Source organism: Jannaschia sp. 2305UL9-9 (assembly GCF_041403465.1).
GTDB lineage: Bacteria > Pseudomonadota > Alphaproteobacteria > Rhodobacterales > Rhodobacteraceae > Jannaschia.
The window spans coordinates 56266-169262 of sequence record NZ_JBGEHM010000002.1 but is presented as its reverse complement, the minus strand read 5'-3'; the positions used below and the strand labels follow the sequence as shown (position 1 = coordinate 169262).

110 protein-coding genes (2 of these 110 only partly in view) are annotated in these 112997 nt (G+C 66.2%); 62 read left to right on the top strand and 48 right to left on the bottom strand.

Features of this window, described 5'->3' with window-relative positions:
- Positions 1 to 571 carry the 3' portion of an SDR family oxidoreductase gene (locus V6N07_RS08630; RefSeq protein WP_371155650.1) on the top strand. Its footprint begins 182 nt before the window's first position, so the window shows 571 of its 753 coding nt (coding positions 183–753); its start codon lies beyond the left edge, outside the window; it ends in the stop codon at positions 569 to 571.
- The gene (locus V6N07_RS08625) at positions 568 to 1164 is read left to right on the top strand and encodes an enoyl-CoA hydratase/isomerase family protein (protein WP_371155648.1); all 597 of its coding nucleotides are present in this window, start codon (positions 568 to 570) and stop codon (positions 1162 to 1164) included. Before V6N07_RS08630 ends, V6N07_RS08625 begins: the two co-directional genes overlap by 4 nt.
- A gap of 27 nt (positions 1165 to 1191) precedes the next feature.
- Here V6N07_RS08625 and V6N07_RS08620 read toward each other — a convergent pair whose 3' ends face one another.
- The 6 genes from V6N07_RS08620 to V6N07_RS08595 form a co-directional block, all read right to left on the bottom strand.
- A complete protein-coding gene (locus V6N07_RS08620) occupies positions 1192 to 1809 on the bottom strand; it encodes an outer membrane lipoprotein carrier protein LolA (RefSeq protein ID WP_371155647.1) in 618 nt (205 codons plus the stop codon).
- A gap of 81 nt (positions 1810 to 1890) precedes the next feature.
- Entirely contained in the window at positions 1891 to 2499 is a 609-nt protein-coding gene (locus V6N07_RS08615) for a ferric reductase-like transmembrane domain-containing protein (protein ID WP_371155646.1), read from the bottom strand.
- A 7-nt stretch (positions 2500 to 2506) separates the two neighbouring features.
- On the bottom strand, positions 2507 to 2995 hold the full coding sequence (locus tag V6N07_RS08610) for a twin-arginine translocation pathway signal (RefSeq protein ID WP_371155645.1): 489 nt from the start codon (positions 2993 to 2995) through the stop codon (positions 2507 to 2509).
- Positions 2996 to 3088: 93 nt separating this feature from the next.
- Positions 3089 to 5947, bottom strand: coding sequence for a DNA translocase FtsK 4TM domain-containing protein (locus V6N07_RS08605; RefSeq protein WP_371155644.1), 2859 nt, complete (start codon positions 5945 to 5947; stop codon positions 3089 to 3091).
- A gap of 15 nt (positions 5948 to 5962) precedes the next feature.
- Positions 5963 to 7147, bottom strand: a complete 1185-nt coding sequence (locus tag V6N07_RS08600) for an aminotransferase class I/II-fold pyridoxal phosphate-dependent enzyme (RefSeq protein WP_371155642.1) — start codon at positions 7145 to 7147, stop codon at positions 5963 to 5965.
- A 178-nt stretch (positions 7148 to 7325) separates the two neighbouring features.
- Entirely contained in the window at positions 7326 to 8651 is a 1326-nt protein-coding gene (locus V6N07_RS08595; RefSeq protein WP_371155641.1) for an amidase, read from the bottom strand.
- Positions 8652 to 8739: 88 nt separating this feature from the next.
- Between V6N07_RS08595 and V6N07_RS08590 the strand changes: the two genes are divergently transcribed.
- Positions 8740 to 9951 carry an FAD-dependent monooxygenase gene (locus V6N07_RS08590; RefSeq protein ID WP_371155640.1) on the top strand — a complete coding sequence of 404 codons (1212 nt, stop codon included), beginning with the start codon at positions 8740 to 8742 and terminating at the stop codon, positions 9949 to 9951.
- Between the two features lie 14 nt (positions 9952 to 9965).
- On the opposite strand, the gene V6N07_RS08585 is transcribed toward V6N07_RS08590, so the two are convergent.
- The 4 genes from V6N07_RS08585 to V6N07_RS08570 form a co-directional block, all read right to left on the bottom strand.
- Positions 9966 to 10157 (bottom strand): Trm112 family protein, encoded by a 192-nt coding sequence (locus V6N07_RS08585; protein ID WP_371155639.1) that lies wholly within the window; start codon positions 10155 to 10157, stop codon positions 9966 to 9968.
- Positions 10154 to 10798, bottom strand: a complete 645-nt coding sequence (locus V6N07_RS08580) for an LON peptidase substrate-binding domain-containing protein (RefSeq protein ID WP_371155637.1) — start codon at positions 10796 to 10798, stop codon at positions 10154 to 10156. Before V6N07_RS08580 ends, V6N07_RS08585 begins: the two co-directional genes overlap by 4 nt.
- 57 nt (positions 10799 to 10855) lie before the next feature.
- Positions 10856 to 11770, bottom strand: a complete 915-nt coding sequence (gene trxA / locus V6N07_RS08575; RefSeq protein ID WP_371155635.1) for a thioredoxin — start codon at positions 11768 to 11770, stop codon at positions 10856 to 10858.
- An 84-nt stretch (positions 11771 to 11854) separates the two neighbouring features.
- Complete coding sequence (locus V6N07_RS08570; RefSeq protein WP_371156794.1) at positions 11855 to 12643, bottom strand: exodeoxyribonuclease III; 789 nt, start codon at positions 12641 to 12643, stop codon at positions 11855 to 11857.
- A 648-nt stretch (positions 12644 to 13291) separates the two neighbouring features.
- Between V6N07_RS08570 and V6N07_RS08565 the strand changes: the two genes are divergently transcribed.
- Positions 13292 to 14527 carry an MFS transporter gene (locus tag V6N07_RS08565; protein ID WP_371155633.1) on the top strand — a complete coding sequence of 412 codons (1236 nt, stop codon included), beginning with the start codon at positions 13292 to 13294 and terminating at the stop codon, positions 14525 to 14527.
- Positions 14528 to 14717: 190 nt separating this feature from the next.
- Here V6N07_RS08565 and V6N07_RS08560 read toward each other — a convergent pair whose 3' ends face one another.
- Complete coding sequence (locus tag V6N07_RS08560; RefSeq protein ID WP_371155632.1) at positions 14718 to 15404, bottom strand: response regulator transcription factor; 687 nt, start codon at positions 15402 to 15404, stop codon at positions 14718 to 14720.
- A 175-nt stretch (positions 15405 to 15579) separates the two neighbouring features.
- On the opposite strand from V6N07_RS08560, the gene ribA reads away from it, so the two are divergent.
- Positions 15580 to 16623, top strand: a complete 1044-nt coding sequence (ribA, locus tag V6N07_RS08555) for a GTP cyclohydrolase II (protein ID WP_371155631.1) — start codon at positions 15580 to 15582, stop codon at positions 16621 to 16623.
- Positions 16624 to 16706: 83 nt separating this feature from the next.
- The gene (locus tag V6N07_RS08550) at positions 16707 to 17156 is read left to right on the top strand and encodes a L,D-transpeptidase (protein WP_371155629.1); all 450 of its coding nucleotides are present in this window, start codon (positions 16707 to 16709) and stop codon (positions 17154 to 17156) included.
- Here the strand turns inward: V6N07_RS08550 and V6N07_RS08545 are convergent.
- Together V6N07_RS08545 and V6N07_RS08540 are read right to left on the bottom strand one after the other, a co-directional pair.
- Positions 17153 to 17806, bottom strand: a complete 654-nt coding sequence (locus V6N07_RS08545) for a YggS family pyridoxal phosphate-dependent enzyme (RefSeq protein WP_371155627.1) — start codon at positions 17804 to 17806, stop codon at positions 17153 to 17155. The two genes, V6N07_RS08550 and V6N07_RS08545, sit on opposite strands and share 4 nt — an antisense overlap.
- Positions 17807 to 17901: 95 nt before the next feature.
- Positions 17902 to 18858 carry a porin gene (locus V6N07_RS08540; protein WP_371155625.1) on the bottom strand — a complete coding sequence of 319 codons (957 nt, stop codon included), beginning with the start codon at positions 18856 to 18858 and terminating at the stop codon, positions 17902 to 17904.
- 313 nt (positions 18859 to 19171) lie between these two features.
- Here V6N07_RS08540 and V6N07_RS08535 point away from each other — a divergent pair, with 313 nt between their 5' ends.
- The 7 genes from V6N07_RS08535 to V6N07_RS08505 all read left to right on the top strand — a co-directional run bounded on the left by V6N07_RS08535 (position 19172) and on the right by V6N07_RS08505 (position 25755).
- Complete coding sequence (locus tag V6N07_RS08535) at positions 19172 to 19681, top strand: DUF3576 domain-containing protein (RefSeq protein WP_371155623.1); 510 nt, start codon at positions 19172 to 19174, stop codon at positions 19679 to 19681.
- Positions 19682 to 19747: 66 nt separating this feature from the next.
- The gene (gene leuS, locus V6N07_RS08530; protein ID WP_371155621.1) at positions 19748 to 22291 is read left to right on the top strand and encodes a leucine--tRNA ligase; all 2544 of its coding nucleotides are present in this window, start codon (positions 19748 to 19750) and stop codon (positions 22289 to 22291) included.
- A complete protein-coding gene (gene lptE / locus V6N07_RS08525; RefSeq protein WP_371155620.1) occupies positions 22278 to 22760 on the top strand; it encodes an LPS assembly lipoprotein LptE in 483 nt (160 codons plus the stop codon). The genes leuS and lptE overlap by 14 nt, the downstream gene beginning before the upstream one ends.
- Positions 22757 to 23755: a DNA polymerase III subunit delta gene (gene holA, locus V6N07_RS08520; protein WP_371155619.1), complete on the top strand. Its 999-nt coding sequence runs from the start codon at positions 22757 to 22759 to the stop codon at positions 23753 to 23755. Before lptE ends, holA begins: the two co-directional genes overlap by 4 nt.
- A gap of 41 nt (positions 23756 to 23796) precedes the next feature.
- A complete protein-coding gene (locus V6N07_RS08515) occupies positions 23797 to 24384 on the top strand; it encodes a glutathione S-transferase family protein (RefSeq protein ID WP_371155617.1) in 588 nt (195 codons plus the stop codon).
- Positions 24377 to 25018 carry an aldolase gene (locus tag V6N07_RS08510; protein WP_371155616.1) on the top strand — a complete coding sequence of 214 codons (642 nt, stop codon included), beginning with the start codon at positions 24377 to 24379 and terminating at the stop codon, positions 25016 to 25018. The genes V6N07_RS08515 and V6N07_RS08510 overlap by 8 nt, the downstream gene beginning before the upstream one ends.
- Positions 25015 to 25755, top strand: a complete 741-nt coding sequence (locus tag V6N07_RS08505; protein ID WP_371155615.1) for a hydroxypyruvate isomerase family protein — start codon at positions 25015 to 25017, stop codon at positions 25753 to 25755. Before V6N07_RS08510 ends, V6N07_RS08505 begins: the two co-directional genes overlap by 4 nt.
- Here V6N07_RS08505 and V6N07_RS08500 read toward each other — a convergent pair.
- A complete protein-coding gene (locus V6N07_RS08500) occupies positions 25740 to 26894 on the bottom strand; it encodes a TIGR03862 family flavoprotein (protein WP_371155613.1) in 1155 nt (384 codons plus the stop codon). The genes V6N07_RS08505 and V6N07_RS08500 overlap by 16 nt on opposite strands.
- Before the next feature lie 9 nt (positions 26895 to 26903).
- Here V6N07_RS08500 and V6N07_RS08495 point away from each other — a divergent pair, with 9 nt between their 5' ends.
- Positions 26904 to 27227: an HNH endonuclease gene (locus tag V6N07_RS08495; RefSeq protein ID WP_371155611.1), complete on the top strand. Its 324-nt coding sequence runs from the start codon at positions 26904 to 26906 to the stop codon at positions 27225 to 27227.
- A 31-nt stretch (positions 27228 to 27258) separates the two neighbouring features.
- Here the strand turns inward: V6N07_RS08495 and msrA are convergent, their stop codons facing one another.
- From msrA to V6N07_RS08475, 4 genes are all read right to left on the bottom strand, one after another.
- Positions 27259 to 27879 (bottom strand): peptide-methionine (S)-S-oxide reductase MsrA, encoded by a 621-nt coding sequence (msrA, locus tag V6N07_RS08490; RefSeq protein WP_371155610.1) that lies wholly within the window; start codon positions 27877 to 27879, stop codon positions 27259 to 27261.
- 103 nt (positions 27880 to 27982) lie between these two features.
- Entirely contained in the window at positions 27983 to 29005 is a 1023-nt protein-coding gene (locus V6N07_RS08485; RefSeq protein ID WP_371155608.1) for an AbrB family transcriptional regulator, read from the bottom strand.
- Between the two features lie 4 nt (positions 29006 to 29009).
- Entirely contained in the window at positions 29010 to 30230 is a 1221-nt protein-coding gene (locus V6N07_RS08480; protein ID WP_371155607.1) for an argininosuccinate synthase, read from the bottom strand.
- 91 nt (positions 30231 to 30321) lie between these two features.
- The gene (locus V6N07_RS08475; protein WP_371155605.1) at positions 30322 to 30771 is read right to left on the bottom strand and encodes a PRC-barrel domain-containing protein; all 450 of its coding nucleotides are present in this window, start codon (positions 30769 to 30771) and stop codon (positions 30322 to 30324) included.
- 135 nt (positions 30772 to 30906) lie between these two features.
- On the opposite strand from V6N07_RS08475, the gene V6N07_RS08470 reads away from it, so the two are divergent.
- Positions 30907 to 31659, top strand: a complete 753-nt coding sequence (locus tag V6N07_RS08470) for a hypothetical protein (protein ID WP_371155604.1) — start codon at positions 30907 to 30909, stop codon at positions 31657 to 31659.
- Positions 31652 to 32884: a threonine ammonia-lyase IlvA gene (ilvA, locus tag V6N07_RS08465; RefSeq protein WP_371155602.1), complete on the top strand. Its 1233-nt coding sequence runs from the start codon at positions 31652 to 31654 to the stop codon at positions 32882 to 32884. The genes V6N07_RS08470 and ilvA overlap by 8 nt, the downstream gene beginning before the upstream one ends.
- On the opposite strand, the gene V6N07_RS08460 is transcribed toward ilvA, so the two are convergent.
- Positions 32881 to 33225: an Hpt domain-containing protein gene (locus tag V6N07_RS08460; RefSeq protein ID WP_371155601.1), complete on the bottom strand. Its 345-nt coding sequence runs from the start codon at positions 33223 to 33225 to the stop codon at positions 32881 to 32883. The two genes, ilvA and V6N07_RS08460, sit on opposite strands and share 4 nt — an antisense overlap.
- A 132-nt stretch (positions 33226 to 33357) precedes the next feature.
- Here V6N07_RS08460 and V6N07_RS08455 point away from each other — a divergent pair, with 132 nt between their 5' ends.
- Positions 33358 to 34641 carry a PP2C family protein-serine/threonine phosphatase gene (locus tag V6N07_RS08455; protein ID WP_371155599.1) on the top strand — a complete coding sequence of 428 codons (1284 nt, stop codon included), beginning with the start codon at positions 33358 to 33360 and terminating at the stop codon, positions 34639 to 34641.
- Between the two features lie 12 nt (positions 34642 to 34653).
- Here V6N07_RS08455 and V6N07_RS08450 read toward each other — a convergent pair whose 3' ends face one another.
- Positions 34654 to 35139, bottom strand: coding sequence for an NUDIX domain-containing protein (locus V6N07_RS08450; protein ID WP_371155598.1), 486 nt, complete (start codon positions 35137 to 35139; stop codon positions 34654 to 34656).
- Positions 35140 to 35246: 107 nt separating this feature from the next.
- Here V6N07_RS08450 and V6N07_RS08445 point away from each other — a divergent pair, with 107 nt between their 5' ends.
- The 8 genes from V6N07_RS08445 (at position 35247) to V6N07_RS08410 (ending at position 44329) form a co-directional block, all read left to right on the top strand.
- Positions 35247 to 36254 carry an Hsp33 family molecular chaperone HslO gene (locus V6N07_RS08445; RefSeq protein WP_371155597.1) on the top strand — a complete coding sequence of 336 codons (1008 nt, stop codon included), beginning with the start codon at positions 35247 to 35249 and terminating at the stop codon, positions 36252 to 36254.
- Positions 36244 to 36846 carry a CoA pyrophosphatase gene (locus tag V6N07_RS08440; RefSeq protein WP_371155595.1) on the top strand — a complete coding sequence of 201 codons (603 nt, stop codon included), beginning with the start codon at positions 36244 to 36246 and terminating at the stop codon, positions 36844 to 36846. Before V6N07_RS08445 ends, V6N07_RS08440 begins: the two co-directional genes overlap by 11 nt.
- Entirely contained in the window at positions 36830 to 37966 is a 1137-nt protein-coding gene (locus tag V6N07_RS08435; RefSeq protein ID WP_371155594.1) for a CCA tRNA nucleotidyltransferase, read from the top strand. Before V6N07_RS08440 ends, V6N07_RS08435 begins: the two co-directional genes overlap by 17 nt.
- A 72-nt stretch (positions 37967 to 38038) precedes the next feature.
- The gene (locus V6N07_RS08430) at positions 38039 to 38620 is read left to right on the top strand and encodes a LysE family translocator (RefSeq protein ID WP_371155593.1); all 582 of its coding nucleotides are present in this window, start codon (positions 38039 to 38041) and stop codon (positions 38618 to 38620) included.
- A 36-nt stretch (positions 38621 to 38656) separates the two neighbouring features.
- The gene (locus V6N07_RS08425) at positions 38657 to 40498 is read left to right on the top strand and encodes an ABC transporter ATP-binding protein (RefSeq protein WP_371155591.1); all 1842 of its coding nucleotides are present in this window, start codon (positions 38657 to 38659) and stop codon (positions 40496 to 40498) included.
- Complete coding sequence (locus tag V6N07_RS08420; RefSeq protein ID WP_371155589.1) at positions 40495 to 42336, top strand: ABC transporter ATP-binding protein; 1842 nt, start codon at positions 40495 to 40497, stop codon at positions 42334 to 42336. Before V6N07_RS08425 ends, V6N07_RS08420 begins: the two co-directional genes overlap by 4 nt.
- On the top strand, positions 42333 to 43556 hold the full coding sequence (locus V6N07_RS08415) for a class I SAM-dependent RNA methyltransferase (RefSeq protein ID WP_371155587.1): 1224 nt from the start codon (positions 42333 to 42335) through the stop codon (positions 43554 to 43556). The genes V6N07_RS08420 and V6N07_RS08415 overlap by 4 nt, the downstream gene beginning before the upstream one ends.
- Positions 43553 to 44329: an ion transporter gene (locus V6N07_RS08410; RefSeq protein WP_371155586.1), complete on the top strand. Its 777-nt coding sequence runs from the start codon at positions 43553 to 43555 to the stop codon at positions 44327 to 44329. The genes V6N07_RS08415 and V6N07_RS08410 overlap by 4 nt, the downstream gene beginning before the upstream one ends.
- A 77-nt stretch (positions 44330 to 44406) precedes the next feature.
- Here the strand turns inward: V6N07_RS08410 and V6N07_RS08405 are convergent, their stop codons facing one another.
- Positions 44407 to 45048, bottom strand: coding sequence for a sugar transferase (locus V6N07_RS08405; RefSeq protein WP_371155585.1), 642 nt, complete (start codon positions 45046 to 45048; stop codon positions 44407 to 44409).
- A complete protein-coding gene (locus V6N07_RS08400; protein ID WP_371155583.1) occupies positions 45045 to 45860 on the bottom strand; it encodes an NAD-dependent epimerase/dehydratase family protein in 816 nt (271 codons plus the stop codon). Before V6N07_RS08400 ends, V6N07_RS08405 begins: the two co-directional genes overlap by 4 nt.
- Before the next feature lie 163 nt (positions 45861 to 46023).
- On the opposite strand from V6N07_RS08400, the gene V6N07_RS08395 reads away from it, so the two are divergent.
- The 3 genes from V6N07_RS08395 (at position 46024) to V6N07_RS08385 (ending at position 49305) form a co-directional block, all read left to right on the top strand.
- On the top strand, positions 46024 to 48177 hold the full coding sequence (locus V6N07_RS08395) for a YjbH domain-containing protein (RefSeq protein WP_371155581.1): 2154 nt from the start codon (positions 46024 to 46026) through the stop codon (positions 48175 to 48177).
- Between the two features lie 2 nt (positions 48178 to 48179).
- Positions 48180 to 48878 carry a YjbF family lipoprotein gene (locus V6N07_RS08390; protein WP_371155580.1) on the top strand — a complete coding sequence of 233 codons (699 nt, stop codon included), beginning with the start codon at positions 48180 to 48182 and terminating at the stop codon, positions 48876 to 48878.
- 133 nt (positions 48879 to 49011) lie between these two features.
- Entirely contained in the window at positions 49012 to 49305 is a 294-nt protein-coding gene (locus V6N07_RS08385; protein ID WP_371155578.1) for a hypothetical protein, read from the top strand.
- A gap of 87 nt (positions 49306 to 49392) precedes the next feature.
- On the opposite strand, the gene dxs is transcribed toward V6N07_RS08385, so the two are convergent.
- From dxs to V6N07_RS08355, 6 genes are read right to left on the bottom strand one after another with little or no spacing between them, the layout of a single operon-like run.
- Positions 49393 to 51309, bottom strand: a complete 1917-nt coding sequence (gene dxs, locus V6N07_RS08380; RefSeq protein ID WP_371155576.1) for a 1-deoxy-D-xylulose-5-phosphate synthase — start codon at positions 51307 to 51309, stop codon at positions 49393 to 49395.
- Between the two features lie 6 nt (positions 51310 to 51315).
- Complete coding sequence (locus V6N07_RS08375) at positions 51316 to 52188, bottom strand: polyprenyl synthetase family protein (RefSeq protein ID WP_371155575.1); 873 nt, start codon at positions 52186 to 52188, stop codon at positions 51316 to 51318.
- Entirely contained in the window at positions 52185 to 52424 is a 240-nt protein-coding gene (locus V6N07_RS08370; RefSeq protein ID WP_371155573.1) for an exodeoxyribonuclease VII small subunit, read from the bottom strand. Before V6N07_RS08370 ends, V6N07_RS08375 begins: the two co-directional genes overlap by 4 nt.
- Positions 52417 to 53343 carry a histone deacetylase family protein gene (locus V6N07_RS08365; protein ID WP_371155572.1) on the bottom strand — a complete coding sequence of 309 codons (927 nt, stop codon included), beginning with the start codon at positions 53341 to 53343 and terminating at the stop codon, positions 52417 to 52419. The genes V6N07_RS08370 and V6N07_RS08365 overlap by 8 nt, the downstream gene beginning before the upstream one ends.
- A 59-nt stretch (positions 53344 to 53402) precedes the next feature.
- On the bottom strand, positions 53403 to 54125 hold the full coding sequence (locus V6N07_RS08360; RefSeq protein ID WP_371155570.1) for a response regulator: 723 nt from the start codon (positions 54123 to 54125) through the stop codon (positions 53403 to 53405).
- Positions 54122 to 54622, bottom strand: coding sequence for a MarR family winged helix-turn-helix transcriptional regulator (locus V6N07_RS08355; protein ID WP_371155569.1), 501 nt, complete (start codon positions 54620 to 54622; stop codon positions 54122 to 54124). The genes V6N07_RS08360 and V6N07_RS08355 overlap by 4 nt, the downstream gene beginning before the upstream one ends.
- Before the next feature lie 142 nt (positions 54623 to 54764).
- Here V6N07_RS08355 and V6N07_RS08350 point away from each other — a divergent pair, with 142 nt between their 5' ends.
- Together V6N07_RS08350 and V6N07_RS08345 are read left to right on the top strand one after the other, a co-directional pair.
- Positions 54765 to 55634: a branched-chain amino acid aminotransferase gene (locus tag V6N07_RS08350; RefSeq protein WP_371155568.1), complete on the top strand. Its 870-nt coding sequence runs from the start codon at positions 54765 to 54767 to the stop codon at positions 55632 to 55634.
- A gap of 301 nt (positions 55635 to 55935) precedes the next feature.
- On the top strand, positions 55936 to 56274 hold the full coding sequence (locus V6N07_RS08345) for a DUF2794 domain-containing protein (protein ID WP_371155567.1): 339 nt from the start codon (positions 55936 to 55938) through the stop codon (positions 56272 to 56274).
- A gap of 5 nt (positions 56275 to 56279) precedes the next feature.
- Here the strand turns inward: V6N07_RS08345 and V6N07_RS08340 are convergent, their stop codons facing one another.
- From V6N07_RS08340 to V6N07_RS08330, 3 genes are all read right to left on the bottom strand, one after another.
- Entirely contained in the window at positions 56280 to 57131 is an 852-nt protein-coding gene (locus tag V6N07_RS08340) for an NlpC/P60 family protein (protein ID WP_371155565.1), read from the bottom strand.
- On the bottom strand, positions 57128 to 58510 hold the full coding sequence (locus V6N07_RS08335) for a M17 family metallopeptidase (RefSeq protein WP_371155563.1): 1383 nt from the start codon (positions 58508 to 58510) through the stop codon (positions 57128 to 57130). Before V6N07_RS08335 ends, V6N07_RS08340 begins: the two co-directional genes overlap by 4 nt.
- Before the next feature lie 85 nt (positions 58511 to 58595).
- Complete coding sequence (locus V6N07_RS08330; RefSeq protein WP_371155562.1) at positions 58596 to 58988, bottom strand: hypothetical protein; 393 nt, start codon at positions 58986 to 58988, stop codon at positions 58596 to 58598.
- A gap of 161 nt (positions 58989 to 59149) precedes the next feature.
- On the opposite strand from V6N07_RS08330, the gene V6N07_RS08325 reads away from it, so the two are divergent.
- From V6N07_RS08325 to V6N07_RS08315, 3 genes are read left to right on the top strand one after another with little or no spacing between them, the layout of a single operon-like run.
- The gene (locus tag V6N07_RS08325; RefSeq protein ID WP_371155561.1) at positions 59150 to 59800 is read left to right on the top strand and encodes a carbonic anhydrase; all 651 of its coding nucleotides are present in this window, start codon (positions 59150 to 59152) and stop codon (positions 59798 to 59800) included.
- Between the two features lie 60 nt (positions 59801 to 59860).
- Positions 59861 to 60835, top strand: coding sequence for a sodium-dependent bicarbonate transport family permease (locus V6N07_RS08320; protein ID WP_371155559.1), 975 nt, complete (start codon positions 59861 to 59863; stop codon positions 60833 to 60835).
- 3 nt (positions 60836 to 60838) lie between these two features.
- Entirely contained in the window at positions 60839 to 61150 is a 312-nt protein-coding gene (locus tag V6N07_RS08315) for a DUF3240 family protein (protein ID WP_371155558.1), read from the top strand.
- 42 nt (positions 61151 to 61192) lie between these two features.
- On the opposite strand, the gene V6N07_RS08310 is transcribed toward V6N07_RS08315, so the two are convergent.
- The 3 genes from V6N07_RS08310 to V6N07_RS08300 form a co-directional block, all read right to left on the bottom strand.
- On the bottom strand, positions 61193 to 62815 hold the full coding sequence (locus V6N07_RS08310; RefSeq protein WP_371155557.1) for a DUF4139 domain-containing protein: 1623 nt from the start codon (positions 62813 to 62815) through the stop codon (positions 61193 to 61195).
- A gap of 260 nt (positions 62816 to 63075) precedes the next feature.
- The gene (locus tag V6N07_RS08305) at positions 63076 to 64098 is read right to left on the bottom strand and encodes an aspartate-semialdehyde dehydrogenase (RefSeq protein ID WP_371155556.1); all 1023 of its coding nucleotides are present in this window, start codon (positions 64096 to 64098) and stop codon (positions 63076 to 63078) included.
- 165 nt (positions 64099 to 64263) lie between these two features.
- Complete coding sequence (locus V6N07_RS08300) at positions 64264 to 65424, bottom strand: MFS transporter (protein ID WP_371155555.1); 1161 nt, start codon at positions 65422 to 65424, stop codon at positions 64264 to 64266.
- A gap of 88 nt (positions 65425 to 65512) precedes the next feature.
- Here V6N07_RS08300 and V6N07_RS08295 point away from each other — a divergent pair, with 88 nt between their 5' ends.
- The gene (locus tag V6N07_RS08295; protein WP_371155553.1) at positions 65513 to 66751 is read left to right on the top strand and encodes a Coenzyme F420 hydrogenase/dehydrogenase, beta subunit C-terminal domain; all 1239 of its coding nucleotides are present in this window, start codon (positions 65513 to 65515) and stop codon (positions 66749 to 66751) included.
- On the opposite strand, the gene V6N07_RS08290 is transcribed toward V6N07_RS08295, so the two are convergent.
- The gene (locus V6N07_RS08290; RefSeq protein WP_371155551.1) at positions 66682 to 67059 is read right to left on the bottom strand and encodes a hypothetical protein; all 378 of its coding nucleotides are present in this window, start codon (positions 67057 to 67059) and stop codon (positions 66682 to 66684) included. The genes V6N07_RS08295 and V6N07_RS08290 overlap by 70 nt on opposite strands.
- Positions 67060 to 67204: 145 nt before the next feature.
- Here V6N07_RS08290 and V6N07_RS08285 point away from each other — a divergent pair, with 145 nt between their 5' ends.
- The 4 genes from V6N07_RS08285 to V6N07_RS08270 are packed head-to-tail and all read left to right on the top strand — an operon-like array spanning position 67205 to position 72063.
- Positions 67205 to 68941 (top strand): ABC transporter ATP-binding protein, encoded by a 1737-nt coding sequence (locus V6N07_RS08285; RefSeq protein WP_371155550.1) that lies wholly within the window; start codon positions 67205 to 67207, stop codon positions 68939 to 68941.
- A 2-nt stretch (positions 68942 to 68943) separates the two neighbouring features.
- Complete coding sequence (locus V6N07_RS08280; protein WP_371155549.1) at positions 68944 to 70083, top strand: hypothetical protein; 1140 nt, start codon at positions 68944 to 68946, stop codon at positions 70081 to 70083.
- Positions 70080 to 71138 (top strand): GDP-mannose 4,6-dehydratase, encoded by a 1059-nt coding sequence (gene gmd, locus V6N07_RS08275; RefSeq protein ID WP_371155548.1) that lies wholly within the window; start codon positions 70080 to 70082, stop codon positions 71136 to 71138. Before V6N07_RS08280 ends, gmd begins: the two co-directional genes overlap by 4 nt.
- Entirely contained in the window at positions 71131 to 72063 is a 933-nt protein-coding gene (locus V6N07_RS08270) for a GDP-L-fucose synthase family protein (RefSeq protein WP_371155547.1), read from the top strand. The genes gmd and V6N07_RS08270 overlap by 8 nt, the downstream gene beginning before the upstream one ends.
- Positions 72064 to 72130: 67 nt before the next feature.
- On the opposite strand, the gene V6N07_RS08265 is transcribed toward V6N07_RS08270, so the two are convergent.
- On the bottom strand, positions 72131 to 72973 hold the full coding sequence (locus V6N07_RS08265) for an alpha-1,2-fucosyltransferase (RefSeq protein ID WP_371155546.1): 843 nt from the start codon (positions 72971 to 72973) through the stop codon (positions 72131 to 72133).
- A 45-nt stretch (positions 72974 to 73018) separates the two neighbouring features.
- Here V6N07_RS08265 and V6N07_RS08260 point away from each other — a divergent pair, with 45 nt between their 5' ends.
- Together V6N07_RS08260 and V6N07_RS08255 are read left to right on the top strand one after the other, a co-directional pair.
- Positions 73019 to 74059, top strand: coding sequence for a glycosyltransferase family 4 protein (locus V6N07_RS08260; RefSeq protein WP_371155545.1), 1041 nt, complete (start codon positions 73019 to 73021; stop codon positions 74057 to 74059).
- Positions 74056 to 74778, top strand: coding sequence for a glycosyltransferase family 25 protein (locus V6N07_RS08255; protein ID WP_371155544.1), 723 nt, complete (start codon positions 74056 to 74058; stop codon positions 74776 to 74778). Before V6N07_RS08260 ends, V6N07_RS08255 begins: the two co-directional genes overlap by 4 nt.
- Here the strand turns inward: V6N07_RS08255 and V6N07_RS08250 are convergent.
- Positions 74768 to 75316 carry a hypothetical protein gene (locus V6N07_RS08250; protein WP_371155543.1) on the bottom strand — a complete coding sequence of 183 codons (549 nt, stop codon included), beginning with the start codon at positions 75314 to 75316 and terminating at the stop codon, positions 74768 to 74770. The genes V6N07_RS08255 and V6N07_RS08250 overlap by 11 nt on opposite strands.
- Before the next feature lie 219 nt (positions 75317 to 75535).
- The gene (locus tag V6N07_RS08245) at positions 75536 to 77776 is read right to left on the bottom strand and encodes a calcium-binding protein (RefSeq protein ID WP_371155542.1); all 2241 of its coding nucleotides are present in this window, start codon (positions 77774 to 77776) and stop codon (positions 75536 to 75538) included.
- A gap of 184 nt (positions 77777 to 77960) precedes the next feature.
- Here V6N07_RS08245 and V6N07_RS08240 point away from each other — a divergent pair, with 184 nt between their 5' ends.
- Positions 77961 to 78098 (top strand): hypothetical protein, encoded by a 138-nt coding sequence (locus tag V6N07_RS08240; RefSeq protein ID WP_371155541.1) that lies wholly within the window; start codon positions 77961 to 77963, stop codon positions 78096 to 78098.
- A gap of 52 nt (positions 78099 to 78150) precedes the next feature.
- Here V6N07_RS08240 and V6N07_RS08235 read toward each other — a convergent pair whose 3' ends face one another.
- Positions 78151 to 78438: a YggT family protein gene (locus V6N07_RS08235; RefSeq protein WP_371155539.1), complete on the bottom strand. Its 288-nt coding sequence runs from the start codon at positions 78436 to 78438 to the stop codon at positions 78151 to 78153.
- 109 nt (positions 78439 to 78547) lie between these two features.
- Between V6N07_RS08235 and V6N07_RS08230 the strand changes: the two genes are divergently transcribed.
- On the top strand, positions 78548 to 79084 hold the full coding sequence (locus tag V6N07_RS08230; RefSeq protein WP_371155538.1) for an acyl-CoA thioesterase: 537 nt from the start codon (positions 78548 to 78550) through the stop codon (positions 79082 to 79084).
- Here V6N07_RS08230 and V6N07_RS08225 read toward each other — a convergent pair whose 3' ends face one another.
- Positions 79085 to 79312, bottom strand: a complete 228-nt coding sequence (locus V6N07_RS08225; RefSeq protein WP_371155536.1) for a DUF2798 domain-containing protein — start codon at positions 79310 to 79312, stop codon at positions 79085 to 79087.
- Between the two features lie 100 nt (positions 79313 to 79412).
- Positions 79413 to 79982, bottom strand: coding sequence for a DUF1285 domain-containing protein (locus V6N07_RS08220; protein WP_371155534.1), 570 nt, complete (start codon positions 79980 to 79982; stop codon positions 79413 to 79415).
- 69 nt (positions 79983 to 80051) lie between these two features.
- Between V6N07_RS08220 and V6N07_RS08215 the strand changes: the two genes are divergently transcribed.
- The 7 genes from V6N07_RS08215 to V6N07_RS08185 all read left to right on the top strand — a co-directional run bounded on the left by V6N07_RS08215 (position 80052) and on the right by V6N07_RS08185 (position 90093).
- Positions 80052 to 81068 (top strand): AAA family ATPase, encoded by a 1017-nt coding sequence (locus tag V6N07_RS08215; protein ID WP_371155532.1) that lies wholly within the window; start codon positions 80052 to 80054, stop codon positions 81066 to 81068.
- Position 81069: 1 nt separating this feature from the next.
- Complete coding sequence (locus V6N07_RS08210) at positions 81070 to 81954, top strand: DUF58 domain-containing protein (RefSeq protein WP_371155530.1); 885 nt, start codon at positions 81070 to 81072, stop codon at positions 81952 to 81954.
- Positions 81951 to 84659 (top strand): DUF4159 domain-containing protein, encoded by a 2709-nt coding sequence (locus V6N07_RS08205; RefSeq protein ID WP_371155528.1) that lies wholly within the window; start codon positions 81951 to 81953, stop codon positions 84657 to 84659. The genes V6N07_RS08210 and V6N07_RS08205 overlap by 4 nt, the downstream gene beginning before the upstream one ends.
- Positions 84660 to 84662: 3 nt before the next feature.
- Positions 84663 to 86723 carry a hypothetical protein gene (locus V6N07_RS08200; RefSeq protein WP_371155527.1) on the top strand — a complete coding sequence of 687 codons (2061 nt, stop codon included), beginning with the start codon at positions 84663 to 84665 and terminating at the stop codon, positions 86721 to 86723.
- 182 nt (positions 86724 to 86905) lie between these two features.
- On the top strand, positions 86906 to 87934 hold the full coding sequence (locus V6N07_RS08195; protein WP_371155526.1) for a TRAP transporter substrate-binding protein: 1029 nt from the start codon (positions 86906 to 86908) through the stop codon (positions 87932 to 87934).
- A 96-nt stretch (positions 87935 to 88030) separates the two neighbouring features.
- Positions 88031 to 88609 (top strand): TRAP transporter small permease, encoded by a 579-nt coding sequence (locus tag V6N07_RS08190; RefSeq protein ID WP_371155525.1) that lies wholly within the window; start codon positions 88031 to 88033, stop codon positions 88607 to 88609.
- A complete protein-coding gene (locus V6N07_RS08185) occupies positions 88606 to 90093 on the top strand; it encodes a TRAP transporter large permease (protein WP_371155524.1) in 1488 nt (495 codons plus the stop codon). Before V6N07_RS08190 ends, V6N07_RS08185 begins: the two co-directional genes overlap by 4 nt.
- Positions 90094 to 90108: 15 nt before the next feature.
- Here V6N07_RS08185 and V6N07_RS08180 read toward each other — a convergent pair whose 3' ends face one another.
- The 5 genes from V6N07_RS08180 to V6N07_RS08160 all read right to left on the bottom strand — a co-directional run bounded on the left by V6N07_RS08180 (position 90109) and on the right by V6N07_RS08160 (position 94843).
- Complete coding sequence (locus tag V6N07_RS08180) at positions 90109 to 91392, bottom strand: TRAP transporter large permease (protein ID WP_371155522.1); 1284 nt, start codon at positions 91390 to 91392, stop codon at positions 90109 to 90111.
- Positions 91389 to 91958 (bottom strand): TRAP transporter small permease subunit, encoded by a 570-nt coding sequence (locus V6N07_RS08175; RefSeq protein ID WP_371155520.1) that lies wholly within the window; start codon positions 91956 to 91958, stop codon positions 91389 to 91391. The genes V6N07_RS08180 and V6N07_RS08175 overlap by 4 nt, the downstream gene beginning before the upstream one ends.
- The gene (locus V6N07_RS08170; RefSeq protein ID WP_371155518.1) at positions 91955 to 92983 is read right to left on the bottom strand and encodes a TRAP transporter substrate-binding protein; all 1029 of its coding nucleotides are present in this window, start codon (positions 92981 to 92983) and stop codon (positions 91955 to 91957) included. Before V6N07_RS08170 ends, V6N07_RS08175 begins: the two co-directional genes overlap by 4 nt.
- A 61-nt stretch (positions 92984 to 93044) precedes the next feature.
- Positions 93045 to 93869 (bottom strand): putative hydro-lyase, encoded by an 825-nt coding sequence (locus tag V6N07_RS08165; protein ID WP_371155516.1) that lies wholly within the window; start codon positions 93867 to 93869, stop codon positions 93045 to 93047.
- 95 nt (positions 93870 to 93964) lie between these two features.
- Positions 93965 to 94843, bottom strand: coding sequence for a LysR substrate-binding domain-containing protein (locus V6N07_RS08160; protein WP_371155515.1), 879 nt, complete (start codon positions 94841 to 94843; stop codon positions 93965 to 93967).
- A gap of 140 nt (positions 94844 to 94983) precedes the next feature.
- On the opposite strand from V6N07_RS08160, the gene V6N07_RS08155 reads away from it, so the two are divergent.
- Together V6N07_RS08155 and V6N07_RS08150 are read left to right on the top strand one after the other, a co-directional pair.
- On the top strand, positions 94984 to 95955 hold the full coding sequence (locus V6N07_RS08155) for a LysR family transcriptional regulator (RefSeq protein WP_371155514.1): 972 nt from the start codon (positions 94984 to 94986) through the stop codon (positions 95953 to 95955).
- Positions 95956 to 96085: 130 nt separating this feature from the next.
- Positions 96086 to 98521, top strand: coding sequence for an FAD-dependent oxidoreductase (locus tag V6N07_RS08150; protein ID WP_371155513.1), 2436 nt, complete (start codon positions 96086 to 96088; stop codon positions 98519 to 98521).
- A 75-nt stretch (positions 98522 to 98596) separates the two neighbouring features.
- Here the strand turns inward: V6N07_RS08150 and typA are convergent, their stop codons facing one another.
- A complete protein-coding gene (typA, locus tag V6N07_RS08145; protein WP_371156793.1) occupies positions 98597 to 100417 on the bottom strand; it encodes a translational GTPase TypA in 1821 nt (606 codons plus the stop codon).
- A 165-nt stretch (positions 100418 to 100582) separates the two neighbouring features.
- Here typA and V6N07_RS08140 point away from each other — a divergent pair, with 165 nt between their 5' ends.
- Positions 100583 to 101875 (top strand): cytochrome-c peroxidase, encoded by a 1293-nt coding sequence (locus tag V6N07_RS08140; protein ID WP_371155511.1) that lies wholly within the window; start codon positions 100583 to 100585, stop codon positions 101873 to 101875.
- Between the two features lie 94 nt (positions 101876 to 101969).
- Here the strand turns inward: V6N07_RS08140 and V6N07_RS08135 are convergent, their stop codons facing one another.
- The gene (locus V6N07_RS08135; RefSeq protein WP_371155509.1) at positions 101970 to 102902 is read right to left on the bottom strand and encodes an ABC transporter ATP-binding protein; all 933 of its coding nucleotides are present in this window, start codon (positions 102900 to 102902) and stop codon (positions 101970 to 101972) included.
- 143 nt (positions 102903 to 103045) lie between these two features.
- On the opposite strand from V6N07_RS08135, the gene V6N07_RS08130 reads away from it, so the two are divergent.
- From V6N07_RS08130 to V6N07_RS08085, 10 genes are all read left to right on the top strand, one after another.
- Positions 103046 to 103228, top strand: a complete 183-nt coding sequence (locus V6N07_RS08130) for a zinc-finger domain-containing protein (protein ID WP_371155507.1) — start codon at positions 103046 to 103048, stop codon at positions 103226 to 103228.
- Between the two features lie 122 nt (positions 103229 to 103350).
- Entirely contained in the window at positions 103351 to 104127 is a 777-nt protein-coding gene (locus V6N07_RS08125) for a MauE/DoxX family redox-associated membrane protein (RefSeq protein WP_371155505.1), read from the top strand.
- Between the two features lie 127 nt (positions 104128 to 104254).
- Complete coding sequence (locus V6N07_RS08120; RefSeq protein ID WP_371155503.1) at positions 104255 to 104848, top strand: DUF2459 domain-containing protein; 594 nt, start codon at positions 104255 to 104257, stop codon at positions 104846 to 104848.
- Positions 104849 to 104900: 52 nt separating this feature from the next.
- Positions 104901 to 105575: a hemolysin III family protein gene (locus V6N07_RS08115; RefSeq protein WP_371155501.1), complete on the top strand. Its 675-nt coding sequence runs from the start codon at positions 104901 to 104903 to the stop codon at positions 105573 to 105575.
- 81 nt (positions 105576 to 105656) lie between these two features.
- Positions 105657 to 106862, top strand: a complete 1206-nt coding sequence (locus V6N07_RS08110; RefSeq protein ID WP_371155499.1) for an AAA family ATPase — start codon at positions 105657 to 105659, stop codon at positions 106860 to 106862.
- A 1-nt stretch (position 106863) separates the two neighbouring features.
- Entirely contained in the window at positions 106864 to 109656 is a 2793-nt protein-coding gene (gene polA, locus V6N07_RS08105; RefSeq protein WP_371155497.1) for a DNA polymerase I, read from the top strand.
- Between the two features lie 100 nt (positions 109657 to 109756).
- A complete protein-coding gene (locus tag V6N07_RS08100; RefSeq protein ID WP_371155495.1) occupies positions 109757 to 110287 on the top strand; it encodes a pseudouridine synthase in 531 nt (176 codons plus the stop codon).
- Between the two features lie 90 nt (positions 110288 to 110377).
- A complete protein-coding gene (locus tag V6N07_RS08095) occupies positions 110378 to 111736 on the top strand; it encodes an MFS transporter (RefSeq protein ID WP_371155494.1) in 1359 nt (452 codons plus the stop codon).
- Complete coding sequence (mepA, locus tag V6N07_RS08090) at positions 111709 to 112575, top strand: penicillin-insensitive murein endopeptidase (RefSeq protein WP_371155493.1); 867 nt, start codon at positions 111709 to 111711, stop codon at positions 112573 to 112575. Before V6N07_RS08095 ends, mepA begins: the two co-directional genes overlap by 28 nt.
- On the top strand, positions 112542 to 112997 hold the 5' portion of the coding sequence (locus V6N07_RS08085) for an esterase-like activity of phytase family protein (protein ID WP_371155491.1). The gene runs 408 nt beyond the window's last position; only the first 456 of its 864 coding nucleotides appear in the window; the start codon lies at positions 112542 to 112544; its stop codon lies beyond the right edge, outside the window. The genes mepA and V6N07_RS08085 overlap by 34 nt, the downstream gene beginning before the upstream one ends.

Below are 112997 nucleotides of genomic sequence, written 5' to 3'. Positions count from 1 at the left end.
GGCGAACTGGCCTGAAATGGCCCGCGCCGTGCAGGCAACCGTGGATACCTTCGGATCGCTGGATGTCGTGGTGGGAAACGCTGGCTTGATCGAACCGATCGGGGGATTGGCCGAAACCGACCCCGATGACTGGACCCGCGTGATCGACGTCAACCTGAAGGGGGTCTACTACGGAATGCGCGCGGCCGTTCCGATCATGCAGGCGCAGGGGGCGGGGACGATCATCACCATTTCGTCCGGGGCCGCGCATCGCGCGCTGCCGGGCTGGTCGGCCTATTGCACCTCCAAGGCGGCGGCGAAGATGCTGTCCGAGGCCGCGCACGCGGAGCACGGGGATACCCTGCGCATCATGGGCCTGTCACCCGGCACCGTCGCCACCCAGATGCAGCGCGACATCAAGGCCTCGGGCGTGGGACCCGTCGCGCAGTTGGAGTGGGAGGATCACATTCCCCCGGAATGGCCCGCCAAGGCGCTGGTCTGGATGTGCGATCCCGCCGCCGACGATCTGCGCGGAACGGAGTTGAGCCTGCGCGATGAGGCGTTGCGCGCCCGGATCGGCCTGACCGCATGATCCGGTCCGACCGGGATGGCGATGTCCTGACGTTGACGATCGACCGGGCGGACAAAGCCAATTCCCTGACCGCGGATATGCTGGCCACGCTGGCCGATCACGTCGAGATGGTGGACGATACCACCGCCCTGCTGATCCTGACCGGGGCGGGGGACAAGGTGTTCAGTGCGGGCGCCGACCTCGGGGAAGCGCGCGCGGGCCTCGCCACCTCGCCCTTGTGGGAACGTCTGTCCGGCGCCATCGCCGCGATCCCCTGCCTGTCCGTGGCCGCCCTGAACGGCACGCTGGCGGGCGGGGCCTTCGGCATGGCGCTGGCCTGCGACATCCGCCTGTCGGTGCCGGGCGCGTCGTTCTTCTATCCGGTCGCCAAGCTGGGGTATCTGCCGCAGCCATCCGATCCGGCGCGGCTGGCCCGGTTGGTCGGACCCGCGCGCGCCAAGCTGATCCTTGCGGCAGGCGCGCGCCTGTCGGCGCAGGAGGCGCTGGCCTTTGGACTGGTGGACCGCGTCACTGACGATCCGCTGGCCGCCGCGCGCGATCTGGCCGTGGGCCAGGCCGCCCATGTCGCCGCGATCAAGGCAATGGTGCCCTGAAGCGCGGCCGGGTGTGACCTTGACGACTTACTCCGACAGGCCGCGGCGCTGAATTTCCTGCGGGATGCTGAACAACCCGGCTGCGACGCTGACGTCCGTGCGCATGTCGCCAAGGATCACGGTGGTCTGCGCGCCACTGTCGTCGGTGATCACCCATTGGCGCAACGTGACCGGGGCGGGCGTGAAGACAAGCTGGATGTTGCCGTACTCCGGATGCTCCGGGTCTTGCAGGGTCACGGCGGTCTGCGTCGCGTCGCCCCCATGCCGCACCAACATGCCGGACCGCCCGAGGTCGACCGTATCGGCAAGGATCAGGGACAGGGGTGTCTGCGACAGCGGGTATTGCTCGGGCGGGCCATTCGACACCGGGTCGAAGATGGCGACCTGGCTGCCACCCGCGATGACGAGCGACTTGTTGGGCGCGTCGTAGTCGAAGCGCGCCCGTCCGGGGCGCCGAAGGGCCAGATCCCCAGTCGAGATCGAGCCGTCGGAATTGATCTGCGTGAACTCCGCCCGCGCGGTGCGGAAGCTGTTGAGGTAGGCGCTTATCTCGCCGACGGCGATTTCGGCCCGTGCCGGCAGGGCAAGGGCGATCAGGGTCGCGGTAAGGGTCAGGATGCGCATGGCGGCTCCGATCGTGAACATTTGGGTGTCATATAGGGGTGAGGTTTCGCGAAGTCTCGTCCGCTATGCGATGACGGGCGCGCGTCAGGCGATGAAAGCGGGTTATCGCCAGCGTCGGAGCAACGGCACCCAGACGCGCCGTTCCTTCAGGGTCACCGCGAAGACCGCAAGAATGGCGCCGCAGAGCACCGTCTTGGACAGGGTTCCCATCGTCCCTTCAATCAGGACGGCGTGGACGATCGTGCCGATCACGACGATTGCGGCCAACGCGGTATGCGCTGCACGCCAGATCGCCGGTTTGAGGTGCAGGGGACGGCGCAACGCGGCAAGCGCGGCGGCGGCAAAGGCGGACCACATGGCGATTACGCCCCATGCCGCGAAGGGGGTCGGGGACCGAAAGGCAAGCGCATCGATCACGTCGGGCGGCGAGGTGATCCAGAGCCCCGCGACATGGACCACGATCAAGAAGACAAGCGTCAGCCCGACGCCCCGATGCACCCTCCGCCCAGCCGCGTCGCCGAGGCCGGGCAAGGTGCCGCGGATCAGCAGCGGCTGCACCGGCAGCAATGCCAGCGCGGCAACCCCGGCCAGCCCCGCAAGGACATAGACGGGGCCACGCCATGCCAGAAGGGGGCTTGTCGCGGCCACGGCAAGGGGCCAGCCGATCAACAGGATCAGCGCGGTCCAGATCGCACCGGCGCGCAAGGTCATCCCCTTGTCACGCAGGTTGAAGAACGAAACCCACCGCAAGCGATGTATCCGAGGCGCTGGCCATGATCGGGCGCAGGAACACGGTCTGAAACCCGCCGTCATCGTGGTCGGAATCATATGCAAGGTGGCCATGCGGTTGCCCGAAGGCGGGCACGATCTGCGGCATGTCCAGGGCAAAGCGTCCCTCTGCGTCTGTCAGGGTGGCGCCATGGCTGCGCGCGTCCCGCTCATGCCCCTCGGTGGTGTGGGCCCAGATCTGGATGCGGCGGCCGGGCAGGGGGGCGCCATCGCCGGCGCGACGCACGGTGCCCGTCATGAGGAATCCGCCGCCTCCGATCCGCGACACGACGGGCGCGCCGGGGCGGTAGTTGTTGGCCCCGCCGCGCATGGTCGGTGTGGGGGCAAGGCCCTGGGCCCGGGCGGGCCGCAATATGGCGGGAACGGCAAGCGCGGCTGCGCCAATGGTCAGCAGGTTTCGGCGGGTGGGGCGGATCATGACGGTCCTTCGATGTTTGGACAGACCGTCAAGATAGCCATTCCACCCTGTCAGGCGACCCGCGCGCACGATGTTGTGAACACGGGCATCATCCTAGCCGTCGGCCGGATCGCGAACCAGGATCTCGCGCTTGCCGACCTGGTTCGAGGCCCCGACGACGCCGTTGTCCTCCATCTGCTCCACAAGGCGCGCAGCCTTGTTGTAGCCGATGCCCAGCTTGCGCTGGATGTAGGAGGTCGAGCATTTGCGGTCGCGGGCGACGATCTGAACCGCCTGATCATAGAGGGCATCCTCGCCGCCGGTGTTGCCACCGGTCAGGCCCAGAACCGCGTCGATGTCCGAGGATTTGTCGCCATCGGGTCCGTCCAGCACGCTGGCCGCATAGTCGGGCGGACCGAACGACTTGAGGTGATTGACGATTTCCTCGACTTCCTCGTCGGAACAGAAGGGGCCGTGGATACGAGTGATCTTGGAGCCGCCGGCCATGTAGAGCATGTCGCCCATGCCCAGCAGCTGCTCGGCGCCCATTTCGCCCAGGATCGTGCGGCTGTCGATCTTGGAGGTGACGTGGAAGGAGATCCGCGTCGGGAAGTTCGCCTTGATCGTCCCCGTGATCACGTCGACCGACGGACGCTGCGTCGCCATGACGAGGTGGATGCCCGAGGCCCGTGCCATCTGCGCCAGCCGCTGGATGCAGGCCTCGATCTCCTTGCCGGCGACCATCATCAGGTCGGCCATCTCATCGACGATGATGACGATGTAGGGCATCTTCTCGGGCGTGCTTTCCTCGGTCTCGAACACGGGATCACCCGTCTCGTCGTCGAAGCCGGTCTGCACGGTGCGGCTGAACATCTCGCCCTTGTCGAGCGCATCCTTAACCCGGCCGTTGTAGCCGTCGATGTTGCGCACGCCCATCTTGGACATCTTGCGATAGCGTTCCTCCATCTCGCCCACGACCCACTTCAGGGCGACGACCGCCTTTTTCGGGTCGGTGACGACAGGCGACAGCAGGTGCGGGATGCCGTCATAGACGCTGAGTTCCAGCATCTTGGGGTCGATCATGATCATCCGGCAGTCTTCGGGCGGCAGCTTGTAGAGCAGCGACAGGATCATCGTGTTGATCGCCACCGATTTGCCCGACCCCGTGGTGCCCGCGATCAGGAGGTGGGGCATCTTGGCTAGGTTCGCGACGATCGGCGCGCCGCCGATGTCCTTGCCGAGCGCGAGGGGCAGGGCCATCGACGAATCGCCGAAATCGCGGGCCGACAGGATCTCGCGCAGCACGACCTTCTCGCGACGCTCGTTCGGCAATTCGATCCCGATCACCGTGCGCCCCGGCACGGTCGAGACACGGGCCGACAGGGCCGACATGGACCGTGCGATGTCGTCGGCAAGGCCGATCACGCGCGATGCCTTCAGGCCGGGGGCAGGCTCCAGCTCATACATCGTGACGACCGGGCCGGGCCGGACGGAGGTGATTTCCCCCTTCACGCCATAATCGTCCAGCACGGCCTCAAGCATGCGGGCGTTCTCTTCCAGCGCCTCGTCGGACAGGACATGGCGTTCGACGGTCGACGGGTCGGCCAGCAGGCCGAGCGGCGGCATCTCGTAGTCGGAGGAGGCGTCCTCGAACTGCAACGCGGGCTGGGCCTCGGCCTGTGCCTGGCGCGATGGCGCAGCCGGTTTCGCGGGTTGCTGCACGACCTTGCGGTTCAGGGTCTTGGGGGCGACCGGAATGACGGGGGCCGCGGGGGCGGGGGCCGGTTCCGGCGACGTGGCCCGCGGATCCTCGATCAGGGGATCGATCGGCGCATAGCTGTCATCGTCGAACGTGTCGGGGATATCCGCGGACACGTCGGACAGCGGGGCAGGGGCCGGCGGCACGAAGGAGGCGCTGAGCGGCGGTTCGGCGCGCTTGGCAACCGGGGTGGTCGCGGCCAGCGTCGGCTCTGCCCGTGCAAGGGGGGCGGTGTCGGCGGTGGGGGTGGCCTTGGCCGGAGTCTGAAGGGCCTGCGTGATGTTGGCACGGCGCACGCGGGTGCGCACGGCACTGGCGATGCGGGCCTGAACCCGGTCGTCGCCTTGCGCGGGCCGGGGGGCATCATGGTGGAACGACGGCTCGGCCATGTGGTCGGGCGCGGGGGCGGGCGTGCGGGTCAGCGGCAGCCAGGACATGAGGCCGCGCTTGGCGCCATTGTCTTCCTGTTCGAACAGGGGCTCTTCGGGCAGATCATCCTCGGCCACCGGCTGCGGGGCCTGCGCGCGGCGTTCGCGCAGGGTGGCCGCCGTGCGTGCGGTGCCACGGGCGGCGTGACCGGTCATCAGGCGCGCAAGGTACCAGGCATTGCCGAACCCGTTCAGAAGGAACACGCCACCGCGCATCATGTCGTCGCGTTGAAACCCGAGGACCCAGGCGCCGGACAGCACGACCGCGCCGAGCAGCAGCAGCGACAGAACCTTGAGCCCGGCAGCCGCATGGATCGGCAGGATCTGCAGCAGGGCGCCCATCATCGTGTCGCCGAACAACCCGCCAAGCCCGAAATCGTGGGACCAGTCCGCGCCCGGCGTCATGGAGGTGCAGAACAGCGACAGGACCAGCACCCAGCCCGCTACGAACAAAGCGCGTGGCAGCGCCAGTTCCGACCCCTGATGGGTAGCAAAACGCACGCCCCAGGCGATCAATCCGATCGCCAGGCCGAAACTGCCGTAGCCCAGAACAAGATAGAGCGGTGCGGCCATGGTCGCCCCGAACACGCCCAGCCAGTTGCGCGGCGCGGCATCGGTCGCGGCCAGCCAGTTGGGGTCGTCGGGGTGGTAGCTGGCCAGCATCACGGTCAGGACCAGTCCGATCAGGACCATCAGAACGCCCAGACCCTCGCGCCCGCGACGGGCCAGTGTGATCTGGATCGAGCTGTCGAGAAGGGGATCGCGCTGTCTGACCTGATACGCCATGTCTACATGGTCTCCTTATGTGTAGATGCAGTCACGCAGGCGCGTCAGGCCTGCGACGGTGTCGTCCAGCGGCGCGACCAGGGCCGCCCGGACATAAGGTGTGCCGGGGTTCCCGGCGGGTGTGTCGCGCGCAAGGTAGGCCCCCGGCAGGACCTTGACCCCGACTTCCCCCCAGAGGCGCAGGGTCGCCGCCTCGCCATCCTCGACCGGCAACCACAAAAAGAACCCGGCGTCGGGAATGCCGACGCCATCGATCCCGCCGAGGATCTGTTCGGCGGCTTCGAACTTCGCCGCATAGAGCGCGCGGTTGGCGACGACATGGGCCTCGTCGTCCCACGCGGCGGCGGCGGCCATCTGCAGGGGCAGGGACAGGGGCGCACCGGCATAGGCGCGCAATTGCTTCATCCGGGCGATGTTGCCCGGCCCCGATGCGGCGAACCCGGACCGCAGACCGGCAAGGTTCGACCGTTTCGACAGCGACTGAAAGGTAACGACGCGATCGGGGTCAGCGCCGGTTTCGCGCACGGCCTCCAGAACGCCCGTGGGCGCGTCGCCGCGATAGATCTCGGCGTAGCATTCGTCGGCGAAGATCACGAAATCATGCTTGTCGGCCAAGGCCAGCAAATCCGACCAATAGGCCATGGATGCCGTCGCCCCCTGCGGGTTGGCCGGCGAACAGACGTAGACCACGGCCGTCCGGTCAAGCAGCGCAGGATCCAGCGCCGCGAAATCCGGCAGGTGCCCGCTGGCCTCGGTCGCGTTCACGTAGACCGGCTCGGCCCCGACCGACAGGGACGACACGGCATAGACCTGATAGAACGGGTTAGGCATCAGGATCGCGGGGCGCTGGCCGTTCTTGACCTCGGGGCACAGCGCCATGGAGGCATTGTAGAGCCCCTCGCGCGTGCCGTTCAACGCAAGGATTTCCGTCGCCGGATCGGCCGAATACCCGAACCGCCGCGACAGCCAACCTGCGCAGGCCTGCAACAGGGCGGGTGCGCCATCGTTGGGCGGGTATCCCATGAACCCGGCGGAATGCGCCGCGATGACCTCGGCCACGAAGGCCGGCGGGGCATGGCGCGGATCGCCGATGGTCATTTCGACCGGTGCATCATGACCGGGGGCAAGATCGCCCAGCAGCGTCCGCAAACGCGGGAACGCATATTCGGGCAGTTCTGCGAACCGCTGTGGAGAATTCATGTCTGTCGCCTCGATACCGGATGCTCTGACGGCTCCGTTTTCGGGACGATAGCGCAGCGCCGTCAGGGTGGTCCAACGAAAAGGCGAACCCGCTCTGCCGAGTGTGGCTTTCGCGCCCGTCGGGGCGGATCGTCAAACTTTTGACATAATTGCCTGATGCGTGCCGCCGCCCCGCGGCTCAGCTCAGCGCCTCTTCCATGGCTGCGCCCAGTCGCAGCAGACGCTCCTCCGTCATCGGCGGGGCAAGGGCCATGACACCGCAGGATGGCACGCCGGTGGGCAGGGTCAGGCCGCAAAGGCCCAGCATGTTTCCGACCCGCGTGTTGCGCAGCGCCATCAGGTTCTCGGTGACGTAATATTCCTCGTCCTCCTGCAACCGCCGGGCATTCGGCGGAAGGATGGCCGATGTCGGCAAAAGCACCGCATCATATCCGGCCGTCGCGGCCAGATATTCGGCCTGTGCCGCGTCCCTTGCACGACGGGCCGCCATGACGTCATGGCCAAGGGCGTCACGGCCGCTGCGGAAGCGTTCCAGAATGCGGTCGAACATCAGATGCGGCGCGGCTTCGATCGCATCGCGCCACGTGCCATAGGCCTCGGGCGTGAACAGGAGCGGCGTGAGCGCCATCGCGGCCTCGACCGAAGGCAGGCTGTCGCGCGTGACCGTGGCGCCCGCGTCCTCGAACCGCTCGATCGCATGATGGAATGCCGCGCGGGGGGCATCCCGGCTGCTGTCGGCATAATCCGCCAGAACCAGCAGGCGCTTGCCCGAAAGGGTGTCGCCCGTCAGATCGGCCGCTTTCGTGCCGCTCATCAGCGCGAGGGACAGGGCCGCGTCCTCGACCGTGCGACACAGCGGACCGATGGTGTCGAAACTGGCCACCAATGGCACCGTTCCGGCATCGGGCAAGCGCCCCAACGTGGTCTTGAGACCGACGAGGTCGTTCCACGCCGCCGGGTTGCGCACCGACCCGCCCGTGTCGGAACCGATCGCGATGGGGGCCAATCCGAACGCCACGGACGCCGCCGCACCCGAGGAGGAGCCGCCGGGCACGGCATCCGCATCGTTCACGCAGGGCGGCGTGGCGGTCATCGGGTTCAACCCGAGGCCGGAAAACGCAAGTTCGCTCATATGCGTCTTGCCCAGACAGACGGCCCCGCCATGGGTGGCCGCCGACAGGACGGCGGCGTCGTCCTGGGGTACGCGTCCCTCCAGCAGGCGGCTGCCGGCCTCGGTTGCCACACCCGCGCTGTCGAACAGGTCTTTCCAACTGATCGGGACGCCGTCCAGCGGACCGCGCCGCAGGCCCTGACGCGCCCGCTCGGCGGCGGCGGCGGCTTCGGCGCGGGCGCGGTCGGGCGTGGTGCGGGCGTAGATGCGGTCTTGATGCGGACTGTCGGCCATGGCGGACAGATAGGTCTCGCACAGCGCCTCGGGGTCGATATCACCCGCCGCGATCCCCCGTCCGAGGTTTCCGCCGCTCATCCACAACCAGTCTTTCATCCTGCGCACCCTCGCCAAATCGTCGCGGGCCACGCTATGCCCTGTCGCACGGTTGGACAATGGCCCGCGACGCGGCATATCCAAGCGCATGGATACGGATGTCTTGATCGTCGGCGGCGGGTTGAACGGCCCCCTTGCCGCCCTTGCCCTCGCCCGCGTCGGCCTGCGATGTGTCGTGCTGGACGCGCGTCCCCGCGCCACCTTCGACGAGGATGGTTTCGACGGGCGCAGCTATGCGGTCGCGCTGGGGTCGATCCGGATGCTGCGGGCCTTGTCCCTGTGGGATCACCTGAAGGACGGGGCACAGCCGATCCGGGGCATTCGCGCAAGTGACGGGCGCGCCGGGGAAGGGGCCTCTCCGCTCCACCTCGCTTTCGATGCCGAAGAGATCGGAGAGCCGTTCATGGGCCAGATGATCGAGGATCGTCACCTGCGCCCCGTCCTGCTGGCCGCCTGTGACGCCGCGCCGAACATCACCCTGCGCTACGATTGCACGGTGACCGCTCAGGATACGACACCGGGGCATGTCACGGTCACCCTTGCCGGGGGCGAGACGATCACCGCGTCCCTTCTGCTGGGCTGTGACGGGCGGGCCAGCGGCGTGGCCACCCGTGCAGGGATCGGGCGCGTCGGGACCGATTATGCGCAGACGGCGCTGGTCTGTGCGGTCGAACATGCGCGGGACCACGGCGGTATCGCGCATCAGTTCTTCATGCCTGCCGGTCCGCTTGCCATCCTGCCGTTGCGCGGCAACCGATCCAGCATCGTCTGGACGGAAACCGCCGACACCGCGACCGAACTGAACGCCCTTTCGGATGCCGGGTATCTGGAGGTTCTGCGCCCCCGGTTCGGATCGTTCCTTGGCGCGCTGACCCTGACCGGCGCGCGCCATACCTATCCGCTGGTCCTGTCGCTGGCGCAGGCCTTCGTTGCACCGCGCGTGGCACTTGTCGGCGATGCGGCACATGGCATTCACCCGATCGCGGGTCAGGGCCTGAACCTCGGGTTCAAGGATATCGCCGCCCTTGCGGACGTCGTGTCGGATGCCCGCAAGCGGGGCGAAGACATCGGGGCAAGCGATGTCCTCGCCCGGTATCAGCGGTGGCGCCGGTTCGACACGACCGCGATGGGGTTGGCCACCGATGCGGTCAATCGACTGTTTTCGAACGACAACCCGCTGCTCAGGCTGGGCCGGGACCTCGGCATGGGCGCAATCTCCGCGATGCCGCCGGCGCGCCGTGCCTTCATCCGCGAGGCGGCGGGCCTGACCGGCGACTTGCCCGCGCTGATGCGCCCCTGACGGGCGGTGCCGCGTCAGTCGAGGCGGCGCGCCTCATCGATCAGCATGATCGGGATGCCCCCCCGAATGGGATAGGCAAGGCCGGCGGACTTCGACACCAGCTCCTGTGCGCTGGCGTCATATGTCAGGGGGCCGCGTGTCTGGGGGCAGACGAGCGCCTCGAGCATCTTGCGATCGTGTTCCGGTCCGGTTGTCGGGTCGGTCATTGCACCACCTCATCGCCCGATCCGCCGCGCAAGGCGAATTCCATCAGGGTCACGACCGTTTCGCGGCGTGTCGTAAGGCTCGGCGCCTCCAGCAACGCCTGCTTCTCCTCGGTATCGAACGGGCAAAGCATCGACAGGGAGTTGAGCAGCAACTCCTCGTCCGCGTCCTTCAGGCTGTCCCAGTCGGTCGACAGGTCCTGGCTTTCGAAATAGCGGTGCAGAAGGTCGAGGAACGCGGGGCGGTCGAATCCCGTGTCCAGTTCCGGCTTGCCAAGGTCACGTTCGAACCCGTCCCATGACACGTCGGCAGAGACATAGGGCAGGAACCCCGTCACCTCGCGCGTGATCCGATACCGGGAGATACCCGCAAGCGTGATCATGTAGCGGCGATCCTCGGTCTCGGACAGCTGCGTGATCCGGCCGGCACATCCGATCGATTGCAGCGTGCGCCCATCCTTGCCCGGCTGGGCGCGGGGCTGGACCATGCCGATCATCCGATGCTCCGTCTTCAGCGTATCGTCGATCATCTGCAGGTAGCGCGGCTCGAAGATGTGTAGCGGCAGCCGCGCGCGCGGCAGAAGCAGCGCGCCGGGCAACGGGAACACGGGGATCGTCGCGGGGAGGTCATTCGGTCTGATCATGTCAGGCGACTTAGCCCGCCCCGGCCACAGGCAAAGGGGCAGGCCGACAAAAGGCGATCAGGCAAAGATCATCGACGACAGCTTGCGCCGCCCCGCAAGGGTGACCGGGTCCTTCGGGCCCGCCGCATCGAAGATCGTGAACAGCTGGGTGCGCGCCGCCCCGTCGTTCCAGTCCCGGTCGCGGCGGAAGATTTCCAGCAGGTGATCGACAGCGCCCTGACTGTCGCCATTGGCCAAAAGGGCCGCGGCCAGATCGAACCGTGCCTGATGGTCGTCGGGGTTCGCCTCGACCGCCTGTGTCAGGTCCGCGACGGGGCCAGCATCGGCGGCCTGGCGTGCCAAGGCGACCTGCGCGCGCGCGGCCTCCACCTCGGACGAGGTGGCGATGGCGGTCGGTGCGGCGCCAAGCAGATCCTCGGCCTGGTCCAACTCTTCCAAGGCGACATGCGCGCGGACAAGGCCACCGTATGCGGCGGCGTTCTCGGGCTCTTCCCCCAGAACCGCGGCGAAGGTCTGTGCGGCATCGACGGCCGCGCCGGCCTCCAGCATTTCCTCGGCGGCCGCAACGGCTTCGGCAAGGCCATCGGCCTCGGAGGTGTTGAGCGCCGCTGTCCGCGTGACGAAATCCTTGACCTCGGCCGCACTGACCGCACCCTGAAAGCCGTCCACGGGCTGTCCCTGCCAGAAGGCATAGACGGTCGGGATCGACTGGATCCGCAGCTGGGCTGCGATCTGCTGGTTCTGATCGACGTCGACCTTGGCCATCTTCACCTTGCCACCCGCGGCGGTCACGGCGGCCTCCAGCTGTGGGCCGAGGGTCTTGCACGGACCGCACCAGGGTGCCCAGAAATCGACGATCACGGGGACGGTCTGGCTGGCCTCGACGACGTCGGCCATGAAGGTGGCTTCGGTCACGTCGGAAATCAGGCCGGCATCGGGGCCGGCGGCGGGGGTCTGGCCGAATTCGAGCATGGGGGTGGCTCCGTCTGATGTGTCGGGATGTGATCTAGGGGCGTTGGTGGCGCATCACAAGCAAGGCGTGGAACGTGGCCGCCGTCACAGGTCGAAGGTCGCAAGGACCGGGGCATGATCGGACGGGCCTTCCCACCCGCGGACATGGCGCAGAACCCGGCTGGAATGGGCGGCGGTGGCGATATCGCCAGTGGCCCAGACGTGGTCGAGCCGACGCCCCTTGTCCGCCGCATCCCAATCCGGCGACCGATACGACCACCACGAATACAGCCGACCCTCGGGGATATCCTGCCGGGTGACGTCGACCCAGCCGCCTGCATCCTGCACCTGGGCCAGATGCTCGACCTCGACAGGCGTATGGCTGACGACCTTGAGCAGCTTCTTGTGGTCCCAGACGTCGTCCTCACGGGGCGCGATGTTGAGGTCGCCGACAAGGATCGCGCGCTGGGGGGCCGCCTTGTGAAAGGCGTCGCGCATGTCGGTCAGGTAATCCAGCTTCTGCCCGAACTTGTCATTGATGGCGCGGTCCGGCTTGTCACCCCCGGCGGGGACGTAGTGATTGTGGATCGTGACGCCGTTTTCCAGCCGTCCCGCGATATGGCGTGCATGGCCCAGCCCGGCGAAATCTTCGGCGCCCGCTTCCTCCATAGGCAATTTCGACAGGATCGCGACGCCGTTGTAACCCTTCTGCCCCCGCGCAACCATGTGTGGATAGCCCAGCGCGGTGAAGGCCTCGCGCGGGATCCTGTCCACCGGGCTCTTGCATTCCTGCAGGCACAGGACATCCGGGCCCGCGTCGCGCAGGAAGCGCAGCACGAGGTCTTCGCGCAGGCGGACGGAGTTGATGTTCCAGGTGGCAAGGGTAAAGGGCATGAAGGCGGTCCGTTCCAGGGCTGAGTCGCGGCTGCATAGCATGGTGCGCGCCGGGTCTCTGCCCCGGAGGGGTGGGTATTTTCGACGAGATGACCGCCATGTGCCCCATCCTTTCAGGCGCAGGGCCGCGACGGACAGGGCGCAGAGGGCAATCGCGCCCCGGATGGCATAGACCGTCAGGACGCGTCGCAGGTCCGCTTCGAACACCGTGGTTGATACGTCATAGACGACATAAAGCAAGATCGCCTGACAGGCCGGCAGCTCGCCCTGAAGATACAGTAATCAGATCGCTGCCAGACCATCGGCGAGTGCAGAAAACGGAACCACGGATAAGGGGCGATGTTGCGCGTTACGGGTGCCGAACCACACGTCCGTGAAACGGCTGCCACATCCCGTGTCGTTTGATCAGGACGGCCTGCACGACGGCCAACCTGCCGGCCCGGTCGGGCGTCTCGGGGGGCTGTCTACCCTTGCACGGCCTTTCGTCCTTTCATCGCAACGTATCACAGGATGCTGATCGCGGGGGGCAAACATCCTGCGCCGGGTGGCCAATTCGTGGCGCGGGACCTGCGTCCGGCTTTTCTCTTTGCATCGCGGGCAGACAAGGCGCAGGGGTGCGGGTGTCATGCCACTTTCGGACCCGTCAGAATGACCACCAACCTGCGTGCCCTCGTGCCCCTGCTGCTTGCGGCGGCGCTGTTGCTTGCGGGGAATGGCGTGCTTGGCACGCTCGTGTCATTGCGCGGGGTCGAGGAGGGATTCTCGACCTTCACCATCGGCCTGATTTCCGCCGGTTACTTCATCGGCTTCCTGACCTCCTGTTTCCATGCGCCGCGCCTGATCCGTGCAGTGGGGCATGTGCGCGTCTTCGCCGCCCTCGCATCGGTCGCGGGGGTCGGCACGCTGTTGATGGTGCTGACCGTCGATCCCTGGGTCTGGGGCGGCATTCGCCTTGCGATGGGGTTCTGCTTCTCGGGCGTGTTCGTTGTCATCGAAAGCTGGCTGAACCAGGCGTCGGCCCCGGCGGAGCGCGCGCGCATCCTGTCGCTTTATCGTGTCGTCGACCTGACGTCGGTAACGGGGGGGCAGTTTCTCCTCCCGCTGTGGTCCATCGCGGGGTTCGAGCTGTTCTCGGTCGCGGCGATCCTGTTCGGATTGTCGCTTCTGCCTGTGGCGCTGACCAATACCTCGCGCCCCACGCCGCCGGCGCAGTTCCGGTTCGAGCCGCGCAAGGTCTTCCTCCTGTCGCCGGTCGCCTGTCTTGGTGCGCTCAGCATCGGCCTGACGACCAGCGCCTTTCGCATGATCGGCCCCGTCTACGGCGTCGAGGTCGGGTTCAACACCGGGCAGGTCGCCTTGTTCATGAATGCGGGCATCGTCGGGGGGGCTTTGCTGCAACTGCCGCTCGGCATGTTTTCGGACCGGGTGGACCGGCGTCTCGCGCTTCTGCTGGCGACTCTCGGGGCGGTCGCGGCAGGCGTATTCCTGAATGCGGTCACCACGCCGAACCTGATATTCGTCGGGGCCTTTGCCTTCGGGGCCTTCGCGATGCCCCTCTTTTCACTGGCGGCGGCGCAGGCCAACGACCGGGCCGGGCCGCAAGGCGATTTCGTGATGATCGCTGCAGGCCTGATGTTCTTTTACGCCGTGGGTGCGATCCTCGGGCCGCTCGGGGCGGCCGCCCTGATGCAGACCTTCGGACCATCGGCCCTGTTTGCCTATACAAGCACCGTGCACGGGGCGATGGCGGCGATGACGATCATCCAGATGCTGTCCCGCGCCCCGGTCCCGCGTGCGGCACGCAGCCGATATGTCGCGCTGTTGCGCACCTCGCCCGCGTTCTCGCGGCTGGCCAACCGCGATTCGGACGGCCCGTCCGACTGACAGGCAACCAAAAAAATGGCCGGACGCGCGTGTCCGGCCCAGTCCAACAGGGAGGTTGCATCCAATCGTCCGGGGATGCTCCGGTTGGCCCGACATTAGACGGCAAATCAGGTTGCCGTAAGGTCAGATGGCGGCGGCGGCGCGATTCTTCCGTGGCTGTGGCCTCTGAATCACGCCGCCGGTTCCCTGATCAGCCCATCAGGCGGTAGCCACCGCTTTCGGTGACCAGCAACCGCGCGTTCGACGGATCGGGCTCGATCTTCTGACGCAGGCGATAGATATGCGTCTCCAGCGTGTGGGTGGTGACCCCGGCATTGTAGCCCCAGACCTCGTGCAGCAGGACATCACGGGCGACCGTGCCGTCATTGGACCGATACAGGAACTTGAGGATATTGGTCTCTTTCTCCGTCAGGCGGATCTTCTTGTCATCTTCGGTGATCAGCATCTTCATCGCCGGCTTGAAGGTATACGGCCCAAGCTGGAACACCGCGTCCTCGGATTGTTCGTGCTGGCGCAACTGGGCGCGGATGCGGGCCAGAAGGACGGGAAACTTGAAGGGTTTCGGGATGTAGTCGTTGGCCCCGGCGTCGAGGCCGAGGATCGTGTCGGCATCCGTATCGTGACCGGTCAGCATGACGATCGGGCATTTGACACCGGACTTGCGCATCAGGCGGCACAACTCGCGACCGTCCGTATCCGGCAGGCCGACATCGAGGACGATCAGGTCATAGATCTGTTCCTTGGCCCGGCTCATGCCCGTGGCACCGGAGTCGGCTTCGAAAACGTCGAAATCCTCGGTCATGACCAATTGTTCGGCAAGGGCGTCGCGCAGATCGTCGTCGTCATCCACCAGCAGGATCTTCTTGAGGTTGGCCATTGTCGTGCTCCGATACTTGTCTGCCCCCATTGGTGCCGCATGACACCCCCCGGGCCAAGCGTTCCGCGCAGATCTCACGCCCGGTTCACGGCGACGTGTCGCCAAACCGGCAAATGTTACATATGTGTGCCGGGACGGGGCGCGACCCCACCCGATTGTTTCAAGGCCTGTCCCGATGTTGCAGCCCACGATCCCTGAATTGATCGCCCGTGCCCGTGCCGACCTGCGTGTCGGGGTTCCGGTGGTCGTTGGACCGATGATTCTGGCGGCGGCGGAAACGTTGACCGCGGATCGACTGTCCGACCTGCGCGCGCTTGGCCCGGTTGCCGTGGCGATCACCGGGCGACGGGCCGAAACCCTGAAGGCGCGGGCCTACGACGGCGACATCGCGCGCGTCGTCCTGCCGGATACGGCGGATCTTGAATGGATACGCGCGCTGGCCGATCCGGCCGATGACCTGCGCATGCCGATGAAGGGACCGTTCACAACGATGCGGGGCGGGGACAGCAGTGCGTGGCGCACCGGTATCGCGCTCAGCAAGGCAGCACAGGTCCTGCCTGCGGTGGTCGGTGTGGAGGGCACGGCCCCCGACGGCCTGACGCGGCTGCCCGCGGACATCGACACGGCGGCCGGCCTGCCGCGGGATGTCGCCTCTGCCCGCCTGCCGATCGCGGCATCGAAGACGGGGCGCCTGCATGTCTATCGCGAGGATGGCGGCGGTGAGGAACATTATGCCGTCGAGATCGGCACGCCTGATCGCACCGGACCCGTTCTCGTGCGCCTGCACTCGGCCTGTTTCACCGGTGACGTCCTCGGCAGTCTCAAATGCGATTGCGGTCCGCAGCTGCATGCAGCGCTGAACACGATGGGGGCCGAAGGTGCGGGCATCCTTCTGTATCTCAACCAGGAGGGGCGCGGCATCGGGCTTGCCAACAAGATGCGGGCCTATGACCTTCAGGATCAGGGGTTCGACACGGTTCAGGCCAATCACCGCCTCGGGTTCGAGGATGACGAACGCGATTTCAGGCTGGGTGCGTCGTTGCTGCGCCGTCTTGGCATCGGGCGCATCCGCCTGATGACGAACAATCCGCGCAAGATCGCGATGATGATGGCGCAAGGGATCGAGGTCGCCGAACGCGTGCCGTTGCACGTCGGACGCGGGCCGGACAACGCGGCCTATCTGGATGTCAAACGCGACAAGAGCGGGCACCTGCGATGAGTGCCAATGGCGGAGCCTCCGGCGGGAGTATTTGCACCAGGAAGAAGACGGATCTCGTCGTGACGTCTTTGGGCGTGCGTTTCATGGGGCGAGATTTTCCGTGCACGATTGGGCGCGGTGGCGTTCGGCGCGACAAGCGCGAAGGCGACGGCGCGACGCCGCGCGGCGTTCACCGGATCGTGGGGATGCTGTATCGTCCGGACCGGATGGCGCGCCCTGCGGATTGGGCGGTGCCGATCCGACCCGGCGACCTTTGGTGCGATGATCCGGCGCATGAGGACTACAATTTGATGGTGCGCGCGCCGTTCGCGGCCTCGGCGGAGCGGTTGGCGCGGGCAGATCCCTTGTACGACCTCGTGATCCTGACCGACTGGAACTGGCCCCGTGCGGAACGGGGGGCGGGGTCGGCGATTTTCCTGCACCGTTGGCGCAGGCCCGGTTTTCCGACCGAAGGGTGCGTGGCGTTCGACCCCGTGCACCTGCGCTGGATCGCGCGGCGCATCACCTTCGGCACACGCCTGATCGTGACCTAGCCGGGCACCCGCGCCCCGAAGATGGCGGAGCCGACGCGCACATGGGTCGCGCCGCGGGCGATCGCGGCCTCGAAATCCGCGCTCATCCCCATGCTGAGGCCGGTCAGGCCGTTGCGCGCGGCAAGGTCGGCCAGCAGGTCGAAATGGGGGACGGGGTCCTGATCGGCCGGTGGGATGCACATCAACCCCGCCACCGGCAGATCCAGCGCGGTGACGTCCCGCACGAAGGCATCGACCTCATTCGCCGAGATGCCGGCTTTCTGCGTCTCGTCCCCCGTGTTCACCTGGACGAACAGGCCCGGCGCGCGGCCGACCTGCTGCGCGAGGTCGGCAATACGCTGCGCCAGTTTCAGGCGGTCGAGGGAATGGATCGCGTCGAACAGTTCTACCGCCGGGCGCACCTTGTTGGATTGCAGCGGGCCGAGCAGGTGAAGTTCGATCCCGGGCGTCGCATTCTGCCATGCGGGCCACTTGCCCTGCGCTTCCTGCACGCGGTTTTCGCCGAAACAGCGGTGGCCGGCGGCAATCACGGCTTCGACACGTTCGGGGGGCTGCACCTTCGAGACGGCGATCAGGCGGACACTGTCCGGCGCGCGCCCGGCGGCGGCGCAGGCGGCGGCGATGCGGTCGGTGATGGCGGTCAGGGACATGGGACGGGCCTCGGGCGCTGGGGTCGCCACGTTATGCCCAAACGAAAAGAGCGGGCACAAGGCCCGCTCTCTCGTATCAGACTAATCCGGTTGGATTAGAAGGACATGCTCACACCCAGCGAGTAGGACGAGTTGGAACCGGCGTTGCCGACTTCACCCGTGCCGTAGCCGAACTGGATCGCGGCGCCGCCACCCAGGTCGTAACCTGCGGACAGACCGAAGCCGTCGGAATCGAGAGCAGCCGCGCCACGGTCGTAGTCACCGTAGTTGATGTTCAGCGACAGCGGGCCCGAGGAGTAGCCGAGGCCAACTGCAACGTGGTCAACTTCGGCAGCGCCGATTTCCAGCTGCGAGTAGTTGATGCCGGCGGTGATGGAACCGAACGAAGCGTTCGCGGACACACCGACGATGTCACGGTCGACGTTGGCAACCTGCGTGGTCTGGTAACCCAGGCCGAGGTTGACGGTCGTGCCACCGAGGTCGATGCCGTAGGTGAAACCAAGGCCGAGAACTTCGTCGTTGGCAGCCGAGTCGGTGTCGTCCAGCTCAGCGGAGATCGCGAAGCCCAGACCGCCGATTGCGTAGTCGTAACGCGCGATCTGACCGTCGTAGGTGCCGTCGAGGCCGGAGTTGCCCGAGAAACCAGCGTGGGTGGTTTCGTCGTCGTTGATCGAACCGGAGTTGAAGTTGACTTCCGTCATCGCCCAGTCGAACGCACCGTCGGTGTCGCCCATGGTCAGCGTGCCGAAGTTGCCGGAGATGAAGATCGTCTCACCGCCCTGCGTGCGCGAGTTGAACGCGTCGTTGTCGTTCGACTCGTCCAGATCAACGGTGGCACCGAAGGTCAGGCCATTGTCGGTTTCACCGGACATGGTGAACGTGACGTCGATGTCCGTGTGGAACTCGGTGTCGCCACCGGTCGGGTTGTCACTTGCGCCGGCGTCGGCGTTGATGATGCCCATTTCGGCCGAACCGGACAGGGCGACGCCTTGTGCCGCAGCGGCGCCAGCGAAGGCAACCAGAGCGGTAGATGCGAAGAGAATGGATTTCATGGTTTTCCCTCGTGTTTCGAAGATCGTGTCCCCCACGGGAATCGCAGAGGGCGTGGAAGTCGTTTCACTCATTGGGCGTGGTGTCGCAAGAAAGGCCCCGCCCCTCCCCCGGTTTTCGCCCCATCAGCGGTGCACTCTTGCCACAGTGGGGTCATGGCTGCCCCGTTCGCGCCTCACTGTGTTGCCGCCACGCCTGTGGAAAAGGGCGGGCGGGACGTGGTGCGCGGGGCACGGTGGGCCTTGTGACGCGGGCAGGGCTTGGGATAGGCAGGGCCAGCACATGCGGGCGACAGTATATAGAGGGAGTGTGGACATGCGGGCAGGGACGGGACTTCGCGCCATCGCGGCGATCTTGGCACTGGGCGTCCTCGCCTCCTGTTCGGGCGACGGCACCTTCTTCGGCAAGACGCGGCAGGAACAGATCGACGCCCAGGTGAACCCCGCCACGATTGCCCGCGACCGTCGCGCGAATTCCAACACCTCCTCGTTCTTCGACCTGTTCCAGAACGTGGATGACCCGAATACCACGCTGGAGGTCAACAAGTACCTCTGGGCGGCCTCGCTCGACGTGCTGTCCTTCATGCCGGTGCAGAACGCCGATCCGTTCTCGGGCGTGATCCAGTTCGGATACGGCATACCTCCGGGCGGCGGGCGTGCCTATCAGGCGACCGTGTTCATCAAGGACCCTGCCTTGGATGCCCGGTCGCTGAACGTTGCCCTGCGCACCCGGGGCGGCACCGCAAGCCGCGAGACACAGCGCGCCATCGAAGACGCGATCCTGACACGCGCGCGTCAATTGCGCATCGGCGACAGCCAGCGCTGATCAGCAGACACTCCATATTGCCGTTCGGGCCCATCCCGGCGGCCACAGACCACGCCGGGACATGACATGAGCCGTTACGACGCCGCCGATACCGAACCGAAATGGCAGAAGGCCTGGGATGAGGCCGACCTGTTTCGCGCCAAGCGGTCGGACAGCCCCAAGTACTACGTGCTCGAGATGTTTCCCTATCCGTCGGGGCGCATCCATATCGGCCACGTGCGCAACTACACGATGGGCGACGTCATCGCGCGCTACAAGATGTCATGCGGGTTCAGCGTACTGCACCCGATGGGGTGGGATGCCTTCGGGATGCCCGCCGAGAACGCCGCCATGGCGAGCGGCGGGCACCCCAAGCAGTGGACCTATGACAACATCGACGTGATGCGCGGCCAGATGAAGCCGCTGGGCCTGTCGATCGACTGGTCGCGCGAATTCGCCACCTGCGATCCCGAATACTACGGCCAGCAGCAGGCGCTGTTCCTCGACATGCTGGAGGCCGGGCTGGTTTACCGCAAGCCGGCCATCGTCAACTGGGACCCGGTCGACATGACGGTTCTGGCCAACGAACAGGTGATCGACGGCAAGGGCTGGCGCTCCGGCGCGGAGGTGGAGCGCCGCGAACTGACGCAATGGGCCTTCGCCATCAGCGACATGGCCGAGGATTTGCTGGAAGGCCTCAAGGGGTTGGAGCATTGGCCCGAAAAGGTCCGCCTGATGCAGGAAAACTGGATCGGCAAGTCGCGCGGGTTGCAGATGACCTTCGCCCTGACCGCGCCTGCACATGGTCATGACGGCATCGACATCTATACCACCCGCCCCGACACCCTGCGCGGTGCTTCCTTCATTGCCATCGCGCCGGAGCATCCGCTGGCCAAGGCGCTGGCCGCCGAAAACTCCGATCTGGCCGCCTTCGCCGTGGACGTCCGCAAGGGCGGCACCACCGAGGAAGCCCTGGAAAAGGCCGAGAAGCGTGGCTTCGACACCGGTCTGACAGTCGACAACCCGCTGGGCGGCACCTTGCCGGTCTGGGTCGCGAACTTCGTCCTGATGGATTACGGCACCGGCGCGATCTTCGGCTGCCCCGCCCACGATCAGCGCGACCTCGATTTCGCGCGCAAATACGACCTGTCCGTCACCGACACATTCGTGGGGCTGGACGACGACACCCGCGTGACCGATACCGCCTTCGTGCCGCCCAAGACCGAAAAGGTCCGCTGGATCGATCAGCCCGCCGGCATCACCGAGGCCACGGGGCAGGAGGCGATCGACGCCACCATCGACTGGGCCGAGGCGAAGGGTATCGGTACCGGCAAGACGCAGTATCGCCTGCGCGACTGGGGCCTGTCGCGGCAACGCTACTGGGGCTGTCCCATTCCCGTCGTGCATTGCGAGGCCTGCGGCGTGGTCCCCGAGGCCAAGGAAAACCTGCCGGTGAAGTTGCCCGACGACGTCACCTTCGATGTGCCCGGCAACCCGCTGGACCGGCACCCGACTTGGCGCGACACGGCCTGTCCGAAGTGCGGCAAGCCCGCGCGGCGCGAGACCGACACGATGGACACCTTCGTCGACAGCTCGTGGTATTACGCCCGTTTCACGGCACCCCGCGCGGACACGCCGACCGACATCGACGACGCCGCCTACTGGATGAACGTCGATCAGTACATCGGGGGGGTGGAGCACGCGATCCTGCATTTGCTGTATTCGCGCTTCTTCGCCCGCGCGATGGGCAAGACCGGGCACCTGCCGCAGGGCACCGAGGAACCCTTCGACGCGCTGTTCACGCAAGGCATGGTCACGCACGCGATCTATTCGACCACCGACGACAAGGGCCGCCCGGTCTATCACCTGCCCGAGGACGTGGACCTCGAGACGAAGACGGTGCGCGCCACCGGTGAGGCGATCACCATCACGCCTCCGGTCAAGATGTCGAAGTCCAAGAAGAACGTCGTGGACCCGATGGACATCATCGCCACCTATGGCGCAGACACCGCACGCTGGTTCGTCCTGTCCGACAGCCCGCCGGAGCGTGACGTGGAATGGACGGCCTCGGGTGCCGAGGCGACGGCCAAGCACCTTGCCCGTGTCCACCGTCTGGCCCGCGATATCGAACGCGCCGACCGGCCCGCGAACGGCGACGATGCCGCGCTCGAAAAGGCGACCGCGCGCGCCATTCAGGAGGTCACCGACGGTGTCGAGGGCTTCGCCTTCAACAAGTCGGTCGCGAAGCTCTACGAGTTCACCAACACGCTGCACAAATCGGACGCCGGTGCCGATGCGCGCCGCGCCGCAATGCGTGTTCTGGCACAGCTGATGGCGCCGATGACCCCCCATCTGGCAGAAGAGATCTGGCAGATGATGGGTGGCGAGGGCTTCGTGGTGAACGCGCCCTGGCCCGTGGCCGATCCGGCCCTGCTGGTGGACGACACCGTTACCCTGCCGATCCAGATCAACGGCAAGAAGAAGTCCGAGATCACGGTCCCAAAGGACATGCCCAAACCGGAAATCGAGGCGCTGGTGCTGGCCGATGCCACTGTCGCGCGCCTGCTGGACGGGGCGGCGCCCAAGAAGCTGATCGTGGTGCCGGGCAGGATCGTGAATGTCGTGGTCTAGACGCCTTGTCCTGACGGGGGCCGCGGCGACGCTGGCGGCCTGCGGGTTCACGCCCGTCTACGGGCCGGACGGTGGCGGCGCGGCCCTGCGCGGGGCCGTGCGGGTGATGGACCCGGATACCGATTTCGGTTTTGCCTTCGTCACGCGGTTCGAGGATCGCCTCGGCCTGCCGACCGCGGTGCGATATGACCTGTCGTATACTTTCGTGACCGAGGAGGTGGACCTTGCCATCGACGGGTCCAACAACATCACGCGTTTCAACATCGAAGGCACGCTTGTCTGGACGTTGACGGCACTGGGCAGCGACGATGTCGTCCTGTCCGGGCGCGAGGTGAATTTCACCAGCTATTCGGCCACCGGTTCCACGATCTCGACCCTCGAGTCGGAGCGTGACGCGAACCGCCGCCTGGCCGTGATCATGGCCGATGCGATCGTGACACGGCTTTTGTCCGAGGCCGCGTCCCTATGAATCTGCGCGGGGCGCAGGCCACGCGGTTCTTCGCCAAACCCGATCCGGGCACGGCCGCCGCGCTGATCTATGGCGCCGATGCCATGCGGGTCGCGTTGAAGCGGCAGGAATTGATCGCGAACCTTGTCGGTCCCGGTGCGGAGGAGGAAATGCGTCTGACCCGCCTGTCGGGGCAGGAGGCGAAATCGGACCCGACGGCCGTCACCGATGCCCTGAAATCCGTGGGCTTCTTTCCCGGTCCGCGTGTCGTGTTCGTCGACGGTGTGACGGAGTTGCAGGCCAAGCCCGTGATCTCGGCCCTCGACGCATGGACGCCGGGGGATGCGACGCTTGTCGTCACGGGGGGCGCTTTCAAGAAGACGTCCAAGCTGCGCAAGGCCTTCGAGGCACATGCGAAGGCCGTGGCCGTCGGCCTGTATGATGAGCCTATGGGTCGCGAGGAGATCGACGCCGCCATTGCCGCCGAATCCCTGTCGCTGAGCACCGAAGCCCGGCGCGGGATAGAGGCCCTCGCGCAGGAGCTCGATCCGGGGGATTTTCGCCAGACGCTGACCAAGCTGGCCCTCTACGCCAACGGGGCTGAGGTTGCGGCCGATGATGTCACCCTGATGGCGCCCGCCACCATCGACGCCGAGACGGATCAGGTGATCGCCGCCGCCGCCGATGGCAATGCCGGGGCGATTGGACCCCTGATGCAGCGTCTGGGCGGGCAGGGGGTGGCCGCGGTCACCCTTGTCATTTTCACGACACGCCACTTCCAGCAGCTGCACGCAGCGGCCGTGGCCGGCGGGGTCGGCGGATTGCGCCCGCCGGTGTATGGTCCGCGCCGCGATGCAATGGAAAGGCAGGTGCGGGGCTGGGGCGCACGCAAGCTGGAACAGGCGCTGGCTTTGCTGATGGATACCGACCTGACCTTGCGTTCCGCGTCGCGGGCCCCTCAGATGGCCGTCATGGAACGGGCGCTTATCCGGCTTGCGATGATGGCGCGCAGCTGAAGGCGCCCGGAATACGGAACGAAGATCCAGGGAGCCCGCAAATGTACAAGTTGTACGGACAGGTCAAAAGTCGGGCGATGCGGCCACTCTGGCTGCTCGAGGAACTGGAAGCGTCGTTCGAGTGGATCACGACGGCCCCCCGATCGCCCGAGGCCTTTGCCGTCTCCGCCTTGGGCAAGGTGCCGGTTCTGGTCACGCCTGAGGGGCCGGTCTTTGACTCGGTCGCGCAGATGACACTGCTGGCCGACCGGGCAGGGCGGTTCACCCATCCCGCCGGCAGCTATGCGCGGGGCGTGCAGGACGGTCTGACCAACTCCATCAACGAGATGCTGGACGCCGTCCTGTGGGACTATGCCAAGCATTCCTTCATCCTGCCGGAGGCGCAGCGCGTGGCGGCCGTGAAGGACAGCCTGCGTTGGCAATGGGACAGGAACGCGGCCGCGATCGCGGATCTTCTGGGCGACGGTCCGTATCTGACGGGGGCAGACCCGGTGATCCCCGATTTCCTGCTCAGCCATTGTTGCGGTTGGGCGGCTGGGCTCAGGTTCGATCTGCCGGACGGGCTGCGGGCGCATATGACCCTGATGCGATCGCGACCGGCGTTCCGCCGGGCGGTGGCCCATGACTGAAGCTCAGCTGCGCGAACAGATCTGCATGATGGCCCGGTCCCTCTATGAGCGGGGGCTGACGCATGGATCGACGGGCAACATTTCCGCCAGATGCGAGGACGGGGGGCTGCTGGTGTCGCCGACAGGCACCTCGTTCGGGCGTCTGGATCCGGCCCGCCTGGCCCGGTTCGACGCCGATGGCCGGCACGTCGGCGGCGACAAGCCGACCAAGGAGATGCCGCTGCATACGGCGTTCTACGACACGCGCGCGGCGGGCGCGGTGGTGCACCTGCATGCGTGCCATTCCGTTGCGCTGTCCCTCATCAGCGAACCGGGCGAGGATTTCCTGCCGCCCCTGACGCCCTATGCCGTGATGCAGCTGGGTCGCGTGACCCTGCTGCCGTATTTCATGCCGGGCGATCCGGCGATGGGTCAGGCGGTGCGCGGTCTGGCGGGCAAGCGCAGCGCGGTGATGCTGGCCAATCACGGGCCGGTCGTGGCGGGCAAGGACGTGGAGGCCGCCTGCAACGCCATCGAGGAGTTGGAGGCCACCGCCCAGCTGACGCTGATGACGCGAGGGTTGGGCCCGCGTGGTTTGACCGGGGAACAGGTTTCCCGGTTGGTGACGCAATTCGATGTGGAGTGGGACGGATGAAGCTATCGGCGAACCTTGGATTTCTCTGGGCTGATCGGTCCCTTCCCGATGCGATCCGCGCAGCAAAGGCGGCAGGATTCGACGCGGTCGAGATGCACTGGCCCTATGACACGCCCGTCGCCGATGTGCAGGCCGCCCTGGCCGAGACAGGGCTGCCGTGCCTTGGGTTGAATACCCGCAAGGGCGAGACGAACGGCCTTTGTGCCATACCGGGGCAGGAGGACGCGGCCCGCGCCTCCATCGATGAGGCGATCGCCTATGCCCGTGCCATCGACGCAGGGGCGGTGCATGTCATGGCCGGGTTCGCCGAAGGCCGCGACGCGGATGCCGTGTTCCGCGCGGCACTGACCCATGCCTGTGATGCCGCGCCGGACCTGACGATCCTGATTGAACCGCTCAACCGCTTCGATGCGCCGGGCTATTTCCTGACCACGACCGGTCAGGCCGCCGAGATCATCGCCGCCGTGGACCGCCCGAACCTGAAACTGATGTTCGACTGCTACCACGCTCAGATCATGGAAGGCGATCTGACGCGCCTGTTCACCGGATTGAAGGACATCGTCGGCCACGTCCAGTTCGCGGGCGTGCCTGCGCGCGGGCGACCCGATGAGGGAGAGATCGCCTTCGACCGGCTGCTGCCCGCATTGGGTTGGGACGCACCGTTCGGTGCGGAATACAAACCCGGCGGCGATACGGATGCGACGCTGGGATGGATGGCGGGCTACCGCGCGCTGTAGGCCGCGGCTGCCTTGCCGGCCCAACGCCCGGTGGCAAGGCACGCCGTCAGCAGCCAACCGCCCGTCGGCGCCTCCCAGTCCAGCATCTCGCCGGCGGCAAAGGTGCCGGGACGGTCGTGCAGCATCAGGTCGTCGTCGACCGTGTCCCACCTGAGGCCACCAGCCGTAGAGATCGCCTGATCGATGTCGCGCGGGCCTGACAGGGGCACGGGCAGATGCTTGATCAGCGGTGCAAGATCGTCCGGCAGGGGGCGGCCGAATTCCTGCAACAGGGCCACCTGAAGCGGCGTGAATCGCAGGGCACGCCGCAGGGTATTGGGCAGGCTCTGTTTTTTCTGACCCGCAAGGCGTTCGCGGATCTCCTCCACCGACAGGTCCGGCTTCAGGTCCAGCGCGAGGGGTGCGCCATCGCGCAGCGCGGGCGTCAGGGGATACAGGCCCCCGCCTTCGATCCCCGAGGCGGAGATCACCACCTCCCCCCTGTGTGCATGGCCGCCGACGATCAGGCCCGCGTTCTTGAGGGGGGTGCCGAAATGGCGGGTCATGTGGTCGGACCACCAAACAACGAAGCCCACGTTCGATGGGCGGAACGGCGTCGTCAGTTCCGGCATCCGTGCGGCCCAGGCGCCGTCCGACCCAAGCCGCCGCCAGGATGCGCCGCCCATCGCCAGGACGGTCGCATCGGGTGCGGTGCGGGTGCCATCGGCAAACATCAGGTCCGCGCCGTCCCATCCGCACCAACGTGCCCGGCGGATCAACGTCACGCCCGCCGCGTCCAGCCGTGACAACCATGCACGCAGCAGCGGCGAGGCCTTCATCGCTTCGGGGAAAACCCGTCCGGTCGACCCGACAAAGGACGGCTGATCCAGATCGTGCATCCAGTCGCGGATCGCTTTCGGTCCGAAGGCGGCGATCATGGGTTGCAGGCGGGGGCAATCATAGGGCGCGGTGACGTCCGGGTCCGTATGCGTGATGTTCAGTCCGGATTTTCCCGCCATCAGGAACTTGCGCGCGGGGCTCGGCATCTGGTCGTAGATCGTGACGCGGGCGCCCGCCATCGATGCTGCCTCGGCCGCCATCAGGCCGGCCGGCCCTGCGCCGATCACGGCGACGGTTGATTTGGGGACTGACTGATCCATCCTTCGGGCATGTCAGACAGCGAGACTCCCGACCACCCCCTTTGCGCCCTGTGCCTGCGCCCCATCCTGCCGGGCACACCGCAGAGCCTGCATCATCTCGTGCCGAAGTTGCGGGGCGGCAAGGGCGGGCCGACGGTCCTGATGCATCAGATCTGTCACAACGAGATCCACGTCACCGCCTCCGAGGCGGAGCTGGCGCGCCTCTGGAACACGCCCGAAGCGCTGCGCTCTCATCCTCGGTTGGCGAAATTCGTCAAATGGGTGTCCAAACGCCCCGCCGACTTTCATTCCCCCACGCCGCATGGGCGTCGGGGATGGCGCAATCGACGGTAGCGGGCCGCATGATCTGCGTCGGGCAGACCGCCTATTTCACGAAGGGGGCGGCGTCGCCCCAGATTGCCTGCACGCGGGCGTCGCGACCGCATCCATTGCGATAGCGTTTGTAGGCGTCGGCCTTGGTCACGAACACGCCGACCGAGGTCACGCCAAGCCGGTCGTCCGATTTGTAGTAATCCTGATGGTAGTCATCGACCGGATAGAAGACCCCCGCGTCGTAGATGGGGGTGACGATCGTCTGCCCCAACTCGGCCTCAGCGGCGGCCTTCGCGGCCTCGGCCGCGGCGCGTTGTTCCGGGCCGTCGACCCAGATGGCCGTCGTGTATTCAAGGCCACGGTCGCAGAATTGCCCCCCGGCGTCGAGCGGATCGATGGAACGGAAGAACAGGTCCATCAACCTGCGGTAGGAGACCTGGGCCGGATCGAACGGGATCTGCACCGCCTCGATATGATCGCCCGAGCGGCGGTAGACCGGGTCTTCCGTGGTGCCGCCGGTAAAGCCCGAGATGGCGTCCCCGACACCGTCGACCGATTCGAAGTCGGCTTCGACGCACCAGAAACAGCCACCCGCCACGAGGGCAGTCTGCTGCTGTGCCTGGGCCTGCGTCGTCAGGCACAGAAAGGCGGCGGCGATGGCGAATGTCTTCATGAAACGGCTCCGGTCTGATCGATGCGGAGGGGCCAATCCCTCTCGGCTTGACCGATACCTAGGACAGGACGGCGACGGGGCCAAATCACGGGACGGTGACGGATCAGCGCAGGAAGCGGAAGACGAGGGGCGCCCCGACGATGACGATCACGATACGCAGCACGTGGTGGGTGATGATATAGGCAAGGTCCGCGCCCGCCACGATGGCGAGGACGGCCATCTCGGCCTGTCCGCCGGGTGCGAAGGCGAGGATCGCCTCGAGCGGGGGGGCAAGGCCGAACCAGACGGCGATTTCGGCGAAGATGGCGGCAATGACGCCGAGGATCGCGGCGTGCCCCAGCCCTGCCGTCAGGATGCGCCGCACCTCGGCCAGTGTGATGCCGGTGTATTTGACGCCGACGACCATGCCGATGAAGAACTGCGCCGCCATGATCGCCTCGGCCGGGGGGCGGTGGGTGATGACGCCCGTGAGGCTGAGTATGGCGGCGAGGATCAGCGGCCCGAGGATCGAGGCGCCGAACATCCCCACCCGCTTGGCGATGCGCCATCCGGCGATGCCCGCGACGGCCATCAGCGCCATTTCCCACACCGGCAGCGAGGCGGCGGGTGCGCCCGGCGGGGCGGTCAGGTCGATGCCCCACCACAGCCACAGGATCAGTGGCAGGATCGTCACGATCAGCAGGATGCGCGTCGCGTGCAGCAGGGACATGGCGCGCGGATCGCCGCCCGCCTCCTCTCCGAAAAGGAGCATGTCCTGCAATCCGCCGGGCATGGCCGAATAGAAGGCGGTCGGCGCGTCAAAGCCCGCGACGCGGCGCAGGAACGGATAGCCCGCAACACCGCAGACCAGCAGGAACAGCGGCACGAGGGCCAGCGACAGGGCCATCTCGCCCATGCGCCCCATCACCGCCGGGGTGATCGCCGTGCCGACCGCGACCCCGAGGATCGTGCGCATCGTGTCGGTCAGGGGCGTCCAGGTCGCCAGTTGCATACCCAGCAGGGCCGCCACGAGGCAGGCCAGCATCGGCCCCAGCAGAAAGGGCAGGGGCAGGCCCGCGTATTGGAACACCAAGGCCCCCGCCGCACCGACGGCGAAGGTCAGGGCGATACGGGGGGCCTGGGTCAAGGGGTCAGCCCTTGATCCGCTTGTTGCGGTTGGCGACCAGCTTCAGGCGCAGGGCGTTGAGGTGGATGAACCCCTTGGCGTCGCGTTGGTCGTAGGCGCCGGCGTCCTCCTCGAAGGTGACATGCGCCTCGGAGTAGAGCGAATGGTCCGACCAGCGGGCCACGGTGCGCGCGCTGCCCTTGTAAAGCTTGAGGCGAACGGTGCCCGAGACGTGCTCCTGCGACTTGTCGATCAGCGCCTGCAGCATCTCGCGTTCGGGGCTGAACCAGAAGCCGTTGTAGATCAGCTCCGCGTAGCGGGGCATGATGCTGTCCTTGAGGTGACCTGCACCGGCGTCCAGCGTGATCTGTTCGATGCCGCGGTGCGCCTCAAGCAGGAGGGTGCCGCCGGGTGTCTCGTAGATGCCGCGAGACTTCATGCCGACGAAGCGGTTTTCGACCAGGTCGAGGATGCCGCAGCCGTGCTTGCCGCCCAGCTCGTTCAGCTTGGTCAGGATCTCGGCGGGGGTCATGTCGACGCCGTTGATGGCGACCGGGTCACCTGCCTTGAAGGTGATCTCGACCATCTCGGGGGTGTCGGGGGCATCCTCGGGACGGGTGGTGCGTTGCAGGACGTAATCAGGCGCTTCCTCGGCCGGATCCTCCAGCACCTTGCCTTCGGAGGAGGTGTGCAGAAGGTTCGCATCGACCGAGAAGGGCGCTTCGCCGCGCTTGTCCTTGGCGACGGGGATCTGGTGCTGTTCGGCGAATTCGATCAGCTTCGTGCGGGAGGTCAGATCCCACAGGCGCCAGGGCGCGATGACCTTGATGTCGGGGTTCAGGGCATAGGCGGCCAGTTCGAACCGGACCTGGTCATTGCCCTTGCCGGTCGCGCCATGGGCCACGGCATCGGCACCTTCGGCGGCGGCGATTTCCACGAGGCGCTTGGAAATCAGGGGCCGCGCGATCGAGGTGCCCAGAAGGTAGAGGCCTTCGTACAGGGCATTTGCGCGGAACATCGGGAAGACGAAGTCGCGGACGAATTCCTCGCGCAGATCCTCGATATGGATCGAGGCGGCGCCCATCATCTCGGCCTTCTTGCGGGCGGGCTCCAACTCCTCGCCCTGGCCGAGGTCGGCGGTGAAGGTCACGACTTCGCAGCCGTATTCCGTCTGAAGCCACTTGAGGATGATCGAGGTGTCCAGGCCGCCGGAATAGGCGAGCACGACTTTCTTGGGCGCGTCCATCTTGTCTCTCCGAATGTTTGCCCGTGGGCGTAGGCGCATTCGCAGGAGGCCGCAAGGTGGGACGCCCCCGTTGCGGGGCGCCCCGGTCGTGTCAACGCATGCCGTCCGGGTCTTCGCGCTCCAGCTCGGGGGCGTTCTCGAGCATGCCTTCGGGCATCGTCACGCCTAGGAAATACTCGTCCGGGTCATCGTCCTCGCGCACGCCGCGCAGGGCAGACCATTTCAGGGCGACTTCGCGTTCTCCGATGCCGAGGAACCCGCCGACGTCCACGACGACGGCCTGCAATGTGCCGTCAACGCCGATGATCAGGTCGCCGATCTCGCCGATGTCGTCCCACTCGGCGACGGTGCCGCCGGGCAGTTGGACCATGGGGTCGATGTCGTCTTCGGTCGCGTGAACGCGCGTGCCGATCAATGTGGTGGCCATGTAGGTCTCACCGTATTCCAGCGATACGTCGGCCAGCGGGCTGTCGCTGTGCGCATCGGCAAGGGCCGCATGGGGCAGGGCCATGGCGGCCATGAGCAAGGTCGTGCGAAGCATGTCGTCTCCAATGGTTGCAGGTTGGCTGCATTATTCAACGCGGCCGGGGGCACTATTGTTCCATACTTCCGGCGGGCGCGTTGACGAGGCGGGGCCCGGCGCTTACCTCCGGGGGCGGAACCTTCGGAGGCGGCGATGCTGGGCTGGAAGCTTTTTGTCAGGGCTCTGACCCTGCTGCTGGATAATCTTGGCGATGCGCTGCGCGTGTCGGCCCTGCCGTATGGGGCGGTGATCGTCCTTTCGGTGTGGGTGGCCGGGGCCTATCCGTCGACGCTGGATCCGCAATCGGTGACCGATGGCATGACACTGTCGGGCGGGGCTGCGGGGGCGACCCTGCTGACGGTTGTGCTGAACCTCGTCGTGTCCCTCTGGGTGGCTGTCGCATGGCACCGCTACGTCCTGTTGTCGGAACGGCCCGCCGGTTGGGTCCCGCCTGTCAACGGGGGCGCGATGCTGGGGTATCTCGGGCGTTCCCTGCTGATCGGCCTGCTGGTCGGGGTCGCCATCGTCGGCATATCGATCCCGCTGGGCTTCCTGACGCTGGCCCTGCCCGGGGGGACCCTGCTTGTCGGGGCCGTCTCGCTGTTCATCGGAATGATCGTTTTCTACCGGCTGGCCGTGGTCCTGCCAGCCGGGGCAATCGGCAGGAAGATGACCTTGGGCGAGGGGATGGAAGCCACCAAGGGCCACACCGAAACGGTGCTCGTCCTTGCGCTGCTGACGGTCGGGTTTTCACTGCTGCTGCAGGTGCCGGCGATGCTCGACGGGACCGTCGGAATGATCAGCATCGTCTATCAGGGCGTCGTCGGGTGGATCGGCCTGATGCTGGGTGTGTCGACCTTGACCGCGCTCTATGGCCACGTGGTCGAGGGGCGTCCCGTTGAGTGATATCGTCGCCGCTGCCGAGGTCGCGACCGTCGCCATGCGCGACGTCTTTCCCGAGACCCCGCTTCTGCGCAACGACTATCTGTCGGACCGCTATGGCGCTGATATCTGGCTCAAGCGCGAGGATCTGACGCCGGTCCGATCCTACAAGTTGCGCGGGGCCTTCAACGCCATGCGCAAGCTGGGCGGCGGGCGCGTGGCCTGTGCCTCGGCGGGCAACCATGCGCAGGGCGTCGCCTGGATGTGCCGTCACCTAGGCGTGGACGGCGTGATCTTCATGCCGGTGACCACGCCGGGGCAGAAGGTCGACAAGACGCGCCTGTTCGGCGGGGACCGGGTCGAAATCCGCCTTGTCGGGGATTTCTTCGATGACACGCTGAAGGCCGCGCAGACGTGGTGCACGGAGGCGGGGGCGACGTTCCTGTCCCCCTTCGACGATGCGGACGTGATCGAGGGGCAGGCGTCGGTCGCCGTCGAGATGTGCGCGCAGATGGGGGACCTGCCCGACATGGTGGTCCTGCCTGTCGGCGGTGGCGGTCTGTCGGCGGGGATGCTGTCATATCTCAGGGCGCGGGGAACGGTGCCGGAAATGCGCTTCGTCGAGCCGATGGGCGGGGCCAGCCTTGCTGCGGCCCTTGCGGCAGGCAAACCGGTGACACTCGACCGTCTCGACACCTTCGTGGACGGTGCAGCCGTGGCGCGCATCGGGGCGCGTCCCTTCGACATCCTGCGGCAGGTTCCGCCACAGCATGTGCTGCGCGTGCCCGAAAACCGGGTCTGCATCACGATACAGGAATTGCTGAATACCGAAGGGATCGTACTGGAACCGGCGGGGGCGCTGTCGGTCGATGCCCTGCGCGACCTCGGCCCAGAGATCGCCGGTCGGCGGGTTGTCTGCGTGACCACCGGCGGCAATTTCGATTTCGAACGGCTGCCCGACGTCAAGGAACGGGCCATGCGCTATGCGGGGACGAAGAAGTATTTCGTCCTGCGCATGCCGCAGCGTCCCGGCGCGCTGCGCGATTTTCTGGAAATCCTCGGACCGGACGATGATATTGCCCGGTTCGAGTATCTCAAGAAATCCACACGCAATTTCGGAACGGTCCTGATCGGGATCGAAACCGCAAGCCCGGATGCCTTTGCCGTGCTGGAGGACAAGATGCAGGCGCGCGGATTTGCCTGGCGCGATCTGACCGAGGATCCGATGCTGGGCGAATTGGTGATCTAGGCGGCCGACGCAGGATCCTCGCACGAAGGGGCGATCGGTGGGGCCAAGCCAAGCTGCTGCATGGAAACATTCAACGTGTCTTGCAGGTCGCGGGCGATGCTCTGGGCCTGTTCGGACAATCTGACCGCAGAGTCGGCTTGATCCGCCAATGCCGTGAACCCGATGTTGAGCGCGCTGCTGCGCAGGAAGTGGACAGCCTGCCCAAGTTCGGCTTCGGACAGGCCGGCACCGATGCGGGCGATCACCTCCTCCGCCTCGGCCGCGAAGATGCCGAGAACGAGCGACAGATCGTCTTCTCCGATCTCCTGTCTCAATTCCTCGATGCGCGCTGTATCCATCATGTCTTCAGCTTGCCACGGCAGTTCTGAATGGATCGTAAACGGCGGTGGTCGCAACAGCCGCAATTCGGCCCTTCATGACTTGTTAACGGGGCCACCCCCATATCGGCGGCACTTGTCTTTCCGGTAGGATCCATGGCCGCACACCTCGACCCGCTGCCTGCGCCCACGATCAAGGCGCAGGAAATCTGCGTTCTGATCGTGGATGACAGCGCGGCGCAGCGGCAGCTGCTGTCTGCGGTGCTGACGCGTTGGGGTCTGCGGGTCATGACCGCCGCGACTGCCGAAGAGGCGCTGATGCTTTGCGACAGCGACGCGGGCTCGCAGATCCGCATCGTCATCAGCGACTGGCAGATGCCCGGCATGGACGGGCCGGAGTTCTGTCGTGCCTTTCGCAGTCTGCGGGGGGACAATTTCGCCTATTTCATCCTGCTGACTTCGCGTACGGACATCGGGGCCAAGACATTGGGCCTCGAGGCGGGCGCGGACGACTTCGTGACGCGGCCTGTCGACATGTCCGAACTGCGCGCGCGCATCAAGACGGGGCGGCGCATCCTGCACATGAACGAGGTTCTGGTGCATCGCAATCACGAGGTGCAGACAACCCTCGCCGAGTTGCAATCGCTGCAGGAAGCGACGAATCGCGACCTTGCCGAGGCGCGCAATCTGCAACGCGCCTTCCTGCCTCCGCGGCGCCACCGCGCGGGCGGCAGCGACATATCCCTGCGGTTGCTGACGTGCGAACAGATCGGCGGCGATCTTGTCGGATACTTCAGGGTATCGGACGATGAAATCGCGCTCTATTCCATCGATGTGTCCGGGCATGGCATTGCATCGGCCCTTCTGACGGGGCGGTTGGCGGAACAGTTTTCCGACCGGATCCCCGGACGCAACATCGCCTTTCCTGCCTGCGGGGGCGATGCGCTCTCGCCGGAAAAGGTGATGGAACGTCTCAACGACGACATGCTGCGCGAGTTCACGAGCGACATCTATTTCACCGCCGTCCTGGCCTATGTGAACCTGTCTACCGGGGCCGTTCGCTTCTGCCAGGCGGGGCATCCGCATCCCATCGTCTGCCGCGCGAATGACGGGGTGGAGCGTATCGGACAGGGGGGGCCGCCCGTTGGCCTGCTCCCGGATGCGCAGTTCGAGGTGGCTACGACGCATCTGTCCGAAGGGGATGTCCTGCTGGCCTATTCCGACGGGTTGACGGAATGCATGAACACATGGGGCGACATGCTGGAGGAGGAGGGCTTGATGAACCTTGTCGCGCAAGGCGATACGGACCCGGAAAGCGCCGCCGACCGCATCGAGATCGGTCTGGCGGAGCACACGGGCATCCAGGGTTTCGAGGATGATATCTCGATGATCCTGCTGCGCTTTGCGCCCGCCGTCCCGGCGCAGATCCGTGCCGCATAGGGCAGCGGCGGGCTAGGAGGGTGCGCGGCCCTTCCGCGGTCGCTGACCGTTTTGCGCAAGTGTCAGCGCCCGCGCAAGGACCGGTCGATCATGCCGATTGGACAGATTCGCCAATGCCTCCTGCGGCGACAGCCACAGGGCGGTGTGCCCGAATTCCTGTGCCGGCCCCGTGTGCAGGCCGGCTTTCGCGAGGTAGAAAACGCACAGCTTTTCCGCATGAAACCCGTATTCGGCCATCCAGACGAACCGGCGATAGGCCCCGATCCGGTGCGAAACGCGGCAGGTGTATCCGGTTTCTTCGAGAATCTCGCGATGCAGCGCGGGGATCGGGGCCTCGCCCGGATCGATGCCGCCGCCCGGCAGCTGAACCTCGGAATGGGTCTCAAGCTGTTGCCGTGTCAGCAAAACCTGTCCGCCTCGCAGGATGACGGCATAGGCGCCCGGCCGCAGGCGATAGGACGTTTCGGGCAGGGGAGGGGTACCAACGCGCGGGATCATCGGGGCCTCCGGGCCAAGGGTAGGGGTTGGAGGACGGGACAGCCCCGCCTATATGCCTGCCTCATATGCCAAACCGGTACGCTGCCGGAAAGCAGGGAAATCCCGCCATGACCGATGCCACGACCCTTCTGTGGGACGATACAGTTCTGCCCTTTCAACTTGATGCCGCCGACATCCGGGGGCGTGTCGCGCGCCTCGATGGTGTGTTGGAGCAGGTCCTGTCGCAACACGACTATCCACCCGCGATCGAAGCGCTGGTGGCCGAGATGTGCCTGCTGACCGCGCTGATTGGCCAGACGATCGACCTTCGGTGGAAGTTGTCGTTGCAGGTGCGCGGCGACGGACCTGCGCGTCTGATCGCGACCGATTACTACGGTCCCACCAAGGAAGGCGCGCCCGCGCGGATCCGCGGCTATGCCAGTTTCGACGCCGATCGCCTGCAACAAGAGGTATCGGAAGGGGCGGAGCCGTTCGGTCTGATCGGCAAGGGGTATTTTGCCCTGCTGATCGATCAGGGCCAGGGAACGACGCCCTATCAAGGCATCACGCCGATTGCCGGTGGCAGCCTGTCGTCCTGTGCCGAGACCTATTTCGCCCAGTCCGAGCAGCTGCCGACACGATTTGCGCTGGCCTACGGCCGGTCGTCGACGCCCGGCGGTCCCGAGGCGTGGCGTGCCGGTGGCGTGATGCTGCAACATATGCCCAAGGCTTCGCCCTTCGCGAAGGAAGGGGCCACGGGTGAAAGCGGCCTGCTGACGGCCTCGGACGTTCTGGATGGGGATGACGGCGAGAACTGGCGCCGGGCCAACCTGCTGCTGGACACCACCGAGGAGCTGGAGCTGATCGGGCCAAGCGTGGCGCCGACCGAACTGCTCGTGCGTCTGTTCCACGAAGAGGGTCCGCGGGTGTTCGAGCCGCAGCCGGTCCGGTTCGGGTGTTCGTGTTCCGCCGACAAGGTGCGGCAATCGCTGTCGATCTATTCGGCACGCGACATCGGGCACATGACCACGGACGAGGGCACCGTGACCGCCGATTGCCAGTTCTGCGGCGCGCATTACACCTTCGACCCGGCCACCCTTGGTTTCGAGGCGGAAAAGAGCGGCGATGACGCCTGACCTGCTTGCGGCGGCGCTGGAGATTTCCGGCGCCGCCTCTTCGGATTTCGATCTGAACCCGGATGTGGTTCTGCCGCGCGGGCGCATCCTGCGGGACGCCGCGGTTCTGGTCCCTTTCGTCGAGACGGATTCCGGTCTGCGCCTGTTGTTGACCAAGCGGTCATCCCGCCTGCGCCATCACCCCGGCCAGATCGCCTTTCCCGGCGGCAAGCTGGAAGAGGGGGAAACCGCCGAACAGGCCGCCCTGCGCGAAGCGCGCGAGGAGGTCGGCCTGCCGGAACACCGGACGCGCATCCTGGGCCAGCTTCCCAGTCATGAGACGGTCACGGGGTTCACCGTGACGCCCGTGCTGGCCGTCCTGCCGCCTTTCGATGCGGTGCCCGAAGCGGGAGAGGTCGAAGAGGTGTTTACCGTGCCGGCCGATCACGTCCTGTCGCCGTCCCATTTCGCGATCGAACGGCGGCGGTGGCGTGGGCAATGGCGCAGCTACTATGCGGTGCCTTACGGACCCTATTACATCTGGGGCGCGACGGCGCGTATCCTGCGCGGATTGGCGGGACGAACGGGGCAGGACGGTGCAGGTAACGGGTGAATGGCTGACCGCCGCGACCACGCAGGCGGTCATGGCGATGTTGTCGGGTGGCGGGTATCGCGCCCTGGCCGTCGGCGGCTGTGTGCGCAATGCGATGCTGGGCGCGTCCGTGGCGGACATCGACATCGCGACGGATGCCACCCCCGATGAGGTAATCGCCTTGTCCAAGGCCGCCGGGTTGAAACCGGTGCCGACCGGTATCGACCACGGCACCGTGACCGTCATCGCGGACGGCATTCCGCACGAGGTGACCACCTTTCGCCGTGACGTGACCACCGACGGGCGCCATGCGACCGTGGCGTTTTCGCGTGATGTGGCCGAGGATGCGGCACGCCGCGACTTCACGATGAACGCGCTTTACGCCGATGCGGGGGGACAGGTCGTCGACCCCTTGAACGGTCTGCCCGATCTGATCGCGCGGCATGTCCGCTTCATCGGACTGCCAGAGGCACGGATTGCCGAGGATTACCTGCGCATCCTGCGCTTCTTCCGGTTTACGGCCTGGTATGGCGACCCGGGTTTGGGCCTTGATGCCGAGGGCCTTGCGGCCTGCGCGGCACAGGCGGACGGGTTGGACCGGATCAGCGCGGAACGCATCGGACAGGAGATGCGCAAGCTGCTGTCTGCCCCGGACCCGGCACCCGCCGTTGCCGCGATGGCACAGGCCGGGGTGCTGGCGCGCGTGTTGCCGGGGGCGCAGACGGATGGCCTGGCGCCCTTGGTCGCGGCCACCGGGGGGGACTGGATCGCGCGCCTCGCGACGCTTGGGGGGGATGCCTCGGGTTGGCGTCTGTCGAAGGCCGAGGCGCGCGCGTTGCAGGATCTGTCGCAGGCCGCGCGCGGGGGCGAGGGACCGTTCGCCTTGGGCGATATGCTGAGCGATCGGGGCACGGATGCCGTTCAGGTCCGCGCCGCGCTTATAGGGCAAGCGGCCGACCCCGCGGCGATCAGACAGGCGCAGGCCGGGGCGGCGGCGCAGTTTCCCCTGCAGGCGGCGGATCTCATGCCGGATCTGTCCGGTCCGGCCCTCGGGGCGGCGCTGCGTCGGGCGCGCCTTGCGTGGCGCAGCAGTGGCGGCACGCTCGGGTTTGCAGAGCTGCGCCAGATCGCACTGAGCTGAGGTGCGCGGGGCTGTGCCGCCGCGCCGCACACCGCCCTTGCCTTGGCCCGTTGCAGCCGCCACCAAGTCGCGATGATCGATCCCCTTTATCTGTTCGTGTTCGCCGGGCTGTTCACGCCCGGACCGAATGTCATCCTGTTGACCGCGTCGGGCGCACGCTTCGGTTTTCGGCCGACATTGCCGCATGTGCTGGGCGTTGCGATCGGGGTGGGGGTCACGTCGGCCCTGACGGCGGTGGGGATCGGGGCGCTGCTGCTGGCGATCCCGGCGCTCAAGCTTGCGTTGCAGGTGCTGGCGGTCGCGTGGATCCTGTGGATGGCGTGGAAGCTGCTGCGCAGCAGGGGCGCGCAGGCCGACGGGCGCGACCGACCATTCACCTTTGTCGAGGCGGTGTTGTTCCAGTGGGTGAACCCCAAGATCTGGATCGTCGCGCTGGCGGCCGCATCGGGCTATGCCAGTGGTCTGCCTGCCCATCTGGAGGCGCTTCGCATCGCAAGTGCGTTCAGCGGCATCAACCTGTTCGTCTGCCTGTTCTGGACATTCGCGGGAACCTTGCTGGCCTATCTGCTGACCACACCATTGGCGTGGCGCATCTTCACGACCGTGATGGCGTTGGCACTGGCTGCATCCGGGATGATGGTTTTTCTGGCCTGACAGGTTATATGCCGAGGGTAGAGCAAAGGCCCCCTCATGTTCAGAACATTTGAGAATCTGGTCGATCCCTATGCGGATCACCCGGAGGACGACACCCCCCCGTCGCGGCTGTGGCCGTTTCTGGTCGAGTATTCGCGCCCCTTCGCCAAGGTCTTCGCCTTTGCCGGCGTGATGTCGCTGATCACCGCAGCGGTGGAAATCTGGCTGATTTCCTACATGGGACGACTGGTCGATATCCTTTCCAACGCGGAGCCGACGGCGTTCCTGGCCGACAATGGTGTCGAACTGCTGATCGTGGCGGTGTTCATCCTGATGGTGCGGCCCGCGTTGCAGGCCTTGGATGTGCTGCTTCTGAACAATGCGATCCTGCCGAATTACGGCACCCTGATGCGGTGGCGTGCCCACAAGCATGTTCTGCGACAATCCGTCGGCTGGTTCGAGAACGACTTCGCGGGCCGCATCGCCAACCGCATCATGCAGGCCCCGCCCGCGGCGGGCGAGGCCGTGTTTCAGGTGTTCGACGCGATCACCTTCGCGCTGGCCTATCTGGTCGGCGCAGGGATCCTGCTGTTCGGGGCCGATCCGCGCCTGTTGATCCCGCTTGCGGTCTGGGTGGTGCTCTATGGCTGTCTGGTAGGCTGGACGGTCAAGCGTGTCGGCCCCGCCTCCAAGGCCAGCAGCGACGCGCGGTCGATGACCACGGGCCGGGTGGTCGACGCCTATACGAACATCCATTCCGTCAAACTGTTCGCGCACGAGGGGCGGGAACTGGCCTATGCCCGCGACGCGATCGAGACGACGCGCCGGACCTTTGCCGCCGAGATGCGCATCTTCACGCTGATGGACATCGCGCTGGTGGTGCTGAACGGGTTGCTGATCGTCGGTGTCGTCGGCTGGGGCATCATGCTGTGGGTGAACGGTACGGCATCCGTCGGGGTTGTCGCCGCCGCGACCGCGCTTGTCCTGCGGTTGAATGCGATGACCGGTTGGATCATGTGGGCGCTGACGTCCTTCTTCCGCTCGCTCGGCGTGGTGGAGGAAGGAATGGAAACCATCGCCCAGCCCATCCACCTGCGCGATTTGGAAAATGCCGCGCCGCTGGCCCTGACCGACGGGGCGATCCTGTTCGACGGCGTGACGCATCATTACGGCGGCACCAAGGGGGGCGTGACGGACCTTACGGTGCGCGTTGCGCCGGGCGAAAAGGTCGGCGTCATCGGGCGATCCGGGGCCGGAAAATCCACCTTGGTCAAACTGCTGCTGCGGTTCTACGACCCTGAACAGGGCCGGATCGAGATCGACGGACAGGACGTGCGCGACGTCACACAGGCCTCTCTGCGTCATGCCATCGGGATGGTTCAGCAGGAATCGTCCCTGTTGCACCGGTCCGTGGCCGAAAACATACGCTATGGCCGGGCCGACGCCACCGATGAGGAGGTTCATGCCGCCGCCCGCAAGGCGCAGGCCCATGATTTCGTGATGGCACTGGAAGACCCCGAGGGCCGGGGTGGATACGACGCACAGGTCGGGGAACGGGGCGTCAAGCTGTCGGGTGGACAGCGACAGCGCATCGCCCTTGCCCGCGTGATCCTCAAGGACGCGCCACTTCTGGTTCTGGACGAGGCAACATCTGCCCTCGATTCCGAGGTCGAAGCCGCCATCCAGGACACGCTCTACGGCATGATGGAGGGCAAGACCGTCATCGCCATCGCCCACCGCCTGTCCACGATCGCGGCGATGGACCGGATTCTTGTGGTGGACGAGGGCCGCGTGATCGAAGAGGGGACGCATGACGCCCTGTTGGCGCGCGGGGGCCTTTATGCGGCGTTCTGGGCGCGTCAATCGGGTGGCTTCATCAACACGGAGGCGGCTGAATGATCCTTGCGCGTCTGGCGAACCTGATCCGGCCCTTCGAGCCGGCGGACCGTGCGCCTCCGAACACCTTGCTGGCCTTCATGCGCTGGTGCCTCGATGGCAGTTGGCCCGTTCTCTGGCTGGCGTTCGCAGTCAGCGCAGCGGCGGGCGTCTGCGAAGTGATCACCGCCTTCCTTCTGGGCGCCGTGGTCGACAGCGTGCTGGGCGACGCCGAAGGGTATCTGGCGGCGAATGCCCTGCTGCTTGCGGGGTTCGTGGCGTTCTACATCGTGCTGCGCCCGCTGATCTTCGGCGGGTCGGCGGCCTTCAACGGCATCTCGGTGCAGCCGTCGGTCTATCCGCTCGTGCAATCGCGCCTGCACCGTTGGACGCTGGGCCAGGCGGTGACGTTCTTCGACAACGATTTCGCCGGACGCATTGCCACCAAGCAGATGCAGACGGCACGGGCAATGACCTCCGTCACCAGTGAAACGATCAACGTGATCGCCTTTGCGGCGTCGTCCCTCGTCGGGTCCGCTGTGCTGCTGCTTGCCATAGACTGGCGCATCGCGCTTGCACTGACGGTATGGATGCTGGGCTATGTTGCCCTGATCCGGGGCTTCATGCCGCATATCCGCAAGCGGTCCAAGGCGCGGGCGGCCGCGCGGGCGATGGTCACGGGACAGGTCGTCGACACGATCACCAACATCAAGACCGTCAAGCTGTTCGGTCATGCCGATCACGAGGATCGCGCGGCGCTGGATGCGATGTCCAACTTCCGCGAACGGGCGATCGACTTCGGCTATGTCTCGACCACGTTCCGGTTCGCCTTGATGGCGGTCGCGGGCCTGTTGCCCGTCCTTCTGATCGGCGGTGGGATCCTCTTGTGGCAGGCGGGACAGGCGACGCCGGGCTCGATCGCCACGGCGGGGGCCATTTCCATCCGCATCGCGCAGATGACCGGCTGGGTCAGCTTTACCCTGATGTCGATGTATGCCGACGTCGGCGAGATCGAGGACGGGATGAACACCCTGACCGCGCGATGGACCCTGACCGATGCGCCGGATGCGCAGGAGGTTGCGCGGGCAGAGGGGCGCCTCGGGATCGAAGGCGTGACCTTCACCTACGGGCGGAACGAAGGCGGCATCCGCGACATGGACCTGACTTTGGCAGCGGGCGAGAAACTGGGCGTGGTCGGTGCGTCCGGCGCGGGGAAATCGACGCTCGTGGCGCTGTTGCTGCGGCTCTACGATCCCGAGAAGGGGCGCATAACGCTGGACGGCCGCGACATCCGCGACCTGACGCAGGACAGCCTGCGCCGCCAGATCGGCATGGTCACGCAGGAGACGGCGATGTTCAACCGCTCCGCCCGCGACAACATCCTGTACGGTCGCCCCGACGCCACGCAGGCGGAGGTCGAGGACGCCGCCCGGCGGGCCGAGGCGCACGAGTTCATAACCGGCCTTCGCGATCACAAGGGCAACACGGGATACGAAGCGTTCCTGGGCGAGCGGGGCGTCAAGCTGTCCGGTGGTCAGCGACAGCGCATCGCCCTTGCGCGGGCGATCCTCAAGGATGCGCCGGTTCTGGTGCTGGACGAGGCGACGAGCGCGCTGGACTCGGAGGTCGAGGCCGCGATCCAGCTGGCACTGGAACGCGTGATGGAGGGCAAGACCGTCATCGCCATCGCCCACCGCCTGTCGACCATCGCCCGCATGGACCGCATCATCGTGATGGAGGACGGCGCCATCGTCGAGCAGGGGACACATGCCGACCTGCTGGCCATGCGCGGCACCTACGCGCGCTATTGGGACCGGCAATCGGGCGGGTTCATCGGGGTGGACGAGGTGGCGGCGGAATGACCGAAGAGGCAACATCCCACGTGATCGAACGGTTGGGCATTCACGGCGATGGCGTGGCCCCCGGTCCCCTGTTCGTGCCCCGCACCCTGCCCGGTGAGGTCGTCACCGGCGCGGTGCAGGGTGACAGGCTGCCGGAGCCGAAGATCGTCACCCCGAGCGTCGACAGGGTGGCCGCACCCTGTCCGCATTACCGGCGCTGTGGCAGTTGCGCGGTGCAACATGCCTCCGGCAGCTTCGTGGCCGACTGGAAGGTCGGGATCGTGCGCGAGACGCTGACCCGTGCGGGACTGGATGTCGCAATCGCGGGGATCGAGACCTCGCCGCCGCACAGCCGACGTCGCGCCGCCCTGTCGGGGCACAAGACCAAGAAGGGCGCGGTCGTCGGTTTCCACCTGCGCGGATCGTCGGATGTCGTGGGGGTGCCCGATTGCAAGGTCCTGCATCCGGATCTTGTCGCCGTCCTGCCCGCGCTGGAAGAGGTGACACGCCTCGCGGCGACGCGGGGCAGCGATGTGACCCTGCACGTCACCCAAGGGCCCGCAGGCATCGACCTTGCGATCGAGGGTGCGCGAGATTTCGACCGGCAGGCCATGGTGGCCATTGCGCCGTTCGGTGCGACCTTTGCCCGGATCACGTGGAACGGCGAAGCGGCCTTGCAGCAGACGCCGCCGTGGCAGGCGATGGGCCGCGCCCGCGTGGTGCCGCCGCCCGCCGCGTTCCTGCAGGCCACCGCGCAGGGCGAGGCGGCGCTGGTCGACCATGTGCACACGACGCTTGCCGGGACGCACCGGGTCGTCGACCTGTTTGCAGGCTGCGGGACCTTTACCTTTCCGGTGGCCGAGGACGTGCCGGTCCATGCGGTCGAGGGCGAGCGTCCCCTGATCGCCGCGTTGCAGGACGGTGCGCGGACGGCCATGGGCCTGAAGGCGGTGACCGCCGAGGTGCGCGATCTGTTCCGCAACCCGCTGCTGGTGCAGGATCTGGCCCGCTTCGACGCGGCCGTGATCGACCCGCCCCGCGCCGGGGCGCAGGCACAGGTGGCCGAATTGGCGCGCTCTGCCCTGTCGCGGATCGCCTTCGTCAGTTGCAATCCCGTTACCTTCGCGCGCGACGCGGCCTTGCTGACCGGGGCCGGGTGGCGCATGGGACCGGTGACCGTGGTCGATCAGTTCCGCTGGTCGCCACACATCGAACTCGTCACATCCTTCGAGAGATCATGACCCGCGCCAAGCTTGCCGCCTTTCTTGCCCGCCCTGCCGTGTCGAACGTCATCATCGGCGTCATCCTGATCAACGCCATCGTCTTGGGGCTGGAAACCGTCCCACCGGTCATGGCGCGGTTCGGCCCCCTTCTGACGGCGCTCGACAGCGCCTGTCTTGCCGTTTTCGTGGTCGAATTGGTGTTGAAGATGATCGCGCAGGGACGGCGGTTCTGGACGCAAGGCTGGAACCTGTTCGATTTCGTGATCGTGGGCATTGCCCTCGTGCCGAATGCCGGACCGTTCAGCGTCCTGCGCGCGCTGCGCATCCTGCGGGTCTTGCGGATCGTATCGGTGTTCCCACGCCTACGGCGCGTGGTCGAAGGGTTCGTGACCGCCCTGCCGGGAATGGGCAGCGTCTTTCTGCTGATGGGGATCATCTTCTACATCGCTGCCGTGATGGCCACGAAACTGTTCGGACAGGCCTTTCCCGAATGGTTCGGGGATCTCGGCTCCTCCGCGTATTCGCTGTTCCAGATCATGACGCTGGAATCCTGGTCGATGGGCATCGTGCGCCCGGTGATGGAGGTCTTCCCCTTTGCCTGGGCATTCTTCGTGCCCTTCATCATGGTCACGACCTTTGCCGTCGTGAACCTGCTGGTGGGTCTGATCGTGAACAGCATGCAGGATGCGCATGCCGAGGAATCGAACGCCGCAACGGATGCCTACCGTGACGAGGTCATGGATCGGTTGAAGGCGATCGAGGCAAGGTTGTCCGACAAGCCGCGTAGCTGAGTGCCCGGGGCAGGGCGCCGGGGCGCTGCCCCGGACCCCGGAGTATTTCTACCAGGAAGAAGGATGGTCGCGGGGCGTCAGAGGGGGCGCCCCTTGCGGTCGGGGCGAATGCGGCGGGGCAGGAACTTGCCCGTCGTCCAGGAGATCAGCTTGATGTCCATCCAGAACGTCCGATTGCGTTGATAGAGCAGGTCGAGCGCGGCCTTTCGCGGGATGCAGATGCGGGTGTAGGTGGCTTCGGTCGCCTCGGGCGTGGTGCAGGCCGAAAGGATGCGTTCCTCGTGCGGGGCGTAGATCAGGCTGGCGAGGCCGGTGACGCCGGGGCGGGACTGCAGGACCTGATCGTAGATTTCGGGATACATTTCGACGTAGCGGCGCAGGGGGGGGCGCGGTCCCACGAAGCTGACGTCGCCGCGCAGGATGTTCCAGAGCTGCGGCAATTCATCCAGACGACGTTTGCGCAGCGCCGCCCCCAAGGGCGTGATGCGGTCGACCTTGTCGGCGCCGGTGACGCCGGTGTCGTTCGGATCGGGCGCCATCGTGCGGAACTTCCAAAGGGTGAACCCCTGCGTCGGGGTCTTCATCCGTTCCGAACCATAGAAGATCGGGCCGTCCTTCTGACGCCAGACCTTCCACGTCACGACGATGATGACCGGCGCGAGGAACATCATCAGGTAGATGGAAAAGAGGATGTCGAACAGGCGCTTGCCGGGTGTCATGCGCAGGCCTCCTGCCATTCGGCGACCATGCCTTCCGCGGTTTCGGCACCTGACGGCAGAGGCAGCCGCGTGTTCAGGGGCGCGGTGTCGAGGCGCACTTCGGCAATGGCGTCGGGCGGGGCGGCAACCGGTGTCCAGGCCCGCTGTGCTGCGCGCAGCAGGTCCGCCATTTCGACGGGATGCCGTGTCCCGACATTGAGGATGGGGGGCAGGTCATCGCGCCCGGCAAGACCGTTCAGGACATGGGCAAGGCTGCGCGGCCCGATATAGCTGCGCCGGGGGGATCTGCCATCGGGCCAGACATGCAGGTCAGGCTTGCGGTCGGCTGACAGGTTGCCAAGCAGGGCGTCGGCGCCCGCGACGTTGCCTAGCCGCAGGATCGTCACCCGTGGTCCTGTCGGATGCGCGTCGGCCCAGTCCTTCGCGGCAGCCTCCATCGCGGCTTTGGCGACGCCGTAGGGGGCGGCTGGTGTGGCTCGTCGGTCTGCGGTCAGCAGGCCCTCGGCCCGCCCATAGATCGCGGCGGAGGACATCAGCAGGACATGGCCCACGCCTGCCGCCTGCGCCGCGTCCAAGGCGTCGATCGCCACCTTCGTATTGTCGGCCAGGGCGGCCGCATCGCCTTTTGTCACCCCGGCGAGACAGATGACCGCGTCGCAGCCTGCCATGCGGGACAGATCGCTGCCACGGTCGAGCCACGTCACGGCGGGGTCCAGGAAAGGGCGCAGAAGGGTCGCGACACGGCCCGTTCCCCCCGTGAGGGCAAGGCGGGGGCCCGCCCCGTGGGTGTCTGCAGGTTCGGGGCGTGCCATCAGGTCGGTATCCGCTGGTTGGGGACGTCGGGTGCAGCGGGGGTAGCCCTGCCTGCGTTGCAGAATCAAGACAGTGCGGATGCCATCTGGGGCAGACAGCTTCCATAACCACGCAGTCGCCGTGATAACTTGGGCGACCCAAAGGCCGGCAAGGACCTGTGTGATGCGAGCATTTCGGACAACTGCCCTTATCGGTGCCGCGTCGGTTGCGCTGAGCGCCGCCTCGGCTGCCTCGGCTCAGGAGCAGAGCCTGTCGACCAGTTCCTATGGCGTGCCCGGCCTGATCGACATGCCGTCCGCCCGGATGCAGCCCGATGGAGAGTTGGTGACCAGCGTTGCCATCCTGTCGAACGGGGTCGCGCGGACGCAGCTGTCGTTTCAGCTGACACCCCGTATCCAGGGCGTCTTCCGGTATGCGACCCTGCCGGATTTCCTGCCCGTCGGTTCCGGGTTCATCCGGACCTATGATCGCAGCTTCGACTTCCGCTACCAGTTGTTCCGCGAAGGCCGCCTGATGCCGGCGGTCACGGTCGGATTGCAGGATTTCGGGGGCACCGGCATCTACAGCGGCGAATACCTTGTCGCAACGAAAACCATCAACGACCAGCTGACGGTTACCGGGGGCATCGGCTGGGGTCGGCTTGGCACCAACGGCAGCTTTTCGAACCCGCTGAGCGCGATCAGCGACCGGTTCGACACGCGTCCGGGTTTCGTGCCCGGCTCCTCCGGGGGGGAGTTTTCGACGGGACAATGGTTCCGCGGGGACGCGGCCTTGTTCGCGGGCGTCGAGTACCGGCCGACGGACCGTTGGACGCTGAAGGCGGAATATTCGTCGGATGCCTATCTCGAGGAGGAGGCGCGCGGCATCTTCACCCGGAAGACCCCTTTGAATTTCGGTGTCGAATACAGGGTCAACGATGGCATCAACGTCGGTGCCTATGTCCTCGGTGGCAGCGAGGTCGGACTGAATCTGCAATTCGGGGTGAACCCAAAGCGGCCCCCGCAGGGCAGCGGCCGCGACCCGGCGCCACGCCCCGTGACCGTCCGCCCCGCGCGCAGCGACATCCCCGAGGCCTGGACCACGGTCTGGGTTGGAAACGAGGCGGTCGAGACGGCCGTCGGCACCACGCTTGATGCGCTGATGACCGAAGCAGGCCTTGAACTGATCGGCTATGACCTGTCCGCGGATCGGGCAGAGGTCCGTTTCCGGAACCCGACCTACATATCGCAGGCGCAGGCGATGGGCCGGGCGGTGCGCGCCATGTCGGCGATCGTGCCCGCTTCGGTCGAGACGTTCGTCCTGATCCCCGAGACGGCGACCAGCCTTGCCGGGGGGGCCGTGGTTCTGCGGCGCAGTGACATCGAAGCCTTGGAAAACAGCCCGAATGGCGCAGCCGAGGTGCTGGCGGTTGCGGGCCTCGTGGATGCGGTCACGGTGCGGGATCAGGGACGCCGCTATACGGAAGACGCCTATCCGCGCTTCAACTGGAACCTCGGGCCCTACTTCGGCTACTCCCTCTTCGATCCCGACGATCCGCTGCGCTATGACATCGGGGCGGAACTGTCCGCCAGCTGGGAGCCCGTGCGCGGCATGGTGGTCGAAGGCGCCCTGCGTCAGCGTATCGTCGGAAACCGGGACGAATCCAACCGTCCGAGCAATTCGGTCCTGCCCCGCGTCCGGACGGATACGCCCGAGTTCCTGAAAACCAACGATCCGTTCATTCCCTACCTGACGGCGGAATATTTCTTCCGGCCGGGCAAGGACCTGTATGCCCGGACCTCCGCAGGCCTGTTGGAGGACCAGTTCGGCGGTGTCTCCGCCGAACTGCTTTGGAAACCCGTCGCCTCGCCCCTGGCGATCGGGCTGGAGGTCAATCAGGTCCGGCAGCGTGATTTCGATGGATTGCTCGGGTTTCAGGATCTCGACGCCACCACCGCCTTCGTGTCCGCCTACTACGACCACGGAAATCGGTTCTTCAGCCAGGTCGACGTCGGTCAGTATCTGGCAGGCGATCGCGGGGCGACCTATCGCCTGACGCGCGAGTTTTCGAATGGCTGGCAGGTCGGCGCCTTTGCCACCATGACGAACGTCAGTGCCGAAGATTTCGGGGAAGGCAGTTTCGACAAGGGCATCTTTCTGAGCCTGCCGGTCAGCTGGCTGACCGGGCGTCCATCGCGCGATCGCGCGGGCGTCGAGATCAAGCCGATTCAGCGGGATGGCGGGGCACGGTTGAATCTGCGGCATCGCCTCTATCCACAGGTGCGCGATCTGTCGGATCCGCAACTGGGCGAACAATGGGGACGGTTCTGGAGATGACCATGCTGATGCGTATCGCCCGCCCGGTCTGTCTTGCCCTGTCCATCGCTCTGGTTGCGGCGTGCAGCGGTGGCACCAACGTTGAACAACAGTCGGATGGCGGTGTGGCCAAGCTTGCCGCGGTGCGGTTGTTGTCGATCATTCCGGGGCGGGCCAGTGCTCCGGCGACGCCGGATGCCCGTCAGGTTCTGACGCCCGAATTGCTGAACGGATCCTCGACGCCCGTCCTGCTGGTTGTCCTGCAGGAGGCGAACACCGCGTTCACGATGATCCCGACGGCGGTCAATTTCGGCACCGAACAATGGCGCGACAGCGGGAGCGGTGCGTTTCTGCGGCGTAACGGGATCCTCGTCGGCACGCGGGGCCTCGGCTTCGATCTCTTGACAGCTGATGTCGCGGGTCTGTCGCAGGCTTTGCGCCAAGGTGGTGGCGAAGACGTCCTGCGGGTCAATCGTGTCCTGAATGGTCAGGATCAGGTTGTTGCCATGCGCTACCTCTGCCGGGTGATCCCGGTCGGCCGGGAAACGCTTGATTTCTATGGGGCCCGTCATGGCACGACCATCTACGATGAGGTTTGCGAGGGATCGGGCGCACCCTTCGTCAACCGGTATTGGGTCGATTCGTCGGGCACCGTCCGCCGCGCGTTGGAGCAGGTGACGGAGACCTTCGGGCAGGTCGAGATTTCACTGTTGCGCGATTGAGTGGCTCGTCGTGCTGCACTGCAGCAACATTTTGAGCGGGAAGCCGCTGCAAATGCGACGTTGACGGTTCGAAAGGGCAGGAAATCTTGAACAGGTACGGGGCATGGCTTAGGACAATGACTGTGCACACTCGATGGAGATTACTCTTATGAAGAACCTGATTGCCCCTGCGGCAGCCGCGCTTCTCGCGGTCGCCCCCATGGCGTCCTTCGCTCAAGCCGCAGTTGACTGCGACGCGAACCCCGACGCCGACGCTTGCGTCACCGCCGCGCCGGCATCGCAGACCACCGTTCTCGTCGGCCCGAACATCGACGAAGCGACCGCACTGGCCATCGGCCTTGGCGGCCTGCTGCTCGTCGCAGCTCTCGGCGGTGGTTCCAGCGGCACCACGACGACCACGACGACCACGACGACGACCACTCCCTGATCTTATTTCAGATCGGAAGAGAAACAGGGCGGGCCTTCGGGCCCGCCTTTTTCATGGCGAATGACGGCAAGGTTTCGAAACGCACCATCAGGCGCGTTTGCCGATCACCTCGATATCGAGAAGGGACAGAACCCGCGTTTCGATGTCTTCGGCGTTCAAGCCTGCTTCCGCATACATGTCGCGCGGCCCTGCCTGATCGATGAAGGCATCGGGCAGCACCATGGAACGATATCGCAGGCCGGTGTCGAAACAGCCCTCTTCGGCCAATAGATGCGCCACGTGGCTGCCAAAGCCGCCAACGACGCCTTCCTCGATCGTGATCAGGGCCTCATGCCGGGCGGCAAGGTCCAGGATCAAATCCCGGTCGAGCGGTTTCGCGAACCGCGCGTCCGCGACCGTCGGCGTGATGCCACGGGCAATCAGGCTTTCGCGGGCCTGCTCGATTTCCACCAGACGGGCGCCGAAAGACAGGATCGCGATACGCTCACCCTCGTGCACGATGCGGCCCTTGCCGATTTCCAGCGGAGTGCCACGTTCCGGCATCTCGCATCCGACCCCTTCCCCACGGGGGAAGCGGAAGGCGATGGGCCCGCTGTCATGGCGCGCCGCCGTCGCGACCATGTGGCAGAGCTCCGCCTCGTCGGCGGCGGCCATGACGGTAAAGTTCGGCAGGTTCGCAAGATAGGCGATATCGAAGCTGCCGGCGTGCGTGGCCCCGTCGGCCCCGACCAATCCGGCACGGTCGATGGCAAAGCGCACCGGCAGGTTCTGCAGGGCGACATCATGGACAACCTGATCGTATCCGCGTTGCAGGAACGTCGAATAGATGGTGCAGAACGGCTTCATCCCCGATGCGGCAAGTCCCGCACAGAAGGTCACGCCATGCTGTTCGGCGATGCCCACGTCGAAACAGCGCGCGGGGAACCGCTCCGCAAACAGGTTGAGGCCCGTGCCGTCCGGCATCGCGGCGGTGATCGCCACGATGCGATCGTCGTCCGCCGCTTCCTTGATCAGGTTCTGGGCGAAGACCTTGGTGTAGGATGGCGCATTGGAAGGGGCCTTCTTCTGTTCGCCCGTGACGACATCGAACTTGGCCGTGGCGTGCCCCTTGTCGACGCGCCCTTCGGCGGGGCGGAACCCCTTGCCCTTCTGGGTGATGGCGTGGATCAGGATCGGACCGGTCGCGCGCACCTTCACCGTGCGCAGGACCTGCAACAGCTGATCCATGTCGTGCCCGTCGATGGGCCCGACGTAGGAGAACCCGAGTTCCTCGAACAGGGTGCCGCCGACGGTCATGCCCTTCAGCATTTCCTTCGCCCGGCGCGCGCCTTCCTGGAATGGTGGCGGCAAAAGGCCGACGGCGCCCTTGGCGGCGGCCTTGAATTCCTGGAATGGCGCACCGGCATACAGCCGCGACAGATAGGACGACATCGCCCCGACCGGCGGCGCAATCGACATTTCGTTGTCGTTCAGAACGACGATCAACCGCTTCTTGAGGTGGCCCGCGTGGTTCAGTGCCTCATAGGCCATGCCGCCCGACAGGGCGCCATCCCCGATCACTGCAATGGCGTCGCCAACGTCGTCCGCACCCAGTTCCCGGCCCATGGCAAAGCCGAGCGCCGCGCTGATCGAGGTCGAGGAATGGGCCGCGCCGAACGGGTCATAGGGGCTCTCGGTCCGCTTGGTGAAACCCGACAGGCCGTCCTTCTGCCGGATGCTGGACATGCGGTCGCGACGACCCGTGATGATCTTGTGCGGATAACATTGGTGCGAGACATCCCAGATCAGCTTGTCGCGCGGTGTATTGAACACCGCGTGCAAGGCCACCGTCAGCTCTACAACGCCGAGGCCCGCGCCAAGATGCCCGCCTGTCTGGCTGACCGCGTGGATGGTCTCGGTGCGCAATTCATCCGCAACACGGCCAAGGTCCAGATCGGACAGGGCGCGCAGGTCGGCGGGTCCGGCAATCCGGTTCAGCAGAGGGGTCGAGGGTTGGTCGGTCATCTCATCTCACCTGTCGCGAGTCACCACGTAGCGGGCTACGTGGACAAGGGTAGCGGCATTTGGACTGTAAGGCAAAAGTGACAGTTCTGCCTGTTCCACCAGTGCGGTCGCCTGCGCGCGCGCCGCCTCGGCCCCGAGCAGGGACACGAAGGTCGCCTTGCCGGCCTCGGCGTCCTTGCGCAGGGCCTTGCCCGCCTTTTCGGCGTCCCCTTCCACGTCCAGAAGGTCGTCGGCGATCTGGAACGCAAGGCCCAGTCTGGCGGCATAGTCGATCAGCGGTGCCGGATCCGCCCGTCCCAGCAAGGCGCCCGCACGACACGGCCATTCCAGAAGGCGCCCGGTCTTGAGGCGCTGCAACTCGGAAATCTGGTCCAGTGTCAGCGGCGCAGTGGCGGTCTCGGCCGCGATATCCATCGCCTGGCCCCGCACCATTCCGGCCGCACCCGATGCCCGGGCCAGGCTCAGGACAAGTTCGGCGCGCACATCCGCATCGGGGTGGGTTTCCGGGTCCGCCAATATCTCGAACGCCAGTGTCTGCAGCGCATCGCCCGCCAGCACGGCGGTTGCCTCGTCCCACTTGCGGTGGACGGTCGGCTGGCCGCGCCGCAGGTCATCGTCATCCATGCAGGGCAGATCGTCGTGGATCAGGGAATAGGCGTGCATGCATTCGATCGCGACGGCAACGCGCAGGGATTGGTCGCGGGGCACGTCGAACAGATCGGCCGCCTGCAATGCGAGGAAAGCGCGCAGGCGTTTTCCACCACGGGTGGCATAGCGCATCGCCTCGGCCACCGGGTCGTCGTCGAATGCCCCGAGAATGGCGTCGAGCGCGTCCTGAACCTCTGCCTGTGCGCGGGACAGATCCGCGGCGAAGCTCACATCCCCTCGGGCGTGGTCGTCCCGGTCGGCTGGCCCTTGGCATCCAGCGTGATCTGGCGAACCTTGGCATCCGCCTCGGTCAGCTTGGCCTCGCAATGGGCCTTCAGCGCGGCGCCGCGTTCATACAGCTTGATGGATTCGTCCAGCGGCACATCGCCGGAATCGAGCCGGTTCACGACCTGCTCCAACTCGGAAATGGCCTGCTCGAAGCTCAGGGTCTTCACATCGTCACTCATCGCCACGCCTCCTCAGAACGTCCACATGCGCGGCCACGGATCGGGCCAGCGCGTCGAGGTCATAGCCGCCTTCGAGGCATGACACCACCCGCCCGCCGCAATGGCGGTCGGCAACATCGCACAGCTTTTCGGTCGCCCAGACATAGTCGTCCGTCTCCCAGTTCAACTGCGCCAGCGGATCATCCCGGTGGGCGTCGAAACCGGCCGAGATCAGAAGCAGATCCGGGGCAAACGCGTCGAGGCCCGGCAGGATCCTGTCCCGCATCGCATCGCGAAACGCCGCTCCGTCCGAGGCCGGTGCAAGTGGAATGTTGCAGATGTTTCCGCTTGCGCCCGTCTCGGAGGGGGCGCCGCTGCCCGGCCAGAGCGGCATCTGATGGGTGGAGTAGAACAGCACGCGCGCCTCGTCCCACAAAAGGTCCTGCGTGCCGTTGCCGTGATGGACGTCGAAGTCGACGATCCCGATGCGCGACAGGCCGTGACTTTCCAGCGCATGTCTGGCGGCGATGGCGACATTGCCGAGGGTGCAGAACCCCATCGGCGTTTCCCGCTCCGCGTGGTGACCGGGCGGGCGCATGACGACGAAGGCATTGGGTGCCGCCCCGGACAGGACGGCGTCCACCGCCTGAACCGCCGCCCCGGCGCCAAGCCGCGCGGCACGCCAGGTTCCGGGCGACAGGAACGTGTCGGCATCGAGCTGCGACCATCCCTCTTCGGGAACGGCGCCCGCAATCCGGTCCAGATAGGCTTGCGGATGGCATCGCAGCAGGTGGGCATCCGTCGCCTCGACCGCCTCTTGCCGGTCGAGTGGCATGCCCTCCAGCGCATCGAGGATCCTGCGCAGGCGCGCTACCTGTTCGGGATGCCCGGGCGGGTTTTCGTGTTTCAATGCGTCGTGATGGGTAATCAGAAGGGTCATTGTCCCCACCTTCCTCTGGCCAGAAATACCTCGGGGTCCGGGGCAGAGCCCCGGCGCTCTCAATCGGGGGCCAGCATGTAGCCTTCGCCGCGCACCGTTTGCAGGTAGCGGGGCTGTTTCGGGTCCGCTTCCAGCTTGCGGCGCAGGCGCGTGATCTGCACATCGACGGCCCGTTCGTTCGTCTGGTTGCCGTCCCGTCCCAACCGCTCGACCAGGGTGGTGCGGCTGACGGCTTCGTGCGGGGTGCCCGCAAAGATCCGCATCAGGGTGTTCTCGGTCGCGGTCAGGCGCACCGGATCCTGCCCCTGCCACAGCTCTCCGCGTTCGAGGTCATAGCGGATGGCCCCCAGTTGCAGCATCTTCGGCATCGCGCCGCCCGACCCCAGGGGGGCCCGCCGCAGGATCGCCTTGAGGCGCAGCAACAGCTCTTTGGGCTCGAAGGGTTTCGAAAGGTAGTCGTCGGCCCCCGCTTCCAGCCCCGTGATCCGGTCGGAGGTTTCGCTCCGCGCCGTCAGCAGAAGGACCGGCATGTCCCGCGCCTCCCGGATTTCGGCGCACAGCACATAGCCGTTGTCGCCCGGCATCATCACGTCGAGGATCGCGATATCGAAATCAAGACCGGCCAGCAGCCGCCGCGCATGATCGGCATCGCGGGCGACGGTCGTCAGGTATCCGTTGCGGACCAGAAATTTTTGCAACAGGGCGCGAATACGCTCGTCGTCATCGACCAGCAGGACATGCGCCTGATGGTTCGGCGCCGGGACGGGGGCTTCGGGGATCATTTTTCGCCTTCCCTGACGGCTGCGAAGACACGGCGCAGTTCCGGGTCCATCATATGCTCAAGGACGTTGCGAAATCCAGCGACCGCCTCGGGCCCGGCCTCGCGGAAGGCGGCGCGCATCCGGCTGCGCTGGGCAATCGACAACTCCGCCTCGAGGGCGGCGCCCTTTTCCGTCAGATACAGGTGACGTTCGCGCCGGTCACGGGTGCCCACACGCGCCTCGACCAGATCGTCGGCCACGAGGGTGCGCAGAACGCGGTTCAGGGATTGCTTGGTGACGCCCAGGATGGTCAGCAGGTTGTTGACCGTGGTGCCGGGCGACCGCTGAATGAAATGGATGGCCCGGTGATGCGCACGCCCGTAATCCATGTCCGCAAGGATCCGGTCAGGATCGGCGGTGAATCCGCGATAGGCGAAGAACATGGCCTCGATCGCGCGTCGCAACTGTTCGTCAGTCAGGAAAAGCAGGATGTCGCTGTCGCTTCTGTCGTCCGCCATCGAGGCCTCTTTTTCCGTGTGGCTGGAAACTACGTCAGCCTTATTGACATTCCAAGACCGCATTGATAGCCAAAATTCGATTTTCACGCAATATTATGTCTCAACCGCGTAAGTTTGCGAAACGAATGGGATGGAGGGTGCGATGGCTGGTTCCTATGCGGATCTGACGGGCAAGATATGGATGGATGGCAAGCTGGTCGATTGGGGGGATGCGAATGTGCATCTGCTGACCCATGCGATGCATTATGCCAGTGCCGTCTTCGAAGGGGAGCGGGCCTACAACGGCAAGATCTTTGAATCGCGCCGTCATTCCGAACGCCTGATCGAAAGCGGTCGTCAGCTGGACATGGAGATCCCTTGGACGGTCGACGAGATCGAGGCCGCCAAGTACGAGACGATGCGCGCCAACGGCCTTGAAGATGCCTATGTGCGTGTTCTGGCCTGGCGCGGTGCGGGCGAGGACATGGGCGTCAGCAGCGCGCGCAACCCGGTTCGGATGGCCGTGGCGACCTGGGCCTGGGGCAACTACTACGGCGATGCCAAGACGCGTGGCGCCAAGCTCGACATTGCCAAGTGGAAGCGGCCGTCGCCCGAGACCGCGCCAAGCCATGCCAAGGCCGCGGGCCTCTACATGATCTGCACCATGTCCAAGCACGCCGCCGAGGCAAAGGGCTGTTCCGATGCGATGATGTTCGATTATCGTGGCTACGTGGCCGAGGCGACGGGCGCGAACATCTTCTTCGTCAAGGACGGCGAGGTGCATACCCCCGATCCCGATTGCTTCCTGAACGGGATCACGCGGCAAACCGTCCTCGGCATGCTCGAGGAACGACAGGTCAAGGTCCACGTGCGCCACATCATGCCCGAAGAGCTTGAGGGCTTCGAGCAGTGCTGGCTGACCGGGACGGCGGCCGAGGTGACGCCGGTGGGGCAGATCGGGGATTACAACTTCGAGGTTGGCGCCCTGACCCGCGACATGTCGCAGGCTTACGAAAAGCTGGTCCGGGCCTGATCCTGCGACCGGAAAACGAAAGGCCCCGTCCGGAAGAACGGGGCCGATCTAATAGTCGAAACCTGGCAGGGTCTCTCGTAGTGTCCCCGGCTCGGCGCACTGGGTGGGGGCTAGAAAACGCCGGGCCGGGGATCATGAGCTTTCGCTCCTACTGGGGACGGTATGACGGTGTGGCTGGGCGATTCTCGGGTCGCGGCGTGCCCGGGCGCGGGTCATTTCACGGCGGGAATATGGCGGGGTTAACGCGGATTGTCGCGGCCTTGCGCTTGATCCGGGCCGGATGCCGCGTAACTGTATCTGCATGACAGCTCATATTCCGGTTCCCACGCAGGCCGCCCCCGAACAGGTCAATTTTCACCGAACCGAACTTTCGGTCATCCTGTCGCTGTATGGCCGCTTCGTCGCGGCCGGCGAATGGCGCGACTACGGTATCTCGGCCCTGCGGGAAGTGGCGGTCTTTTCCGTGTTCCGCCGCACCGCCGAACAGCCGATGTACCGGATCGAGAAACGCCCGAAGATGGCGGCCAAACAAGGCATGTATTCCGTCATCGGGATGGACGGACGGATCTTGCGCCGTGGTCACGATCTGAAGACGGTGCTGCGCGTGCTGGAGCGCAAGCTGATCCGCGCGGTCGACTAGCCGGGTCAGGCAAGGCGTCGGCGGGCTGTGATCTCGCCGCTGAGGCCGGAGGCGCCATCGGCACTTGCCGCAATTCTCTGGCGCGCTTCGTTGAGAGGTTCGTAGGCGACGGCCATGTGATGCGCGTTCGCATGCAGCAGCATCGTGTCCGACGACATCATGCCGACGTGACCTTTCCAGAACACCAGATCGCCACGCTGCAACGGCTCCCCCTGGTGCAGGGCACGGCCGAGGCCCGCCTGCTGATCGCTGTCACGGGGGCAGTCGATCCCGCAGGCGTTCAGGGCCTGCTGCACCAGCCCGGAACAGTCGATACCCCAGCGAGAGCATCCACCCCACAGATAGGGCGTGCCAAGGAACATGTCGGCGACGCCCACCGGGTCGGAAAACCGCGCGCGCAGGCGTTGCAGGTGCTGTGTCGGGATGAAGTGACCGGTCGAGACCTTCTGGAAATCGCCGAGGTCGGAGGTGACGCGCACGTGGCTGCCGAAGAAAATCGCCACTTCCGGCGGGGCCTTGAGGCGCGCCTTGGGATAGAGGTGCGTGGCCGGGGCGGCGACCCAATGGGTGGCCGCGTCCTGCCGGGACAGGGCGGCGGACAGCACATAGCCGCAATAGCCGTCGCGCAGGGATTGCCCGAAGGCATATCCGTCGCGCTCGTCGATGACGCGGAAGGCTTCTCCGAACAGCAACTGGCTGGACCTGTCGCCGCGGGGTGCGTCCGACATGTTGACCAGCGGTTGCTGCACCGTGCGGATGGTCCCTTTGACATAGCGCGTCGCCTCGACGATGCCGCGCAACTCATGCGCGGCGGCATAGCCGTTGGCGGGCGTCATCCGCGGGTCGAGCGCGCTCATGACGGCAGGATCCCCGGCAGCGCATCCAGAATGGCGCGCGCACCCATGCCGACACCGCCCTTGGGGCGGGCCGGCTGTGCGGTCGGGTTCCAGCCGTAGATGTCGAAATGGACGAAGCGGGACTTGGTCACGAACCGGTCGAGGAACAGCGCCGCCGTCACCGACCCTGCGAATCCGCCACCCGGCGCATTGTCGAGGTCCGCAATGCCCGGCTCGATCATCGTCTCGTAGGGGCGGTGCAGCGGCATCCGCCAGAGCGGGTCGCGCACACGCTTGCCGGCCTGCGACAGGGCAAGCGCAAGCGCGTCGTCATCGGTGTAGAAGGGGGCAAGATCCGGCCCAACGGCGACCCGCGCGGCCCCGGTCAGGGTCGCCATGCAGACCGTCAGGTCGGCGGGCGTCTCGTCCGCAAGGGCCAGAGCATCCGCAAGCACCAGCCGCCCCTCGGCGTCGGTGTTGTTGATCTCGACCGTCAGGCCGTTGCGCGCGGTCAGGATGTCGCCGGGGCGAAAGGCATTGCCCGCCACGGCGTTCTCGACGGCCGGGATCAGGACGCGCAGGCGCAGGGGCAGGTCCAGCGCCATGATCATCGACGCAAGGCCCAGCACGGTCGCCGCCCCGCCCATGTCCTTCTTCATCAGGCCCATGGAGGCGCCGGGCTTGAGGTTCAGGCCACCGGTGTCGAAGCAGACGCCCTTGCCCACGAGGGTCAGGGTCGGACCGCTGTTGCCCCATGTCATGTCGATCAGGCGCGGCGCGCGTGTCGCCGCCCGGCCGACCGCGTGGATCATGGGAAAGTTCCCATCAAGCAGCGCATCGCCGGTGTTCACGTTGATGTCGGCCCCATGCCGCGAGGCGAGCGCGCGTGTCGCGGCCTCCAGCTCGTCGGGGCCCATGTCGGCGGCGGGCGTATTGATCAGATCGCGCGTCAGGGCCTCGCCCGCGGCGATGGCCTCCAGTCGGGCGGCGTCCACGCCCCGCGGCACCCGCAGGCGCGGCGCATCAGCGCCCGATCCGGCGTATCTGGTGAAACGGTATCCGGCAAGCAGCCAGGCAAGGGCCGCCTCTTCCTGTGCGTCGTCGGACAGATCACCATCCAGGGCGTAAGTGCCGGGGCCCAGTCCGGCGGCGGCCCGCGCCAGCAGGAAACGGTTTCGCCGGTGGTCATCCGGGGTGCCCCAGCCGAACAGGACACGGGCAATGGACATGTCGGGTGCGGGCATGCGCAGGATCTGTCCGGCCTTGCCGGTGAACTGATTGGCGGTGACCCAATCGCGAACGGGGTCGTCCTGTCGTGCCAGCCAGCTTTCGAAATCAGCCGCGGGGACCAGACGGATCGGTGTGGCGTTGGCGTCTGGGGCGGCGAAGGTGGCAGTCATGCGGTCACTCGGGTCTGGAACGGGGCAGCGCCCGACACACTAGTCCCCCAGACCGTCGCCGCAAGGCCGCAGTGCGCGCGCGGTGCTATGCGACCGTATCGTGGCGCACCGTCCATTGGGCAATGGTTTCAGGCTCGCCCAGGCGCAGCATCCGCTGAGCGCAGGCCGGCAGGGCAGTGGCGTCACCGGCATCGATGCAATCCAGCACGCCGACCGCCGCCCGTTCCAGCGTGCGCATGCCGATGGTCTGCGCCAGCGCGATCAGGTCGGAGCAGGTCCGGATCAGGCCAGTGTCATGGGATCCGGCAAGCTGCAGCCTGGCCAGCGACAGCAGTTGTTCGATCTGCGACAGGCTGGTGGCGATCACGATTTCTGTCCGGTGACCGTGTCGGGCGCACAGATCGGCCAGAACGTCGTGGTCGAACTCCACGAGTTCCTCGAGCATGATTGGTGTCAGCGTCGTCACGGTATGGGTCATCTTGCACCTTGGTCCTGTTACAGCCCCCACGGCCTGATCCACGGTTTCCCGTCCATTCGGGGCAAAACCGTGACACGCCGCCGGCGACGATCGGCAGAAACCGCTCGAATTGACTAAAGGCATTCCATACAAGGACGCTGGATCCGATGGAGAATGGGCGAATGAGACAGGTCAAGCCGTTGCCGAAATCGCTGATTCAGCGCTATCACGGCTGGAAAGCGACGACATTCGCCGAGAATGCCGCGTGGTATCGCCGGTTGGCCCAGGATGGTCAGCGTCCGCGCGCCATGGTGATCAGCTGTTGTGACAGCCGCGTGCATGTCACGTCGATCTTCGGGGCCGAGCAGGGTGAATTCTTCATTCACCGCAACATCGCCAACCTCGTCCCCCCGCATGAGCCGGATGGCCTGAAGCACGGCACCTCGGCCGCGATCGAATACGCGGTGCAATCCTTGCGGGTCGCGCAGATCATCGTTCTGGGCCATTCCCAATGCGGCGGTGTGCGCGGCTGCGAGGAGATGTGTTCGGGCCACGCCCCCGATCTGGAGCGCGAGGACAGCTTCGTCGGTCGTTGGATGGACATGCTGCGCCCCGGCTGGGAAAGCGTGCGCCACCTGGAGGACGAAGCCACCCGGCTGGAAGCACTGGAAAAGCAGGCGGTCCTGATCTCGCTCGACAACCTGATGACGTTTCCTTTCGTCGCCGCCGCCGTCGAGAGCGGCGACCTCGCATTGCATGGCCTGTGGAACGACATCACGCAGGGCGAACTGGAGATCTACGACGCGGCCAGCGACCGTTTCCTGCCGCTGTGACCGCAACGGGCGGGCCGTTTGCCGCGACGTGGACAGACCACACCAACATGAGGGGATGAGATGGACCTGATCGACCTTGCCCTTGGCAACCTTCTGTCACCGATCATCCTGTCCTTCGCGCTTGGCCTTGCGGCGGCGCTGGCGCGATCGGAACTGACCATTCCCGAGGCCGTGGCAAAGGGGATGTCGATCTACCTTCTGTTTGCCATCGGCTTCAAAGGGGGGGTGGCCGTCAATGTCGCCGGGCTGGATGCGCGGCTGGTCGGGGCCCTGCTGGCCGGGGCCGTCTTGTCCTTTGCGCTGCCGTTCGCGGCCTTCGGTCTGTTGCGTGTTCTGACGCGCCTGTCCCCCCTCGATGCGGCCGCGGTGGCCGCGCACTACGGATCGATTTCCATCGTGACCTTCGTGGCGGGCACATCGGTGCTGCAGACGGCGGGTATCGCCTCGGACGGGTGGATGGTGGCGGTCGCCGCGGTGATGGAGGCGCCCGCGATCCTGTCGGCCCTGTGGCTGGTCGCGCGCAGCGGCGATGGCCGGTCGATGGATGCGGACCTCTGGCGCGAGATCCTGCTCAACGGCTCCATCGTCCTTCTGGTGGGCAGCTTCGCGATCGGATGGATCACGGGGCAGGATGGCCTCGACCGCATCGCGTCCTTCATCGTCTCGCCGTTCCAGGGTGTCTTGTGCCTGTTCCTTCTGGACATGGGGCTGGTGGCCGGGCGGGGCCTGCGACAGGCGCGCGGCGTGCTGCGCCCCGGCCTGCTGGCCTTCGGTATCGTCATGCCGCTTGTCGGGTCGATGGCGGGGGCGGCGGCGGGGCTCATGCTGGGCCTCGGCACCGGGTCGGTGATGCTGTTCATGGTGCTGGGGGCGTCGTCTTCCTATATTGCCGTGCCTGCGGCCATGCGCGTCGCCCTGCCCGAGGCGAACCCCTCGATCTATCTGACCCTGTCCCTGGGGGTGACATTCCCCTTCAACCTGACGCTGGGCCTGCCGATCTATCTCGGCGTGTCCCGGTTCCTGACCGGAGGCTGATCCATGCAGACCCATCCCGCCAAACGAGTCGAGATCATCATCGAGGCGATGATGGAGCGTCGCCTGACGGACGCCTTGGTCAAGGCCGGGGTAACCGGCTTTACCGTCCTGCCCGTGCAGGGCGGTTCGGGACGGTCGGGTCAATGGTCCCGGTCCGGTGACATCAGCCGCGCGGGCGGCATGAAGGCGGTGGTCTGCATCGTGCGGGCCGAAGCGCTCGACACTCTGCTCGATGCCGCCTTCGACGTGGTCGAGCGGCATATCGGTGTCGTGTCCGTGGTCGATTGTCAGGTTCTGCGCGCCGAACGGTTCTGACGCCCCGGCGGGTGCCGCGCCGGGGCCGTCATGTGCGGCGCCCTAGGGGCGCCAGATCAGGGTTTCATCTTCCGGCCATTCCAGATCCACGCCGATGCGGACCGCCGCCTCGGCGCCGCCGTCCAGCGTGATGTCCCATTCAGACACGCCGCGCAGGTCGTCGACATCCCGGCGGTCGGGGGGCGGGGTGGCGCGGACGCGGATGTCGAGGTCTTCTTCCTCCGAGAAGGGCAGGGCGAACCGCGTCTCGACGGTTTCGGGGCTGTCGGACAGATTGCGCAGCCGGAAGATCATTTCCTGTTCTCGTGTGCCGGAGGTGACGAAGACGCCGCGGTCCCCGGTGGCATTGTCCAGCAGCACGAATTCCAGCCGCAGATGCTGCTGTGCGCCAAAGGCCAGCTCGGTCTCGCCCCCGGCGGCCAGCAGCGGCAGGGCGGTTTCGCCCACGCGGGCATCCTCGCGGAACAGGGTGGCGGTGCCGGGTAGAATGGGTTCCCCGCTGGTGTTCGTGACATCGGCCATCAGGAAGGCCGTTTCGTCGAGGCGCGGCGCGGCGCGGTTGAAGACCCGCGCGTCGAGCGTCACATCCCCGAGCGACAGCGTGACCTGTCCGCCGCCTTCGGGCACCGTAACGGCCGTGGGGTAGACATAAGTCACGACGGGACCATCGAACTGCGGCTCGAGCCGGGCGGCGCTTTCGATGGCAGGCGCGGGGGCGGCCCGGCCCGTCGCGGTGTCCATCGCGAAGGTGTCTGACTGAACGCTGACGCGCGGCTGGGGTTCGACCACCCTTGCGCGGTCGGGTCCGACGAAGCTTGGCCCGGCCTGGGCAAAGGGATCGGCCGTCGACAATGTCAGGTCCACCTCCGACAGGGTCATGCCTGTCCGTTGCCAAACGGTCGCCTTTCGGGTCAGAGTCACCTTCTCGTCGGCATCCAGATGGATGTCATAGACGGGCGACCAGCCCGCGTTCGCCGCGAAGGAGGTCAGGGTCAGGTCGACAGGGCCGGCATCCTCGGCCACGATCTCGACCGCCATCAGGGTGATCGGGCCAAGATCGGCGCCGCTTGCGGCCAGGTCGCGTTTCGCCTGTTCCAGCACCCGGTTCGCGGCATCGCGGGCCTGTTCTGCCGCACGCAGGTCGGCGCGGGCATCCGCACGGATGATCTCCGCCGCCTGTGTGCCGTCTGACACCGCGGTGGCCGTTGCCGTGATCTGGTCCGGGTCGAGGGTGGTCAGCGATGCCCCGGTGACCGATCGCAGGAAAGCCAGCCTGTCATCGGCCGCTTTCATGGCGGCGGCGGCCCGCAGGCGCGCGTCTTCGGCCCGGTGCGTGGCATCTTCCGCGGCCTCCAGCGCGGCTAGCGCCTGTTGCTGATTTGGGCTGAGGTAGGGGCGCCCGTCTGTCACCGCATCCGGCAGGATCTCGACCGTGCCCAGCGTGGCACCGCGCAGTTCGATCCGGGACGGGGCCTGCCGGTCGCTCGGGACGGGGACCAGCAGGCGGTGGCGTCCGGCCGGAACCTCCTCGATGGCGCTGCGGGTGATCTCGGCCCCTTGCAGATAGACAACCGCCGTCTGGACGGGGGCACGGGTCGGGAAATCGGCCGCCTGTCCTGCGAATGGTGCGGACAGACAGGTCGTCAGAAAGAGGATACGGCGCATGAATTGTCCCTGCAAAGATCGGTTTCTGCGCAGTCTTTCACGAGGGACATGGCAAGTCAGCCCCGTCGCCGCACCCCCGCCATCGCATAAGCAAGGCACCGCCGGTGGACAGATGGCGGCGGGTGGATAGTGGCAGTCGGGCCCATGGATCCGGGGGCCACGTCGGTTTGCCCACGCATGCCCCGACAAACAAAAACCGCCGCCACATCGGTGGCGGCGGTCATCGTCGGGGCGCGGCGCCCCTTGCGCCGCGAAAAGGATCAGGCCTTGGACAGAACGCGCTCGACCAGGGTTTCCGCGATCTGAACGGCGTTCAGCGCGGCACCCTTGCGCAGGTTGTCCGAGACGACCCACATGTTCAGGCCATTCTCGATCGTGCTGTCCTGACGGATGCGGGATACGAAGGTCGCGAAATCGCCGACGCATTCGACCGGCGTCACGTAGCCGCCGTCCTCACGCTTGTCGACGACAAGGATGCCGGGCGCCGTGCGCAGGATGTCGCGGGCCTCGTCCTCGTCGAGGAAATCCTCGAACTCGATGTTGATCGCCTCGGAATGGCCGACGAACACGGGCACGCGCACGCAGGTGGCGGTCACCTTGATCTTCGGGTCCACGATCTTCTTGGTCTCGGCGACCATCTTCCATTCTTCCTTGGTGTCGCCGCTGTCCATGAACACGTCGATATGCGGGATGACGTTGAAGGCGATCTGCTTGGGATAGACCTTCGGTTCCTTCTCCTGACCCGGCACATACATGCCCTTGGTCTGGTCCCACAGTTCGTCAATGGCGTCCTTGCCGGTGCCGGAGACGGACTGATACGTGCTGACCACCACCCGCTTGATGCGCGCGCGGTCGTGCAGCGGCTTGAGCGCCACGACCATCTGCGCGGTCGAACAGTTCGGGTTCGCGATGATGTTCTTCTTGAAATACCCGTCGACGGCCTCCGGGTTCACTTCGGGCACGACAAGCGGGACATCCGCGTCGTAGCGATAGAGCGAGGAGTTGTCGATGACCACGCAACCTGCCTTGGCGGCGATCGGCGCGAACTTCTTGGTGGCATCCGATCCGATGGCAAAGAACGCGATGTCCTGTCCGGTGAAATCGAAGGTTTCGAGATCCTTGGTCTTCAGGGTCTTGTCGCCGAAGCTGACTTCGGTGCCAAGGCTGCGACGTGACGCAAGCACCGTAATCTCATCCACGGGGAACTCGCGCTCGGCGAGGATATTCAACATTTCGCGGCCCACGTTTCCCGTGGCGCCGCAAACGACGACCTTGTAGCCCATCTCGATATACTCCTGGGTTGGGAAACGCCTGTCGCGTATACGCGCGGGGCGGGCGCGTAAAGGTCCGTGGACGTCACGATTGGTGATACGTGACATTCCGGGCGATGTGATCGGGCCGGGGCGGCCGCGCGCGCCGGGCCTCGCGCCCCGGGCACGCCTGCGGCATCAGTCGGTGTTGTCGGGGGCAAGGGCATAGATCGCGCAGCCCGCCAGCAACACGAGGGCGAACACCCCGAACAGCGCCTGATACCCCGCCACGCCACCCCCAGCGGCCACGAAGATCGGGCCGGTGGCGAACTGCATGACGCCGACCCCGCCGATGGAGAACAGGTTGAGCAGCGTCACGCCCCGCCCGACGAGGTGCTGCGGAAAGAATGCCCGCCCATGTGCCACGCAGAGCGCATAGCTCGCCCCGAAGAAGCCGACCGCCGCCAGCAGGCCGGTTGCCATCCAGAGGCCCGGCACCGGGATCAGCCAGAGCACGCCGCAGATCGCCGCGCCGATCAGGTTGCCGCCCATCACCACCCATTTGCGCGTGCCGAAGATGCGGTCGGCCGGCCCATAGGCAAAGTTGCCCGCGATCATGGCAAGCCCCATGGCAAGGGTGACGGCCCCGACGAACCGCGCGTCGTAGACATCAGCCACGTAGGGCCCGGCCCAAAGACCGCGCAGACCGGCGGCGGGGGCATAGTTCACGAACAGCATGGGCAGGATTGCCCAGATGGCCGGAATGCGCAGAACATCGAGCAGCGATCCGCGCGGGCCGCCGGCAATCTCCTCCGGGTCGCGCACGAGGCACCAGCACCCGACGGCCGTGGCAACCGTCAGGCCCGCCAGGGCCTGCATCGCCCCGCGCCATCCCAGGATTTCGGCCGCCCAGCCAAGGGGGACGGAGGCGGCGATATTGCCAAGGCTGCCGACCCCGATCAGCACACCGGCCAGCGTGGCGAACACGGCAGGCCGGAACTGTCGCGCGAAGATGAAGTAGCTTGCCATCAGAACGGGCGAACATCCGGCCCCGATCAACCCCATGGCCACGGAGACCTGCCACCCTGCGGTCGCCACCGCAAAGAGCGCGGCGCCACCGCCCCCCGCGACACCCAGCAGGATCGCCGCCGTCCTGCGCGGCCCGATCCGGTCCAGCGACAGGCCCACGGGGATCTGCATGGCGGCGAACACCAAGAACCAGATGCCGGAAGCGCGGCTCAGCTCCGCAGGCGTGATGCCGAGGTCCGCCGTCAGGTCCGGCGCCAGAACGGCAAGGAACGCGCGGTAGAACTGGCTGAGCACATAGGCCAGCGTCAGAATGGCTATTCCGGCGTTCATGATGTCTTCCTCCGGCGCTGTCGGTGACACGGGGGACGCGATGGCGCAAGGCTGGACAGGTCGGGACGACCCATCCTAAGTGTCAATCATGCCTGACAGCCTGTCCCTGACCGCGCCCGCCCTTTCACCCGCCGCGCCCCGTGGGGCGATGTGCACCGATTGTGGCCTGTCGCGGATGGCGCTGGCCCCGCGGTGCGGCACGGCCTGTCAGTTCACCGTCCCCGATTATCCCGCGTCCGAAGACGCGGTGCATGGCGCACCGTCGCAGGATGCGCATTTCGGCCATCACATCGCGATGCATCGCGCCGTCCTGACACCGCCCGCCCCGGGGGCACAATGGACAGGGATCACCACTGCTCTCGCGGCGGACCTGCTCGAACGGGGGACGGTCACGGCGGTCCTGACGCTTGCGCCGGCCCCGGATGATCCGTTCCGCCCCGTGCCCGTCATCGTGACCGACCCCGCGGACATGGCGCAGGTGCGGGGTATGCGGATGGGCTATGCCCCCATCCTCGCACTGTTGGAGCCTGCGATGGCGCAGGGACACACCCGCATCGCCCTGATCGGCATTCCCTGTCAGGTCCATGCACTGCGCGCCATCGAGGCGGACCTCGGCCTCGACCGGCTGTATGTCATCGGCACCCCGTGCAGCGACAATACCACGACTGAGAACTTCCATGCCTTCCTTGCCCGTCTGACGGACACGCCGGAGCGGGTGACCTATCTGGAGTTTCGGGCCGATTACCGCGTCGAGATGCGCTTCGACGATGGCGCCGTGCGCCTGATCCCGTTTCTGAAGCTGCCGTTGTCGGACCTGCCGCCCGATTTCTTTCCGATGACCTGTCGGACCTGCACGGATTACACCAATCGCCTGGCCGATATCACCGTCGGCTACATGGGCGGCGACGGGCAGCAATGGCTGATCGTGCGCAACGCGCGCGGGGAGGAGATGCTGACCGGGCTTGGCGATCGCATCGTCTTGGCGCCCCAGACGTCGGGGGGGAAACGCGCGGCGGCGGTCAAGGGGTTCGCCGCCAATACCGCGCGCGCCGCCGGCGGCCTGCCATTGCGGCGGATGCCGGACTGGCTGCGCCCGGTGGTGGCCTGGCTGCAGCCGCGCATCGGGCCACGGGGGATGGAGTTCGCCCGTGCGCGGGTCGAGATGAAGGCGGTCGAGACGATCCTGCACCTACGACGGGCCATGCCGAACCGGATGCGCCACATGGTGCCCGATCACGTCTGGGCCCTTGCCGCGCCCTATGGCCTGACGCCTGATCCGGACGAACGCAGCGCCAGCAACAGCAGGGACCAGCCGAAAAGCCCCTGACCGTGACGGGACAGCGATGCCTCTTCGGTAAAGGTCAACAGGCGCAGCAGGTGCCCCGGCGACGGCGGCGCGCGGATGACCCATTGCATCGGCAGCCCGTCGAACGTCGCCCAATAGAACAGGTAGTAGACCTGCGGCGACAGCCAGACGAAGCCGTGGAACAGGACAATCGCCAGCCCTGTCCGCCTGAGGCGCCCCGGCCCTGATCGGAGCAGCCGGACCGCACCCAGCCACATCACCCCCGACAGGAAAAGAACGCCGACGATCTGAAGCGGCGTCAAGGTGAACAGGCTGTCCGAGGTATACATCTTTCATCCCCGAGCCATTTCGCCGGACCTAGATGCGCGGCCAGGTCCGCCCGCCCATCGCCGCGACGTGCAACGTGACAGAGCCTAGCCATTGCCGGGCCGTCCCGCCATGCGTTAAGCCGCTGCAAAGCGTCCGAGGCACCGATTGACCCCAACCGCCCATCCCTTTGCCCGTCTGTGGACCGGCTATCTGCGCCGCCACGCATGGTGGATCCTTGCCGCCGTTCTGTTGATGGCGGTCGAAGGCAGCACGGTCGGTGCGCTGTCCTACATGTTGGAACCGATGTTCGACGTGGTTTTCGTCGCCGGACGTGCGGACCTGATCGTCTGGGTCGGACTTGCGATCTTCGGGCTGTTCGTGCTGCGCGGGGTGGCCGGGGTGGCGCAGCGGATCATCATGGCGCGCGTGTCCTTCATCGCCTCGTCGCGCCTGCAACAGGATCTGCTGTCCCACGTCCTGCGCCTCGACAGCGCCTATTTCGGGCGCACGGCACCCGGTCAGCTGATCGAGCGGGTGCAAGGCGATGTGCAGGCGATCCAGAACATCTGGACAGGCATCCTGACGTCGGCGGGGCGCGATGCGGTCGGGCTCGTCTCGCTGATGGTGGTGGCGATCCTTGTCGATCCGATCTGGACGGTCGTCGCGATCATCGGTGCGCCGCTGCTGGTCCTGCCCAGTCTGGTCGTGCAGCGTTACATCCGCCGCAAATCCGTTGCCCTGCGCGACATTGCCGGTCGCCGCACCACGCGCCTCGACGAGATTTTCCATGGCATCACGCCCATCAAGCTGAACGCGATGGAAAGCTATCAGGAAGGGCGTTTTCGCCTCGCCACCGAGGAGATGGTGCGCGCCACGGTGCGCACGCAGGCGGGGCAGGCGACCGTGCCCGCGCTGGTCGATTTTGCCGTGGGCTTCGGCTTTCTGGCGGTGCTGATGTATGGCGGGCCGCAGATCATCGCCGGGGAAAAGACCATTGGCGAGTTCATGTCGTTCTTCACCGCCATGTCGCTTGCGTTTCAGCCGCTGCGCCGTCTGGCCGGGATCGCGGCGAACTGGCAGACGATGATGGCATCGCTCGACCGGATCTACGCGCTGCGCGACACCGTTCCCACGATTCTGGAGCCTGCCACCCCATCCGCCGCCCGACCGAAAACCAGCACCATCGTGTTCGACGATGTCAGCCTGTCCTACGGCGATACCCCGGTTCTGCGCGGCGTGTCCTTCGAAGTGCCGCAGGGCACGACCACCGCCCTTGTCGGCCTGTCCGGGGCGGGCAAGTCGACCGTTTTCAACGTCCTCACCCGGCTTGTCGATCCGTCCAGCGGGCGGGTGACGATCGGCGGGGCCGAGACATCGGATTGGAGCCTGTCGGATCTGCGCGGACTGTTTTCCGTCGTCAGTCAGGAAACCCTGCTGTTCGATGAGACCCTGCGCGAAAACCTCACGCTCGGACGGGACGTGGCGGACGGCGATCTGCGGGCGGCCATGGATGCGGCACATGTCAGCGAATTCGTCGCCGACCTTCCCGCCGGTCTGGACAGCCCGGCAGGCCCGCGCGGCGCCAACCTTTCGGGCGGACAGCGCCAGCGGATCGCCATCGCGCGGGCCCTGCTGCGCGATACGCCGATCCTGCTGCTGGATGAAGCGACCAGTGCGTTGGACACCCGGTCCGAACGCCTTGTCCAGGACGCGCTGAGCCGTCTGGCCGCCGATCGCACCACCCTCGTGATCGCGCACCGCCTGTCGACGATCCGGGAGGCGGACCAGATCCTCGTCCTCGATCAGGGGCAGATCGTCGAACGCGGCACGCACGAAGACCTCATGGCGCAGGGTGGCGCCTATGCCCAACTCCACGATCTGCAATTCAGGAAGGAGGGGTGACATTGGCACAGCCCACCGCACCGACGCCCCCGATCAGGGCCCATATCTTCGGCACCTACCCGGAAGCCCTGTTCTCCAAGCAGTTTCCCGGCACGATCCCCGAATGGGGTGGCGTCACCTTCACCTTTGGCAAGGACGTCGCGCCCGATGCCGATGTGCTGATCGTTCATATCCGGGCCAGCTATTCCATCCCGACGCATCTGCCCAAGGAGCGGACCGTCTTCCTTGCCGGTGAGCCGGAGGTCATCCACCCCTATGCGCGCCGTTTTCTGGAACAATTCGGCCTTGTCATCCTGCCCGGCGACCGGCCGCTGGATACGGAGATCTGGCGCGAGAACCATGGCCAATGCTGGTTCGCGGGCATCGATTTCCCCCCCGAAGGCGGCTTTGGCGAGATCCGCGGCTACGATTGGCTGAACACACTGGAGGTGCCGCAGGGCAAGCTGGACCGCATTTCGGTCGTGACCTCGGACAAGAACTTCACCAGCTATCACAAGCAGCGCCTCGTGTTCCTCGACGAACTCAAGCAGCTGATCCCCGACCGGCTCGACCTGTTCGGGCGCGGCACACGCAGCATCGGCGACAAGGCCGAGGCGCTGTTGCCCTACAAGTATCACCTCGCGCTGGAGAACACGGGCGGGGCCGACACATGGACCGAAAAGCTGTCCGATCCCCTGCTGTGCTGGACCTTCCCGTTCTATGCCGGATGCACCAATCCGCAGGATTACGTGCCGGCCGACGCGTTGCGCCCCATCGATCTGACGCAACCCAAGGTCGCGGCACAGCAGATGGTGGACGACATCACCTCGAACCGCTGGCAATCCGCGCTGCCCGCAATCGCCGAGGCGCGCAAGCGTCTGCTGCACGACTGGAATCAGGCGAACCTGCTGGCCCGCGCGGCGCGTTTCGCGTTCGACCGCCCCGTCGCCGACCCCTCGGGCCGCCGCCGCCTGATCCGCTCCGAACGCTCCCTCTGGCCGGAGCCGGGCACGCGCGGCAGTCTGGGCCAATGGGCCCTGCGCGCCTCGCTCCTGCGTCTCGATCCGAAGATCGAGCTGCGGATGGACCGTTTGGTGCAATGGAACGACGAGTTGAAATCCGCCCGCAGACGGCGCCGCAACAAGCAGAAGGAAAGCCAATGAAAAAGGCCCTCATCACCGGGATCACAGGCCAGGACGGCGCCTATCTGTCGGAGCTTCTGCTGGACAAGGGGTACGAGGTGCACGGCATCAAGCGCCGCACCTCGCTGTTCAATACCGCACGTATCGACCACCTCTTCGACGGCCCTCCGGGGCAGGAGGGGCGCTTTGTCCTGCACCATGGCGACATGACGGATTCTTCGTCCCTGACCCGCATCCTGTCTGCCGTGCGCCCGGACGAGGTCTATAACCTTGCCGCGCAATCCCACGTCGCCGTCAGCTTCGAGGAACCGGAATACACCGCCAATTCCGACGCTCTCGGCCCTCTGCGACTGTTGGAGGCGATCCGGTTCCTGGATCTGCCGACGAAGTTCTATCAGGCTTCCACATCCGAGCTTTACGGCCTCGTGCAGCAGACGCCGCAGACGGAGGCGACCCCGTTCTACCCACGATCGCCCTACGCGGTGGCCAAACTCTATGCCTATTGGATCACGGTGAACTACCGCGAGGCCTATGACCTGTTTGCCTGCAACGGCATCCTGTTCAACCACGAAAGCCCCCTGCGCGGGGAAACCTTCGTGACGCGCAAGATCACCCGCGCGCTGGCCCGCATCAAGCTGGGCACCGGCGGTGTGCTCAAGCTGGGCAACATGGACGCGCTGCGCGACTGGGGCCATGCGCGCGACTACGTCGAGATGATGTGGCTGATGCTGCAACAGGACACGCCCGAGGATTTCGTCATCGCCACCGGCGTCCAGTATTCCGTGCGGGATTTCGTCCGTGCCGCCTGCGCCGCACTGGACATGCAGGTCACCTTCGAGGGCGAGGGGCTGGACGAGGTCGGTCGCGACGCGGATGGCAACGTGATCGTTGCGGTCGATCCGCGCTATTTCCGCCCCGCCGAGGTCGAGACATTGCTGGGTGACGCCGCCAAGGCCCGCGAGAAGCTGGGCTGGACCCCCACGACCCCGTTCGAGACGCTGGTGCAGGAAATGGCCGAGGCCGATCTGGCCGAAGCCCGGATCGAAAAGTCCAACCGGGAGGCCGCGCATGGCTGACTACGACCTGTCGGGCAAACGCGTGTTCGTGGCCGGGCACCGGGGCATGGTCGGATCGGCGATCCAGCGGCGTCTGGCCCCCGAGGGATGCGAGGTGCTGACAGCTACGCGCGACCAGATGGACCTGACCGATCAGACACAGGTCCGCGACTGGTTCGCCGCCAACCGCCCCGATGCGGCGTTCCTTGCGGCGGCGCATGTCGGCGGGATCATGGCCAACGATACCTATCCGGCGGATTTTCTTTACCTGAACCTGATGATCGAGGCGAACGTCATCCACGCCGCGCATCAGGTGGGCGTCGAAAAGCTGATGTTTCTCGGGTCCTCCTGCATCTATCCACGCCTCGCCCCGCAGCCGATTCCCGAGGATGCGCTGCTGACCGGACCGTTGGAGCCGACGAACGAGTGGTATGCCGTGGCCAAGATCGCGGGCATCAAGCTGTGCGAAGCCTATCGCAAGCAGCACGGGGCCGATTTCATCTCGGCCATGCCCACCAACCTTTACGGGACAGGCGACAATTATCACCCGACCAACAGCCACGTCCTGCCCGCCCTGATCCGCCGGTTCGATGCGGCGGTGACCGAGGGGGCGGCGGACGTGACCATCTGGGGCACCGGGTCGCCCCTGCGCGAATTCATGCATGCCGACGATTGTGCCGACGCGTTGGTCTTCCTGATGCAACACTATTCAGGGGCGCAGCACGTCAACATCGGCTCGGGGCAGGAGGTGTCGATCCTCGATCTGGCCCGCATGGTGGCCACGGCGACGGGCTTTGCCGGTGACGTCCTGACCGACCCGTCCAAACCTGACGGCACCCCGCGCAAGCTGATGGACAGCGGGCGGCTGACGGCGATGGGCTGGTGCCCGTCCATCCCGCTGGCCGAAGGCATCGCACGCACGGTGAAGGAATATCGCGCCCTCTGACAGCCGTGCCTTTGGCCTGAGATGCCTTGGCTGGTCCGGGGCCAAAGTCCCGACGGCGCGGCGTCGATCAGACGGCGATCCAGCTGTCGGGCAGGATGTCGTGGTTGGTCTGTGCCAGGGCGGCAAACCAGACAGCGGGGGCGGCAACCACCTTGTCCGGGCGTGGGTTCAGCCAAGCGCCCCACCAGCTGAAGGTGGAATTGGCCACGATATGATGGCGGCAGGTCGACATCAGGGCCAGGTCTTCGTGCCCCGCGTCCGGGCCGTTGTGGCCGACGACGGCCATTTCCGCATCCAGGTGCAGGTGATCACGCACCCAATCGGGATCGTCGGAAAACGCATAGAGGCGCGGGCGCGCGCCCATCCGATCGGTCACCGCTTGCAGCGCGCGGGCATAATAGGCCGCGTCGCAGGTGCCATGGTTGCCCGCCGACAGGTAATCGCCCCGCCGCACATGCAGGGATACGGCCAGCGGGTCCTGCGCGATACGGGCCTGCCATGCGGCGCTTTCGAATGACAGCGGCTCAGTCAGGGTCAGGTCGCGGCGGATGGTGTCGGCGATGCCTGCGAAATACCGCTCCGACTGGAAATAGCCGTGCAGGTAGCTGCCGTCCGGGGCCTGCATCACGCGCGGATCGAAGCCCAGACCCGCCTCGCGCAGCAGGCGGCCACCCATCGCCCGCCACGCGGCATAGCGCAGCGGTCGACCCTTGCGGTCGGGCGGCAAGGCCGGGTCGGACGCCACGTCGATGGCGTAACGGTGCAGGGCAAACCGGTTGTGCCCGCCCCGCCGATCCGTATCGCGCGTGTCGAGGGCCAGGGGCACACCCCGCGCTGCCGCCACCGCGCGGCCCGTGGCGTATTGGAACATCTGGTTGCCCAGACCCCCGAAGAGGCGTTGCGTGATCATTCCCGGTTCTTGCCAAAGCCCCGCGTCAAAGACCATAGCAGGCGCATGGCCGATCTGATCGTCACCAACCTGAACCCCAATTTCACCGGCGTCTCCGCGACGGCGGCCGGGGTCGTGCGCGGACAGGCGGAACTGTATGACATGGCGCTGGCCGGTCATCCCCTGCCGGGGTGCCCCGATCCCGTCACCGTCGCGGGGGCCCGTGCCCTGTCGCGCGATCCCGGTGCGCGACCCTTCACGATCTGGCACGTCCGCCGCAACCCCGAGATGCGGGCCGGCATCTGGGCGCGCGACGTGCTGCGCCTGCCGATCCGGCTGGTGTTCACCTCGGCGGCGCAGCGGCGGCATTCGGCCTATCCCCGCTGGCTGATCTCGCGCATGGACGCCGTGATCGCCACGACGGCGGAGGCAGCGACATACGTGCCGCATGTCCGCGCGGTCGTGCCCCATGGTGTCGATGTCGACCGATGGTGCCCTGCGACGGACCGCGAGGCCGCCTGGGCCGCGACGGGTTTTCCGGGCCGTGTCGGCGTGGCCTGTATCGGGCGCATCCGGCCCGAGAAGGGCACCGACCGTTTCGTCGAGACGATGCTGCGCCTGCTGCCGGATCGCCCGGACCTCACCGCGCTGGTGATCGGGCGAGCCGGGCGAAGCCATTCTGCCTTCGAGGCGGGCTTGCGCGCCAAGGCGGAGGCCGCAGGGTTGGCCGACCGGCTGCTGTTTCCGGGCGAGATCGCCGCCGACAGGATGCCGGCGCTGATGCGTGCGCTGTCCGGGCTTGTCGCGCTGCCCCGCTATGAAGGGTACGGCATGACACCACTGGAGGCGATGGCTTCGGGCGTCCCGTTCGTCGCGACCGATACCGGGCATTTTCAGGCGTTCGCCGGGCGCGACGCGGGTCTTGTCATTGCGAACGACGGGGATGTGGCCCCGGCGGCAGCGGCGCAGGTCGCGGCCCTTCTGGCGGCGGGGGATCTGATGGCCCGTGCGGCCCGCGCGCGCGCCGTCGCGTCCTATGGGATCGACCGCGAGGTGGCGGGAATCGGTGCCGTCTACGATATGCTCTGGGATGGAGAGGCATCATGAAGGTCGAAGGCGGGCTGATCATCCATCTTGCACGTGCTGCGGGCCGGCGGCCGGGTGTGGACCGCCTGCTGGCAGATTGCCCCGTGCCCTTGGTGGTTCTCGATGCGGTCGATGGTCGGGCGGCGGATGCGGATATGCTGGCCGCGTATGATCCGGACCTGCGTCTTGCCCCGCGCTATCCCTTCGCGCTGTTGCCGGCGGAGGTCGCCTGTTTTCTGAGCCATCGCGCCGCATGGGCACGCATACTGGCCGAAGGGTGGGATGCGGGGCTTGTCGTCGAAGACGACGCCGCCCTCGTGCCCGACACGTTCGTCCGCGCCCTCGAACTCGTCGAAGCGCATCCCGGCGACGGCGCGATCCAACTGCAGACCCGTGGGCCCCAGTCTGGTGTCGTGATCGCCAGCAAGGCGGGGCTGGAATTGCGAAAGCAGGACCTGCCACCGCTGAGGACGACCTGCAGCATCTATTCGCGTTCGGCGTGCGAGCGGCTGCTTGAGGCATCCACTACGTTCGACCGGCCTGTCGACGTGTTCCTGCAGATGCATTGGGTCACGGGCGTTCACGTCACGTCGGTCTATCCTTCCGGCGTGTCGGAGGTATCGGGCGCGGGCGGATCGACAACGATCCAGAAATCCGATCGCAAGCTCTGGTCGAAATTGACGCGCGAAATCCGCAGGCCCCTGTTCCGGTCCGCAATGGCGCGCAGGGCTAGGCGGTAAGGGCGCGGGATTTCAAGGCCCTGTAGAAGGGTAGCGCAGCGCGCAGCATACCTGCCTGTTGCAGGCCCGGGGCAGGGGATTGCGCATCACGCGATCCTTCGCGGCTGGGCCACAGCATCTCGTCGGCCCAGGAAAGGCCCAGTTCGCGGCAAAGGTTTCGAAGAATTGCGCAAGGGGCGACTGTCAGATCCTCCATGTCGATCACGATGCCCCCGAACCTGTCATGAAGCGTGGCCTGCATCCCGAGTATCAAACCGGTTTTCGCCCCTCCGACCCGGTCGGTGTCAAGGATCTGGAGGATGCGGGCCGGGTGGTGGATCAGGTGAAGGTGGACGGCGTCTTCGCACGCGTGATCGGGCAATCCGGTGGCCGCGGGGTCGATCACATGGCTCAGATAGGAGTGGACTTTCGGCGCCGTCATTCCGGTCCGGGGAATGGTCTGCATCCTCCGGTCAGAGCTTGGGGCGCGTTCGTCATCCGTATGGACCGGTCCGGCCGTCACTTCGAAATCGGGACGACGGCGGAAAGCCTGCGCCATGTCGCATCGTAGGTCCTGCGATGCTGTCCACCCGATAATCCTCATCAGCAAACCCAAGCCCGGAAACAGACCGCGTGGCCTTGGCGCATTCTCGGGCATCATGGGCCGCGAGGTCCAGACCAATCGGTCCGGCGGGTTGTATCTGCCTTGCCTGAGACCCCACAAAAAAGCGCCGCCCCCGGTGTCAGGGGCGGCGCGAGTGGCATCATGACCGATGGATCATGCCAGCAGGTCGAACGTCTCGCCCGCGACGGTGACGTTGATCTGCGTCTGATCCGCGCCGTCGATCAGCGCCCAGAGGATCTGGCCCGTCGGCTCGTAGGTCACGAAGGCTTCTTCGATTCCGGCATCCCCGGCATTCGCGGTCATGGCGTATTGCACGAGGAAGTCATCCGCCGTGGCCGTTGCATCACCACCGAAGACGAAGGTGTCGGAGGCGCCGTCGAAGTCCTGTACGAAGTCCGTACCATGACCTTCGACCCCGGCGTGGAACACCTTGTCGGCGCCCGATCCGGTATTGATCCGGTCATTGCCGAAGCCACCGTTGATGAAATCATCCCCGGCACCGCCGACCAGCAGGTCGCCGCTGGACCCGCCGGACAGAACGTCGTCGCCGTCCTGACCCACGAGGGTATCGCCACCTGCGCCACCTGCGACGGTGTCATCACCTGCGCCGCCATACACGATGTCGAAGCCGTCACCGGCGTCGAGGTCGTCGTCACCCGTGCCACCGTCGACGAAGTCCGCGCCGCCACCGGCCTTGATGGTGTCGTCGCCCGCGTCGCCGCGCAGGGTGTCGGTACCGCTGTCCCCGATCAGGATGTCGTTGCCGTCACCGCCCGAGGCGAAGTCCGCGCCGCTGCCGGTATGGGTGTTGCCGAAGCCGTCGTCGCCATCGGCCCAGGATCCGACGTGGATCTCGTCGTTGCCAGCCCCGCCGAAGATCATGTCGGACCCGTCGGCCATGGGATCGAACGTCTCGCCGGTGGCGGTCGCGACGCGGCTTTCGTCGTCGCCGGTGATGATGTCATCGCCTGCGCCGCCGTTGATGGTGTCGTCACCAGCACCACCGGCATAGGCGTTGTCGTAGTCGTCGATGCTCAGCGATCCGGCTGCCTTGGCGTCCGCCGCGTTCTCGGCGTTGTCCGTGTCCGACCCTGCGTTGATCAGGTCGTTGCCCGCGCCACCCGAGACGGCATCCGCACCACCCCCGGCGACGATGGTATCGGCCCCGGCCTCACCCAGCAGGGTGTCGTTCCCGCCGTCACCGATCAGGATGTCATTGCCATCCTGGCCATTGGCAAAATCGTCCATCATGCCGGTGTGGGTGTTTTCGAAGCCGTCGTCGCCATCGGCCCAGGATCCGACGTGGATCTCGTCGTTGCCAGCCCCGCCAAAGATCATGTCGGACCCGTCGGCCATGGCATCGAACGTCTCGCCCGTGGCGGTGGCCACGCGGCTTTCGTCGTCGCCGGTGATGATGTCATCGCCTGCGCCGCCGTTGATGGTGTCGTCACCGGCACCACCGGCATAGGCATTGTCGTAGTCGTCGATGGTCAGCGACCCTGCCGCCTTGGCGTCCGCCGCGTTCTCGGCGTTGGTATCACGCGCACCGCCGTCGATCCGGTCGTTTCCGGTGCCGCCCGAAACGACATCGCTGCCTGCGCCGCCTTCGACCGTGTCGTCGTTCGCGCCGCCCAGCAGGGTATCGTCACCCGGTCCGCCATAGATGCGGTCATCGCCCGCGCCGCCGTCGAACGTGTCGTCGCCACGGGTCAGGGCCGTCGTGATGCTGGACATGTCGAACTGATCGTCAAGGATGTCAAAGGCCTCGGTCCGGTCGATGGCCTCGATCTCGCCTGCGGCCGCAGGCAGGATCGGAACGACGCCGGACTGCGTGCCGTCGACTTCACCATCAGTCCCGGCACCGATCCCGGTCGGGACTTCGACGCCGTGCAGCACGATCTCGCGCAAGGTCAGCGGCATCAGGTCCTCGGAGGTGTAATCGTTGCCGAAGGGGCTGAAGAACAGATCGTCGTTTCCAAGATCATAGGACGCGAAGAACGCAAGGTCGCCGTTTGCATCCGCGAAGGGCAGGGCACCATCGGACCCCAGCAGGGTCAGGATGATGTCGCCATATTTGCCGAAGCCTTCGATCACTTCGACCATTCCGTCCAGATCGGCGTCGTCGAGGATCGTGGGCGTGGTCGCATCGGCCGGATTGCCGTCATCGTCGAACAGGCCGTGAATGTGCTGGGCATGCTGGATGCTGGGTGCCAGGCCTTCGGCAGACAGCGAGATGTTCAGAACGCGGGAGCCGTCGTCGGCGTCACCGACCGCGAGGATCGCGGAGCCATCGACACCGGAAGAATTGAGGGCGGAGAAATTCACTGCATAGAAGTCGTCTGCATCGTTCAGGAACGCGCCGAAGGATGCGAAATTCGTGCCGGGATTGGCCATCTGTGATCTCCCTGATCAGGTTGATTGTGCGGAAGGCACGAACACTGCGCAGCGAGAGTTTCAGTTTTGGAAAAGTTTTTTCGAAGCGTCGGGGCACAGCCTGTCACGACGGCGTGATTTGCAAGGGGGTCGGTCTTGCATCATGCTGAACCGAACAGTTCAGATGGCAGCGCAGGAGAATGCGATGACCCTATCCATCGGCAACAATCTTCGTCTGGCCCTCGTGGTCCTGTCGATCCTCGCGGGGATCGCGTTTCAGGAACACAAGTTGGAGCCGCACGCCAATTGCGGCGTCTGCATCGAGCGGTCCGAGAACGGCTGATCCCTTCATCGACGGGCGTTGCGGTGCCCGTCGATCGGCATGCCCGCAAGGATCAGTAGAAGGCCGCGGCGTTGTTGATCAGGATCGTGCGCAGGGCGAAGATACCGAAGATCACGACCAGCGGCGCAAGATCCAGCCCCCCCATGTTCGGCAGGGCCCGGCGGATGGGGGCGTAGACGGGTTCGACCAGACGGTTCAGGCCATCCCAGATCTGGGCGACCAACGGCTGCCCCAGATTCAGCACGCCGAAATTGATCAGCCACGACATGATGATGTGGATCAGGATGATCGTCTGCGCGATGGACAGCGCGAACATGATGATCTGGAACAGCGATTGCATTGACGGACCTCTGGCTATTGTGCCCCTGACTTAGGCATCCGTTGGCACGGGGGCAAGCTGACGCTCCGTTCAACTTGACGTCGGGGTGGTGCAGGATCACGCAGCAGGCATGTATCCGTTCATACGCCTTCTGCTGCAGCTGCTCCGAAACCGTCGCGCACCGACCATGGGCGTCACGGAGGAGCATGTCAGTCATCACCTCTGCCTGCCCTGGGATCTCGATGGTTTCTTCGAGCTCAACAACGGTCGCACCCTGACGCTGTACGATCTGGGCCGGTTCGGGGCAGGCGCGCGCATGGGCCTGATGACGGCGCTGGGCAAGCAGGGTTGGGGCCTCGCGGTCGCCGGGTGCAGCGTGCGCTATCGCAAGCGGGTGACGGCATTCCAGCGGATCGAAATGCGCACGCGCTGCGTTGGCTGGGACGCGCGGTTCATCTATATCGTGCAATCCATGTGGGTGCGCGGCACCTGCACCAGCCAGGCGTTGTTGCGCACCGCGGTCACCTCGCCCAAGGGCACGGTGCCACCGGAACAGGTGCTGGCCGCGCTGGGCTGGGACGCGCCCACGCCCGAGCTTGAGCCTTGGGTCGCGGCCTGGATCCTGGCCGAGGGCGAACGCCCCTGGCCCCCGGTGCCGGCCTCCTGATCAGTCGGGGCGCACCAGTTTCGCGACAACACGACGTGTCAGTGGCCCCACCAGCAGGACGGTCGGAAAGGCCACGATCCAGCTGCTGATCCAGCTGACGGCCCAGATGGCGCCGACGCCGTCGGACAGGCCAAGGGTGCGAAACGTCGCGATCGCCGACACGATTGCGGACATCAGGCCCGACAGGATCAGGCCGAACAGGATGGGGGCGAAACGGGCAGGCAGCATGGGAAACCTCGGGCATTTGTCGCGGTGCATGTTTGGCAGCTACGGCTGGCCCGGAAAAGCCTCCGACCTGCACAGATGTCCCGTCCCCCGCGCACGGGCCCTAGCGCAGGGCCGATGCGTCGATCATGGCAAAGAACGCCCCGCCGGAGCGGACCCCGAATTGTCCGTCGTGTTCCTCGCCGATCTCGACGAGGCGATAGAACGACTTGCGGTCGATCAGCGCCTCCAACCCTGCGCGCACCATGACGTAGGGCGACGGCTCTCCGTCCTCGGACAGGGCGACGCGGATGGGGTGGTCCGGGCCTGCGGTGACGGTATCGCCGACATTCGTCTCGAACGTGATGGCGTCATCGGTCGCCTCGAAATCCACGGCCACGAAGGGCGCGTCCTCGACCGTGATGCCGACCTTCTCGACCGGCGTGACAAGGTAGGTCCGGTCCCCCTCCCGCTTGAGAATGGAGGCAAAGAGCCGCACCAAACCCGGTCGCCCGATGGGGGTGCCTTCGTGGAACCATGTCCCGTCGCGCTTGATCACGATGTCGATTTCACCGCAGTAGGGCGGGTTCCAAAGATGCACCGGGGGCGCCCCGCGTCTGCCTTCCTTTGCGGCATTTTTCGCCGCCGTCAGGAGAGAGGTCGCCGATGGGATCACTCGATGGTGTTCGCTCATTGCTCTTTGCCCTTTGGTCCGTCAGCCATATCTATGAAACAAGATAAGCCGGGCAGGAGCGATGCAACCATGGAAAACGCAAATGGGTCGGGCGACCTCTTGAACGAGATCGAAACGCTTGGCGCGCGGCTGGGGCAGGCGCGGTCCGAAATCGCGACGCGGGTGATCGGGCAGGATCGGGTGGTCGAACTGGCGCTTGCGGCGATGCTGTCCGGCGGCCACGCCCTGTTGATGGGCCTGCCGGGTCTTGGAAAGACCCTGCTGGTCGAAACCCTGTCCACGGTCATGGGGCTTGACGGCAACCGGATCCAGTTCACGCCGGACCTGATGCCCTCGGACATCCTCGGGTCGGAAGTCCTCGAAACCGCCTCGGACGGAAGCCGGGCCTTTCGCTACATCGAAGGGCCGATCTTTGCCCAGCTGCTGATGGCGGACGAGATCAACCGGGCCTCTCCGCGTACGCAGTCGGCCCTGTTGCAGGCCATGCAGGAACGCGAGGTGACGGTCGCAGGTCAGACCCGCAAACTGCCCGCGCCGTTCCATGTCCTCGCCACCCAGAACCCGATCGAGCAGGAGGGGACATATCCCCTGCCGGAGGCGCAGCTGGACCGGTTCCTTGTCAAGATCGACGTCGAATACCCGGACCGCGCGACGGAACGGGACATCATGCTGGCGACCACGGGCGCGACCGAGGGCACGGCGCGCCGCGTGTTCGACGCCGAGGGTCTGATCGCCGCGCAGGCCGTCGTGCGGCGGATGCCTGTGGGGGACGGGGTGGTGGACAGGATCCTCGACCTCGTGCGGGCCTGTCGCCCGGACGACGAGGCGGCGCCCGACGCGGTGCGCCGCCATGTCGCCTGGGGGCCCGGTCCGCGCGCGGCGCAGGCCCTGATGCTCCTCGCACGTGCGCAGGCCCTGCTGGAGGGGCGTCTGGCACCGGATGTCGAGGACGTGGCCCGTTTGGCCGGGCCTGTCCTGTCGCACCGCATGGCCCTGTCGTTTGCCGCCCGTGCCGAGGGTGTCGTGCTGGATGACGTGATCGCAGAGGTCGCGGGCCGCGTCATGTCCGTCAACCGGGCCGCCTGATTTGGAGGCGACGCTCCATACCCCTGCCAGTCTGCGTGCGCGGTCCGAAAAGGCCGCCGCCGGTCTGCCCGGCCTTCTGATGTCCGCCGAACGGTTGGCGGCCACGATCCTGCTTGGGGACCATGGGCGCAAAAGGGCCGGTGCCGGAGACAACTTCTGGCAATATCGCGCGGCGCAGCCGGGCGATGCGCGACGGGCCATCGATTGGCGGCAATCCGCGCGGGGTGACGGGCATTTCGTCCGCGAAACCGAGTGGCAGGCGGCGCAGTCGCTGATGCTCTGGGTCGATGACGCGGCCTCCATGCGGTTTGCGGGGGGCGATCGTCCGTCCAAGTTGCGCCGGGCGCAGACCCTCGCGCTGGCCCTTGCCGTTCTGGCGATCAAGGGCGGCGAGCGCACGGGTCTGGCCCAACTGCCCGAACCGCCACGCGGTGGCCGGGCGCAACTGATCCGCATGGCAGGTGCCCTGATGGATGGTGATGGGGTCACGGATTACGGAAGCCCCCGACCGCAGGTCATGCCGATGGGGGCGCGGGCCGTGTTCCTGTCGGATTTCCTCGGCGACCCCGCCCCCCTGACGGAGGCCCTGACCAGCGCCGCGGACCGGGGGGTGACAGGGGTTCTGGTGCAGGTTCTGGACCCGGACGAAGAGGCGTTTCCCTATGACGGGCGCACGGTGTTCGAATCCATGTCAGGCGCGGTCCGGTTCGAGACCCTGAAAGCCGACCGCCTGCGCGATGCTTATCTGGACCGGTTGGCCCAACGGCGGGCGGCCTTGCGTGATCTGTGTGCCCGCACGGGGTGGCGGTTTCAGGTGCATCATACCGGCGGCCCTGCCGAGACGGCCCTGTTGCCCCTGTATGCAGCGTTGGAGAAACGCAGATGAGCGGTTTGCTCGCATCGCTTGCGTTCACGGCGCCGCTGCTGCTGACCGCGCTGATCGTCCTGCCGATCCTGTGGTGGCTGCTGCGCGCCGTGCCGCCCGCGCCCATCCGGCGGCGGTTTCCCGGTATCGTCCTGCTTCTGGGGTTGCAGGATGATGAAAGCCAGACGGCGACGACGCCATGGTGGCTTCTGCTGCTGCGCATTTTCGCCCTGGCCGCCGCGATCATCGGATTTTCGGGCCCCGTTCTGAACCCGCGGGCCGCAGGCACGGGATCCGGGCCGCTGTTGATCGTGATGGATGCAAGCTGGGCCTCGGCCCGCGACTGGCCGGACCGCATGGCACGGGTCGAGGAAGTCTTGCGCGATGCCGCCCGCGCCGGACGCGTGGCCGCCGTCCTGCCCCTGACCGACCCGCTGCCGGAGGAGATCCCCTATCAATCCGCGAATGCGTGGATCGAACGCCTTCCGGGACTGGAGCCGCGGCCGTGGGCGCCGGATTATGCCGCGCTGGCGGATCTGGATGTCGGCGGCGCGGAGGTCGTCTGGGTCTCCGATGGTCTGGACCGGCCGGGTCGCGATGCCATTGCCGCGCGTGTCATCGAAGGGGACCGCCCGGTCATCGGCCTGACGCCCGCGACCTATGCCGATGGGGAAATCACGCTGCGCGCCCTGCGGTTGGGGGACAGCGGGGCCCGCAGTGTGGCGGTGAATGTCATCGGCCCCGCACCAAACGGCGCCGTGACGCAATTGGCCACCGCCGACATCGGGTTCGAGTCCGGCGCGGACACGGGCGAAGTGGCGCTGACCTTGCCGCCTGACCTGCGCAACCGCGTGCAGCGGTTCGAGATCGCCGGCATCCGTTCGGCCGGGGCGGTGACGGTGACCGATGACAGTCTTGCGCGCCGTCAGGTGGCGCTTCTGACCGATGCAGGTGACGAGGCGCAGGACCTGCTGTCGCCTCTCTATTATCTGCGCCGCGCGTTGGAGACGACGGCGGACCTGATCGAGGGGGACTTGTCGACGATCCTGCCCGCCGATCCCGATGTCCTCGTCTTCGCCGACGTGGCGCGCCTGTCCCCGTCCGAGGCGCAGCAGGTCGGGGAATGGGTGCGCGATGGTGGCCTGCTGCTGCGGTTCGCCGGGCCACAGGTCGCCGCCTCGGACCTGTCGCGCGACACGGAGGAGGCGTTGATGCCCGTCCGTCTGCGCAGTGGGGGACGGACCATCGGCGGTGCGCTGAGCTGGGGCGAACCGAAGGCCCTTCGCCCCTTCGGTCCCGACAGCCCGTTCTTCGGCCTGTCCGTCCCCGAAGAGGTCACGGTGACCAGTCAGGTCATGGCCCAGCCCGATCCGACGCTTGCCGAACGGTCGATCGCGGCCCTGGCGGACGGCACGCCGCTGGTCACCCGCAAGGCCCTTGGGCAGGGACAGGTCGTCCTGTTCCATGTCACCGCGAATGCGGAATGGTCGTCGCTGCCCTTGTCGGGCCTGTTCGTCCAGATGTTGGAGCGCATGGCCGTATCGACCCGCCCCGCCGCCCCGAGTGCCGAAGATCTGGAGGGGACGACATGGGCCCCCCGTGTCGTTCTGGACGGGTTCGGCACCGTGCGCGATGCCGGGGCGATGGCCGGGGTCGATGGCGCCGACCTGATCGAGCCGGTCCTGTCAGGCGATCTGCCCCCCGGTGTCTATGCCGGGCCGTCGCAGTCGCTGGCCGTAAACGTTCTGGGGCCGGAGGCCACGCTGGCGCCCGCGTCTTGGCCCGCCGGCACGTCGGTCGAAGGATTGGCCCGACAGCCGGAGACGAACCTCATGCCCTATCTTCTGGCCCTCGCGCTTGCGCTGCTGACGGTCGATATCCTTGCCTCTTTGTGGTTGGGCGGGCGACTGCGGCGGGGCACCGTCACGGCGGGGCTTGCGCTGTTGCTGATGACGGGTGCGCCGCAAGATGCCACGGCACAGGAAGGGCCGATCCCGTCCGAGGTTTCGCTGGCCTATGTGCTGACCGGCGACACGCGGATGGATGACGTGTCCGAAGCGGGTCTGCGCGGCCTGTCGGACGTTCTGGCGCGCCGCACCTCGGTCGAGCCGTCGCCGCCGACGGGTGTCGATCTGGAACAGGATGAACTGGCGTTCTTTCCGCTGCTTTACTGGCCAGTCTCCGAACAGCAGCCGATCCCCTCGGACGATGCCTACGCCAAGCTGAACCGCTACCTGCGCGGGGGCGGCATGATCGTGTTCGACACCCGGGATGCCGATATCGGCGGGTTCGGATCCTCGTCCCCGGCATCGGTCCGGTTGCGCGATCTGGCCGCGCCGCTGGATATCCCGCCTCTGGAACCCTTGCCCGCCGATCACGTCATGACGCGCAGCTTCTACCTGCTTCAGGATTTTCCGGGGCGCTACAATTCCCGCGATGTCTGGGTCGAAGCGAGCCCGCAGGTCGAACAGGTCGAGGGCATGCCGTTCCGCAATCTCAACGACGGGGTCACACCGATCGTGATAGGCGCCAACGATTGGGCCGCGGCCTGGGCGGTGGATGCGCAGGGCCGGACCCTGTTGCCCGTCGGGCGCGGTTTCGCCGGTGAGCAGCAGCGCGAGATCGCCTATCGCTGGGGCGTGAACCTCGTGATGCATGTGCTGTCGGGCAACTACAAATCCGACCAGGTTCATGTGCCTGCGTTGCTGGACAGGTTGGGAAACTAGGCGATGGCACGCGAGATCATCTTCGACCCCATGCTGCCCCTTTGGGCAATCGGCGCACTGGCCGGCATCGCGCTGGCGCTGTGCCTGCTGGCGGCGGCGCGGGGCCTGCCCGGCTGGTGGCTGCGTGCGGCATCCGTCGTGGCGCTGGCACTGGCGCTGGCGAACCCCAGCCTGCAGACCGAGGAGCGCGAGCCGCTGTCCGACATCCTGCTGATCGCGGTGGATGAAAGCGCGTCTCAGGCCTTGTCCGACAGGGGCGCGCAGACCGCGCAGGCGCTGGACGACCTGTTGGCGCAGGCCCGCGCGGACGGCCTCGACACCCGTGTCACGCGCGTGGGCGATGGGGACGGCGACGCGGGAACCGAAGTGATGACCGCGCTGGCCGAACTTCTGGCCGAGGTGCCGCGTGACAGGGTTGCCGGTGCCGTCATCCTGAGCGACGGACAGGTTCACGATGCCGATCTTGTCCCCGATCTTCCCGCCCCGCTCCACCTGTTGCGGACCGGCCGGACGGGCGATTGGGATCGGCGTCTGATCGTGTCGAACGCCCCCGCCTTCGCCATCTTGGACGAGGATTTCACGATCACCCTGCGGATCGAGGATCAGGGCGACGTTCCCGCCGACATGGGGGAGGAGGCGGAGATCTTCATCTCCGTCGATGGGGGGCAGCCACGCGCCTACCTGATCCCGGTGGGCGAGGATCTGGACCTGCCCCTTGCCCTGCCGCATGGCGGGTTGAACGTCATCGAGTTCCGCATCCCCGAAGCCGAGGATGAACTGACGGACCGCAACAATGCCGCAGTCATACAGATCAACGGCGTGCGTGACCGTCTGCGGGTTCTCCTCGTCAGCGGAGAGCCGCACCCCGGCCAGCGGACCTGGCGCAACCTGCTCAAGGCGGATTCCTCCGTCGACCTCGTGCATTTCACCATCTTGCGCCCGCCGGGCAAGCAGGACGGTGTGCCGGTGACCGAACTGTCGCTCATCGCCTTTCCCACGCGGGAGCTGTTCTTCGACAAGATCGACGAATTCGACCTCATCATCTTCGACCGCTATCAGCGGCGCGGCATCCTGCCCTCCATCTATCTGGAAAACGTGCGCAACTACGTCGATCAGGGCGGTGCCCTGCTGGTTGCCGCCGGGCCGGACTTTGCCAGCGCGGACAGCATCTATCGCTCTCCGCTCGCGCCGATCCTGCCGGGGGCGCCGACGGCGATCGTTCTGGAGGACGGGTTTCTGCCGCAGGTATCGGAAACCGGCGAAAAGCACCCGGTGACCGAAGGCCTGCCGGCCGATTTCGGGGTGGACGGCGACCCTTGGGGACGCTGGTTCCGTCAGGTGCAGGTCGAGGCCGGCGCGGATGCGGAGGTCGTGATGACCGGTATCGGGGAGGAACCCCTGCTCCTGCTCGACCGGGTCAAGGCGGGGCGCGTCGCGCTTCTCGGGTCGGATCATGTCTGGCTGTGGGACCGCGGCTATGAAGGCGGCGGCCCGCAGGCCGAGCTTTTGCGCAGGCTTGCCCACTGGCTCATGCAGGAGCCGGAACTGGAAGAGGAGGCGCTAATCGCATCGGCCATCGGTCAGGAGGTCACGGTCACGCGCCGCACCCTGGGCGAGGCGCCCGAGACGGTGACCGTGACGGCCCCGGACGGCACCGAAGAGGTTCTGACCCTGCAACAGGAGGCCCCGGGGCGCTTCACGGCGCGCTTCGTCGGTGAGATGCAGGGCCTGTACCGTTTGTCCGAAGGCATGCGCCAGGCGGTCATCGGTCTGGGGCCCGCGGCCCCGCGGGAATTCGTGGAAACCATCGCGACGGATGACATTCTGGCAGATGCCGTGGCGGCGCGGAACGGCGGGGCCCTCGCCCTCGAAGAGGGAACACCCGACCTGCGCGAGGTTCGGGCAGGGCGGGTCGCCGCCGGGCGCGGATGGATCGGCTGGACCCCGAGGGGTGCCTATCTGACGGCGGATGTGCGGGTCGCGTCGCTGGTGCCTGCCTGGCTTTTCCTGTTGTTGGCCGCCGGATTGGCAACATGGGCATGGCTGCGCGAAGGCCGGAGCTGAGCAGGCTGCGGTCCGAGGCGTGTCTTGCAGGATGCCTGAAACCCACCCGCGCGGGCGGGCGCAGCGGATGACCTTGCCCCAGACGTCGGTTTTTGATTTTACAATCTACCTGAGCGTGTGTTTCGCTCCGCCGGTCGGGGTCGTGGGAACGGGACCCGATGTCATTCAGGGAGGATGAACAGATGATCACCCGTCGCACGCTGACCGGTCTTTTGGGCGGCACGGTCATGGCCATGGTTGCGGTGCCGGCCATGGCGCAGGACGTCACCTTGAAGTTGCATCAGTTTCTGCCTGCGCAGGCGAATGTGCCCAAGCTGATCCTCGATGTCTGGGCCGACAGCATCGAAGAGGCGTCCGGCGACCGCATCAAGGTGACACGCTACCCGTCGATGCAACTGGGCGGCAGCCCGCCGCAACTGATGGATCAGGCGATTGACGGCGTAGCGGATGTGATCTGGACCGTCGTCGGCTATACGCCGGGCCGCTTTCCGACCACCGAGGTATTCGAACTGCCCTTCATGGTCAGGGACGCGCGCGCCGCGTCTGCCGCCTACTGGCAGATGTACGAATCCCACATGCAGGAGGAATTCGCGGACGTCCACGTCCTCGGGACGTGGGTGCACGGGCCCGGAATGATCCATGCCAGCAGCGCAATCCATACGCCGGACGACATGCAGGGCGTGAAGATCCGGGGCGCAACCCGCATGGTCAATCAGCTTTTGCAAACGCTGGGTGCCACCCCCGTGGGGATGCCCGTCCCCGCCATCCCGGAGGCATTGTCGAAGGGCGTGATCGATGGCGCCACCATCCCATGGGAAGTGACCGGATCCCTCAAGGTGCCCGAACTGGTGGATTTCCATACCGAGTTCGAGGGCAATCACCTATACAACCTGACCTTTGTCCTGGCGATGAACAAGGACACCTACGAGGGCCTGCCCGCCGACCTCAGGGCGGTGATCGACGACAACTCCGGCCTGGCGTTCTCGGTCTTTGCCGGGGGCACGCAGGAAGCGTCGGATGGCCCCGCGCGAGAGGCCGCAGTGGACAACGGAAACGAGATCATCACCGTGTCCGAGGCCGACGCACAGGCCTGGGTCGAGGCCGCGCAACCGGTCTACGACAGCTGGATTGCCGAAATGTCCGAGCGCGGGATCGACGGTCAGGCCCTGATCGACGAGGCGCGACGGTTGATGGACGAGTTCGAAGGCTGAGGAAAACATGACGCCGCAAAGGGGTCGCGCCTGTTCCGGTGCGGCCCCTTTGTCTATAGGGCCGCAAGGTTCGTACCGGGAAACGGGGGCAGATACATGCTGGGACGTGTCGTGGAGGCCTTGGCCCGCCTGATGGCCATACTTGGGGGGCTGGTCCTGACCGCGTTGATCGTGATGACCTGCCTGTCGATCACGGGCCGGTTCCTGAACGGCGTTCTGCATTCCGACATGATGGAGGGGGGCGCCTTGTCCAACTGGCTGCTGGCCTTGGGCATCGGACCGATCCAGGGGGATTTCGAACTGGTCGAAGCGGGCATGGCCTTCGTCATCTTCGCCTTCCTTCCGATCACCCAATTGCGCGGCGGCCATGCCTCGGTCGATATCTTCACCAATCGTCTGGGGGTTGCGCCGAACCGTGCAATCGCCGCGGTGTGGGGCATCCTGTTTGCCGCGGTAATGATCCTGATCGCGGTGCAATTGTGGGCGGGGACATCCGCCAAGATGCGCAATGGCGAGACATCCTACCTGATACAGTTTCCGATCTGGTGGGCCTATGCGGGGGCCTTGGTCGGGGCCGTCATCACCGCGATCACGGCCTGCTACGTGGCCTTGGTGCGGATGGCCGAATTGATCACCGGCGACGTCATCCTGCCGTCCGAAGGGGCCGGGTCATGAGCAGTGTGGAAATCGGTCTGTGGTCCTTTCCCGGCCTTCTCGTGCTGATCTTTCTGCGCGTGCCGATCGGTCTGGCCATGTTCGTGACCGGGTTGATCGGCCTCTACCTCGTGACCGACGGCAATACGGTCGCCCTGTCGCGGCTGAAGAACGAGACCTACTCGACCTTCTCCAGCTACTCCCTGTCGATCGTGCCGATGTTCCTGCTGATGGGGCATTTCGCGACGCTGGGCGGGATGTCCAGCGCGCTTTTCCGCGCCGCCGAGGGGTTCCTCGGTCATCGGCGCGGCGGGGTGGCCATGGCCGCCATCGGGGCCTGTGCGGGGTTCGGGGCGATCTGCGGATCGTCGTTGGCCACCGCCGCCACGATGGGGCGCGTCGCCCTGCCGGAGTTGCGCCGCTACGGCTATGACGGCGGGTTCTCGACCGCGACGCTGGCCGCGGGCGGCACGCTGGGCATCCTGATCCCGCCGTCCGTGGTGCTGGTGATCTATGCCATCCTGACCGAACAGAACATCGCCAAGCTGTTCCTCGCCGCTTTCATCCCCGGCATCATCGCGGCCTTGGGCTATGTCATCGCCATCTCGGTCTATGTGCGCATGAACCCTGCATCGGCGGGCACGCGCGATCCCATCCCGATGGCGCAGAGGTTCCGGCAACTGGCCGCCGTCTGGCCGGTTCTGGCCGTCTTCACCGCCGTTGTTGGCGGCATCTACGGCGGCATCTTCACCCCGACCGAAGCGGCGGCCGTCGGCGCGCTGGGCACCGGGCTGGTCGCTTTGCTGAACGGGGGCCTGACGGGGCGCACGTTGATCGACAGCTTCATGGTCACGGCCAGATCCACGGCAATGATCTTCTTCATCGTGCTGGGTGCGGCGATCTACAACGGCTTCCTCGCCCTGACGCAGGTGCCGCAGGAAATGGCGGATTGGGTCGTCACCCAAGGTTATGCGCCAATGACGGTGCTGATCGTGATCCTGTGTTTCTACCTGGTCTTCGGTTGCCTGATGGACAGCCTGTCGATGATCCTGCTGACGGTGCCGATCTTCTTTCCCGTGATCTCGGTGCTGGATTTCGGCCTCGTCGACCTGATCACGATGCAGCATGACGCGGCGCGCGCCGCCCTTGCCACGGCGGTCGATCTGGCCCCCGACGTGCGGGCGGAGATCGAGGCGCTGATCGCGGCGGGCGCCGAGATCCCGCGCGCCCTGCAAAGGGAAATCGACATCCGCGTCACGCAATCCGTCGCCGACCGCGCCGCGTTGGAGCAGACGGCGATCTGGTTCGGCATCCTCGTCCTGATCGTGGTGGAGGTCGGGTTGATCACCCCGCCGGTGGGGATGAACCTGTTCGTCATCAACGCGATGGACCGGACCACCCCGATGATCCAGACATACCGCGCCGTGCTGTATTTCATCACGTCCGACATCGTCCGGGTCGCCCTTCTGCTGGCCTTCCCGGCGATCACGCTGTTCCTGATCTGACGGGTCCGGGGGCGCTCAGTTCAGCGCCTCCGGCAGCCACAGTGCCAGACCCGGCAGGGCGATCAGGGCCGCAACCATCAGCAGCATCATCGCCACGAAAGGCACGGCGCCCAGCATCACCTCGGACAGGGTGCCCGACCGGCGCGCCCCCTGCACCACGTACAGGTTCAGGCCGACAGGCGGCGTGATCAGCGCCATTTCGATCAGCACGATCATCAGGATGCCGAACCAGATCGGGTCATAGCCCTGTGCGACCACCAGAGGCACGATGATCGGGATGGTGACGACCATCAGGGACAGCGTCTCGATGAAGAAGCCCAGCACGATATAGAGGACCACGACCACGAGGATCGTGCCCAGCGGGCCAAGGCCCATGCCGTTCATGAACTCCGTGATCTCGCGGCCCAGACCGGCCGAGGCGAGGGTGAAGTTCAGGAAGGACGCGCCGATCACGATCAGCATGATCATCGCGGTGATCTTGACCGTGCCCAGCAGTGCCTCGCGCAGCATGGACAGGCTGATGCCCCCGAAGGCGCCCGCGATCAGGAAGGCGCCTGCGACGCCGACGGCGGCGGCCTCGGTCGGAGTGGCCCAGCCCTGATAGATGGATCCCACTATCAGGCCGAACAACACGATGATCGGCCCCAGATCGACAAGCGCGCGCAGCATCTGCGCCAATGGGAAGGTCCGCCGCACCCCGCCGAGGGACGGCTTGATCGCGCAGATCACCACGACCACCGCCATGAACGCCAGCGCCAGCAGCAGGCCGGGGATCAACCCGGCAAGGAACAGGCGCGGGATCGAGGTCTGCGTCAGGAAGCCGTAGACGATCAGGTTGATCGACGGCGGGATCATGATGCCCAGCGTGCCCCCGGCGGCGATGGCGCCCGAGAACAGCTTGGGATCATAGCCCAGCTTTTCGGCCTGCGGCATGGCAACCGTCGCCACGGTCGCGGCAGTCGCCACCGACGAGCCCGAGGTGGCGGAAAACATCGTCGCCGTCGCAATGTTGGCATGCACGAGGCCACCGGGCAGCCAGCTGACCCAGCGGTCCAGCGCGGCGTAGGTCCGCGCAGCCACGCCCGACCGCACCAGCAGTTCGCCCAGCAGGACGAAGAACGGCACGGCGATCAGGGTGGCGGAGTTCGAGGACGACCACACCATGTTGCCGAGGCCCCGCGACAGGGGGAACGCCGAAAAGAACGTGTCCACCCCGAACCCCAGCAGGAACAGCACGATCCCCACCGGGATCGACAGGGCGAGCAGGCCAAGCAGACCGACACCGACGGCCCCGATCATTGCAGCATGTCCTGTTCGGCAAAGGCGCCGATGGCGGCCTCGCTGTCCTCGAACCGACCGCGGACGACCATCGACAGGGCCAGCAGGGTCAGGACGCAGGACATCACCGCGAACCAGACCCAGCCCGCGAACCACGGCACCTGCACCCAGGCCAGCGGTGTCTCCAACGGCGTGTTCGCGCGGCTGCCGTTCGACAGGGAGCGTTCGAGAACGGGCCAGCACTTGACCGCGATGAAGACGACCGTGCCCGACAGCACGATCATAGAAAAGATGTCGGCCAGCGCGCGCACCATGGTGCTGCCGCGCTGACGCAGAAGATCGATGCGGACATGACCCAGTTCCAGCAATGTATAGGACATGCCCCAAGCCGTGGCGATCGCCATGGCATAGCCCGCGATCTCCTCGGTTCCCCCGAGGGAGGAGCCCAGACGCCGCATGATGATGTCGAGCAGGACGAACCCCGCGCAGGCCAGCAGCATCGCGCCCGTCACGATGGCAACGCCCGCGTTCAACCGCCGCAGCCGTCCGATCCACATCATCTCCGTCGTCTGGACCCCGGCGCTCATTCGATGGTGACGCCGACGACGGCCCCCACGCTGTCGTTCCAACGCTGCGCCCAGTCGCCGCCCGCGCGCTCGGCCCATTCGGGCAGGACCTCGGAGGTCAGGATCGTGCGCGCCTTCTCGAAGTCGGCGTCCGAGGCCTCGACCAGCACCATGTCGCGCGCCTCACCGGCGGGGCAGTCGCCGTTGCCGGTCAGGCAGGCGATGTCATCGACCAGTGCCGTCTGGGCGGAGGCCCACGCCGGGTCTTCGAAATCGGCCTTGATGGATGCGCTGATCGCCTCCTGCGTGGCGGCATCGAGACTGTTCCACTTGTCGAGGTTCATGGCCGTCACGACCGAATCCCAACCGCCCAGCGGCAGGGGCAGCAGGTGGGTCGACACTTCCCACCACCCGGCGGAATAGCCCGAGCCGGCCCCGGTCACGGCGCAATCCACGACGCCGTTCTGAAGCGCACCCGGCACCTCCGAGAACGACACGTTCACGCCCTCGGCACCCAAAGCCTCCAGCAACTTGGCGGTCATGCGACCCGATGCCCGCACCTTCAGACCGACCATATCGTCCAGCGACGCGATCTCGTGGTTGCAGAACACGACCTGCGGCGGATAGGGCGCGATGGCCAGCACCTCGGCGTTGAACCGGTCGCGGTAGATGTCGGATACCATGGGCTTGGCCGCTTCGACCATGCCGCGCGCCTCGTCGGCGGTCAGCGCCACCAGCGGCACGTCCAGCCCCTCCAGCTCGGGGGCATCTGCAACGGCATAATCGGCCACGGTCATCGCCACGTCATAGACGCCTTGCCCCAGCAGCGGATAGATGTCGCCCAGCCCGAGGTTCATCTGGTTGTGGGTCGTGAACTCCACCTCCAGACCATCCACGGCACCGGGCAGCGTCTCGGTCCAGAAGGGGGTCTCATACTGCTGGTTCAGGGGCAGGCTGGACCAGCTGCCCACGACGGACAGGGTTTCGGCCGCGGCAGGACCGGCAAGGGCCGCGCCAAGGGCAAGCAGGGAAATCGTCTGTTTCATGGGTGTCTCCGTGTTGTTGGTTTCATCGCCTGCCTTTGGTGACAGGGCGTCTTGGTATTGGTCATGCCGGGGGCAGGACGGTGGTCTCCGCATCCTCGGCCACATCCGCGATCAGCATATGACCGGGTGCGTGCGTGATACACAGTGGCAGGTTCGCCGCCTGCAGGACATTCTGCGGGGTGACGCCACAGGCCCAGTAGACGGGCACCTCGTCCGGCCGAATCTCGACCGGTTCGCCCCATTGCGGGGCACCAAGGTCGGAAATGCCGAAATTGGCGGCATCGCCCTGACCGATCGGCGCGCCATGCGCCTGCGGAAAGGCCGCAGAAATGCGCCAGGCGTCGGCGACCCGATCCTTGTGGATCGGACGCATCGTGACGACCATCGTGCCACCAAAGGGGCCCGCGGGCACGAGGTCGATGTTGGAGCGATACATCGGCACGGTGGTGTCCGTCTCGATGTGGCGGACGGGGATGCCCGCACCCATCAGGGCGTTCTCGAACGTGAACGAACAGCCAAGCGCCACGGTCACGAGGTCGTCCCGCCACAGTGCGGAGATATCCGTCACCTCTTCGGTCAATACGCCGTCACGAAAGACGCGATAGCGGGGCACATCCGTCCGGATGTCGATATCATGCCCGAGCGTCGGCATCATCGGATTACCGGTGTCGGAAACCCCGACCACCGGGCAGGGTTTGGGATTGCGCTGACAGAACCGCAGAAAATCGAGGGCATGGGCGGCGGGCAGAATGGCGAGGTTGCACTGCAACTTGCCGGGCGCGAGGCCTGCCGTATGCCGGTCGTAACGCCCGCGCCGGATCGCGTCTCGCACCTTCGTTGCGGGCAAGTCGCGCAGATCGGCATGGCGGAACGGCTCAGCAAGCATGGCAGGCTACCTTCGCAGGGTGTCCCTGCACCGTGGCATGCAGGACTTTTCCAAACAAATTTTCATTTTCGATAGCTTGTGATCGATTTTCCGGATCACCTCGCACGGTCATCGTGCCAGTTGCGTGCAACGTCCCGCGCAAGGTCCGCGCCGGTTTCCGCCAGATGGCTGCGCGGTTCCGTCAGATAGGAGGCCGTGAAGACCAATGGCGCGCAGGGCAGGCCGGGATCGAAAGCCTCGATCTGTCCATCCTGAATGACTGCGTTTGCCACGTCGGCGGGATAGGGTCCTACGGCGACGCCCGCCGCGATCATCCGCAGACTGGCCGAAAGGGACGCGCTGGAATACATCCGCACGCCCGGTCCGTGGGTGCGGGTCAATGCCTCGGACAATTCCCGATAGGGTCGGGTTCTGGTCGAATAGCTGATGACCGGCATCCGGGTCAGGTCGACCGGCCCCATGCCCGCCGCCTTGAACCAGCTGAGCGGGAAATCCGGCAGGGTGACGTTCTGGACAGTGAATTCCGACACCGGGCCCATCAGGAAGGCGAGGTCCAGCCCCCGTCCCAGAAGGGCGGACCGAAGGTTGAGCGATATGTCGACCGTCAGGTCCAGCGTCACGCGGGGAAATGTCGTGCTGAACGCCTTGATGAAGGCAGGCAGCCAGCTTTGCGCAATCGTCTCGGCGGCCCCGATGCGGAACAGGCCAGTCGCCTCTTCGGGGTCGGCGACACGCTTGCGGATTTCTTCTTCCACGAACAGCATCTGCTCGGCATAGGTCAGCAGGCTCTGCCCTTCGCGCGTCAGGATCAGGCCGCCCGGTTGGCGGTCGAACAACTGTCGGCGCAGCTCCGCCTCGAGGTTGGCGATCCGGCTCGAAACGGCGGGCTGCGACAGGTTCAGGCGCCCGGCGGCCCGCCGCACCCCGCCAAGGCGGGCGACCCAGAGAAATGTCCGCAACTGTTCCAGCGTCATGGCGCCCTCCGATCCGTCGGCACAGCCTAGCGGCCTTCGACACCATTGTCCGCACCATCGCGGCCAGCATGCCCAAGGTTGACGGCGGGCGCGTCGCCCGTGACACTTCCCGCTTTGTGACAACTGCGAAGGATAGGTCCTTGTCCCTGCCACGCGTGACGCTGCAATCGCTGGAGGCGTTCGAACGGGTCGCACGCACCGGTTCCGTTCAGGCGGCGGCGGCCGAGATGGGGCTGTCGATCTCCTCGGTCTCGCACCAGGTTGCGCGGTTGGAGGACCAGTTGGGCGCAACCCTTCTGGACCGCAGGCGCAGGCCCTTCGCCCTGACCCGCGAAGGACGGGAGGTCTTGCCGCATATGGCCGAAGCGCTGCGCCACTTGCGCCGCGCCAGCAGCGGCATGGCCATCGGTGGGCTGATGGGGGCCCGCTCCCTGCGCCTTGGCATCGTCGAGGATTTCGAAAGCCGGGTCACGCCCGACCTTGCCGTCGCCCTCGCCGCACAGATGCCGCAGGCGCGCCTGTCGATCCGCACGGTCATCAGCCACGAGGCCCCGGCCCTGTTGCGTCAGGATGCGCTCGACATGGCGCTCGTCTCGACCGATGCGGGGGCCGGGGCGGGGCTGCGCGTGGACCCCATCCTGCGTGATCCCTTCGTGGCCGCCCTGCCCGCCGATCTGCCGGAGGATCCGGCACGCCTGATCGCGGGGCAGGGCGGGCTGCCCTTCCTGCGCTTCAACCGCGGCCACATGATCGGCGCGCAGGTGGAGGCGCATCTGGCGCGCAACCGCGTCACCCTGCCGGACCGTTTCGCCTTCGACAGTGCGCAGTCGATCATGGCGGTCATCGCCAGCGGCGGCGGCTGGTCGATCCTGACGCCCCTCGGGTTCGCGCGGACCGAACGGTTCCAGGGCCAGGTGCGGTTGCACCCGCTGCCCCTGCCGTCATTCTCACGGAGCATCGCGCTCGTCTCCCGCCCCGATGGGGAAGGTCTGGTGGCGCAGGCCATCGCCCGTCTGATCCGCGACCTGACGCAGCGCGGCGCCGTCGACCCCGTGCTTGGCGGCCTGCCGTGGCTGTCGGGCGACTTTCGCGTCCTCGACCCCGCGCCATGAGGCCATTGCGTCAATCAGAGTTTCGAAGATATCGAAACTGCCGCCTCCGCGATTGACCCGGCCGCTGGTTGCGCCCTGATACCCACCGGGGCCGTGGCGCGCCCATCACTGCAACCGGAGGAACGAAGAGATGCGCGATCAGGCTCGGGTGGTGATTATCGGTGGTGGCATCGCCGGGTGTTCGGCCCTCTACCACCTTACGCAGGAGGGCTGGACCGACGTCATGCTGATCGAGCGGGATGAGCTGACCTCCGGCACGACGTGGCATTCGGCCGCGCAGGTCACGAACTTCGGCATGACGCAGACGATGGTCGGCCTGAAATCGCACTCCATCAAGCTCTACCAGGAACTGCGCGACGATCCCGAGTATCCCGTCGGCTACAACCACGGCGATGGCGGCATCCGCCTGGCCAACACCGAGGCGCAGATGGACGGCTATCGGCACTTCGCCTCCATGGCCGCCGGGATGGGCGTCGAATTCGAGGTGCTGGATGCTGAGGAATGCGCCCGCCGCCATCCCCTGATCTCGACCGACAACCTGCTGGGTGGCCTCTGGGACGGCAGCGACGGCCACATCGACCCCGCGCAATTGTGCCAGGCGCTGGCCCGCCGTGCGCGCCTTGCGGGGGCGGAGGTCAACCGCCACACGCCTGTCACCGGCCTGACGCAGCACGCGGATGCGACATGGACCGTCCACACCGAAAAGGGCGACGTAAAGTGCGAGATCGTCGTGAATGCGGGCGGCTACCGCTGCAACGAGATCGGCGCGATGATGGGCGTGCAGCACCCCGTCGCGTCGATGGAGCATCAGTATTTCCTGACCGAGGACATCCCGGCAATCGCCGAGGCCGGTCACCGCATCCCCCTGCTGCGCTGCCCGATCAGCGATTATTACTGTCGTCAGGAAAAGGGCGGCCTGCTGCTGGGCTTCTACGAACAGGATTGCCGCACCTGGGGGATGGACGGGATCGACCCGCATTTCACCAACGCGCTGTGCCCCGACGATCTGGACCGTGTGACCGACGTGCTGGAAGGCGCGTTCGAGCGGATGCCCTGCCTGACCGAGACGGGGATCCGCGAGGTCGTCAACGGCCCGATCACCTACACCATCGACGGCGCGCCGCTGGTTGGCCCGATCCCCGGCAAGCGGAACGCCTTCTGCATTATCGGTCTGCGCGCCGGTCTGGGTGAGGGCGGCGGCCACGGCTGGCTTCTGGCGCAGCAGATCGTGCATGGTGAGGCCGAATACGACACCTGGGGTCTCGACCCCCGCCGGTTCACCGGCCATGCCACGGTCGAGCTGACTGCACTCAAAGCAATCGAGGATTACCAGAACGAATTCCGCTTCCACTTTCCCCACGAACACCGCCCCGCCGGGCGCCCGATGAAGACGACCCCCCTGACGGCGGTGTTCGAGGCGGAGGGCGCCGAGATGGGCACCGTCAACGGGTGGGAGCGGATCGACTTTATCAAGCCGACCCGCGATTTCCACGAGACGCTGGGCTTCCGCTTCAACGAGGTGCAGGCCGTCGTCGCCGCCGAAGTGCAGGCCGTCGCCACCGGCGTGGGCCTGACCGAAGTCTCCGGCTTCAATCGCTTCGAACTGACCGGCACGGGCGTCCACGCCTTCCTCGACCGGATGATCTGCGGCGCGGTCACCAAGAAACCGGGCCGCGTCGGCCTCGGCTACCTTCTGAACCATCACGGCATGCTCAAGGCCGAGGCGACGGTCGCCAACATCCCCGCCTCCGACCGGGGGCCGGACCGCGTCTGGTACGGGTCAGCGGCGGCGTCCGAGTTTCACGACATGGACTGGCTGACCACGCACCTGACACCGGACGACGACGTTCAGATCCGGTCGCTGACCAACGATCAGACGATCCTCGTGCTGGCAGGGCCAAGGGCCCGCGATGTGTTGCAGGCCGCCGCGCGCGGCGACTGGTCCCGCGACGCCTTTCCTTGGCTGTCGGTGCGCGAGGCGCATGTCGGCATCGCCCCGGTCACCGTGCTGGGCGTCAGCTTTTCGGGCGAACTCGCCTACGAAATCCACGTGCCAAACCAATCCCTTGCTGCCGCCTATACCGCCATGCGCCGCGCGGGCGCAGCCCACGGTCTGCGCCTGTTCGGTGCGCGCGCGGTGGATTCGATGCGCCTTGAAAAGGGTTTCCTGCACTGGAAGGCCGACATCCTGACGGAATTCGACCCGTTCGAGACCGGCCTCGACCGTTTCGTCAAACTGCAAAAGCCGGATTTCGTCGGCAAGGCGGCGCTACTGGATGCGGTGGACCGGGGTCCGCGCAAGAAGCTGGTGACGCTGACCGTCGACTGCACGCATGCCGCGGCACATCCCGGGGCGTCCGTGCGTCTGAATGGCAGGATCGTGGGGACCGTCACGTCAGGCGATTGGGGCCACCGGACGGGCCTGAACCTTGCCTATGCCTTCGTGGATCCCGAGGTTGCGGCGCCTGATACGGCTTTGACCGTGGATGTCATCGGCGCGCCGACGCCGGCCATGGTGATCCCCACCGGTCCCTATGACCCCGGCTACGACCGGATGCGCGCCTGATCCCCGGCACAGCGAACCCAAGATGCGATCCTGTCGGCGGACCTGTCAGGAATGGTCCGCCGACGGAATGGGCAATCAGCCCGCTGCGCGGGACTGACGCTTGCGCTCATGCGGGTCGAGGAAGCGCTTGCGCAGGCGGATCGACTGCGGCGTCACCTCGACCAGTTCGTCGTTGTCGATATAGGCGATCGCCTGTTCCAGCGTCAGGGTGATCGGCGTGGTCAGACGCACGGCTTCGTCGGTGCCCGATGCGCGCACGTTGGTCAGCTTCTTGCCCTTCAGCGGGTTCACTTCGAGATCGTTGTCGCGGTTGTGCTCGCCGATGATCATGCCCTGATAGACCTGTTCCTGCGAGCCGATGAAGAATTTGCCGCGATCTTCGAGGTTCCACAGTGCGTAGGCGACGGACACGCCGTCCTCCATCGAGATCAGCACACCCTGACGACGGCCGGGGATGGAGCCCTTGAACGGTGCCCATTCGTGGAACACGCGGTTCAGGACACCCGTTCCGCGCGTGTCGGTCAGGAATTCGCCGTGATAGCCGATCAGGCCGCGCGACGGGACGTGCGCAATGATGCGCGTCTTGCCGGCGCCCGCCTGCTTCATCTCGACCAGGTCGCCCTTGCGGGTGCCCGTGATCTTTTCGATCACGACGCCGGAGTATTCGTCATCCACGTCGATGGTGACTTCCTCGACCGGCTCCATCCGCTGTCCGTCGACTTCCTGGAACAGGACCTGGGGGCGCGAGATGGAAAGCTCGAAGCCTTCGCGGCGCATGTTCTCGATCAGCACGCCCATCTGCAGTTCGCCGCGACCGGCAACCTCGAACGCCTCGCCACCGGGGGTGTCGCTGATCTTGATGGCGACGTTGACCTCGGCCTCCTTCATCAGGCGATCACGGATGACGCGCGACTGGACCTTCTTTCCTTCCCGACCGGCGAGGGGCGAGTCGTTGATGCCGAAGGTCACGGTGATGGTCGGCGGGTCGATCGGCTGTGCGGGCAGGGGCACGTCGATGGAGGTGTCGGCCAATGTATCGGCAACCGTCGCCTTGGCCATGCCCGCGATGGTGACGATATCGCCTGCTTCGGCCGTCTCGATGGGTTGCAGGGCAAGGCCCCGGAACGCCTGGATCTTGGTGACGCGGAACTGCTCGATCTTGTCGCCGGTGCGCGACAGGGCGTGCAGGGTCTGACCGGTCTTGAGGGTGCCCGATTCGACGCGCCCCGTCAGGATGCGCCCGATGAACGGGTCGGCGCCCAGCGTGGTGGCCAGCATGCGGAACGGCTTGTCCTTGTCGACAACCTGCTTGGGAGTTTCGACGTGATCGACGATCAGGTCGAACAGCGCGTCGAGGTTTTCGCGCGGGCCGTCGAGTTCCGTGTCCGCCCAGCCGCTGCGACCGGAGGCATAGAGGACCGGGAAATCCAATTGCTCGTCATCGGCCCCGAGAGAGGCGAAGAGATCGAAGCATTCGTCCAGCGCGCGGTCGGGCTCCGCATCGGGCTTGTCGACCTTGTTGAGCACGACGATCGGCTTGAGGCCCAGCGCCAGCGCCTTGGATGTCACGAACTTGGTCTGCGGCATCGGGCCTTCTGCGGCATCCACCAGCAGGACCACGCCATCCACCATCGACAGGATCCGCTCCACCTCGCCGCCGAAGTCGGCGTGGCCGGGCGTGTCGACGATGTTGATGCGGATGCCTTTCCATTCGACGGAGGTCGCCTTGGCGAGGATGGTGATGCCGCGCTCGCGCTCCAGGTCGTTGCTGTCCATGGCACGTTCGGTCACGGCCTCGTTCTCGCGGTAGACGCCGGATTGCTTGAGCAGCTCGTCCACCAGGGTCGTTTTGCCGTGGTCGACGTGTGCGATGATCGCGATATTGCGAAGGTCCATGATGCTCATGCCTCGAAAAATGGGATGCCCGAAATGTCAGGATTCCCGCGCGCCTACACTGCACCCGCAGAAAACGCCAGAGGTTTGGCGCCCGCCTGCGGCCTTCCGCCCATTCCCGCACGTGCCGTCTTTCGCGACCCGGCGACCTGTGGTTCTGTCCGCGGCATGCTGCGTATCCTTGCCCTGCTGGCCCTGACCGCCCCCGCCGCCGCCCCCGCGATGGAGTTTCCGTCGCCGGTGACCGACGACGCCTATCGCACGACGGACCCGGCGACGGTGACGCTGGGCCGCCTGCTGTTCTGGGACCCGATCCTGTCGGGCAACCGCAACATCAGCTGCGGCACCTGCCATCATCCGGCCTTCGGCACCGGCGACGGGCTGTCGCTGGGCTTGGGCGAGGGCGGCCTCGGCCTCGGCCCCGAACGTGTGGCCGACCCCGACAACCCGCCCGAGCAACGCATTCCCCGCAACGCGCCCGCCCTGTGGAACCTCGGCGCGAAGGAGTTCACCGTCCTCTTCCACGATGGCCGCATAGAAGACACGGCAGCGGGCCTGCGCACCCCCATGGGGCCGGAAATGACCGAAGGGTTCGCGTCCCTTCTGTCGGCGCAGACCATGTTCCCGGTCCTCTCCCCCGACGAGATGGCGGGCCACTACAGCGAGAACGACGTCAGCCGCGCCGTTCGGCAGGGGATCATCACCGGCCCCGGCGGGGCCTGGGACCTGTTGTCGGACCGGGTGCGCGCAATTCCGGACTACGTGGCCATGTTCGACGCCGCCATGCCGGGACGCGACATCACCTTCCCCGCCATCTCGGACGCCATCGCCGCATTCATGGAGCATGAATGGCGCAGCGACACTGCGCCCTTCGACGCGTGGCTGCGCGGCGAGGGGGACATGCATCCCAACGCCCTGCGCGGGGTGGAGCTGTTCTACGGCTCCGCGGGCTGTGCGACCTGCCATTCCGGCCCGTTCCAGACCGACCACGATTTCCACGCCACCGGCCAGCCGCAGCTGGGGCCGGGCAAGGCCGCCCGGTTCGAGACGCACGCCCGCGATGAAGGCCGCGCCCGCGTGACCGGCGCCGATGCCGACCGCTTTGCCTTCCGCACGCCCAGCTTGCGCAACGTGACCGAGACGGGGCCCTGGGGACACGCGGGGGCCTACGGCAACCTGCGCGATTTCCTGCGCGACCATGCCGCGCCCCGGTCGGCCCTTGGCGCGTATCGGCGCGACGTCATCCTGCCCGAGCTGCCGGTGGAGGATTGGCGCATCCTCGACGACCCGGAGGAGGTGACGGCCATCTCCGCCGCGATCCGCGGGCCGGACCGAGTGCTGTCGGAGGCCGATGTGACGGCCCTCATGGCTTTCCTCGAAGCGCTCACCGACCCCGTCGCCCTGACCGGTCGCGCGGGCGTTCCGGAGGTCGTGCCCTCGGGCCTGCCCGTCGACCGTTGAGGCGACGGCGAGTCGGAATCGACCGTGCCGGGGTGGCAGGAAAGTTACCCCGAAATGTGAAGATCGGGGCCGGGAGTTACCCCGAAATGTGAAATCAGCTGTCGCTGTGGGTCAGGGAGACGAAGACGTCTTCGAGGTCCGCCTCCTCGGTGCGGACGTCGCGGATGCTGATGCCTGCGGCATGGACGGCAGCCAGCAATTGCTCTGCCGAAACACGCGCGCGGTTGTAGGTCAGCGCCAGCGATCCATCTGCCCGCCGCTCCATCTCGACCCCCTCGGGTAGGGCGATGTCGTCTGCCGGACCCTCGGGCACGATGATCATGGTCTTGCCATCCAACCTGTTGAGAAGATTGGACGTCTTGTCGCGGATCACCAGCTCGCCCTGGTTGACGATGGCAATCTCGTCGCACATTTCCTGCGCTTCCTCGAGGTAGTGGGTGGTCAGGATGATGGTCATCCCGCGCTCTTCGTTCAGCCGCCGCACGTTGCGCCACAGCATCTGGCGCAGCTCGATATCCACGCCGGCGGTGGGTTCATCCAGCACGAGGATCTGCGGATGATGCACGAGCGCCTTGGCCAGCAGCAGGCGACGCCGCATCCCGCCGGACAGGGTGCGCGCATAGGCGTCGGCCTTGTCGGCCAGCCCGACAAGGTCGAGGATCTCCGCCGTGCGGCGATCGCGCTTGGGAACACCATAGAGGCCGGCCTGCACCTCCAATGCCGCGGCGGGGGCAAAGAACGGGTCGAGGTTCAGTTCCTGTGGCATGACACCGATGGCGGCCCGGGACTGTCGCGGGTTCACGTCCTGATCGAAACCCCAGATGCGTACCTTGCCCGCCGTCTTGCGAACAAGACCGGCAAGGATGTTGATCGTGGTCGATTTTCCCGCACCGTTCGGCCCCAGCAGGCCGAAGATGCTGCCTGTCGGAATGCTCAGGTCCAGACCCTTCAGCGCCTCTTTCGGCGGGGTCTTTCCATCGCCCTGATAGACCTTGCGCAGACCTTCGATCTCGATGGCATTGCTCATGGGGTGCATTCCTTCCGGTAGGTCCGCGCGAGGTAGAGCCGGCAGGCGCGCAAGGCAACCTGCGCAGGCGCGCAGGTCCCTTGCGGGGCCCGCGGCGGTTGTCGCATAAGGGCGACAACGCAGACACGCCCGGAAGGCCCGCCATGACCCAGCCGAACGATACGCCCCCCGAGACTGAAACCGTCACCGTCACGCGTGTCGCCTGTGATGGTGGCGAAGGCGCGCTGGGTCATCCCCGCGTCTGGCTTTCGATCGATCCCAAGGTTGGCTGGGTCGAATGCGGCTACTGCGACAAGCGCTTCGTGCTGGACGGCGACGGCCACTAGCCGTCCGGCCCGGGGATACCGGCCAGCGGGACTGCCCCGCTTGAAGCCGGGCATGTGTCGGCCCATCTTGTGGGGCACCGATCGCTGCGCCGACGCCGACCGGACGCGCAATGGAGGACAGCATGCCGGATGATACCGCCTTCATGACCGAACCTGCCGCCGCTGCGCAGGGCAAAACGGCCGTTCTGTATCGCATGGTGATGCCCTCGCATCTGTGTCCTTCGGGGCTCAAGGCCGAGAACCTGCTGCGCAGCAAGGGCTATGAGGTCGACGACCGTCATCTGACATCGCGGCCACAGGTCGATGCGTTCAAGGAACTGCATGGTGTCGCCACCACGCCGCAGGTCTGGATCGACGGTCAGCGGGTCGGCGGCTATCAGGATCTGCGCGCGGCAATCACCGATCACGACCCGAAGGCGCGGACCTATCGGCCCGTGATCTATCTCTTCGCGGTCGCCGCGGCCACCGCGATCGCCCTGTCGATCGGGTTTGTCGGCGCGTTGACGTGGCAGACGCTGGGCTGGTTCATCTCGATCTCGATGATCCTGCTGGGCATGCAGAAGCTGCGCGACATCGACGGCTTCACCACGGGGTTCCTGTCCTATGACCTGCTGGCGCGACGTTGGGTGCCCTATGCCTATATCTATCCGTGGATCGAGACGGGGGCCGGTATCCTGATGACGGGAATGCTGCTTACGTGGCTCGCCGCGCCGGCGGCCCTTTTCGTGGCCACCATAGGGGCCGTATCGGTCATCAAGGCGGTCTATGTCGACAAGCGGGAGCTGGCCTGCGCCTGTGTGGGCGGTGGGTCGAACGTGCCGCTGGGGGCCGTTTCCCTGACCGAAAACCTCGGGATGATGGCGATGTCGATCGTCATGCTGGTGCTTCTGTTCGCGTGAGGTCCGTCGCCTGCGCTCCGAGGACAGCCTGATCGCGCGGCGCATCCTGATCCTTTCGGTCCGGGCGCTGGCGGTTCTCTGCGTCGGCCTGCTTGGCTGGTTCGTCGCCGGGTTTCTGGGGGCATTGGTGACGGTCACCGGCCCAAAGGTCGACGCGGCACGATCCGGCCCGACGACGGACATCTACCTCGTCGGCAGTGCGATCCATTATGACTTTCTGTTGCCCGCGACCCCCGATGTGCGGCAGGCCTTCGCCTTTGCCGCAGATGCAGGTGTCCCGGTGGCGGGGGCCGATTGGATCCTTGTCGGGTGGGGCGCACGGCAGTTCTATACGGCGACGGGCGGCTATGGGGACATGCGGCCCGGACCTGTTTGGCGGGCCGTGACGGGGGATGCTTCTGTCCTGCGTGTCGATGCCTTCGGCCCCCTCGACCTGTCGGGGCAGCAGCGGGTCCGGCTGAACGAGGCGCAGGTTTCGGCGCTCGTGACGGCCATCGTCGGGTCGACCACCGGACAGTTGGTGCCGGATACGGGCTTTACGGCGACGGATGCGTTCTTCGTCGGGCGCGGGCGATTTCATTTGTTGCGGACGTGCAATGTCTGGATCGGAGAGATGCTGCGCGCGGCGGGCCTGCCGTTCGGCCGCTGGACGCCGACACCTGCCGCAGTCCGCCTGTCACTGACGCGGCTGGCCCCCGATCAGGTCGGGGGCGACGGATGACCTGACGAGAACGTAATCTTTTCCTCACCGAATTCGTGCTATCTTGAATGTCATGTTGCCAACCGATCCCTCATCCGGTGCCGATATAACGGCGCGCCCCTATGACCGGGCCGAGTTGATCAGCGATGCCGTCATTCACCTTGCGGGGCTTGTTCTCGCGCTTGCTGCCGTCCCGGTTCTGATCACGCTTACGGCGGTCTGGCGCGGCGATGTCATGGGGCTGGTGGGCGTATCGATCTATGGTGCGACCCTGATCGCGATGCTGTCGGCGTCACTGGCGTACAACCACATCGATCGCCCCGAATGGTCCGAATGGCTGCGCCGGCTGGACATGTCGGCAATCTACCTCAAGATCGCGGGGACGGTGACGCCTTTCGCCCTGCTGTCGGGAACGGGCGTCTGGTTTCTTGTGGTGATGTGGACGGCCGCGGTTCTGGCTGCCGTGTCGGTCTTTCTGCGCAAACGACGGTCCAGCATGGTCAGCGTCTGCATAGGACTGGCCATGGGATGGGCCGTTCTGGTGGGCGGCGGCGACGTGATCGCCACGACGACATGGCCGGTTTTCCTTCTGATGGTTGCGGGGGGGCTTCTGTATTCCCTCGGCACCCCGTTCCTGCTGCTGGAAAGAATGCGTTTTCACAATGCGATCTGGCACGGGTTTGTCGTTGTCGCCTCTGTCGTCTATTTCGTGGCGATCACATGGCACCTCGCGGTGACGGCCACCTGACGTCACGCGTGACTTGACCGTCACCTTATCCATGTTATCAAGGTTTATCTATTTTAGATAACATCGGGTAATCCGGATAACATGGACCCTAGAACCAATCCTTTCGCACCCGGTGCCGGCGCCCGTCCCCCCGCCTTCGCCGGGCGGGAGCAGATATTGGAAGCGGCAGACATTGCTCTCGATCGTCAGATCGCAGGACGCCATGCCAACAGCATGATCCTGCTGGGTTTGCGCGGTGTCGGCAAAACCGTTCTGCTGAACCGTCTGCACGAAGAGGCAAAGGCCAAGGGCTATGAGACCGTGCGCCTTGAGGTGCCGGATGCGGCGGGCGGCCATCTGGCGCGGATGCTGGTGCCGATGCTCGATTCGGTTCTGCGGCGGCTGGACCGCAGGCAGGCCGCGCAGGATGCGATGGGCCGGGCAGGGGCCGCGCTGGTCAACTTCGCGGCGGCTTTCAAGATCAGCTATCAGGGGTTCGCCCTGGGCCTCGATGGCGATGGCCTCGCGGCCGGGTCCGGCAACATGGAGGCGGACCTGCCCGACCTGATGCGCGCCGTCTGGGAGGCGGCGGCGGATCGCAAGACCGCGCTGGGCCTGTTCATAGACGAGGTGCAGTATTTGTCGCGCGATGAACTGTCGGCCCTTGCGCGCACCTGTCACGAGGCCGCGCAGCAGGGCGGGCGGTTCCTGATGATCGGTGCCGGTCTGCCGCAGATCGCCGCCCTCGCCGGTGATGCCAAATCCTATGCCGAGCGGCTGTTTTCCTATCCGGAGGTCGGCCCCCTGTCGGACGCCGCCGCGCGCGAGGTTCTGTCCCGCCCCGCCGCCGAGGAAGGGGTCGCCTTCGAGGATGCCGCGCTGGACCGCATCGTGGCGGACACCGAGGGCTATGCCTATTTCCTGCAAAGCTGGGGCAAGTTCGTCTGGGACGAGGCGGACGCCAGCCCGATCACCGAGGACGACGTGATCCGCGCGCACCCAGCCATCCGCGCCGATCTTGATGAAAGTTTCTTCCGCGTTCGCTATGACCGGTCATCGCCCGCCGAACAGCAATACCTGCGCGCCATGGCGGAGTTGGGACCCGGCCCGCATCAGACCGGCGACGTCGCGAAAATACTGGGCACCGAAAGCAGCCAGGTTGCCAACACCCGTCGAAAGCTGATCGAAGCGGGAATGATATACAGCCAGCGGCACGGCGAGACGGCGTTCACCGTGCCCCTGTTCGACACCTTCATGCGGCGCACGATGCCGGACCTCGTGCCCTATACGCCCCGAAAGCGAGGCTGAGATGACATTCGGCAAAGGCCACCACCTGCACCTGATCGACGGATCGGCGTTCATCTTCCGCGCCTTCCACGCGCTGCCGCCGCTGACGCGGAAATCCGACGGCCTGCCGATCGGCGCGGTCAGCGGGTTCTGCAACATGCTGGACCGTTACGTGCAGGACAACTCCGGCCCGGATGCGGCGACCCATGTGGCGGTGATCTTCGACAAGGGGTCGCACACCTTTCGCAACGACATGTACGATCAGTACAAGGCCAACCGGTCGGAGATGCCCGAGGATCTGCGCCCCCAGATCCCCCTGACGCGCGAGGCGACGATCGCCTTCAATATCGCCTGCGAGGAGATGGAGGGGTTCGAGGCCGACGACATCATAGCGACCCTGTCCTGCATGGCGCGGGATGCGGGCGGGCGGGTCACCATCGTGTCGTCCGACAAGGACCTGATGCAGCTGGTCGGCGACGGGGTCGAGATGCTGGACCCGATGAAGAACGTCCGCATCGACGTGGACGGCGTGCGCCAGAAGTTCGGCGTCGATCCGCATGAGGTCGTGGACGTGCAGGCATTGGCCGGGGACAGTGTCGACAACGTGCCCGGCGCGCCGGGCATCGGCATCAAGACCGCCGCCCAGCTGATCAACGAATACGGCACCCTGGAAGAGCTGCTGGATCGCGCGGAAGAGATCAAGCAGCCCAAGCGCCGCCAGACCCTGATCGAGCATCGCGCGCAGATCGAGCTGTCCAAGCGCCTCGTGCAGCTGGATTGCGAGACGCCGATCACCTTCGGGCTGGATGACCTCGAACTGCGCGATGCCGTCGCCGAGGATCTTCTGGCTTTCCTCAACCGGATGGAATTCCGCAGCCTGACCCGCAAGATCGCGGACCGCTTTGACATGGACCCGCCCGCGATGGTCGAGGCGTCGCCCCAGGCCGACATGCCCGAGGTTCCCACCGAGGTGCCGATCGATCCCTCCGCCTACGAAATCGTGCGCGATGAGGCCGCGTTGCAGGCCTGGATCGACCGGGTTTATGCGGCGGGCGAAGTCGCGGTCGACACGGAGACCACCTCCTTGAACGAGATGCGCGCCGACCTCGTGGGCATCTCGCTGGCCACGGAACCGGGGGTCGCCTGCTATATCCCCCTGACGCACCGGTCGGGTGGCGGCGACCTGTTCGACACCGACGCCCTGGCCGAGGGGCAGGTCGCCAAAGCCCGCGCGCTGGAGATGCTCAAGCCGATGCTGGAGGATGGATCGATCCTCAAGATCGGCCAGAACATGAAATACGACTACAAGATCTTCGCGTTGGAGGGGATCACGGTCGCCCCGATCGACGACACCATGCTGCTGTCCTATGCGCAGCACGGCGGGTTGCACGGGCACGGCATGGATGCCTTGGCCGACCGCTATCTCAACCATCAGCCGATCCCGATCAAGGACCTGATCGGAACCGGCAAGTCGCAGGTCACCTTCGACCGCGTCGCCATCGACAAGGCCGCCCCCTATGCGGCCGAGGATGCGGACGTCACCCTGCGCCTGCACCGCCTGTTCAAGCCGCGCCTGCACAGCGCGCGGGTGACGCAGGTCTACGAGACGCTGGAGCGCCCCCTCGTCCCCGTCCTTGCGCTGATGGAAATGGCGGGCATCCAGGTCGACCGCAATGTCCTCAGCCGGATGTCCGGGGCCTTCGCCCAGAAGATGGCAGGGCTGGAGGAGGAGATCCACGCCAGCGCCGGCAAGCCGTTCAACGTCGGATCGCCCGCGCAATTGGGGGAGATCCTGTTCGGCGAGATGGGCCTGCCCGGCGGCAAGAAGACCAAGGCCGGCAAATGGTCCACCGGGGCCGACGTGCTGGAGGATCTGGCCACCGAACACGGGCTGCCGCGCCTGATCCTCGACTGGCGGCAGCTGTCCAAGCTGAAGTCGACCTACACGGATGCGCTTCAGGATCACATCAACCCCGACACGGGACGTGTCCACACGTCGTATTCCATCGCGGGGGCGAACACCGGGCGCCTCGCCTCGACCGATCCGAACCTGCAGAACATCCCCGTCCGGTCGGAGGAAGGCCGCCGCATCCGCGAGGCCTTCGTCGCCCCCGAGGGCCGCGTGATCGTCGCCCTCGATTACAGTCAGATCGAATTGCGCATTCTCGCCCATATCGCCGGGATCGACGCGCTCAAGCAGGCGTTCAAGGACGGTCAGGACATCCACGCCATCACGGCCAGCCAGATGTTCGGCGTCCCGCTGGACCAGATGACCCCCGACGTGCGGCGTCAGGCCAAGGCCATCAATTTCGGCGTGATCTACGGCATCTCGGGCTTTGGTCTTGCGCGCAACCTGCGCATCCCGCGGGCCGAGGCGCAGGCCTTCATCGACACCTACTTCGAACGCTTCCCCGGCATCCGCGCCTACATGGACGACACGGTGGCCTTCGCCAAAAAACACGACCGGGTCGAAACCCTGTTCGGCCGCCGCATCCACACGCCCGAGATCAACGCCAAGGGTCCGGGCGCCGGTTTTGCCAAGCGCGCGGCGATCAACGCCCCGATTCAAGGCACCGCCGCCGATGTCATCCGCCGCGCGATGGTGCGGATGGAGCCTGCGATTGCTGACCTCGACGCGAGGATGCTGCTTCAGGTGCATGACGAACTGTTGTTCGAAGTCGCGGAGCAGGACGCCGAGGCCCTGATCGAGCGCGCACGCGACGTGATGGAGGGCGCGCACCGGCCGGTCGTCGATCTGTCGGTGCCCCTGATCGTCGATGCGGGGCAGGGGCCGAACTGGGCCGCCGCACATTGATCGGCGCACCGTCATCCTGCCTTCCTCTGGCCGAAAATACCTCGCGGGGGTCCGGGGGTGTGATCCCCCCGGCCTCTCGACCTGCGCGCATGCAAGCATCATGCTGATCGCCTTCAACAAGCCGATGAACACGCTCAGCCAGTTCACGGACGAGGGGAAATGGCACGGCCTTTCGCGCTTTGGCCTGCCATCGGGCGTCTATGCCGCCGGGCGGTTGGACCGCGACAGCGAGGGGCTGCTGCTGCTGACGGATGACGGCAAGCTTCAGGCGCGCATCACCTCGCCACGCACGAAAACCCCCAAGACCTATTTCGCCATGGTCGAGGGCACGCCATCCGCCGATGCGCTTGCCGCCTTGTGCGCAGGCATCACCCTCAAGGATGGGCCGACGGCCCCGGCAGAGGTCGCGCAGGTGGATGCCCCCGATTGGCTCTGGCCGCGCGATCCGCCCGTGCGCCATCGCAAGACGGTTCCGGACGCATGGCTGCGCCTGACGATCACCGAAGGCCGCAACCGTCAGGTCCGGCGCATGTGTGCGCATGTCGGCCTGCCCGTCCTGCGGCTGATCCGCTGGTCCGTCGCGGGCCATGCTTTGGTGGATCTCGCCCCCGGTGACTGGCGGGCGGTATAGCCAGTTTCGGCGCGACCACCCGTCCGACCCGTGTCACCTAGGCGTTGCGCAACCGTGATCCTGTGCCCATGGTATGCCAAAGGGGACCCCATGACTGACTTGACCCTCCGGCGCCGCGTGCGCGGCTGGATGATGTTCGATTTCGCCTCGCAGCCTTACAACACGCTGCTGCTGACGTTCATTTTCGGCCCCTACTTCGCGACCGTCGTGGGCGATCCGGTTGCGGCGCAATCGATGTGGGGGGTCGCCATTGGCACCGCCGGGATCGTGATCGCCCTGTCGGCGCCGGTGCTGGGCGCGATGGCCGATGCCTCGGGGCGTCACCTGCCGTGGATCTGGGCCTTCTCGGCGATGTATGTCGTCGGGGCCGCAGCCTTGTGGTTCGCCGTGCCGGGGGCCGAGGCCGTCCTGCCGATCCTGATCGTGTTCTGCATTGGCCTTGTGGGGATGGAATTTGCCACCATCTTCACCAATGCGATGCTGCCCGGCCTCGGCCCCAAGCAGGAAATCGGGCGGATCTCCGGCTCGGGCTGGGCGCTCGGGTATGTCGGCGGGGTCATCGCCCTCGTGATGATGCTGCTGTTGTTTGCCGAAAACGACGCCGGCGTCACCCTTCTGGGGCAGCCACCCCTGCTGGGTCTCGACCCGGAGCAGCGCGAGGGAACGCGCTTTGTCGGGCCCTTCACGGCGATCTGGTATATTGTCTTCATGGTTCCGTTCTTTGCCTGGGTGCGCCCGTTGCCCGCGCCCGGAACGACGCGGCTGCCTGTCGGGCGCGCCCTGTCGAACCTGCGCGATACCCTGCGCCGCTTGCCGCGCACGCCGGGGTTCACGGCATTCCTCGGGGCGTCGATGCTGTATCGCGACGCGCTCAACGGGTTGTACACCTTTGGCGGGATCTATGCGGTTGGTGTCCTTGGATGGACGGTGATCGATGTTGGTGTCTTTGGCATCCTGGCCGCCGTGACGGGGGCGATCTTCGCATGGATCGGGGGGCGGATCGACCGTGCCAACGGGCCAAAGCCCGTGATCGTCGGCTGCGTCGTCGCCCTGCTGCTGGCGACCGTGCTGGTCATCACGATTGCCCCGACACGGGTGTTCGGATTTGCAGTGGCCGAAGGTTCGGCGCTGCCTTCGATCGCCTTCTATGTCCTGGGCGCGGTGATCGGGGCCGCGGGGGGATCGATACAGGCGTCGTCACGCACGATGCTGACCCGGCAGGCCCACCCCGATCGCATGACCGAAGGATTCGGGCTCTATGCGCTGGCGGGCAAGGCGACGGCGTTCCTTGCCCCTTTCCTGATCGGTGTGGTTACCCTTGCGACCGGCAGCCAGCAAATGGGCATTCTGCCGATTGCGGGCCTGTTCATCGGCGGCTTGATCCTGCTAGTTTGGGTCAAACCGGAAGGGGACCAAGACGCATGGTTAGATACGCGCTCGCCTGCCTGATTGCCGCTGCATCGCTGGTCTCCGGGCCGGCCGAGGCGCAGCGCGCCAAGGATCTGTTCGGCGCCGCCGACCGTCCCACCGCACACCGGGCGGAGCCCATCGGCTCCTACGCGCGGGGCTGTGCCCACGGGTTGGAGGCGTTGCCGGAAACGGGCGAAAGCTGGCAGGCGATGCGCCTGTCGCGCAACCGCAACTGGGGACAGCCGCAACTGATCGGCTTCGTGCAGGATCTGGGCCGTCACATGGACAGGATCGGATGGGGCGGCATCTATGTCGGTGACATCAGCCAGCCGCGCGGCGGTCCCATGCTGACCGGGCATGCCAGCCACCAGATCGGGATGGACGCGGATATCTGGCTCTATCCTGCCACCAACATGCAGTTGTCCCGCAGCAGTCGGGAAAGCCTGTCCGCCATCTCCATGCGTCGCCGTGCCGGCGCCTTCGTCAACGATCAATGGACGCGCGGTCAGCATGAGCTGGTGAAAAAGGCGGCCCAGGATCCACGCGTGGCCCGGATCTTCATTTTCCCGGGGGCCAAGGTCCAGATGTGCAACGATGAGACCGGGGACCGGTCATGGTTGCGCAAGGTGCGCCCGTGGTACGGGCACCACTATCACATGCATGTCCGGATGAGCTGTCCGGCAGGCGCGCCCCATTGCGAAAATCAGGCCGCGCCGCCCCCCGGCGATGGATGTGCCGAGGCGCAGGGTTGGGTCGACAATATCCTGAACCCGCCCCCGCGCGACCCGGATGCCCCCGCGCCGACGCCCCGGCGTGAACTGACGATGGCTGACCTGCCTGCGCAATGCGCCGACGTACTCTCGGCGCCCTCGCGCTAGTCGCGGCCTGCGCCGCGCCGGTCGCGGCCTCCGACTTCCTTGGCCGCCACGTCTGGGCGCCGGGTTGGCACGGGGCAGGCGGATATTCGGCGTTGTGGCTTGGCCCCGACGGAGCGGAATTCGTGGCGCTGTCCGACCGGGGCAGTTGGGTGCAGGGGCGGTTGCAGCGGGCTGCCGATGGGGCCGTATCGGGTGTGACCGTCATGGCACGCGGCCCGTTGCTGCGATCGACCGGGGGGCGGTTGCAGTCGAGCGAAGCCGACGCCGAGGGGATCGCCCGCGTCGGTGACACCTTCTATGTCTCCTACGAAGGCGTGCACCGTGTCATGCGGCACAGAAATCTGGGCGCCCCGCCTGAGCGGTTCCCGCAGGCCGCGGCCTTCGAGACGCTGCAATCGAATTCAGGGCTGGAGGCTCTGGCG

Coding starts and splice junctions, on each gene's coding strand:
- V6N07_RS08515 (WP_371155617.1), top strand. CDS start 23,797: ATGTACAAGTTGTACGGACAGGTCAAAAGTCGGGCGATGCGGCCACTC.
- V6N07_RS08110 (WP_371155499.1), top strand. CDS start 105,657: ATGGACCCTAGAACCAATCCTTTCGCACCCGGTGCCGGCGCCCGTCCC.
- V6N07_RS08320 (WP_371155559.1), top strand. CDS start 59,861: ATGGACCTGATCGACCTTGCCCTTGGCAACCTTCTGTCACCGATCATC.
- V6N07_RS08615 (WP_371155646.1), bottom strand. CDS start 2,499: ATGACCTTGCGCGCCGGTGCGATCTGGACCGCGCTGATCCTGTTGATC.
- dxs (WP_371155576.1), bottom strand. CDS start 51,309: ATGACCGACCAACCCTCGACCCCTCTGCTGAACCGGATTGCCGGACCC.
- V6N07_RS08495 (WP_371155611.1), top strand. CDS start 26,904: ATGTCAGACAGCGAGACTCCCGACCACCCCCTTTGCGCCCTGTGCCTG.
- V6N07_RS08160 (WP_371155515.1), bottom strand. CDS start 94,843: ATGACGCTGGAACAGTTGCGGACATTTCTCTGGGTCGCCCGCCTTGGC.
- V6N07_RS08125 (WP_371155505.1), top strand. CDS start 103,351: ATGCCGGATGATACCGCCTTCATGACCGAACCTGCCGCCGCTGCGCAG.
- V6N07_RS08420 (WP_371155589.1), top strand. CDS start 40,495: ATGATCCTTGCGCGTCTGGCGAACCTGATCCGGCCCTTCGAGCCGGCG.
- V6N07_RS08410 (WP_371155586.1), top strand. CDS start 43,553: ATGACCCGCGCCAAGCTTGCCGCCTTTCTTGCCCGCCCTGCCGTGTCG.
- holA (WP_371155619.1), top strand. CDS start 22,757: ATGAATCTGCGCGGGGCGCAGGCCACGCGGTTCTTCGCCAAACCCGAT.
- ribA (WP_371155631.1), top strand. CDS start 15,580: ATGTTGCAGCCCACGATCCCTGAATTGATCGCCCGTGCCCGTGCCGAC.
- V6N07_RS08580 (WP_371155637.1), bottom strand. CDS start 10,798: ATGATCAGACCGAATGACCTCCCCGCGACGATCCCCGTGTTCCCGTTG.
- trxA (WP_371155635.1), bottom strand. CDS start 11,770: ATGCTCGAATTCGGCCAGACCCCCGCCGCCGGCCCCGATGCCGGCCTG.
- V6N07_RS08450 (WP_371155598.1), bottom strand. CDS start 35,139: ATGATCCCGCGCGTTGGTACCCCTCCCCTGCCCGAAACGTCCTATCGC.
- V6N07_RS08385 (WP_371155578.1), top strand. CDS start 49,012: ATGGAGATTACTCTTATGAAGAACCTGATTGCCCCTGCGGCAGCCGCG.
- V6N07_RS08585 (WP_371155639.1), bottom strand. CDS start 10,157: ATGACCGACCCGACAACCGGACCGGAACACGATCGCAAGATGCTCGAG.
- V6N07_RS08460 (WP_371155601.1), bottom strand. CDS start 33,225: ATGATGGATACAGCGCGCATCGAGGAATTGAGACAGGAGATCGGAGAA.
- V6N07_RS08540 (WP_371155625.1), bottom strand. CDS start 18,858: ATGAAATCCATTCTCTTCGCATCTACCGCTCTGGTTGCCTTCGCTGGC.
- V6N07_RS08595 (WP_371155641.1), bottom strand. CDS start 8,651: ATGAAAGACTGGTTGTGGATGAGCGGCGGAAACCTCGGACGGGGGATC.
- V6N07_RS08345 (WP_371155567.1), top strand. CDS start 55,936: ATGACAGCTCATATTCCGGTTCCCACGCAGGCCGCCCCCGAACAGGTC.
- V6N07_RS08175 (WP_371155520.1), bottom strand. CDS start 91,958: ATGAGCGCCGGGGTCCAGACGACGGAGATGATGTGGATCGGACGGCTG.
- V6N07_RS08245 (WP_371155542.1), bottom strand. CDS start 77,776: ATGGCCAATCCCGGCACGAATTTCGCATCCTTCGGCGCGTTCCTGAAC.
- V6N07_RS08355 (WP_371155569.1), bottom strand. CDS start 54,622: ATGGCGGACGACAGAAGCGACAGCGACATCCTGCTTTTCCTGACTGAC.
- V6N07_RS08455 (WP_371155599.1), top strand. CDS start 33,358: ATGGCCGCACACCTCGACCCGCTGCCTGCGCCCACGATCAAGGCGCAG.
- V6N07_RS08180 (WP_371155522.1), bottom strand. CDS start 91,392: ATGATCGGGGCCGTCGGTGTCGGTCTGCTTGGCCTGCTCGCCCTGTCG.
- V6N07_RS08295 (WP_371155553.1), top strand. CDS start 65,513: ATGCCTGACAGCCTGTCCCTGACCGCGCCCGCCCTTTCACCCGCCGCG.
- V6N07_RS08535 (WP_371155623.1), top strand. CDS start 19,172: ATGCGGGCAGGGACGGGACTTCGCGCCATCGCGGCGATCTTGGCACTG.
- polA (WP_371155497.1), top strand. CDS start 106,864: ATGACATTCGGCAAAGGCCACCACCTGCACCTGATCGACGGATCGGCG.
- V6N07_RS08115 (WP_371155501.1), top strand. CDS start 104,901: ATGTTGCCAACCGATCCCTCATCCGGTGCCGATATAACGGCGCGCCCC.
- V6N07_RS08425 (WP_371155591.1), top strand. CDS start 38,657: ATGTTCAGAACATTTGAGAATCTGGTCGATCCCTATGCGGATCACCCG.
- V6N07_RS08215 (WP_371155532.1), top strand. CDS start 80,052: ATGGAAAACGCAAATGGGTCGGGCGACCTCTTGAACGAGATCGAAACG.
- V6N07_RS08165 (WP_371155516.1), bottom strand. CDS start 93,869: ATGCTTGCTGAGCCGTTCCGCCATGCCGATCTGCGCGACTTGCCCGCA.
- V6N07_RS08505 (WP_371155615.1), top strand. CDS start 25,015: ATGAAGCTATCGGCGAACCTTGGATTTCTCTGGGCTGATCGGTCCCTT.
- V6N07_RS08545 (WP_371155627.1), bottom strand. CDS start 17,806: ATGTCCCTGACCGCCATCACCGACCGCATCGCCGCCGCCTGCGCCGCC.
- V6N07_RS08570 (WP_371156794.1), bottom strand. CDS start 12,643: ATGCCCTTTACCCTTGCCACCTGGAACATCAACTCCGTCCGCCTGCGC.
- V6N07_RS08440 (WP_371155595.1), top strand. CDS start 36,244: ATGACGCCTGACCTGCTTGCGGCGGCGCTGGAGATTTCCGGCGCCGCC.
- V6N07_RS08470 (WP_371155604.1), top strand. CDS start 30,907: ATGCTGGGCTGGAAGCTTTTTGTCAGGGCTCTGACCCTGCTGCTGGAT.
- V6N07_RS08300 (WP_371155555.1), bottom strand. CDS start 65,424: ATGAACGCCGGAATAGCCATTCTGACGCTGGCCTATGTGCTCAGCCAG.
- V6N07_RS08220 (WP_371155534.1), bottom strand. CDS start 79,982: ATGAGCGAACACCATCGAGTGATCCCATCGGCGACCTCTCTCCTGACG.
- V6N07_RS08315 (WP_371155558.1), top strand. CDS start 60,839: ATGCAGACCCATCCCGCCAAACGAGTCGAGATCATCATCGAGGCGATG.
- V6N07_RS08390 (WP_371155580.1), top strand. CDS start 48,180: ATGCTGATGCGTATCGCCCGCCCGGTCTGTCTTGCCCTGTCCATCGCT.
- V6N07_RS08235 (WP_371155539.1), bottom strand. CDS start 78,438: ATGCAATCGCTGTTCCAGATCATCATGTTCGCGCTGTCCATCGCGCAG.
- V6N07_RS08625 (WP_371155648.1), top strand. CDS start 568: ATGATCCGGTCCGACCGGGATGGCGATGTCCTGACGTTGACGATCGAC.
- msrA (WP_371155610.1), bottom strand. CDS start 27,879: ATGAAGACATTCGCCATCGCCGCCGCCTTTCTGTGCCTGACGACGCAG.
- V6N07_RS08185 (WP_371155524.1), top strand. CDS start 88,606: ATGAGCAGTGTGGAAATCGGTCTGTGGTCCTTTCCCGGCCTTCTCGTG.
- V6N07_RS08405 (WP_371155585.1), bottom strand. CDS start 45,048: ATGACACCCGGCAAGCGCCTGTTCGACATCCTCTTTTCCATCTACCTG.
- V6N07_RS08330 (WP_371155562.1), bottom strand. CDS start 58,988: ATGACCCATACCGTGACGACGCTGACACCAATCATGCTCGAGGAACTC.
- V6N07_RS08395 (WP_371155581.1), top strand. CDS start 46,024: ATGCGAGCATTTCGGACAACTGCCCTTATCGGTGCCGCGTCGGTTGCG.
- V6N07_RS08310 (WP_371155557.1), bottom strand. CDS start 62,815: ATGCGCCGTATCCTCTTTCTGACGACCTGTCTGTCCGCACCATTCGCA.
- V6N07_RS08130 (WP_371155507.1), top strand. CDS start 103,046: ATGACCCAGCCGAACGATACGCCCCCCGAGACTGAAACCGTCACCGTC.
- V6N07_RS08255 (WP_371155544.1), top strand. CDS start 74,056: ATGAAGGTCGAAGGCGGGCTGATCATCCATCTTGCACGTGCTGCGGGC.
- V6N07_RS08370 (WP_371155573.1), bottom strand. CDS start 52,424: ATGAGTGACGATGTGAAGACCCTGAGCTTCGAGCAGGCCATTTCCGAG.
- V6N07_RS08400 (WP_371155583.1), bottom strand. CDS start 45,860: ATGGCACGCCCCGAACCTGCAGACACCCACGGGGCGGGCCCCCGCCTT.
- V6N07_RS08305 (WP_371155556.1), bottom strand. CDS start 64,098: ATGGGCTACAAGGTCGTCGTTTGCGGCGCCACGGGAAACGTGGGCCGC.
- V6N07_RS08200 (WP_371155527.1), top strand. CDS start 84,663: ATGGCACGCGAGATCATCTTCGACCCCATGCTGCCCCTTTGGGCAATC.
- V6N07_RS08205 (WP_371155528.1), top strand. CDS start 81,951: ATGAGCGGTTTGCTCGCATCGCTTGCGTTCACGGCGCCGCTGCTGCTG.
- V6N07_RS08500 (WP_371155613.1), bottom strand. CDS start 26,894: ATGGATCAGTCAGTCCCCAAATCAACCGTCGCCGTGATCGGCGCAGGG.
- V6N07_RS08135 (WP_371155509.1), bottom strand. CDS start 102,902: ATGAGCAATGCCATCGAGATCGAAGGTCTGCGCAAGGTCTATCAGGGC.
- typA (WP_371156793.1), bottom strand. CDS start 100,417: ATGGACCTTCGCAATATCGCGATCATCGCACACGTCGACCACGGCAAA.
- V6N07_RS08510 (WP_371155616.1), top strand. CDS start 24,377: ATGACTGAAGCTCAGCTGCGCGAACAGATCTGCATGATGGCCCGGTCC.
- V6N07_RS08150 (WP_371155513.1), top strand. CDS start 96,086: ATGCGCGATCAGGCTCGGGTGGTGATTATCGGTGGTGGCATCGCCGGG.
- leuS (WP_371155621.1), top strand. CDS start 19,748: ATGAGCCGTTACGACGCCGCCGATACCGAACCGAAATGGCAGAAGGCC.
- V6N07_RS08290 (WP_371155551.1), bottom strand. CDS start 67,059: ATGTATACCTCGGACAGCCTGTTCACCTTGACGCCGCTTCAGATCGTC.
- V6N07_RS08260 (WP_371155545.1), top strand. CDS start 73,019: ATGGCCGATCTGATCGTCACCAACCTGAACCCCAATTTCACCGGCGTC.
- gmd (WP_371155548.1), top strand. CDS start 70,080: ATGAAAAAGGCCCTCATCACCGGGATCACAGGCCAGGACGGCGCCTAT.
- V6N07_RS08190 (WP_371155525.1), top strand. CDS start 88,031: ATGCTGGGACGTGTCGTGGAGGCCTTGGCCCGCCTGATGGCCATACTT.
- V6N07_RS08325 (WP_371155561.1), top strand. CDS start 59,150: ATGAGACAGGTCAAGCCGTTGCCGAAATCGCTGATTCAGCGCTATCAC.
- V6N07_RS08270 (WP_371155547.1), top strand. CDS start 71,131: ATGGCTGACTACGACCTGTCGGGCAAACGCGTGTTCGTGGCCGGGCAC.
- V6N07_RS08415 (WP_371155587.1), top strand. CDS start 42,333: ATGACCGAAGAGGCAACATCCCACGTGATCGAACGGTTGGGCATTCAC.
- mepA (WP_371155493.1), top strand. CDS start 111,709: ATGGTTAGATACGCGCTCGCCTGCCTGATTGCCGCTGCATCGCTGGTC.
- V6N07_RS08225 (WP_371155536.1), bottom strand. CDS start 79,312: ATGCTGCCTGCCCGTTTCGCCCCCATCCTGTTCGGCCTGATCCTGTCG.
- V6N07_RS08170 (WP_371155518.1), bottom strand. CDS start 92,983: ATGAAACAGACGATTTCCCTGCTTGCCCTTGGCGCGGCCCTTGCCGGT.
- V6N07_RS08480 (WP_371155607.1), bottom strand. CDS start 30,230: ATGGACGCGCCCAAGAAAGTCGTGCTCGCCTATTCCGGCGGCCTGGAC.
- V6N07_RS08550 (WP_371155629.1), top strand. CDS start 16,707: ATGGGGCGAGATTTTCCGTGCACGATTGGGCGCGGTGGCGTTCGGCGC.
- V6N07_RS08600 (WP_371155642.1), bottom strand. CDS start 7,147: ATGAATTCTCCACAGCGGTTCGCAGAACTGCCCGAATATGCGTTCCCG.
- V6N07_RS08240 (WP_371155541.1), top strand. CDS start 77,961: ATGACCCTATCCATCGGCAACAATCTTCGTCTGGCCCTCGTGGTCCTG.
- V6N07_RS08350 (WP_371155568.1), top strand. CDS start 54,765: ATGGCTGGTTCCTATGCGGATCTGACGGGCAAGATATGGATGGATGGC.
- V6N07_RS08360 (WP_371155570.1), bottom strand. CDS start 54,125: ATGATCCCCGAAGCCCCCGTCCCGGCGCCGAACCATCAGGCGCATGTC.
- V6N07_RS08610 (WP_371155645.1), bottom strand. CDS start 2,995: ATGATCCGCCCCACCCGCCGAAACCTGCTGACCATTGGCGCAGCCGCG.
- V6N07_RS08590 (WP_371155640.1), top strand. CDS start 8,740: ATGGATACGGATGTCTTGATCGTCGGCGGCGGGTTGAACGGCCCCCTT.
- V6N07_RS08620 (WP_371155647.1), bottom strand. CDS start 1,809: ATGTTCACGATCGGAGCCGCCATGCGCATCCTGACCCTTACCGCGACC.
- V6N07_RS08365 (WP_371155572.1), bottom strand. CDS start 53,343: ATGACCCTTCTGATTACCCATCACGACGCATTGAAACACGAAAACCCG.
- V6N07_RS08195 (WP_371155526.1), top strand. CDS start 86,906: ATGATCACCCGTCGCACGCTGACCGGTCTTTTGGGCGGCACGGTCATG.
- V6N07_RS08445 (WP_371155597.1), top strand. CDS start 35,247: ATGACCGATGCCACGACCCTTCTGTGGGACGATACAGTTCTGCCCTTT.
- V6N07_RS08560 (WP_371155632.1), bottom strand. CDS start 15,404: ATGGCCAACCTCAAGAAGATCCTGCTGGTGGATGACGACGACGATCTG.
- V6N07_RS08340 (WP_371155565.1), bottom strand. CDS start 57,131: ATGAGCGCGCTCGACCCGCGGATGACGCCCGCCAACGGCTATGCCGCC.
- V6N07_RS08100 (WP_371155495.1), top strand. CDS start 109,757: ATGCTGATCGCCTTCAACAAGCCGATGAACACGCTCAGCCAGTTCACG.
- V6N07_RS08605 (WP_371155644.1), bottom strand. CDS start 5,947: ATGGCGTATCAGGTCAGACAGCGCGATCCCCTTCTCGACAGCTCGATC.
- V6N07_RS08475 (WP_371155605.1), bottom strand. CDS start 30,771: ATGCTTCGCACGACCTTGCTCATGGCCGCCATGGCCCTGCCCCATGCG.
- V6N07_RS08565 (WP_371155633.1), top strand. CDS start 13,292: ATGACCACCAACCTGCGTGCCCTCGTGCCCCTGCTGCTTGCGGCGGCG.
- V6N07_RS08335 (WP_371155563.1), bottom strand. CDS start 58,510: ATGACTGCCACCTTCGCCGCCCCAGACGCCAACGCCACACCGATCCGT.
- V6N07_RS08265 (WP_371155546.1), bottom strand. CDS start 72,973: ATGATCACGCAACGCCTCTTCGGGGGTCTGGGCAACCAGATGTTCCAA.
- V6N07_RS08430 (WP_371155593.1), top strand. CDS start 38,039: ATGATCGATCCCCTTTATCTGTTCGTGTTCGCCGGGCTGTTCACGCCC.
- lptE (WP_371155620.1), top strand. CDS start 22,278: ATGTCGTGGTCTAGACGCCTTGTCCTGACGGGGGCCGCGGCGACGCTG.
- V6N07_RS08140 (WP_371155511.1), top strand. CDS start 100,583: ATGCTGCGTATCCTTGCCCTGCTGGCCCTGACCGCCCCCGCCGCCGCC.
- V6N07_RS08230 (WP_371155538.1), top strand. CDS start 78,548: ATGTATCCGTTCATACGCCTTCTGCTGCAGCTGCTCCGAAACCGTCGC.
- V6N07_RS08250 (WP_371155543.1), bottom strand. CDS start 75,316: ATGGCGCAGGCTTTCCGCCGTCGTCCCGATTTCGAAGTGACGGCCGGA.
- V6N07_RS08095 (WP_371155494.1), top strand. CDS start 110,378: ATGACTGACTTGACCCTCCGGCGCCGCGTGCGCGGCTGGATGATGTTC.